Consider the following 115,343-nt stretch of genomic DNA (forward strand, 5'->3'; position numbering starts at 1 on the left):
CCAGGTGCGACTCGTGCAGCCCGGCCGCCAGCGTGCGCAGGGCGCCCACCAGCAGCAGGTACTGCTGGACGGCCGGTTCGCCCTCGTTCTCGGCGAACCGCTCGGCCGTCTCCAGCATCGCCGTCCCGGCGGTGTAGCGGCCGTAGTCGGTGACGATCGAACCGCCGTACGGCGCGATCGTCTCCACCTGGGTGCACAGCGGCAACCCACGGCCGATCAGCTCACTCCCCCGGCTGAAGAACTGCACGTCCACGTGCGAGAACGGCTCCAGCCGGGCGCCGAACTTGGACTTGGTCTTGCGCACCCCACGCGCCACCGCCCGCACCTTGCCGTGGTGCCGGGTCAGCAGGGTGATGATCCGATCGGCCTCGCCGAGCTTCTGCGCCCGCAGCACGACGCCGTCGTCCCGGAAAAGACTCATGGGAACCATTCTCCCCCACGGCGCGCCCCGGCCGCCGACAGCCGTGTTGCCCGCACCGGGTCCGTGGGGGAGGACCGAGCGGTGCGGGTCACGGCGGGCCCGGAGGGGGATTTCGGGCCCGTTTTGTGGGGGATCGGAGATGGCTCGGGGGTTGCGCGGCAGGCCCGGCACTGCGGAGCGGGCCCGGTTCTGCGAAGGATGTCCGGTTACTGCGGAGCAGCGGAGAAGGTCTAGTACGGAGCCCGGGTCGCCGCCTCCAGCAGCGCCCCGACCCGCGACTGCGGTAGATCCAGACAGCGCCCGACCGCGGCCAGCGCCTCGCGCTCCTGCGGCAGGTAGCGCCCGTCGGACAGGGCGATCGCCGCGCCCTGCAGCAGCAGCCGCTCCCGGCCCTGGTGGGCCAGGTGCGGGGCGAGCGGTTCGAGCACCGCGTGCAGTTCCACGGCCAGGCCGCCGGCCATCCCGTGGGCGTCGTAGAGTTCGCCGCCGAGCCCGGACAGCGCGGCGAGCGCGGCCAGCACCTGGGCCTCGCCGCAGTCCTCGAACCCGGCCTCGCGCACCGCCGTGCAGGCCGACTCGCGGGCCGCGCGGTGCGCGGTGCCGCCGGCCGCGAGCAGGGCGAGCGCGATGGTGTACTGCGCGTCCCGCAGCATCGCGCCGAGCCGTACGGAGGTGGGCTGTTCCAGGCTCTCGACGCCGTAGCGGCCGTGGCAGCTGGTGCACTGCACGCTGCCGATCACCGGGCCGAGCGGGGCCACCGGGGTCCCCAGCAACCGCAGCCACCGCCGGCCGTGCTGCCGGCGGTAGTTGCGGTCCCCGCCACAGCCCGGGCAGAAGAAGTCACCGAGAACGTCAGTCCGCCACCGCGGGCGAACACCCCACAACCTGGTCACGGCGCCACTCCCCAGACATGGCAGACGGCCTGCACAACAATGGGCAGGTCACGCGACCGGACACCGAGGCCGTCCCACCGACCCGGCTTTCCGGTGGATCGATGTTGCCATGGTTACCGGCACGTGTCAGTACCTCGAACGGCTTCCGACCCGAAAAAATGTGGCGCAGGACACAACTGGCCCCAGGTGCGGCGAAGGGCCGCCCCGGAGGACGGCCCCGCCACATCTCACTCGTACGAACTACCCGCGCTGTGCCCGGTTGACGGCGCTGATGATCGCCTTCAGCGAGGCCAGCACGGTGTTGGCGTCGATGCCGACGCCCCACAGCACCTTGCCGTCCACCGCGCACTCGACGTACGCGGCGGCCTGGGCGTCGCCGCCCTCGCTCAGCGCGTGCTCGGCGTAGTCCAGGACGCGGACGTCCAGGCCGATCCGGGCCAGCGCGTCCGTGAAGGCGGAGACCGGGCCGTTGCCGACACCGGTCAGGGTCACCGGTACCGAGTCCACCAGCGCGCCGGCGATCAGCGCGTCCCGGCCGTCCTCGGTGGTCAGGGTGCGCGAACCGCTCAGCGAGATCCGGCCCCACGGGTTGTCCGGGGTCGGCAGGTACTCGTCCTCGAAGACCCGCCAGATCTCGGCCGGGGTGACCTCGCCGCCCTCGGCGTCGGTCTTGGCCTGGATGATCCGGGAGAACTCGATCTGCATCCGGCGCGGCAGGTCCAGCTTGTGGTCGTTCTTCAGGACGTACGCCACACCGCCCTTGCCGGACTGGCTGTTGACCCGGATGACCGCCTCGTAGGTGCGGCCGACGTCCTTCGGGTCGATCGGCAGGTACGGCACGCCCCAGGTGTGCTCCCCCACCGGGACGCCCGCCGCCGCCGCGTCCGCCTCCAGGGCGTCGAAGCCCTTCTTGATGGCGTCCTGGTGCGAGCCGGAGAAGGAGGTGTACACCAGGTCGCCGGCGTACGGGTGGCGCGGGTGCACCTCCATCTGGTTGCAGTACTCGGCGGTGCGGCGCACCTCGTCGATGTCGGAGAAGTCGATCTGCGGGTCGATGCCCTGCGAGAACAGGTTCATGCCCAGGGTCACCAGGTCGACGTTGCCCGTCCGCTCGCCCTGGCCGAACAGGCAGCCCTCGATGCGGTCCGCGCCCGCCATGTAGGCCAGTTCGGCGGAGGCGACGGCGGTGCCGCGGTCGTTGTGCGGGTGCACCGACAGGCAGACGAACTCACGGCGCGACAGGTTGCGCGACATCCACTCGAACTGGTCGGCCTGCACGTTCGGGGTGGCCCGCTCGATGGTGGCCGGCAGGTTCAGGATGATCTCGCGGCCCTCGCCCGGCTGCCAGACGTCCATGACCGCCTCGCAGACCTCCAGCGCGAAGTCCAGCTCGGTGTCCACGAAGATCTCCGGCGAGTACTGGTAGCCGAAGACGGTCTCCTCGCCCAGCAGCTTCTCGGCGTACTCCATCACCAGCCGGGTGCCGTCGGTGGCGATCGCCTTGGTGGCGGCCCGGTCGTTGCGGAACACCACCCGGCGGAACAGCGGCGCCGTCGCGTTGTACAGGTGGACCGTCGCGCGCGGGGCGCCGACCAGCGACTCGACGGTCTTCTCGATCAGCTCCTCGCGGGCCTGCGTCAGCACCGAGATGGTGACGTCCTCGGGGATCGCCCCCTCCTCGATCAGCGACCGCACGAAGGCGTGGTCGGTGGCGCCGGAGGACGGGAAGCCGACCTCGATCTCCTTGTAGCCCATCGCGACCAGCAGGTCGAACATCTTGCGCTTGCGGGCCGGGGACATCGGGTCGATCAGCGCCTGGTTGCCGTCCCGCAGGTCGGTGGAGAGCCAGCGCGGCGCCTTGGTGATCACCGTGCTCGGCCAGGTGCGGTCCGGCAGGTCGACGGTGTCGAACGGCAGGTAGCGCCCGTACCGCATGCCGGAGGGCAGCTGGCGCACGGACGCGGCGGTGATCGGGGTGGGACGGTCGACGAAGGCGCGACCGGCGGGGATGGGCGCGGCGGAGCTCTGCTCGGTCATGGAATGACTCTCGGCTTCCTGTGATGCGTGGTGCGGGGGCGGGTCGGGGTGGTCAACACCGACTGGCCGGCAGCTGCCGCTCGCGACCCTCCGTTGGATCGCCGGATGACGCGCACAGCTCGATCCCCGCGGCGAGGGAGCCGGCCCTGTGGACTACAGGCCCTCGACGCGGCAGCTAAGAAGAAGCAGCCCGTTGCGCATGATGGCCCCAGCGTAACCCAGGGCCGCGCGCCCCCGAAGTGATCCGGGCCACCGTTCCACCCCTTGAGACACCGACCGGTCACGCCAAGAGTGGTGACAACCGGTCATCGAGGCCTCACCCTGGGCCACATGACTGCAGCAGTTCCGATCTGCGCGATCGTCCCGCCGTACGTCCTGGACCGCCTCGCCGAGGCCGGTCACGAGCCCGCCGTCCGCTCCCTCCTGCTCGACACCGCGCACCGCGCGGCCCGCCTCGCCCCTCCCCCGCCCGTCAGCACCGGCCCGACCCCCAGCCGGTTGATCGCCGACACCGCCCACAGCCAGCGGCTGCCCGGCCGGACCGTCCGCACCGAGGGCCAGGCCCCGGTCGCCGACAAGTCCGTCAACCACGCCTACGACGGCCTCGGCGACACCTTCGCCCTGTACGCCACCGTCTTCGGCCGCCGCTCGATCGACAACCGGGGGCTGCGCCTGGACGCCACCGTGCACTACGGCCAGGACTACGACAACGCCTTCTGGAACGGCCACCAGATGGTCTTCGGCGACGGCGACGGCGAGATCTTCGGCGACTTCACCGCCTGCGTCGACGTCATCGGCCACGAACTCACCCACGGCGTCACCCAGTTCACCGCCGGCCTGCAGTACCAGGACCAGCCCGGCGCACTCAACGAGTCGGTCTCCGACGTCTTCGGCTCGCTGGTCAAGCAGTACGCGCTGCGCCAGGACGCCGCCCACGCCGACTGGCTGATCGGCGCCGGACTGCTCGCCCCCGGCATCCAGGGCGTGGCGCTGCGCTCGATGAAGGCCCCCGGCACCGCCTACGACGACCCCCGGCTCGGCAAGGACCCGCAGCCCGCGCACATGCGGGACTACGTGGACACCACCGACGACAACGGCGGCGTGCACATCAACTCCGGCATCCCCAACCACGCGTTCTACCTGCTGGCCACCGCCCTCGGCGGCCAGGCCTGGGACCGCGCCGGACGGATCTGGTACGACGCCCTGACCGGCCACCAGCTGGCCGCCGACGCCGACTTCACCGCCTTCGCCCGGGCCACCGTGGCCGCCGCCAAGGCCCGCTACCCCGACCAGTCCTCGGTCGCGGACACCGTGACGGCCTCCTGGGCGCAGGTGGGCGTCAGCCCCGGCTGAACCCTCCGGCGGCCCCTCCGGCAGCCACGATGAAGACCTCGGCGACGGCCCCGGCCGAGGACCGATTGAGACCAGGTTGAGCCGGGCTTAAGGTCACGGTCCGGGAAAAGACCGGCAAACTCCCTCCCCTGGTAGCACCATGGACACCATGCGTATCCAGGTGACCCGGACCGGCGGCTTCGCGGGGATCGTCCGCCATGCGGAACTCGACACCGTCGACCGCACGGACGCCCCGCACGTCCACGCGCTCGCCCGCGAGGCCGTCGCGGGCGGGCTGCGGGCGCCCTCGTACGGGGTGCCGGACGGCTTCCACTACGAGATCACCGTCGACGGCCGGACGGTCTACTGCGCCGACCCGAAGCTCACCGACTCGCAGCGCGAACTGGTGTCGCTGGTCCTGCGCGAGGGCGCGTAGCCCCACCGGCCCCCGGACATGCCGAAGGCCCGCCCGATCGATCAGATCCGGGCGGGCCTTCGCTGGGAGCCGGGGCTCAGAAGCCGAGCTTGCGCAGCTGCTTCGGGTCGCGCTGCCAGTCCTTGGCCACCTTGACGTGCAGGTCCAGGAAGACCGGCGTGCCGAGCAGCGCCTCGATGTGTTTGCGGGCGGTGGTGCCGACGTGCTTGAGCCGCGCGCCCTTGGCGCCGATGACGATCGCCTTCTGGCTCTGCCGCTCGATGTAGACGTTGGCGTGGATGTCCAGCAGCGGGCGGTCCGCCGGGCGGCCCTCGCGCGGGAGCATCTCCTCGACCACGACGGCCAGCGAGTGCGGCAGCTCGTCCCGGACGCCCTCCAGGGCGGCCTCGCGGATCAGCTCCGCGACCATGATCTGCTCGGGCTCGTCGGTGAGGTCGCCGTCCGGGTAGAGCGGCATGCCCTCCGGCAGCAGCTTGGTGATCAGGTCGCCGACCAGTTCCACCTGCTTGTCGCCGACGGCCGAGACCGGGATGATCTCGGCCCACTCGATGCCCAGTTCCTCACCGAGCTGGTGGATGGCGATCAGCTGCTCGGCGAGCCGCTTGGAGTCGACCAGGTCGGTCTTGGTGACGATGGCGACCTTGGGGGTCTTCTTGACCTCGGCGAGTTCCTTGGCAATGAACTTGTCGCCGGGGCCGAGCTTCTGGTCGGCGGGCAGGCAGAAGCCGATCACGTCGACCTCGGCCCAGGTGCTGCGGACCAGGTCGTTGAGGCGCTCGCCGAGCAGGGTGCGCGGCTTGTGCAGGCCGGGGGTGTCGACCAGGACGAGCTGGGAGTCCGGGCGGTGCACGATGCCGCGCACGGTGTGCCGGGTGGTCTGCGGGCGGTCGGAGGTGATCGCGACCTTCGTCCCCACCAGAGCGTTGGTCAGGGTCGACTTGCCCGCGTTGGGTCGGCCGACGAAGCACGCGAAGCCGGAGCGGTACGAGGAGGAAGGGGCACTCATGTGCTCCATTCTCCCTGATCACCGGAGTCGCGCTGCCCGGGCCCGCCCGCACCGCCCGATCAGCCCTTGCGACCGCCCCGCGAAACCACCGACATCACCACCAACAGGACCAGGAAGGCGACCGAACCCCAGAGCCAGTACGGCGAGCCGGTCTCCTGCCACTTGCCCATCCCCATCACGAACAGCAGCAGCCCGGCGAAGAACGCCACCGCCCCCATGTGCCCAGCCCCCTCACCGAGTTCACTCCCCCGGTGAGACTATCCGCTCGGTTCGGGCAGGTGTTCGCCAGGCCGCCGCCATCGCCCGCCATCGCCCGCCGCGGCAGGCCGCAGCGGGCCCTGAGCAGGCCCCGGCGGGCCTCAAGCAGCCCTCAGCGGGCCTCGGCCGCCACCCGCAGCGTCCCGTCCACACCGGCCAGCAACACGGGCGTCCCGGCCCCGCCGAGGTCCCGGACGGCCGCCAGGTCGGCCTCGGCCGGCTGCTCCGCCTCGCTCACCACGGCCGCCGCCTCCAGCGACTTCGCACCGCTGGCCACCGCCATCGCCACCGCCGTCTGCAGCGCGCTCAGCCGCAGCGACTCCAGCGCGACCGTCCCGGCCACGTACGTCCGGCCGGTCTCGTCACGCACCGCGGCCCCCTCGGCGACGCCGTTGCGGGCGCGGGCCGAGCGGGCCAGGGTGATGATCTTCTTGTCTTCGGGGTCGAGCTCGACGATGTCACTCATGCCGCCGAGCATAGGCGGCCCCCGCGGCCGCTCAGTGGCCGACCGGGTGGGTCGGACCGGGGTTCGGGTTGAGGACCTTGACGAAGGTCTTCGGCCCGGACGGCCGCGCCGTCTCGTGCTCCGTGCGCTCGCGCCAGAACGGGTTGTCGTGCGGCAGGTGACTGCTCACCCGGCCATACATCCCGAAGGTCGTCAGGATCACCCCGAAGATGAAGGCGAACAGCACGTTCGACATCCGGAAGTTCAGGATGTTGGCGTCCGGCCGCCCGAGCACCGCCAGGCCGTAGAAGCCGGACAGGACGAACAGCACGCCGACCACCATGTTCAGGTTGGACGCGAAGTTGCCGCCGACCACCGCCCCCGCCACCAGGATCGCGCCCGCCACGATGGACAGGATGCTCAGCGCCCCGTTGGTCGACAGCCCGGTGATCCGGTCACCGTGGGTGGCGAGGAAGCCCGGGTGATCGGCCAGCCCCAGGCACCCGAACACGATCAGGAAGATCCCCCCGAGCCCCGCCCCGATCCGCCACACCGTGGCGAGCCGGCTGTTCACGGGCAGTTCGTCTTGCAGCTTCATGGCGACCTCCACCACGGCCTAGCTGTAGGGATGGCTCCCCTGCATGTGCGGCACCTCGTGCATGTAGAGCGAACCGCACTGCTGGCAGCAGCGCAGCCCGGTGCCCCACTCCTGCTCGGGCCTCGTCTCGGCGTCGTCGGCCAGGCTGCGGCCGCAGAGCGCCGTCGCGGGGTCGCCGTCGCGCACCACGTGCCAGACCTTGACCCCGCCGGTCGCACCCTGCGGGCCGTACTCCGCGCGAAGTTGATGCGTCATGCTGTCCATGGTCGCTCCGCCGGGGCGCGACCGCTACTCGCCGGGCTCCGCCCCGGCCTCCGCGGCCTTGCGGACCGGGGTCGCGACCATCGAGCCGATCCGGTTGCGGCGCCCGGCCGAGGACTCGGCGGTCAGCAGGATGCCGGTCAGCCCGGTGCCGGCGGGCTCGGGCAGCGGGATCTCGCAGGCCGAGCCGGGGATCGGCACCCGGCCGAGGTGCTTGGCCAGCAGGCCGCCGACGGTCTCGACGTCCTCGTCCTCCAGCTCGATGCCGAAGAGCTCGCCCAGGTCCTCCACCAGCAGCCGGGCGGTGATCCGGTACGAGCCGTCGCCGAGGTCCTCCACCGGCGCGATCTCCCGGTCGTACTCGTCGGTGATCTCGCCGACGATCTCCTCCAGGACGTCCTCGATGGTGACCAGGCCGGCCGTGCCGCCGTACTCGTCGATCACGATCGCCACGTGCGAGCGGCGCTGCTGCATCTCGCGCAGCAGGTCGCCGGCCGGCTTGGAGTCCGGCACGAAGACGGCCGGGCGCATCACCGCGCCGACCTCCTCGGACTCCGCCTCCCGGTTGATGTGGGTACGCCGGACCAGGTCCTTCAGGTAGACGATGCCGACCACGTCGTCCTCGCTGTCCCCGACCACGGGGATCCGCGAGAAGCCCGAGCGCAGCGCCAGGGTGAGCGCCTGCCGGACGGTCTTGTGCCGCTCGATCATCACCAGGTCGGTGCGCGGCACCATCACCTCGCGGACGATGGTGTCGCCCAGCTCGAAGACCGAGTGCACCATCCGGCGCTCCTCGTCCTCGATCAGGTCGTCCTTCTCGGCGAGGTCGACCAGTGCCCGCAGTTCGGCCTCGGAGGCGAACGGCCCCTCCCGGTAGCCCTTGCCCGGGGTCAGCGCGTTGCCGAGCAGGATCAGCAGCCGCGGGATCGGGCCGAGCACCGCGGCCAGCGGCAGCAGCACGAAGGAGGCGGCGGTCGCGGTGGTGAGCGGGTGCTGGCGCCCGATCGTGCGCGGCGAGACCCCCACCGCGACGAAGGACACCAGCACCATCACGCCGAACGCCAGCAGCACGGCCTGCCAGATCGGCTCCACGTTGCGCACGCACACCACGGTGACCAGGACGGCCGCCGCCATCTCGCTGGCCACCCGGATCAGGGTCGCCAGGTTGAGGTAGCGGATCGGGTCGGAGGCGACGGTCAGCAGCCGGGCCGAGCCGCGCCGCCCGGCCCGCACGGCCTCCTCCGCCCGGAACCGGGAGACCCGGGAGATGCCCGCCTCGGCGCACGCGGCCAGCCAGCCGAGGACGACCAGGAGCACGGCACCGAGGATGAAGCTCGTACTTTCACCACTCACAGGGGTTCGGGCTCCGCGCTCAGTGGGTGGTGGGGGCCGGGGAGAGACCACCGAGGCCCCGGCCCGCCCGCCAGTCGTCCAGGATGCGCTTCTGGAGGGCGAACATCTCCTCCTCCTCCTCGGGCTCCTCGTGGTCGTACCCGAGGACGTGCAGCACCCCGTGGACGGTGAGCAGTTGGAGCTCCTCGTCCATCGAGTGCTTGGAGGGGGCCGCCTTGCCCTGCTGCTCGGCGACCTCCGGGCAGAGCACGATGTCGCCGAGCAGGCCCTGCGGCAGCTCCTCGCCCTCCTTGCCGGGGCGCAGCTCGTCCATGGGGAAGGACATCACGTCGGTGGGGCCGGGGAGGTCCATCCACTGGATGTGCAGCTCCTCCATCGCCGCTCCGTCCACCAGGATCACGGACAGTTCGGACTGCGGGTGGATCCGCATCTTGTCCAGGGCGAAGCGGGCGACGTCGAGGATGGCTTCCTCATCGGCGTCCCAACCGGACTCGTTGGCGATGTCGATCGACATGACGGGCTGCGTACTCAGCTTTCGGTGCGATGGGACTGACGGGGTGCGCGGGAGCCGCGCCGCTGGGCCGGCTTGCGGGCGGGCGAGGGGTTCTCCTCGGCCTCCTGCTTGGCGTCCCAGCGTTCGTAGGCGTCCACGATCCGGCCGACCAGCTTGTGGCGGACCACGTCGGTGCTGGTGAGGACGGAGAAGTGGATGTCGGGCACGTCGGCCAGGATGTCCTGGACGACCTTGAGGCCGCTGCGGGTGCCGCCCGGGAGGTCGATCTGGCTGGTGTCGCCGGTGACGACCACCCGGGAGTTGAAACCGAGGCGGGTGAGGAACATCTTCATCTGCTCGGGCGAGGTGTTCTGGGCCTCGTCCAGGATGATGAAGGCGTCGTTGAGGGTGCGGCCGCGCATGTAGGCCAGCGGCGCGACCTCGATGGTGCCGGCCGCCATCAGGCGCGGGATGGAGTCCGGGTCCATCATGTCGTGCAGCGCGTCGTACAGCGGGCGCAGGTACGGGTCGATCTTCTCGTAGAGGGTGCCGGGCAGGAAGCCCAGCCGCTCCCCCGCCTCGACGGCCGGGCGGGTCAGGATGATCCGGTTGACCTCCTTGGCCTGGAGGGCCTGGACGGCCTTGGCCATCGCGAGGTAGGTCTTGCCGGTGCCGGCCGGGCCGAGGCCGAAGACGATCGTGTGCTTGTCGATCGCCTCGACGTAGCGCTGCTGGTTGAGGGTCTTGGGGCGGATCGTGCGGCCCCGGTTGGACAGGATGTTCGCGGTGAACACCTTGGACGGCGCCGGGCTGTCCGGGTCCTCCGCGGCACCGCGGAGCATGGCGATGGAGCGCTCCACGGAATCCTCCGTCAAGGGCTGGCCGGTGCGCAGCACCAGCATCATCTCGGTGAAGAGCCGCTGCACGAGGGCGACCTCGGCGCGCGCTCCGGTGGCGGTCACCTCGTTGCCGCGGACGTGGATGTCGGCGGCGGGGAAGCCCTGCTCGATCACGCGCAGCAGCGAGTCCGCCGTGCCGAGCAGGGTGACCATCGGGTGCTTCTCGGGGATGACGATCCGGGCGCTGACGCGACCGTCGTCGGCCGGTTCGGGGCGCGACTGTCCGTTCGTACGGGTCTGCGATGTGTCACTCATAGGTCGGCGCTGGGCCTGCCTCATCCCATCCGTGGTGTCGTGTGCCGATCGGTCTCTCCGGGGCACCAGGGTACGCCGCGCACGTGGTCGCCGCGGCGGGCGGCGGGGCCGCACCCGACGATGCTGCGGCAGATCGGGGAGCGGCGCGAGCGCTTTTCACGGGGTGCGGGCCGGGTTCACGGCTGGCGCCGGACGGGGACGGGCACCCGGGCGAGGTCGGCGGCGAGCACCAGCTCGCCGTCGAAGTGCTTGCGGGCGTCGGCCAGATGCTGGCCCAGGTCCGGGTAGCGCTGGGAGAAGTGGGTCAGCACCAGGGTGCGCACGCCGGCCTCGGCGGCGGCCTTGGCGGCCTGCCCGGCGGTGAGGTGGCCGTGCTCCTCGGCGAGCCGGGAGTCGGCGTCGGTGAAGGTCGACTCGGCGACCAACAGGTCGGCGCCCTCGGCGAGTTCGTACACGCCGTCGCAGAGCCGGGTGTCCATCACGAAGGCGAAGCGCTGGCCCGGCCGGGGCTCGCTGACCTCCTCCAGGGTGACCCGCCGGCCGTCCGCCTCGATCGCCCCCTCGTGCTGGAGGCGGCCGACCGCGGGGCCGAAGACGCCCAGCGCGGCGAGGCGTTCGGGCACCAGGCGGCGGCCGTCCGGCTCGGACAGCCGGTAGCCGAAGGACTCCACGGGGTGGGACAGCCGCACGGCGTCCAGCGCGAAGCGGGCGCCGGGCGCGGGCAGCGGGCCCGGCTCGTCGATCGGCCGGGGCCGCAGGACGGCCGTCTCGTGGTAGGCGGTGGCGTGCCGCAGCCGCTCGAAGTAGACCTCGCCGGAGGCCGGGAAGTAGACGTCCACCGGGTGGGGGACGCGGTCCAGGTTGATCCGCTGGATCACCCCGGCGAGGCCCAGGCAGTGGTCGCCGTGGAAGTGCGTGACGGCGATCCGGGTGATCTGGGTGGCCGAGACGCCGGCCAGCAGCATCTGCCGCTGGGTGCCCTCGCCGGGGTCGAACAGCAGGCCCTCGCCGTCCCAGCGGAGCAGGTAGCCGTTGTGGTTGCGGTGCCGGGTGGGCACCTGGCTGGCGGTGCCGAGGACGACGAGTTCGCGCTGTGACACGTAGGTCAGACCATGCTCTCGGTCATCGGCTTGCCGCCGAGCACGTGGACGTGGGCGTGGAAGACCGTCTGGCCGGCGCCGGCGCCGGTGTTGAAGATCAGCCGGTAGTCCTCGACGCCCTCGTCCCTGGCCACCGCGCCCGCCTCGGCGAGGAGTTCACCGGCGATCTCCGGCTCGGCGGCGGCCAGCGCGGCGGCGTTCGGGTAGTGGACGTGCGGGATGACCAGGACGTGCAGCGGCGCCTTGGGGGCGATGTCGCGGAAGGCGAGGACGCGCTCGGTCTTGCGCACCACGGTCGCCGGGATCTCGCCCGCAACGATCTTGCAGAACAGGCAGTCGGGCTGCGGCTCGCCGGCCATCGGCTTCTCCTCGGTTCGTGTCTGGTCTGGGGCCGTACGGGCGCAGCCTAGCGGGAAGTCGGCCGGGCCGACCTCCCGTTCGGCTGCTCTCCCGCCCGCCGGGGGCGACGGGGGCGCGCCCTACGCCCAGGGCATCGGCGGGGCCGTGCGGGGCGGGGCCGCGGCGAGCGCGGCGAGGGCGATCCGCACGCCCTCGGCCAGCTGCGGGTCCTCGCCGGCGGCCCACTGGTGCGGGGCCATCGGCACCTCGACGTCCGGGTCGACGCCGTGGTTCTCCACGCCCCAGCCGTAGTTCTCCAGCCAGTACGCGTACTTGGGCTGGGTGACGAGGGTGCCGTCGACCAGGTGGTAGCGGCTGTCGATGCCGATCACCCCGCCCCAGGTGCGGGTGCCGACCACCGGGCCGATGCCGAGCGTCTGGATGACGGCGTTGACGACGTCGCCGTCCGAGCCGGAGAACTCGTTGGCGAGCGCGACGACCGGCCCGCGCGGGGCGTCGAGGGGGTAGGGCACCGGGTGGTCGGTGTCCCGGATGGCGTTCCAGCCGACGATCCGGCGGGCGAGCTTCTCGATCACCAGCTGCGAGGTGTGGCCGCCGCGGTTCTCCCGGACGTCGACGATCACGCCGTCCCTGGCCAACTCCACGGCCAGGTCGCGGTGGATCTGGGCCCAGCCGGCCGACTGCATGTCGGGGATGTGCAGGTAGCCGAGCCGGCCGCCGGACAGCTCGCGCACCACGGCCCGCCGACCGGCCACCCAGTCGTGGTAGCGCAGCGGCTCCTCGTCGGCGATCGGGACGACCACCGGGTGGCGCCGGTCGGTGCCGTCCTTGCCGGCCACGGTCAGTTCGACCGGCTGCCCGGCGGTGCCGGCCAGCAGCGGGGCCGGGCCGGTGACCGGGTCCACCGGGCGGCCGTTGACGGCGAGGACCGCGTCGCCCGGGCGGATCGCGGCGCCGGGCGCGGCCAGCGGCGAGCGGGCCCGGGGGTCGGAGGACTCGCCGGGCAGGATGCGGGCGATCCGCCACCGGTCGCCGTCCCTGGCGAGGTCCGCGCCGAGCAGGCCCTGGCGCCGGGCGGGCTCGGTGTACCGGCCGTACGGGACGACGTAGGCGTGCGAGGTGCCGAGTTCGCCGTGCACCTCCCAGAGCAGGTCGACCAGGTCGTCGTGCGAGCCGAGGCGTTCCACGAGCGGCCGGTAGCGGTCCAGCACGCCGGCCCAGTCGACGCCGCCGAGGTCGGGGCGCCAGAAGTTGTCGCGCATCAGGCGGCCGTTCTCGGCGTACATCTGCCGCCACTCGGCGGCCGGGTCGACGGTGACCCGCAGCCGGGTCAGGTCGACGCCCACCTCGTCGTCCTCTCCGCCCGCCTTGTGCTCGGCCGGGACGATCCGCAGCTCGCTCCCGTCCAGCACGGCCACCCGGGTGCCGTCCCCGCTGACCGCGAAGCCGTCCACGCCGTGCACCAGTTGCTCGACGCGGCGCTTCTTCAGGTCGAAGCGCTCCAGCACCGGCCGGGGCCGCTCGTCCTCGGGCGAGGCCGCCTCGTCGCCGAGTTCGCCGAGCAGCGGGGCGCGGGTCCACAGCACGCCGTCCTTGGCGGCCCTGAGCGCGTCGAACCGGCCGCCCTCGACCGGGAACGGGACGATCCGGTCCGCGATGCCGTCCAGGTCGACCCTGGTCACCGGCGCGGCGTCGCCGGCGGCCTCCTCGCCGTCCGCCTTCCTGCCGCGCGGCTCGTCCTCCTCCCCGCCGAGCGGGCGCCCGGCCCGCTGCGGCCCGAACGGGGACGGCGTGTCGGCGGCCAGCGTGATCAGGTACGGGCGGCAGCCGTTGGGGAACGACAGGTCGAAGACGTGCGAGTCGTAGACCGGGTCGAAGTTGCGCACCGACAGGAACGCCAGGTAGCGGCCGTCCGCGGTGAAGGCCGGCGAGGTGTCGATGAAGCGCTCCTGGGTGACCTCGCCGACCGTCCGGGTCGCCAGGTCGGCCAGCACGATCTGGCGCAGCGAGTACGGGCCCAGCCGGTGCACCGGCCGCGACCAGGCCAGCCAGGCCGAGTCCGGGCTGAAGGCCAGCCCGCCGACCTCGCCGTCGGCGCTGCGGTCCAGCTCGTGCACGGTGCCGTCGGCGAGCGCGACCAGCAGGACCCGGCCGTCGTGCACGCCGAGCGCGGCCTGCCTGCCGTCCGGGGACACCGCCAGGGAGTTGACCCGGCCGATCCGCCCGGCGGCCAGCCGGCGGCGCTCGGCGCCCTGGGCGTCGGGGGCGAACTCCAGCGCGTCCTCGCCCTCGGCGTCGGACACCCACAGCACGCCCTGGGTGCCGTCCTCGCCCGGCACCACCCGGGCCAGCCGCCCGCGCACCCCCGGGGTCTCGTCCAGCACCCGGGCCGGGCCCTCGCGGTGGGTCAGCCAGTGCACGTCGCCGCGCACCACCACGGCGCCGGCCCGGCCGGTGCGGTCGGGGGCGGCGGACTCCAGCCAGTGCGCGGCGTGCACCGGGCGGGGGCGGCGGCCGCTGCGCGGGCCGGCCAGCCGGATGTCGAGGCGGCGGGGCGCGGCTCCCGCCAGGTCGTCCAGCAGCCAGACGTCGCCGGCCCGGTGGAACACCGCCCGGGTGCCGTCGGTGCCGGCGTTGCGGGCGTAGAAGCCGTCCGGGTCGGTGGTGTGGCGGCGCAGGTCGGAGCCGTCCGGAAGGCTGGAGTAGAGCTCGCCGACGCCCTCGTGGTCGGAGAGGAAGGCGATCCGCTCCCCCACCCACAGCGGCGAGTCGAGCTGGCCGTCCAACTCCTCGTGGACGCGGACGAATTCGTCCCGCCCGATCCACAACTTGCCCGCCCGGCCGCCCCGGTAGCGCTTCCACCAGGCCGGCTCGCGGTTGTTGACGGTGCCCAGCAGCACGCGGTCGCCGCCCGGCTCGAAGGCGAGCCCGCCGACCGGCCCGTACGGCAGCCGCACCGACTCGCCGCCGTCCAGCGGCACGGCGTGCGCCCAGCTGCGGCGCAGGGTCGCCTCACCGGCGGTGGTGAGGGCGATCGGGCGCCCGTCGGCCGTCCAGCCCCGCACCTCGGTCTGCTCGCTGCCCCAGTGGGTGAGCCGCCGGGACGGCCCGCCGTCCACCGGCACCACGTGCACCTCGGGCGCGCCGTCCCGGGTGGAGGTGAAGGCGATGTGCCGCCCGTCGGGGGCGAACCGGGGGTGCCGGACGGGCAGGTGATCGGCCGTCAGCCGCCAGGCCCGGCCACCGTCCAGCGGGGCCAGCCAGACGTCGTCCTCGGCGACGAAGGTGACCAGGTCACCGTGCAGATGGGGGTGGCGCAGGTAGGCGCCCGCAGAGGTGCTCAGGGGTTCCGTCACGCGGTCAGCGTAGGCACGCGCGCGCACGGCGCGGGCCGGTTCGGGCAGACTCCGACCGCACGGGCGGGCCGGCTACGACCAGCGGCCGGTGCGCCCCAGCAGCAGGGCGCCGGCGGCCACCCCGGCGGTGGAGGTGCGCAGCACCGAGGGGCCCAGCCGGTACGGCCCGGCGCCCGCCTCGGCGAACGCGGCCAGCTCCTCCGGGGAGACCCCGCCCTCCGGGCCGACCACCAGCACCACGTCCCCGGCCGCGGGCAGCGCGGCCAGCGCCAGCGGCTCGGCGCCCTCCTCGTGCAGCACGGCGGCGAACGCGGCCTGGGCCAGCAGCGGCGCCAGCTGCCGGGTGGTCGCCGGCTCGCGCACCTCGGGGAAGCGCAGCCGACGGGACTGCTTGCCGGCCTCCCGGGCGGTGGCCCGCCACTTGGCCAGCGCCTTGGCGCCCCGCTCGCCCTTCCACTGCGTGATGCAGCGCGAGGCGGCCCACGGGACGATCACGTCCACGCCGACCTCGGTCATGGTCTCCACCGCGAGCTCGCCGCGGTCGCCCTTGGGCAGCGCCTGGACGACGACGATCCGCGGCGCCGGCTCGGGCTCCCGGCGGACGGCGGCCACCGTGACGTCGATCGCGTCCTTGCCGAGCACCGCGGCGACCGTCCCGTCCACCCCGAGGCCCAGCCCGTCGGCGAGGGTCACCGCCTCGCCCGCCGCCAGCCGCTTCACCGCGGCCGCGTGCCGCCCCTCCGGCCCGTCGAGGCGCACCACGGAGCCGGGCGCGGCGGCGGCGATCCGCTCGGTCTCGACGACGAAGACGGGGGCGGTCATGCGGGGAACCTCCGGGGGGTGGGGCGGATCGGGAACGCGAAAGGGGCGCCGGGCAGAACCCGGCACCCCCGCGCGGACGGCCAGGGCCCGGCAAGCGGCCCCGGCCTAGGGCCTAGCGGCCGTTGAACGCGTCCTTGAGGCGCGAGAACAGGCCCTGCTGGCCCGGCGCGAACTGGCCGGACGGCCGCTCCTCGCCGCGCAGCACCGCGAGCCGGCGCAGCAGCTCCTCCTGCTCGGGGTCGAGCTTGGTGGGCGTCTGCACCTCGACATGCACTATCAGGTCGCCTCGGCCGCCGCCGCGCAGGTGCGTGATGCCGCGGCCGTGCAGCGGGATCGACTGGCCGGACTGGGTGCCGGGCCTGATGTCGAGCTCCTCCAGCCCGTCCAGGGTCTGCAGCGGCACCTGGGTGCCGAGGGACGCGGCCGTCATCGGGATGGTGACGGTGCAGTGCAGATCGTCCCCGCGCCGCTGGAAGACGGTGTGGGTGGTCTCGGCGATCTCGACGTACAGGTCGCCGGCCGGGCCGCCGCCGGGGCCGACCTCGCCCTCGCCGGCCAGCTGGATCCGGGTGCCGTTGTCGACACCGGCCGGGATCTTGACCGTCAGGGTGCGCCGGGCGCGGACCCTGCCGTCGCCGGCGCACTCCGGGCACGGGGTCGGCACGACCGTGCCGAAGCCCTGGCACTGCGGGCAGGGCCGGGAGGTCATGACCTGGCCCAGGAACGACCGGGTGACCTGGGACACCTCGCCCCTGCCGCGACACATGTCGCAGGTCTGCGCGGAGGTGCCGGGGGCCGCGCCCTCACCGCTGCACGTGGTGCAGGTGACGGCCGTGTCGACCTGGAGTTCCTTGGTGGTGCCGAAGGCGGCCTCCTCCAGGGTGATCTCCAGCCGGATCATGGCGTCCTGGCCGCGGCGGGTGCGCGAGCGCGGGCCGCGCTGGCCGGCCGCGGCGCCGAAGAAGGCGTCCATGATGTCGGAGAAGCCGAAGCCGGCCGCCCCCGCGCCGAAGCCGCCCGCGCCCCCGCCACCCGGCGAGAGCGGGTCACCGCCGAGGTCGTAGACCTGGCGCTTCTGCGGGTCGGAGAGCACCTCGTAAGCGGCGTTGATCTCCTTGAACCGCTCCTGCGTCTTCGGGTCCGGGTTGACGTCCGGGTGCAGTTCGCGTGCCAGGCGTCGGAAGGCCTTCTTGATCTCGTCCTGCCCCGCATCCCGTCGGACGCCGAGTACCGCGTAGTAGTCCGTGGCCACCAAATGCTCCGCTTGTTCCGCCTGTAGTAGTGCTGCGACTGGACACCGCCGTCAGAGGTTCCGACGGCGGCCTGTGCTACGACTCGGCCAGGATCTGGCCCACGTACCGCGCCACCGCACGCACCGCCCCCATTGTGCCCGGATAGTCCATCCGGGTCGGACCGATCACACCCAGTTTGGCCACGCTCTCGTCGCCCGAACCGTAACCGACCGACACCACCGAGGTGGAATTCAGCCCCTCGTAGGCGATCTCCCGCCCGATCCGGACCGTCATCGCGGCGTCCGCCGTCTCACCCAGGAGACGGAGCAGGACGACCTGCTCCTCCAGGGCTTCCAGCACCGGCTGGATGGTCAGGGGGAAGTCGTGCCCGAAGCGGGTCAGGTTGGCCGTGCCGGCCAGCATGATCCGCTCCTCGTTCTGCTCGGCGAGCGCTTCGAACAGCGTCGCCAGGACCGTGCTGACGGTCGGGCGGTCCGGCGGCTCGAAACCTGCCGGGAGCTCCTCCAGGAACCCCGGCACGTCCGGCAGCCGCTGGCCGACGGCCCGCGCGTTGATCCGGGCCCGCAGGTCCGCCAGGACCGTCTCGCCGACCGGGCCCGGGCAGTCGACCATCCGCTGCTCGACCCGGCCGGTGTTGGTGATCAGGACCAGCATCACCTTGGTCGGTGCCAGCGCCACCAGCTCGATGTGCCGGACGGTGGACCGCGACAGCGAGGGGTACTGCACCACCGCGACCTGCCGGGTGAGCTGGGCGAGCAGCCGCACCGTCCGCATGACCACGTCGTCCAGGTCGACGGCGCCGTCCAGGAAGTGCCGGATCGCCCGGCGCTCGGGGGCGCTCATCGGCTTGACCTCGGCGAGCTTGTCGACGAACAGGCGGTACCCCTTGTCGGTGGGGATGCGCCCGGCGCTGGTGTGCGGCTGGTGGATGTAACCCTCCTCCTCCAGCGCCGCCATGTCGTTGCGCACGGTCGCCGGGGAGACTCCGAGGTTGTGCCGCTCCACCAGGGCCTTGGAGCCGACCGGCTCCTCGGTGCCCACATAGTCCTGGACGATCGCGCGGAGCACGGCGAGCTTGCGGTCGTCCAGCTGGCGAACCTCACCGGCCATGGGGCACACACCTCCGTCTTCGCACGTTGTCCGTTCGTGTCACGCATGCTGCTGCCCGCTCCGGGAGGATCCCGGCTCCGGCACCCGCTTTGGCACTCTGAACCTGCGAGTGCCAAAACCGTACCTGCCAGTGTAAGGCCCGGGCCCAACGGCAGGAACGGCCCGGCCGGAGTGATCCTGCCCGCAGTTCCCGGCGCGGGGGTGGTGCCGCAGGGCCGTCCGGGTGGCAGCATCGAAGACGACGGCGAATGGAGGAGCAAGCAATGTCGAGCTCGGGCCAGCACACCCGTTTCGCGCCCGACCGCGGCCTGACCGGCCGCATGGTCGTGACGATGTTCGTGATCGGGCTGCTGTACGTCGGTTTCACCGGTCTGCTGATCGTGCTGCTGCGCGGCGCCTGGCCACTGATCGTCCTGATCTCCGGCGGGCTGTTCGTGGCCCAGTTCTGGTTCAGCGACAAGATCACCGAACGGGCGATGGGCGCCCACCAGGTGACCCCTGAGCAGTACCCGCAACTGCACGGCACCATCGACCGGCTCTGCGCGCTGGCCGACATGCCCAAACCCCGGGTGGCGGTCGCCGACAACGACATGCCGAACGCCTTCGCCACCGGCCGCAACCCGCAGAACGCCGTGGTGTGCGTCACCACCGGCCTGCTGCGCCGGCTGGAGCCCGAGGAACTGGAGGGCGTCCTCGCCCACGAGCTGTCCCACGTCGCCCACCGGGACGTCGCGGTGATGACCATCGCCGGCTTCCTCGGCGTCCTCGCCGGGGCCATGACCCGGATCGCCATGTACGGCGGGTTCATGGGCGGCAACCGCAACAACAACGACCAGAACGCGGCCATCGTCGCCCTGATCATCCCGCTGGTGTCGATGGTCGTCTACGCCATCAGCTTCCTGCTCACCCGGCTCCTGTCCCGCTACCGGGAACTCGCCGCCGACCGCGCCGCCGCCCAGCTCACCGGCCGGCCCAGCGCCCTCGCCTCCGCGCTCACCAAGGTCACCGGCCAGATCGCCGCCATCCCCAGCAAGGACCTGCGCCAGGCGCAGCCCTACAACGCCTTCTACTTCGCCCCCGCGCTGAGCGCCCGGGAGACCGCCTCGCAGCTGTTCTCCACCCACCCGACGCTGGAGAAGCGGCTCGCGGAGCTGGCGAAGATCTCCGAGCAGCTCGGCCGCTGAGGCCCCGGCCCCCTGCGGCCCTCCCGCCCCCCTCCTGGCTCCTCCCGACTCCCTCCCCCGAAAGGACCGCCGTGGGAATCCTGGACACCCTGTTCGGGCGCACCAAGCCCGTCAAGCCCGACCTCGACCAGCTGTTCGGCGTCCCGTCCGCCGCCCTCACCCTGGAGGCCGCGGCCGGGTTCACCCCCACCGGGCTCGGCTCGGTCTGCTTCGCCGCCGTCGAGGGCGCGGCCTTCGGCCAGGTCGAACAGCAGGTGCGGGCGCTGCTCGACGCCGACACCGAGCGCGGCGGCGTCCCGGTCGAGGCCTCCAAGGACGGCTACGGCTACTCCTGGCTGCTCGCCCGGCACACCCCCGAGGAACTGCCGGACCTGGTCAACGACCTGCACGCGGTCAACAGCGAGCTGGAGGCGAACGGCTTCGGGCCGCAGCTGCTCTGCTCGCTGGTCGGCTTCCGCAACCCGGGCGGGCAGTCGCTGGCCCTGGTCTACCTCTACAAGCGCGGCACCTTCTACCCCTTCGCCCCGATGCCCGGCGGCGGGGAGCGGCGCAACAGCCCGCTGGAGCTCCAGGTCAACGCGACGCTCGGGAACGACCTGCGGCTGGAGAAGGACCTCAGCCGCTGGTTCCCGGTCTGGGGCGCGCCGGGCCTCTGACGGTCCGTCCGTATAGTCGCTTTCATGCACAGCCGCCAGTACGGACCCGACCTGACCCCGCCGTGGAAGAAGCAGCAGCCCGCCCCGGAGGTGACCGCCGAACGGGACCTGGTGGTGGAGGAGGCCGCCACCGGCTTCTGCGGCGCGGTGGTGCGCTGCGAGAAGACCGCCGAGGGCTTCACCGTCACCCTGGAGGACCGCTTCGGCAAGCTCCGGGTGTTCCCGCTGGTGCCGCGCGGCTTCCTGCTGGAGGGCCGGACGGTCACCCTGGTGCGCCCGGCCGGCCCCGCCCCCTCCCGCACGCCGGGCCGCACCGCCTCCGGCTCGGTCGCCGTCCCCGGCGCCCGGGCCCGGGTCGCCCGCGAGTCGCGGATCTACGTCGAGGGCCGGCACGACGCCGAACTGGTCGAGCGGGTCTGGGGCGACGACCTGCGGATCGAGGGCGTGGTCGTCGAGTACCTGGAGGGCGTGGACGACCTGCCCGCGATCGTCGCCGACTTCGCCCCCGGCCCGGGCCGGCGCCTCGGCGTCCTGGTCGACCATCTGCTCCCCGGCACCAAGGAGCACCGCATCGCCGCCCAGGTCACCGGCGACGCCGTCCTGGTCGTCGGCCACCCGTACATCGACATCTGGCAGGCCGTGAAGCCCGCCTCCGTCGGCATCCCCGGCTGGCCCGCCGTCCCCCGCGGCGAGGAGTGGAAGGAGGGCGTCTGCCGCCGCCTCGGCTGGCCGGTGAACACCCCCGCCGCCTGGAAGCGGATCCTCTCCACGGTGGACAGCTACAAGGACCTGGAGCCGGAACTGCTGGGAAAGGTCGAGGAGTTGATCGACTTCGTGACGATTCCGGAGTGACTGTCAGAGCGTTCCGAACTCACCTGTGTCCAGCGTCACGCCCAGGACGTCGACCCGGACGGGGTCGCCGAACTTGAAGGGCTGCCCGACCGCGTAGTCCGGGGCGCCCGACGCGGTAGCGGTGTCGGGTTCGGTGAGCAGCAGACACTCGCCCTTGAAGGGGTCGACGATCAGATAGGCCTTGATCGTCCCGCCCGCGTACATCTCCCGCTTGACGTGGTAGTCGCGATAGGCGCTGGTCTTCGACACCACCTCGACGACCATGGTCACCGCAGGCGCCGGGACCAACCGTCCGGGGACTTCCACCGCGCCCCGCTCGATCACCACCAGATCGGGCTGCAGCTCGCTGGCCTCGTGCGCGAAGGCCAGGTCCTGGGTCTGCAACCGATGCCAGAGAGCCCTCGGGACCTGATCCACGATGCACTCGACGATGAGGTTGTGGACCAGGTCCGGCCCCGCCGTCATCACGATTTCCCCCCTGATGAGCTCGGCCTTGACGCCTTCCGGCACCTCCAGGTTCTCGAAGATCCCGGTCATCCGATCATCGATGGCGGTCATCGCACGCTCCCTCCGACGGCTGACGTCCACGTCAACGAATGTCAGTCCACCAGGTCACGTACGACCGCGTCGGCGAGCAGGCGGCCCTGGAGGGTGAGGACGGCGCGGCCCCCGGCGTACGGCTCGGCGGCGAGGAGGCCGTCGGCGAGGTGGCGGGCGGCGGCGTGGCGGCCGGTGTCGGTGAGGAGGGTGAGCGGGATGCCCTCGGCGAGGCGCAGTTCCAGCAGGATGCGCTCGACCCGGCGGTCCTCCTCGGCGAGCACCTCGCGGCCCAGGGCGGGGGTGCGGCCCTCGGCGAGGGCCTGGGCGTAGGCGGCGGGGTGCTTGGCGTTCCACCAGCGGACGCCGCCGACGTGGCTGTGCGCGCCCGGGCCGGCGCCCCACCAGTCGGCGCCGGTCCAGTACAGCTCGTTGTGGCGGCAGCGGCCCTCGGGGGTGGTGGCCCAGTTGGAGACCTCGTACCAGGTGTAGCCGGCGGCGCTGAGCGCCTGTTCGGCGATGAGGTAGCGGTCGGCGTGCACGTCGTCGTCGATCATCGGCAGTTCGCCGCGCTTGACCCGGGCGGCGAGCTTGGTGCCGTCCTCGACGATCAGGGAGTACGCGGAGACGTGGTCGGGCCCGGCGCCGATGGCGGCGTCCAGGGAGGCGCGCCAGTCGTCGTCGGACTCGCCGGGGGTGCCGTAGATGAGGTCCAGGTTGACGTGGTCGAAGCCGGCGGCGCGGGCCTCGGCGACGCAGGCCTCGGGGCGGCCGGGGGTGTGGTGGCGGTCGAGCAGCTTCAGGACGTGCGGGCGGGCGCTCTGCATGCCGAAGGAGACCCGGTTGTAGCCGCCCTCGCGCAGTTCGGCCAGGTAGGCCGGGTCGACGGACTCCGGGTTGGCCTCGGTGGTGACCTCGGCGCCGTCGGCGAGCCCGAACTCCTCGCGCAGCGCGGCGAGCATCTTCACCAGGTCGCGGGCGGGCAGCAGGGTGGGGGTGCCGCCGCCGAGGAAGACGGTCTGCACCGGCAGGTCGACCGGGCCGAGGACCTTTCGGGCCAGCCGGATCTCGGCGACCACGTTGTCCGCGTAGGTCTCCTGGGAGGCGACCGCCCCGGAGGAGCGCAGTTCGGTGGCGGTGTAGGTGTTGAAGTCGCAGTAGCCGCAGCGGCTGGCGCAATAGGGCACGTGCAGGTAGAAGCCGAACGGCCGCTGCCCGAGACCGGTGCGGGCGGATGCGGGCAGGGAACCGTCGGACGGCACCGGTTCGCCGTCGGGGAGTGCGGAGGGCATGACCCCATTGTCCCGTACGGCTCACCCGAACCGGTGAGCCGTACGGGGGCGGGGCCGATCAGGCCTCGTTGGCGCCCGCGTACATCGCGGTGACGGCGTCCGCGTAGGTCCGCTCGACCACCGGGCGCTTGATCTTCAGGCTCGGGGTGAGCTCGCCGTGCTCGATGTCGAGATCGCGCGGCAGCAAGTGGAACTTCTTGATCGTCTGCCAGCGCTGGAGGTCGGCGTTGAGCCGCTTGACGAAGCCCTCGATCAGCTGGTGCACCTGCGGGTCGGCGGTCACCTCGGCGTAGGACTTGCCCTTCAGCCCGTGCTCGGCGGCCCACGGCATGATGACCGCCTCGTCCAGGCCGATCAACGCGGTGCAGAAGTTGCGGCCGTTGCCGATCACGAGGATGTTGCTGACGAACGGGCAGACCGCCTTGAACCTGCCCTCGACCTCGCTGGGCGCGACGTACTTGCCGCCGGAGGTCTTGAACAGGTCCTTCTTGCGGTCGGTTATCCGCAGGAAGCCGTCGGGGCCGAGCTCGCCGATGTCCTCGGTGTGGAACCAGCCGTCGGCCTCCAGCACCTCGGCGGTCTTCTCGGGCAGGTCGTGGTAGCCGCGCATGACGCCGGGGCCGCGCAGCAGGATCTCGCCGTCCTCGGCGATCCGGACCTCGGTGCCGGGCAGCGGGCGGCCCACGGTGCCGATCCGGATGTCCTCCTCACGGTTGACGCAGGAGCCGGCGCTGGTCTCGCTGAGGCCGTAGCCCTCCAGGATCGGCACGCCGGCGCCGAGGAAGAAGTAGCCGATCTCGGGCGCGAGCGCGGCGCTGCCGGAGACGGCGCCGCGCAGCCGGCCGCCGAAGGCCGCGCGGATCTTGGCGTAGACCAGCTTGTCGGCCAGGCCGTGCTGGAGCCTGAGGCCCAGCGGGGCGGTGCCGGCACCGGTGGCGATCCGGCTCTCCTGGACGGCGCGGGCGTGCTCGCGGGCGACCTTGGCGGCCCACCGGAAGATCTTGTACTTGGCGCCGCCCTCGGCCCGGGCCCGGCCGGCGATGCCGTTGTAGACCTTCTCGAAGATGCGCGGCGCCGAGGCCATCACGGTCGGCCGGATGACCGGCAGGTTGTGGATGATCCGGTCGACCCGGCCGTCCACGGCCATCACGTGGCCGGTGGCGATCTGGCCGGAGATCAGCGTCTTGCCGAACACGTGCGACAGCGGCAGCCACATGAACTGGACGTCGTCGGAGCGCAGCAGCCCGCTGGCCTCCTGGGCCCGGGCCTCGTACGCCCAGCAGTCGTGCACCAGGCGCACGCCCTTGGGGCGGCCGGTGGTGCCGGAGGTGTAGATGAGGGTGGCCAGCTGCTCCTTGTCGAGCGCGGCGACGGTCTTCTCGACCGCGTCCGGGTGCTGCTCCAGGTACTCGGCGCCGCGCTGCTCCAGCTCGGCGAGGGTGAGCACGGTGAGGGCGTTCAGGCCCTCGGCCTCGGGGGTACTGGCCCCTGGGGCGCCCGCCTCGGCGGCATCAGTCCCAGCGGCGTCACTCCCGGCGGCGTCGGCCTCGGGGGCGTCGGCCTCGGGGGCGTCGAAGAGGATGACGGTCCGCAGCTCGGGCAGCTGTCCGAGCTGGTCGACGGCCTTGGCGAGTTGGGCGGAGTTCTCCGCGAACAGCGCCCTGGAACCGGAGTTGGAGAGGATGAACGCGGTCTCGTCGGCGTTGGTGCTGGGATAGACGGTCGTGGTGGCGGCACCCGCGCACATGTTCCCGAGGTCGGCGATGATCCATTCGAGCCGGGTGGAGGAGGCGAGCGCCACCCGGTCCTCCGGCTGGATGCCGAGCGCCATCAGCCCGGCGGCCACCGCCTTGACCCGGGCCGCGGTCTGCGCCCAGGTCAGCGAGCGCCACTGCTCGGCGCCGGGGGCGCTGTCCGCGGCGTGCTCGTCGACCGGGGCCGGGTAGCGGTAGGCCTCGGCGTTCGGGGTGGCGGCGACCCGCTCCAGGAAGAGGTGGGCGACGGAGGCGGGACGCCCGGCGACCAAGTCGGCACTGCCGGAGTCGATCAGGGACTGCGCGGAACTCAACGAGGACCTCCGGGGGCGGGTGGCCGTCTGAGGGATGGTTTCGGCGCCCGTGGGGGGCGGTCGCCGGGCCCCCGGTCAACCCTGGCGATACCGGCGAGTAACAAGGGGGCAATCAGCAGCCTAGGGGGAAACCGGTCATTCCGTAAGAGGGCGGGGCCCGGCCGGCACACCACCGCACCACCGGTGCCCGACGACGACTCCGCCCCGCGCCCCGGTGAACCCCTGCAACCGGGCCCGCCGTACGGTTCGGCAAAGGACTGGGCAAACCTGCGGTCCACAACTCGTGAATCTCCTGTACGAGTCCACCAAAGAACGAGAATCGGGATGCGAATCCACCCGTCGACGACAAGAGTGTGCCAGTGCTGATCAGACTTCTCAGGGCGTACCTGCGCCCGTACTCCCGACCGATCGCGCTGCTCGTGGGGCTCCAACTGGTGTCCACCCTGGCGGCGCTCTACCTGCCGACGCTCAACGCCGACATCATCGACGACGGCGTGGTCAAGGGCGACACCGGCTACATCCTGCAAGTGGGCGGGGTGATGATCGGCATCACCCTGGTCCAGGCGCTCTGCTCGATCGGCGCCGTCTACTACGGATCCCGCACCGCCATGGCCTTCGGCCGGGACGTCCGCGCCGCCGTCTTCGACCGGGTGCAGAGCTTCTCCGCCCGCGAGGTCGGCCAGTTCGGCGCCCCCTCGCTGATCACCCGCACCACCAACGACGTCCAACAGGTCCAGATGCTGGCCCTGATGAGCTTCACGCTCATGGTGGCCGCCCCGATCATGTGCGTCGGCGGCATCATCATGGCCCTCAACCAGGACGTGCCGCTGTCCGGCCTGCTGCTCGCGGTCATCCCGCTGCTCGGCGCCGTCGTCCTCCTCCTGGTCCGCTCGCTGCGCCCCAAGTTCCGCAGCATGCAGACCCGGATCGACACCGTGAACCGGGTCCTGCGCGAGCAGATCACCGGCATCCGGGTCATCCGCGCCTTCGTCAAGGACGACCACGAGCAGGCCCGCTTCGCCAAGGCCAACGGGGACCTCACCGACACCGCCCTCCAGGTCGGCCGGCTGATGTCGTTCATGTTCCCGGCCGTGATGCTGGTCGTGAACGTCTCCAGCGTCGCCGTGCTCTGGTTCGGCGCCCACCGGATCGACAACGGCGGCATGCAGATCGGCGCGCTCACCGCCTTCCTCTCCTACCTGATGCAGATCCTGATGAGCGTCATGATGGCCACCTTCATGTTCATGATGGTGCCGCGCGCCGAGGTCTGCGCCGAGCGCATCGAGGAGGTCCTCGGCACCTCCTCCAGCGTCGTCCCGCCCGCCGCGCCGATCACCGAGGTGCTGCGCCGCGGCAACCTGGAACTGCGCGACGTCGACTTCCGCTACCCCGGCGCCGAGGCCTCGGTGCTGCGCGGCATCGCCATCACCGCCCGCCCCGGCGAGACCACCGCCGTCATCGGATCCACCGGCAGCGGCAAGTCCACCCTGCTCGGACTCGTACCCCGACTGTTCGACGCCACCTCCGGCCAGGTCCTGCTCGACGGCGTCGACGTGCGCGAACTCGCCCCCGAGACGATCGCCGAGAGCGTCGGCCTCGTCCCGCAGAAGCCCTACCTGTTCTCCGGCACCGTCGCCAGCAACCTCCGCTACGGCCGGCCCGACGCCACCGACGAGGAGCTCTGGCACGCCCTGGAGATCGCCCAGGCCAAGGACTTCGTCGAGGAACTGGCCGAAGGCCTGGACGCCCCGATCGCCCAGGGCGGCGGCAACGTCTCCGGCGGCCAGCGCCAACGCCTGGCCATCGCCCGGGCCCTGGTCCGCCAGCCCGACGTCTACCTGTTCGACGACTCCTTCTCGGCGCTCGACTACGCCACCGACGCCAGGCTGCGCAAGGCCCTCGCCCGCGAGACCTCCGACGCCACCGTGCTGATCGTCGCCCAGCGCGTCTCCACCATCCGCGACGCCGACCGGATCATCGTCCTCGACGAAGGCGCGGTCGTCGGCACCGGCACCCACCACGAACTGATGGCCGACAACCCGACGTACCGGGAGATCGTGCTCTCCCAGCTCACCGAGCAGGAGGCGGCGTGACCACCCCCGGCAAGCCCGACGCGGACACCAGGACCGCGGACACCGCGACAGCGGACACCAGGACCGCGGACACCGCGACAGCGGACCCCGAGGCCGCGGACACCAGAACCGCGGACCCCGAGACCACGGACACCACACAGCCCGACCCGGACACCAAGGCCGCGGACCCCGCCGACGAACTGCCCAGCGACTCGCAGGCCGCCGCCGCCCGCCGCGGCCCCGCCGGACCGGGCCGCTTCATGGGCGGCCAGGGCACCGAGAAGTCCATGGACTTCAAGGGCTCCGGCAAGCGGCTGCTCGCCCTGCTGCGCCCCGAACGCAACCTGATCTCCGGCGTGCTGGCCCTCGGCGTGCTCAGCATCGGCTGCGCCGTCACCGGCCCCAAGGTCCTCGGCAACGCCACCGACCTGATCTTCGCCGGCGTCGTCGGCGCCCGCTTCGAACCCGGCACCTCCAAGGCGCAGATCGTCGAGGGGCTGCGCGCCCACGGCGAGGGCGGCGTCGCCGGCCTGCTCTCCTCGGTGGACTTCACCCCCGGCCAGGGCATGGACTTCGGCGCCATCGGCACCGTCCTGCTCTGGGTGCTGGTCATCTACCTCGCCTCCGCCCTGTTCGGCATCGTCCAGGGCCGGCTGGCCACCACGGCGATCCAGCGGGCCGGCTACCGGCTGCGCCAAGACGTCGAGGCCAAAATCGCCCGACTGCCGCTCAGCTACTTCGACAAGCAGCCGCGCGGCGAGGTGCTCAGCCGGGTCACCAACGACATCGACAACATCAGCCAGTCCATGCAGCAGACCATGGGACAGGTCGTCAACTCGCTGCTCACCGTGGTCGGCGTGCTGGCCATGATGTTCTGGATCTCCCCGCTGCTGGCGACGATCGCCCTGGTCTCGGTGCCGCTGTCGGTGGCCGTCGCCGCCAAGGTCGGCAAGCGGGCGCAGCCCCAGTTCGTCCAGCAGTGGAAGTCCACCGGCCAACTCAACGCGCACATCGAGGAGATGTACACCGGCCACACCCTGGTCAAGGTGTTCGGCCGCCAGCGCGAGTCCGCCGAGACCTTCCGCGAGCACAACGAGGCGCTGTACACCTCCAGCTTCCGGGCGCAGTTCATCTCCGGGATCATCCAGCCCGCGATGATGCTGATCGGCAACCTGCAGTACGTGCTGGTCGCGGTCGTCGGCGGCCTGCGGGTGGCCAGCGGCGCGCTGTCCATCGGCGACGTGCAGGCGTTCATCCAGTACTCGCGGCAGTTCAGCCAGCCACTCACCCAGGTCGCCAGCATGGCCAACCTGGTGCAGTCCGGGGTCGCCTCCGCCGAGCGCGTCTTCGAGCTGCTGGACGCCCCCGAGCAGACCCCCGAACCGGCCGTGTCCGAGCGGCCCGACACCATCCACGGCCGGGTCGCCTTCCAGGACGTGTCCTTCCGCTACGACCCCGAGAAGCCGCTCATCGAGGACCTCTCGCTCAAGGTCGAACCCGGCCAGACCGTCGCCATCGTCGGCCCCACCGGCGCCGGCAAGACCACCCTGGTCAACCTCCTGATGCGGTTCTACGAGGTCAGCTCCGGACGCATCACCCTCGACGGGGTCGACGTCTCCGCGATGTCCCGCGAGGACCTGCGCTCCGGCATCGGCATGGTGCTCCAGGACACCTGGCTGTTCGGCGGCACCATCGCCGACAACATCGCCTACGGCGCCCAGGGAGCCACCCGCGAGCAGGTCGTCGAGGCCGCCAAGGCCGCCCACGTCGACCGCTTCGTGCGCACCCTGCCGGACGGCTACGACACCGTCATCGACGACGACGGCGCCGGGGTCAGCGCGGGCGAGAAGCAGCTGATCACCATCGCCCGGGCGTTCCTCGCCCAGCCGTCGATCCTCGTCCTGGACGAGGCGACCAGCTCCGTCGACACCCGCACCGAGGTGCTGATCCAGCGGGCCATGGCCCGGCTGCGCACCGGCCGCACCAGCTTCGTGATCGCGCACCGGCTCTCCACCATCCGGGACGCCGACGTGATCCTGGTGATGGAGAACGGCTCGATCGTCGAACAGGGCTCGCACGACGAGCTGATCGCCGCGCACGGCGCCTACGCGCGGCTGTACCAGGCGCAGTTCGCGGAGGCCGTGGCCGAGGTGGACTGACCGTCGCACACCGCCGGTGCCGAGCCGGGGCGGGCCCGAACCGCCCCGGCTCCTCGTCCGCGGCGCGCTGCGGCGGCGGAAGCTGCGGTGGTCCGCTCCGGCGGGGAAGCTGCGGCGGCCCGCTCCGGTGGAGAGAACGAGGAGGGGCCCGGGCGGTTGTCCGCCCGGGCCCCTCTCACGCGCCTGTGGTTACTTCTTTTCCTTCGGCGCCTCGGCGTCGGTGGACAGCGCGGCGATGAAGGCCTCCTGCGGGACCTCCACGCGGCCGACCATCTTCATCCGCTTCTTGCCTTCCTTCTGCTTCTCCAGCAGCTTGCGCTTGCGCGAGATGTCACCGCCGTAGCACTTGGCGAGGACGTCCTTGCGGATCGCGCGGACCGTCTCACGGGCGATCACCCGGGAGCCGATGGCCGCCTGGATCGGCACCTCGAACTGCTGGCGCGGGATCAGCTTCTGCAGCTTGCCCGCCATCATCACGCCGTAGCCGTAGGCCTTGTCCTTGTGCACGATCGCGGAGAAGGCGTCCACCGCGTCGCCGTGCAGCAGGATGTCGACCTTCACCAGCTGGGCGGACTGCTCGCCGATGGGCTCGTAGTCGAGCGAGGCGTAGCCGCGGGTCTTGGACTTCAGCTGGTCGAAGAAGTCGAAGACGATCTCGGCGAGCGGCAGGGTGTAGCGCAGCTCGACCCGGTCCTCGGACAGGTAGTCCATGCCCTGGAGGTTGCCGCGGCGGGACTGGCAGAGCTCCATGATCGCGCCGACGAACTCGTTGGGCGCCAGGATGGTGCCGCGCACGACCGGCTCGTACACCTCGGCAAGCTTGCCGGTCGGGAACTCGCTCGGGTTGGTGACGATGTGCTCGGTGCCGTCCTCCATGACCACCCGGTAGACCACGTTCGGGGCGGTGGAGATCAGGTCGAGGTTGAACTCGCGCTCCAGGCGCTCCCGGATGATCTCCAGGTGCAGCAGGCCGAGGAAGCCGCAGCGGTAGCCGAAGCCGAGCGCGACCGAGGTCTCCGGCTCGTACACCAGCGCGGCATCGTTCAGCCGCAGCTTGTCCAGGGCGTCGCGCAGCAGCGGGTAGTCCGAGCCGTCCAGCGGGTACAGGCCGGAGAACACCATCGGGCGCGGCTCCTTGTAGCCGCCCAGCGCCTCGGTCGCACCCTTGTGCATCGAGGTGATGGTGTCACCCACCTTGGACTGCCGGACGTCCTTCACGCCGGTGATGATGTAGCCCACCTCGCCGACGCCCAGGCCGTCGGCGACCTTCGGCTCGGGCGAGATGACGCCGATCTCCAGCAGCTCGTGGGTGGCGCCGGTGGACATCATCGCGATCCGCTCGCGCTTGGTGAGCTGCCCGTCCACGACACGCACGTAGGTGACCACGCCGCGGTAGGAGTCGTACACCGAGTCGAAGATCATCGCGCGGGCCGGGGCGTCCTTGACGCCGACCGGGGCCGGGATGGTGTTGACGATGTGGTCCAGCAGGTCCTCGACGCCGAGGCCGGTCTTGGCGCTGACCTGCAGCACGTCCGAGGGGTCGCAGCCGATGATGTGCGCGATCTCCGCCGCGTACTTCTCCGGCTGGGCGGCCGGCAGGTCGATCTTGTTCAGCACCGGGACGATCGTGAGGTCGTTCTCCAGCGCCAGGTACAGGTTGGCGAGGGTCTGCGCCTCGATGCCCTGGGCCGCGTCGACCACCAGGATGGTGCCCTCGCAGGCCGCGAGGGAGCGGGACACCTCGTACGTGAAGTCCACGTGGCCGGGGGTGTCGATCATGTTGAGGATGTGCGTCGTCCCGGCATTCGGACCGGTCTTCGGCGCCCACGGGAGGCGGACCGCCTGCGACTTGATGGTGATGCCGCGCTCGCGCTCGATGTCCATGCGGTCGAGGTACTGGGCGCGCATCTGCCGCGGGTCGACGACGCCGGTGATCTGCAGCATCCGGTCTGCGAGCGTCGACTTGCCGTGGTCGATGTGGGCGATGATGCAGAAGTTGCGGATCAGCGCCGGGTCGGTACGGCTGGGCTCTGGCACATTGCTGGGGGTCGCGGGCACCTTGGTCCGATTCTCCGTTGGTCCGGGGCCGGGGGTGTCCTGGTCATCGCTGACCGGTTTTCCCGGGGACCGGACAGTCTCGTCCGATCGAAATAGTTCCTCCCATCTTCCCACGACCACGGCGCGGACCGCCGTTCGGTCCGCCCGGACCTTCTCCGGGCCCGCGCCAGGCGGCAGGATGACACCCCGTGATCCTCGAAAGCGCCCTGCTCGACGTCCTGCCCGGACAGGAGGACGAGTTCCTCGCCGCCTTCGCCGAGGCCCGGCCCCTGATCGCCGTCCAACAGGGCTTCCGCTCCCTGCACCTGCGGCGCTGCCTCGACGAAGGACGCGGCTCGCGATTCCTCCTCCAGGTGGAATGGGAGACGCTCGCGGACCACACCGAGGGCTTCCGCCGCTCAGCCGAGTACCGGCAGTGGCGGGAACTGCTGCACCGCTTCTACCGGCCGTTCCCGGAGGTCGAGCACTACGGGGAGCCGGTGCTCAGTACGTAGCCGACCCACTACTGCGCAGGCGACCCGCCGTGGGGCCGGGCTCCCGGTTTGGGGCGGGTGGCGGGCCCCTGGTAGCGTGGACTGCTGCACCTGGCCCCGGCATGCCCTCTCAGCTGCCCGGCGGCCGCGCGGTGCAGCCCGTTCAATCCTTTTAGACAAGACTGAGGCTCCTTCGTGGCGAACATCAAGTCCCAGATCAAGCGCAACAAGACCAACGAGAAGGCGCGCCTGCGCAACAAGGCCGTCAAGTCCTCGCTGAAGACCGCCCTGCGCAAGGCCCGCGAGGCCGCTGCCGCCGGCGAGACCGAGAAGGCCACCGTGCTGGCCCGCGCCGCCTCCAAGGCGCTGGACAAGGCCGTGAGCAAGGGCGTCATCCACGCCAACCAGGCCGCCAACAAGAAGTCGGCCATCACCAAGCGCGTCAACACGGCCGCCCAGGCCTGACGCCCCGGGGGCCTCGGCCCCCACCGCCTCGGGACGGACCCGGCCCTCTACCCGGACCCCTGAGGCGCGTGAGACTCGCACCGCACGCGGCCTGCGTTCGCCACGCGGGTGCGGTGTACGAAGCAGTACGACAGGCGCCGCAGTCGGCCTCTCTCCAGAGGCCCACTGCGGCGCCTGTCGCGTTCCGCGGCCCGACCGCTGTCGTCGGTCACGCGCGGGCGGGGCTCCGGAGCCCCGGCGGCGCTGCGGGCCGGCGCCTGGGGGACCGTCCGCTCGATGGGCACGTAGGCGGTGGCACGTAGGCGGTGGCACGTAGGCGGTGGCAGGTGGGTCGGCAAGTAGCCGGGTAGCCGGGTAGCCGGGTCCGGCTCGTCCCGGGTCCGGTTCGGTGGCCGCGCCGCCGTCAGTACGCCGGGCGGGACCCGGCCCGGGCCGCCCGGGCGACGGCCACCACCGCGCGCTCCAGCGCAAAGGCCGGATCGTCCGAGCCGCCCTTGACGGCGGCGTCGGCCTGGGCGATCGCGGTCAGCGCGGTGGCCACCCCGTCGCCCGTCCAACCGCGCATCTGCTGGCGCACCCGATCGACCTTCCACGGCGGCATGCCCAACTCGCGGGCCAGGTCCGCCGGACGCATGTTCCGCCCGGTGGTCGCCAGCCGCCCGATGCTGCGCACGCCGGAGGCCAGTGCGTAGGTGATGCCGGTCGGCGGCTGGCCCACCGCCAGCGCCCAGCGCAGCCGCTCCAGCGCCTCCGCGGCCCGGCCGGTGACCGCCAGATCGGCCACCTCGAAGCCCGTCGCCTCGGCCCGGCCGCTGTAGTAGCGGGCCACCACCGTCTCGTCGATCGCGCCCTCGACGTCCGAGGTCAGCTGGCTGCACGCGGCCGCCAGCTCGCGCAGGTCGCTGCCGAGCGAGTCCAGCAGGGCCTGGCAGGCCTCCGGTGTGGCCGAGCGGCCCAGCGTACGGAACTCGCCCCGGACGAAGGCCAGCCGCTCGTTCGCCTTGGTCAGCTTCGCGCACGCCACCTCGCGACCGCCCGCCTTGCGCCCGGCGTCCAGCAGGCCCTTGCCCTTGGCCCCGCCCGCGTGCGCCAGCACCATGATCACTTCTTCGGCCGGCGCCTCGATGTACGCCTTGACCTCCTTCACCGAGTCGGCGGAGAGGTCCTGCGCGGCCCGCACCACGATCACCTTGCGCTCGGCGAACAGCGACGGCGTGGTCAGCTCGGCCAGGCTGCCCGGCTGCAGGCTGCCGGGCGGCAGATCCCGCACGTCGGTGTCCGGGTCCGCCGCCTTCGCCGCCGCCACCACCTGGGCGACCGCGCGGTCCAGCAGCAGCTCCTCCTGGCCGACCGCGAGGGTCAGCGGGGCGAGCAGGTCGTCGGGTGCACTCTTCCTGGCCATCGCCTACCAGCATCCCACGGGGCGCGGACACTCCCGCCCGGGGCGACCCCCGCCCCCGGCCCCGCCCGGCCCTGCCCGGTCCCGCCCGGTCCCGCCTCTCCAGCCCGACCTGCCCGACCCGGCCCGCCCGACCCGACCTGCCCGACCGCGCCGATCACCCGACCTGGAGAATGGTCCGGTGACCGAGAACCACACCACCGACCTGCCGGACGTCAACGACCCGCACGCCCGGCAACTGCTCGTCCTGCCCGACCGCGACGCCGCCGAGGACGCCTCCGAGGAGCTCAGCGCCGCCCACCCCGACCTCGGCGAGCTCGACCTCGTCCGGGACGCCCTGGCCGGCGAGGACGACGCCGAGGACGCCCAGTGGCTGGTCGTCGTCGAGCCCCCGGAGGAGGGCTGGACCCCGGCCCTGCTGCGCGCCCTCGACGCTCTCGCCGTCGAGCACGAGGGCTGGCGCGAGGAAGGCTGACCCGGCCGGCCCTTCCACCAGCTCGCGTTCGACGGTCGAGCGCGACGCACCACCGCAGGTGCCCGTACTTCGGCGCGCTCCGGGCGGGGCCCGGAGCGCGCCGCAATCGTTCTCCGGGCCCCGCCCCGCCCCCCCGCCCCCTCCCTCCTCCCCACCCCAACCCCTTTCCCTTCCCCACCTGATGGCTGGGAGGAGAGGAGGGCGGGGTCAGCCGGGCGGGGCTCGCGGGGTGTGCGAGCCCCGCCCGGTACGGGAGGCGGGCGCTCCGTCCGCAGCGTGCGAGCGGGGCTTGCGCGCCTCGTGCGCCGCCTGCGGGTGCACGGACACCCCGAGGACGGCCGGCGAGCCGCCCGTCACCGCGATGTCGCCCACCCGATCGGTGCGCAGCACGCTCGCACCCAGCGCGCGCAGCCGGTCCACCGTCCGCACGGACGGATGCCCGTACGCGTTTCCCTCGCCGCACGAGATCAATGCCAGCCGGGGACGCAACGCACCGGTCAAAGCCCAGTCCTGATGCGCCGATCCGTGGTGCGCCACCTTCAGGACGTCCACCCGCCCCAACCGGCCCAGCAGCGCCGACTGGGCAGGCGGTTCGAGGTCCCCGAGCAACGCCATCCGCAGTCCGCCCGCCACCGACACCACCAGCGCGACGCTCGCGTTGTTCGCCCCCGGGGCCTCGACAGCCGCCCCGGCGTCGGGCCAGACCACCTCCCAGGACAACCCCGGGCCCGCCGAGCGCCGTTCACCGCGCCCCGCGCGCAGCAGCGGGACTCCGGCACCGACCGCCCAGCCCGCCACCCGGGCCGCCTCACCCGGTGGATCGTCCAGGGTCGTGCCCTCGATCGCTCCGACCCGGCGGCCCCGGACCACCCCCGGCACACCCTCGACGTGATCGGCGTGGAAGTGCGTCACCACCAACAGCGGCACTTCCGTGATACCCAGATCCCGCAGGCACCTGTCGGCGGCGTTCGGATCCGGCCCCGCATCGACCACCACCGCGCTGTCCGGTGCACCGGCCGCGAGCACCAGCATGTCCCCTTGTCCCACGTCGCACATCACCATCCGCCACCCCGGCGGCGGCCAGCCGGTCGCGATCCGGGTGAGCTGCGGTGGCCGCAGCAGCACGGCCAGCAGGACCACGAGCAGCACCCCCGTCACCAGCCCCCGTACCCACCGCCGCCGGGCGCGGACGGGCTTGCCGGACGGCGCTCGCCGTGGCAGCAGGAGCGGCATCACCCAGCAGGCCGCCAGGGTGGCCAGCGCGACCGTCGCCGTCCCGAACCACCCGCCCGGCCAGGAGAGTTGGCCGCCCGGAAGTTCGGCGCCGCGCCGCGCCACCAGGGCGAGCCAGCCGACCGGCACTCCGGCCGGCTCCGCGAGCAGGCGGGCCAGGTCCGGGAGGAGCGGCTGCAGCACGAGCACCCCGAAGCCGAGCAGGGTCGCCGGAGCCACCGCCAGTTCGGCCAGCAGGTTGCACGGGATCGCGTCCAGGCTGACGTGCCCGGACAGCACCACCGTCACCGGCGCGCACAGGGCCTGGGCGGCGGCCGTCGCCGCCAGGGCACCCGCCAGGTGGTGCGGCCAGCGCCGGGACCGCAGCGCCTCGGCCCAGTGCGGCCCGAGGACGAGCAGCCCGGCCGTGGCGAGCACCGAGAGCAGGAATCCGAAGGAACGCGCCAGGAACGGGTCGAGCAGGACGAGCACCAGGACCGCCCCGGCGAGCGCGGGCACCGCCTGCCGGGGCCGGCCGGTGGCCAGCGCGAGCATGCCGATCAGCCCCGTCCCGGCCGCGCGCAGCACGCTGGGCTCCGGCCGGCAGACGGCGACGAAGGCCAGCGTCAGCGCAGTCCCGAGCAACGCGCTGGTGTGCAACGAGAGCCCCAGCAGCGCGGCCAGCCCGCGCCGTTCCGGGGTGCCGGCCTGCCCCGGGGCGCCCAGCAGCGCGCCGAGGACGATCGCCAGGTTGGCCCCGCTCACCGCCACCAGGTGCACCAGGTCGGTGGCCCGGAAGGCATCCTCAAGGTCGTCGGGCAGTCGCGAGGTGTCCCCCACGACCAGGCCCGGGAGCAGTCCGCGCGCGTCCGGCGGGAGCCCGTCGCTGGCCGTGCGCAGACCGGCACGCAGCCGCCCGGCGATCCGCTGCGGCAGGTTCGGCGGCGCGAGGCGGCGGGGCGGGCCGTGGACGACCAGCAGCGCCGCGCACTCGGTGTCGTAGCCGTCTCCCGCGGGCCGCACCTCGGCCTCCACCACCAGCCGCTCCGACGGGAGCAGCCCCTGCCAGGGCCCGGATTCCGCGCCCCGGACCATGACGGTCACCGGGGTTCGCGTCCGGGTACTGCGCCCGTCCGGCAGGAGCGTGACCCGGTCGGCCACCGCGTCGACGGTGAGGAGGGTCTGCCCGCCGGTGGTACCGCCCCGGGCCGCGTGGGACTTCGGGTCCCCCGCGACGGTCAGCTCCGCCTCCACCACCCGAGCGGGCTCGCCCGGGGATCGCGGCGGGGCGTGCTCGGCCGCTCGGACGAGCTCCGGCAGCGGCCCCCGGTGCAGATCGGCGGTGTGCAGCGGGGTGGCCACCGCGGCGGCGGCTCCGGTGAGCAGGACGGCGGCCAAGGTCACCGCCGCTGCGCGTCGGCGTGGGAGCGCGGGCCTGACGAGCAGCAGGACGGCCGCCAGTGCGGCGGCACCCGCCAGGCCGAAGGCGAGGACGTCGTACCCCGGCTCCAGGCCGAGGAGCGCGGCCGTCACCACCCAGGCCGAGACGGCGGGAAGCAGCAGCCGGAAGTCGGCACCGGTGGAGCGGTTCGGCAGGTTCGGTTCGATGGTGGCGGGCACGGCGGTACCTCCCTTCGGCGGGTGGCGGCGACGGACGAACGACGACGACGACGAGCAACGACGGCCGACGACGGACGGACGGGAGAACAGGCGGGCAAGGGGACGGACGGGGAGGTCAGAGGGTCAGCAGCGGACGGAGTTCCGCGAACGTGCGCGCCCCGATGCCGCTGACCTGCCGGAGCTGGTCGAGCGTGCGGAACGAGCCGTGCGACGTGCGGTAGGCGAGGATGCGCTGGGCGAGGGTCGGGCCGACGCCGGGGAGGGTGTCCAGCTGTTCGAGGCCGGCGCGGTTGAGGCTGACGGGCGGTCTGGGCGTGCCGACCGCCGGCGGTCCGTTGCCGGCCCCGGCGCCCGGGGCGGAGGCCTGAGCCGGCTCGCCGACCAGGATCTGTTCACCGTCCGTCAGGACCCGGGCCAGGTTGAGGCTTCGGGTGTCCGTCTCCGGCAGCGGACCGCCCGCCGCCCGTAGAGCGTCGGCCACCCGCGAGCCGCCGGGCAGGGTGTGCAGGCCGGCGAGGTGAACCCGCCCGCCGATGTCGACCACGACGACCGCCCCGCCCCCGGGGCCGACGGGATCGGCCGCCGAGACCGCGGCCGGGCCCGGGCCCAAGGCCGGAGTCGACACGGACGCGGATGCCGCCCCCTCTGCCCCCTCCGCCCCCGGTGAGACCGGTGAGACCGGGGCGGACGCCAACGCCGGCACGGCCACCGCCTGCGGTCTGGCCAGCCAGAAGTGCTGCACGGCGTAGCCGACCGCGAACAGCAGCAGGACGGCCAACCCGGCCACCGCCCGCCGGTCGAGTGCCATCGCCGAGCCGAATCGAAGGCCCGACCCGGCCCCCGGCCCCGGCGGATCCGCGTCACCGCCCGCCCTGACCGGCTCCAACGGCACAGGTGGCACAGGCGGCGCAGGCCCCGCCGACGGAGGCCGCTCCCCCGCCCCGGCCGGAACCGCGCCCGAAGGCGGACCGGTCGACGCGAGCGCGCCCATCGCGGCACCGGAGCCCACCGGCCCGCCCGCCCCGGCACCGACCCCGGCACCGGCCTCTGCTCCCGCCCCATCGCCCACGACGGCGCCGCCGCCGGTCGGCAGCAGCGCCGCCATCCGCAGCCGGACGGTCTCGTTGATCTCGTGGCGCTTCGCCGCGCCCAGGCCCATGGTCGTCATGCCGAGGACGGTAGGAGTCCTCGGCAGAGTGCGCAGAAATTACCGAACCCCTGTGGATAACTCAGGGGTTGTGGACAAAACAGATCACTCACACGAGTGATCAGCGCCGCGAGGAGTTGACCAGAGCCCGCGACGCGGCACGCCCGGCCCGCTCAGCGCGGCGCGACGACCACCGCGAGCAGCCCCGGCCCGACGTGCGCGCCGATCACCGCCCCCACCTCGCCCACGTACAGCTCCCGCAGCCCCGGCACCCGGGCCCGCAGCCGCTCCGCGAGCGGCTCGGCCCGTTCCTCGGCCGCCAGGTGGTGCACGGTGATGTCGACCTCCCCGCCCCCCGAGCGCTCGACCGCGATCTCCTCCAAGCGCGCGATCGCCCGCGACGCGGTGCGCACCTTCTCCAGCGGTTCGATCCGCCCCCCGTCCAGGTGCAGCAGCGGCTTGACCGCCAGCGCCGACCCGAGCAGCGCCCGCGCCGCCCCGATCCGGCCACCCCTGCGCAGGTGTTCCAGGGTGTCGACGTAGAAGAACCCGCTGGTCACGGCCGCCCGCCGGGTGGCGGCCTCGGCCGCCTCCGCCAGGTCCCGCCCGGCCGCGATCGCCTCGGCCGCCGCCAGCACCGCGTATCCGAGGGCCATGCCGACCAGTCGGCTGTCCACCACCCGCACGGGTACCGGCGCCTCGGCGGCCGCCAGCCGGGCGGCCTCCACCGTGCCGGACAGCTCGCCGGAGATGTGCACCGAGACGATGCCCTTCGCCCCGGCCTCGGCGGCGGCCCGATAGGCGGCGGCGAAGGCCTCGGGGTTCGGTCGGGAGGTCGTCACCCGCTGCTTGTCGCGCAGCGCCTCGGCGACGTCCTTGGGGGAGATCTCGACGCCTTCACACAGGACCGCGTCACCGACCGCGACGCTCAGCGGGACCACCGTGATCCCGTACCGGTCGAGGGTCTCCTGCGGCAGGTAGGCCGTGGAGTCGGTGACAAGTGCGAGGTCAGAGGGCATGAGGCGGAGATTACTCCCCGTTCGTCCGGGAGGACAGCGCCCGGGTGCGAGCCCCGAAAGGCCCCGAGGGCGCCGCCGGAGCAAGCACGCAGCACCCGCCGAAGCACGGCCGCAGCACCCGGCGCGGGGTGCTCAGCTCAGGCTCGGCTCGGCTCGGCTCGGCTCAGCCTGCCGTGGGCCCCGCCGACGGCTTCCGCAGCCGCTGGGCCAGCTTGGCCAGCGGATCGACGAGTCCGAGGAGCTCCTCGGCGCTCGGACGGCTCTTCCCGTCCGTCAGCCCGGCCCGCACAGCACCCCCGGAGGCCGCCCCCGAGCCAGAACCCGAGCCCGCCCCCGAACCCGAGGACGCGGAGGACGCGGAGGAACCGGACGACGCGGAGGAAGCAGCGGAGCCGGAGGCGGACGCGGACGACGACTCCCCCGAGGTGTCCCAGTGCCGCAGCGCCCCCGCCTCGCTCTCGCACTCCTGGCTGAGCCGGCTCAGCTCGTCGTCCGCGAACCGGTGCATCCGGTCCTGCGCGGCCCAGCGCATGGTCTCCGCGGAGTGGGTGATCCGTTCGGCGCGCTCGCGCAGCTCCGGCAGCTTGGCCGCGATCCGCGCGGTGTCCGGCTCCCGCTCCAGCATCCGCAGTTCGCCGTCGAGTTCGGCGGCGTGTGCGTCGAGCCTGCCGAGCAGGGCGAGGGACTCGCCGAGCTGGCCGTCCTGGGGGAGGCCGCTCTCCAGCACCTGCCGGGTGCCGTCGAGCGAGGTGCGCAGGCCGAGCCGGACGGCGGCGATCTGGCCGGGCGGTCCGACCTTGGTGAAGGTCTTCGCCTTGAGGGTGGCGTTCTCCACGGCGCGCCGGGCGTTGGCCTCGTGCCGCCCGATCTTCGTGGCGACGGCCTTCGCCGCCTTGACCGTGCCGACCACGGCCAGGACGAACGCCGCGATCCCGAAGAGCAGGACCAGGCCGATCATCACGCCGAACGCGTCCATCGCGAGCCACCTTCCGCCACCGTTTCGGCCCCCACCGGACCCAACGCGGGCCGTACTGCCGAGGGTTCCACGGTAGCCGCCGGATCGGGCCCGGGGCGGACGGAACGGGCCCGGGCGGCGGAGATCAGGGACAGATCGGGGATCTCCCCGAGGGTTCGAGGGTCCTCCCAGGGCCCCGGGCACGAGCGAGGGCGGGCGTCCCGAAGGACACCCGCCCCAGCAGCCTCAGCCGGCCGACTACCAGCCGACCGACATCAGCCGCGCGACCTCAACCGCAGCCGGCCGACCTGAGCCTCAGCCTCAACTGACCGACCTCGACCTCAGCCTCTCAGCCTCAGCCCGTGACGATGTTCACCAGCTTCGGCGCCCGCGCGATCACCTTGCGCACCGGCGCCTCGCCGATCGCCGCGACGACGGCCGGGTCGGCCAGCGCCAGCGCCTCCAGCTCGGCGTCCGAGATCGTCGGCGCGACCTCCAGCCGGGCCTTCACCTTGCCCTTGAGCTGCACCACGCAGGTCACCGTCTCGTCCACCACGTACGCCGGGTCGGCGACCGGGTAGTCGGTGTGCGCCAGCGACTCGTCGTGGCCCAGCCGGCGCCACAGCTCCTCGGCAATGTGCGGGGCCAGCGGCGCGACGATCAGGACCAGCTGCTCGGCCACGGCGCGCGGCGTGGAGCCGCGCTTGACCAGGTAGTTGTTCAGCTCGATCGCCTTGGCGACGGCCGTGTTGAACCGCAGCCCGGCCATGTCGCCGCGGATGCCGTCGATCGCCTTGTGCAGGGCACGCAGCGTCGCCTCGTCCGGCTCCTCCTCGGTGACGACCAGGTCGCCGGTGGCCTCCGAGACGACGTTGCGCCACAGCCGCTGCAGGAAGCGGTACGAGCCGACGACGGCGCGGGTGTCCCAGGGGCGGGAGACGTCCAGCGGGCCCATGGACATCTCGTACAGGCGCAGCGTGTCGGCGCCGTACTCGTCGGCGATCTCGTCGGGGGCGACGGCGTTCTTCAGGGACTTGCCCATCTTGCCGGCCTCGCGCTTGACGGCCTCGCCCTGCCAGAAGTACTGGCCGTCGCGCTCCTCGACCTCGGCGGCGGGCACCGGGAAGCCGCGCTCGTCGCGGTAGACGTCGGCGGTGATCATGCCCTGGTTGAACAGCTTGTGGAACGGCTCGACGGACGAGACGTGGCCCAGGTCGTGCAGCACCTTGTGCCAGAAGCGCGCGTACAGCAGGTGCAGCACGGCGTGCTCGGCACCGCCGACGTACAGGTCGGCGCCGCCGGCCGGCTTGGTGGCCGTGGGGCCGAGCCAGTACTTCTCGTTGGCCGGGTCGACGACCGCCGAGGAGTTCGACGGGTCGACGTAGCGCAGCTCGTACCAGCACGAACCCGCCCAGTTGGGCATGGTGTTGGTCTCGCGCCGGTAGGTGCGGACGCCGTCGCCCAGGTCCAGTTCGACGTTGACCCAGGCCTCGTTGCGCGACAGCGGGGTCTTGGGCGAGGAGGTGGCGTCGTACGGGTCGTAGGTGTGCGGCGAGTAGTCCTCGACCTCGGGGACCTCGACCGGCAGCATCGACTCGGGCAGCGCGTGCATGACGCCGTCCTCGTCGTAGACGATCGGGAAGGGCTCGCCCCAGTACCGCTGGCGGCTGAACAGCCAGTCCCGCAGGCGGTAGTTGACGGTGCCCTCGCCGATGCCGCGCTCGGCCAGCCAGGCGGTGACGGCGGCCTTGGCGTCGACGACGCCCAGCCCGTCCAGCGTCAGCCCGTCCCGGGAGGAGTTGACGATGACGGAGTCGTAGGTGTCGAAGGCGTCGTCCCAGGCGGCCGGGTCCTCGCCGCGCCCGTCGGTGGGCTGGACGACGCAGCGCATCGGCAGCGCGAAGGCGCGGGCGAAGGCGAAGTCGCGGTGGTCGTGGGCGGGGACGGCCATGATGGCGCCGGTGCCGTAGCCCATCAGCACGTAGTCGGCGATGAACACCGGGACGGACGCGCCGCTGACCGGGTTCACGGCGTAGGCGCCGGTGAAGACGCCGGTCTTGACCTTGGCCTCGACCTGCCGCTCGACGTCCGACTTGGCGGCGGCGGTGGCGCGGTAGGCGGCGACGGCCTCGGCGGGGGTGGCGGCGCCGCCGGTCCACTCGGCGGGCACGTCCGCGGGCCAGGCGGCCGGGACGATCGAGTCGACCAGGCCGTGCTCGGGGGCCAGCACCATGTAGGTGGCGCCGAACAGGGTGTCGGGCCGGGTGGTGAAGACGGTGATCTTCTCACCGGAGTCGACGGCGAAGTCGACCCGGGCGCCCTCGGAGCGCCCGATCCAGTTGCGCTGCTGGAGCTTGATGGCCTCGGGCCAGTCCAGCAGGTCCAGGTCGGAGATCAGGCGGTCGGAGTACGCGGTGATGCGCATCATCCACTGGCGCAGGTTGGACTTGAACACCGGGAAGTTGCCGCGCTCGGAGCGGCCGTCCGCGGTGACCTCCTCGTTGGCCAGGACGGTGCCCAGGCCGGGGCACCAGTTGACCGGCACCTCCTTGGAGTACGCCAGCCGGTACTCGCCCAGCAGTTCGTCGCGCTCGGCGGCGGACAGGTCGGCCCACGGGCGCCCGTCCGGGGTCGGCTTCGCGCCGGACTCGAACCGAGCGATCAGCTCGGCGATCGGCCGGGCCCGGCCGGCCTGCTCGTCGTACCAGGAGTTGAAGATCTGCAGGAAGATCCACTGGGTCCAGCGGTAGTACTCCGGGTCGATCGTGGAGATCGAGCGGCGCGGGTCGTGGCCCAAGCCCAGCCGGCGCAGCTGCTGGCGCATGTTGGCGATGTTGGCCTCGGTGGAGACCCGCGGGTGGGTGCCGGTCTGCACCGCGTACTGCTCGGCGGGCAGGCCGAACGCGTCGTAGCCCAGCGTGTGCAGCACGTTGTGGCCGGTCATCCGCTGGTAGCGGGCGTAGACGTCGGTGGCGATGTAGCCCAGCGGGTGGCCGACGTGCAGGCCCGCGCCCGAGGGGTACGGGAACATGTCCATGATGAAGCTGTGCGGCTTCGCGGCGACGTCTCCGGCCGCCGGGTCGGCCAGCGCACCGACGGGGTTGGGGGCGTTGAAGGTGCCCTCCTTCTCCCAGAGGTCCTGCCAGCGGGACTCGATCTCCGCCGCCAGCGCGGCGCTGTACCGGAACGGCTCGGTCGCGGTCTCGGCCGTGCCGGACGCAGGGGTCGTCTCGCTCATGGTCCTTCAAGCTCCATCGATGTCAGTTGGCGAACCGCGGACACGGCCGGCCCGTGAACGGGGGCGGAAAACAAAAAATCCCCTCGCAGGAGGGGACGCCACGCCGACTCCGGCACCGCCCGAGGGCGTAACCGGTCCTGGTCAGCGCGGCCGGCTAAGGAGCAGGCGCACGGTTCGCATGGGCTCAGGGTACCGCAAGCAGATCAGCGCGCTCCCGGGTATCCACCGGGGCCCGACGGCCCCGGGCCCGCCCCCGCACGGACCTCACCGCCGACCCGGGAAGCCCCCCACCACACGCAGCCCCCGCCCCACCGACGCCGCCCCCGCCCCGCCACACACAGACCTCACCGCCCCGCCGACGCCGACCGCGTCGCCGCGTCGAAGTCGCGCAGCGCCCGCGCCAGCCGCTCGGACTGCATGCCCGCCGCGAGCGCCCGGGCGAGCGACGCGGTGCGGGCGGCCTCCCGCTGGTCGCCGAGGCGCCGGTGGGTCTCGGCGAGGCGGACCATCAGCAGCGCCTTGGACCGCCCGCGGCCGGCCCCCAGCCCGGCGACGGCCTCGGCGAGCAGCGCCTTGGCCATCCGGTGCTGGCCGAGTGCCAGCCGCCCCTCCCCCACCATCCCGGCGAGTTCGGCGCGGGCCGCCTCCGTGCCGGGCACGCCGTCGAGTTCGGCGAAGGCCCGGGCGGCGGCGGCCTCGGCCTGCTCGGCCTCGCCCCGGCGGCCGTGCGCGCGGGCGATCCGGCCGAGTTGCCGGGCCCGGCCGACGGGGCTCAGTACGGAGCCGTGCCGGACCAGGGCGGTGTTGAGCGCGGCGACGGCGTCCAGGCCGCGCCCTCCGGTGCCCTGGGTGGCGAGCACCACAAGGCCGCCAAGCACGGCGACGCCGAGCCGGACGTCGCCGCTGACGTGAGCGGCCCGCAGGGCGGCGACGAAGGCGCGCTGGGCGGCCGCGTCGTGGCCGAGGTCGTACGCGGCCCAGCCGGCCAGCCGGGCGAGCCGGCTGGCCGTGCCGTACAGCTCGCGGCCGACCCGTTCGTCGTAGGCGCCGAGTTCCAGCAGCTTGGCCAGCATGGCGAGTTCGGCCCGGGTGGGGCCGAGGACGAGTCCGCCGCCGCAGGAGCGTTCGAGCCGCTGCTTGCTGCGGTAGGACAGGCCGAGGTCGCCGACGAGGCCGGGGTCGATGCGCAGCGCCCCTTCGCCGCCCCCGACGGGCGGGGGCGGGGAGGCGAGCCGTTCGGCGGCCTGGTCGAGGTCGGCGCCGCGGAAGAGGTCGGTGAGTCGGACGGGCCCGGCGTCGGTGGCGGCCTCGCGCAGCGCGGTCTGGGCGGTGTCGGCGGTCCACGGGTCGGTGAGCAGCCGGGGCGAGAGGATCTTGGCGCCGCGGTGGCCGCCCATCCGGCCCCAGAGCTGTTCGTAGGTGACGGCGATGCCGAGGGTGCGGCTGAGCACTTCGCAGACGGTCTGGTCGTGCGGGCTGCGCGGCACCATGCCGCGGTCGCGCCACTTGTAGGGGGCGGTGGAACTGATGGCCAGGCCTGGCGGCAGGGCGAGGCTCACCTCGCGGGCGAGCCGTTCCGGACTCCAGCCGAGCTGGTGCAGTATCCGGGCCAGTTCCTCGTTCCGCCTTCGCTCCAGATCGGCCATGGAACGACGGTAGCGGTCTTTCCGGCCCTTCCGCCGGTGGCATGCGCAGAACGCCGAAGGGCCGCCTCCCATTTCGGGAGGCGGCCCTCGACTACTGTGGAGCTACGGGGAATTGAACCCCGGACCTCTTGCATGCCATGCAAGCGCTCTACCAACTGAGCTACAGCCCCTTGACCTGCGATGTCACCGGAGGCTTTCGACCGTTTCCGTCCGGTTTCCCTCGGCGACATCGACTACTTTACACGGTCCCGGGGGTGCTCCACGAATCCGTTCCCGGGGGCCCGCGTTCCCGCTCCCTCAGGCCCCGGCTCCACCTCCCCGGAGCCCGCGCCCCCACCCCGAGACCCGCGCTCCCGCCCCCGGGGCCCGCGCCCCACCCCGGAGGCGCCCCGGCGACGGGAACTGGCAGACCCACAAAGGCGGCCCGGCAACGCGAGAGGCCGCCACCCGATGGGTGACGGCCTCTCAACTACTGTGGAGCTACGGGGAATTGAACCCCGGACCTCTTGCATGCCATGCAAGCGCTCTACCAACTGAGCTACAGCCCCGCGACACGGGCGCTCCTGATCGAACAGGATCGCTGGTGCGGAGTGGAGCTATGGGGAATTGAACCCCAGACCTCTTGCATGCCATGCAAGCGCTCTACCAACTGAGCTATAGCCCCGCAGTCGTCGGATCTCCCGCTTCCCTTCCGGGCCGCGTTCCTTCCCTGCGAACGAGGAAAACTCTAGCTGGTCAGGCCCGGAACTGCGAAATCCGCCCCTGCGAAGCCCCTGCACGCCCCTGGCGAGCCCCGGCAAGCCCCTGCATGCCCGCAACCCCGCCCGCACCCCACCCCACCCCGCGACGCGCCCGTCGCTCAGGCGTCATCGCTCAGGCGTCATCGCTCAGGCGTCATCGCTCAGGTGTCGTCGCCGATGACCGGCTGCGGGAGCGTGCCCGCGTTGTGCTCCAGCAGGCGCCAGCCGCGCGCCCCCTGTCCGAGCACCGACCAGCAGCAGTTGGACAGCCCGCCGAAGCACTCCCACTGGACCGGGTCCAGGTCCAGCAGCCGCCCGAGCATGGTGCGGATGGTGCCGCCGTGGCTGACCACCACCAGCGTCCCGTCCTCCGGCAGCTTGTCGACGGCCTCCAGCACGACCGGCACCGAGCGGTCGGCGACCTCGGTGGCCAGTTCGCCGCCGCCGCGCCGCACCGGCTCGCCGGCCGCCCAGGCCGCGTACTCCTCCGGGAAGCGGTCGCGGATTTCGGCGTTGGTCAGGCCCTGCCAGGAGCCCGCGTAGGTCTCCCGCAGGCCCTCGTGGTGCTGCACGTCGAGGCCGGTGACCTCGGCCAGTTCCTCGGCCGTGCGCTTGGCCCGGGTGAGGTCGGAGGAGATCAGCAGGTCGGGGCGCAGGCCGGAGAGCAGCCGGGCCGCCCGCTGGGCCTGGAGGACGCCCTGGTCGGTCAGTTCGATGTCCGTGGTGCCCTGGAAGCGGGACTCCAGGTTCCACGAGGTCTGGCCGTGGCGCCAGAAGACGACGCGCGGCCCCCGCCCGTCCCGGCTCAGTGCAGGTCCTCGGGCTTGCCGAAGTCGTCGGCCGGGGCGACGACGTTGCCGGCCTCGTCGGTGTGGGCGTCGGGCCGGTTGCGCGTGGCCAGGGCGTCCTCGGGCAGCGGCAGCTCGGGGCAGTCCTTCCAGAGGCGGTCCAGCGAGTAGAAGGAGCGCTCCTCGGAGTGCTGGACGTGCACGACGATGTCCAGGTAGTCGAGCAGGATCCAGCGGCCGTCGCGCTCGCCCTCGCGGCGCACCGGCTTGATGTCCAGCTGCTCGCGCAGCTGGTCCTCGATCTCCTCGGCGATCGACCGGACCTGGCGGTCGTTGTTGGCGGAGGCGATCAGGAAGGCGTCGGTGATCGACAGCACCTCGCTGACGTCGAAGGCGATGATGTTGTGCGCGAGCTTGTCGGCCGCCGCCTGCGCGGCGACGGTGATGAGCTGCTGGCTGTGGTCGGTGACGGTCACGGTGTTCTTCCGGCTCGGCGGCTTGGGGGGCGACCCCTGGCTCCTGGCCGGGGGTCGCCTTCCAGGATCTCACGCCGCCCGGGCGGCCCCGGAACGCTTTTCCGGGGCCGCCCGGGCCGGAGGCCGCGGCCTACTGGCTCTTCGGCGGCTGGTAGTCCTTGCCGAGCACGACCACCAGGTCCGCGTTCTGGGCGTCGCCGACCTTCTTCACCGCCGTGTCCGGCAGTCCGAGGCTGATCGCCAGCGACTTCGCCGCGGCCTGCCGGGCGTCGTCGGTGTAGCGGATCTCACTGGCGGCCTGCGCGGCGGTCTTGGAGCCGGGCAGGAAGGTCAGGCCGGAGTTCACGATCTGGACCTGTGCGGCGGCCGCCGCCTGGTCGTTGCCGGTGGCGTCCTGGAGCGAGACCCGGGCGGGGGCGTCGGCGGAGGCCGCGGACTTCACGGTGCCGCCGAGCACGTCCTTGACCTGCTTGCCGGCGGTGGCCTCGTCCAGGCCGCCGTCCGGTTTGACGGTCAGCGCGGTGGTGCCGAGGTGGCCGTCCTTCGCCTGCTGGGCGAGCTGGGCGAGCACCCCGGCGAGGGCGTCCTCGGGCAGCGAGGGGTCGAGCACCGCGTTCATCCGGTGCACGTCGTCCTTGGCGTCCTTGAACTCGGTGGGCATGGTGCGCACCACCGCGTCCATCACCTGTCCGAACCGGGCCAGTTGGGCGTCCCGGTTCTCGCCGGACGCCTGGAGGGTGGCGTACGCGACCGCGGCCTTCCCGTTCAGCAGGGTGTTCTTGCCGGCCGCGGACAGCAGCTTGCCGTCCGGCTTGCCGCCCTCGTGGGTCTCGGCGTTGGTGTCCACCCGGACGCCGCCGAGCTGGGAGACCAGCATCTCCAGGTAGGGGGTGTCCAGCCGCCAGGTGCCCGCGACCGGGGCGCCGAGCACGGTGGACAGGCCGTCGCGGGTAGCGGAGGCGCCGATGCTGTCCATGGCCTGGCCGACGGTGGTGACCGGCGGGTCGCCGGGGCCGGGCAGCCGCAGGGTGTCGGGCAGCAGCAGCACGGTGCCCTTCTTCCCGGTGGAGTCGTTGACCAGCAGCGCGCTGGAGACCTTGCCCTGGAGGTCGCGCAGGTGGACCACGCTGACCTGGCGCGGACCGGCCGCGCTCGCCGCGGTCTGCTTGTCGCCGGTGAACCAGAGGTAGCCGCCGGTGCCGGCCGCCGCGAGCGCCACCACCACGCCGAGGCCGATCAGCCGGTTGCGCAGCCGGCGGCGGCGCTCGGCGCGCACCTCGCTGCGGGACTCGGCGAACTTCAGCCAGTCGATGACGTCCTCGGACTCCTCCCCCTCCTCGTCGACGAAGGTGAACTCGTCCGTGGGGTAGTCGTCCTTGGCGGCCTTGCCTCCAGGCTTGCCGCCGGCCTTGCCGGCCCGGGCCCCGCCGACCAGTTCGGACGGCGGCTCGGGCTTGGCGCCCGCGGCCTCGGCGGCGGGCCGGGGCACGCGCGGGCGCGACGGCGCGGGGGCGACGGGGGCAGGCGCGACGACGGCCTCGGGCTCGACCGCCGCCGGGTAGGCCTGCTGCTGGTAGCCGCCCCCGGCCTCCGGCCCGGGCGACCCCCATGCGCCGTACGCCGGGTCCTGGTAGCCGTAGCCCCCCTGCTGCTGGTACGCCTGCGCGGGCTGCCCAGGCTGCACGGGCTGCCCGTACTGGTCGTACTGCTGCTGGCCGTACTGCTGCTGCGGGGGCTGCTGGTACGCCTGGTACGGCTGCTGCTCCTGGTAGCCGCCGTACGGGTCCCCCGTGTACACCGGCTGCCCGTACTGGTCGTACTGCTGCTGGTCGTACTGCTGCTGCTCCGGGACCTGTTCGGGCTGCTGCTGGTAGCCCCCCTGGTACTGCTGGTACTGCCCGGTCGACCAGTCCTCCGGCTGCTGCTGGTGCTGGTGCTGCCGGCCTCCGCCGCTTCGCTCGGTCACGCCCGCTCCTGGTCAGGTCCGGTGCGGCGCGTAGAGCGCCCGCTTGTCGATGTAGCGGACCACGCCGTCCGGGACGAGGTACCAGACCGGTTCGCCCTTGGCGACCCGGTTGCGGCAGTCCGTGGAGGAGATGGCCAGCGCGGGGACCTCGACCAGGGAGACCCCGCCCACCGGGAGTCCGGCGTCCGACAGGGTGTGTCCCGGGCGGGTGCACCCGATGAAGTGCGCGAGCGAGAAGAGCTCGTCGGAGTCGCGCCAGGACAGGATCTGGGCGAGCGCGTCGGCGCCGGTGATGAAGAAGAGGTCGGCGTCCGGGTGCTGGGAGTGCAGGTCGCGCAGGGTGTCGACGGTGTACGTCGGGCCCTCGCGGTCGATGTCGATCCGGCTGACCGAGAACTGCGGGTTCTCGGCGGTGGCGATGACCGTCATCAGGTAGCGGTCCTCGGCCGGGGTGACGTGGCGGTCGCTCTTCTGCCACGGCTGCCCGGTCGGCACGAAGATCACCTCGTCCAGGTGGAACGCGCTCGCCACCTCGCTGGCGGCGACCAGGTGGCCGTGGTGGATCGGGTCGAAGGTGCCGCCCATCACCCCGAGGCGCTTCTTCACCGGTTCCGGTCCGCCGGGATTCCCGGCCTGCTCTCCCATGCCGCCACACCTTACGCGACGCCCGTTACGGTGCGGGAACGCCCGGGTGGGGGTTGTCCGAAGACGCGTGAGGGAGCGGCCGGCCGGTACGCCGGACGCTCCCCGAGCGGCCCCGGGAGGCGGCTCAGCGGTCCCGGTTGAAGCGGGTGGTCACGAAGAGCAGGAGCGCCAGGATGAACAGTGCGGCGCCACCCGTCAGGTACGGGTTCAGGCTCTCGTGGTTGCCCCCCTCGCTCTCGGCGAGCAGGTTCAGGACGGGGAGTGCGGCGGCAGTGTTCATGGTCGGCGGGACCTTCTCGGCTCGGGTGAACGGACCAGGGGTTCTTCCGGGCCGGTGAAGGCCCACCTGTCATCGTACGGGGGCTTACCCGGCAACCGCTCGGCGGCCCACCGCCGCTGACCGGGCGTGAGCCCGAACCGGGGCGGCGGTGCTCAGTTGCCGCGGAAGGCCCGCGCCATGATCCAGACCAGCAGGCCGACGCCGACGAACGACGCCACCACGATGATCCGCAGGAACAGGCCCGGGCCGGCCTCGTTGGAGATGGGTGCGGCCAGGCTGACAAGCGCGTCGGTGGACATCTGCGGGGCTCCTCGAACTGCTCGGTACCGCGGCCGGATCCGGTCTCGGTTCTCCAGGACATTCAGGGTAGACCGGCCTCACACCCGCGCCGCCCACCGGCCCCTGCGGCGTGGCCCGGCCCGCGCACAGGCCGGCCGCGGGGACGAGTACGCAACCGCGGACGTTGCAAGGACAGTCGTTGCAGGCGTAGACCAGCGGGGGCCGGCCGCCGAGCCGGGGCCGCCGTCGACCAGGAGGTACTCAGACCATGACCGACCCGACCGCGAAGACCCCGAGCCGGCGCCGCCAGCGCTTCCCCGACATCTCCACCCGCGCCTGGGAGCACCCCGCGGACCGTTCCGCCCTAGTCGCCCTGCGCAAGCTCACCGGCTTCGACGACGTCCTGCGGAAGCTCGCCGGGCTGGTGTCCGAGCGCTCGATCCGGCTGATGTTCCTGGCCACCGCCGTGAAGACCTCCGAGCGCCAGTTCCCCGAGCTGTACGACATGGTGCGCGACGCCGCCTACGTGCTCGACCTGGAGCAGGTCCCGGACCTGTACGTCACCCAGGACCCGACGGTCAACGCGTACTGCATCGGCATCGACACCCCGATCATCGTGATCACCAGCGGCCTGATCGAGCTGCTCGACGAGGAGGAGCTGCGCTCGGTCATCGGCCACGAGGTCGGCCACGCGATGTCCGGCCACGCGGTCTACCGGACGATGCTGATGATCCTCACCAACATCGCCACCCGGGTCGCCTGGGTGCCGCTCGGCAACCTGGCGATCATGGCGATCGTCACCGCGCTCAAGGAGTGGTTCCGCAAGGCGGAGCTGTCCAGCGACCGGGCCGGCCTGCTCGCCGGGCAGGACGTCCAGGCGTCCATGCGCGCCCTGATGAAACTGGCCGGCGGGCACAACCTGGCCGAACTGAACGTCGACGCCTTCCTGGAGCAGGCCGAGGAGTACGACAAGGCCGGCGACCTGCGCGACGGCGTGCTCAAGCTGCTGCAGTTGCTGCCGCAGAGCCACCCGTTCGCGGTGGTGCGGGTCGCCCAGCTGAAGAAGTGGGCGGAGAGCGACGAGTACCGCTCGATCCTGGCCGGCGCCTACCCGCGCCGCACGGACGACCCGGACACCTCGGTCGGCGAGCAGTGGAAGGCCGCCGCCGACCACTACACGACCTCGGTGAAGGAGAGCAAGGACCCGCTGATGGGCCTGATCCGCGACGTGGCCGGCGGCGCCGCGACCGTCGGCGGCAAGCTCCGCGACACCTTCGCCGACACGTTCACCGGCGGCTCCCGCGGCGGTTCCGCCACCCGCGAGGACGGCCGCACCGACCGGGGCGAGCGCACCGACGGCTGACCCGCCGCACCCGCGCCGACGGCCGGTGCACCCCGCCCGGGGTCACCGGCCGTCGGCCTGCCGGGGCCTACCCCGGCTGCCAGTGGTACACCGCCACCCCGGCCCCGTCCGCCACCCGCCGGTACCCGCCGCCGTCGACCAGCCCGGCCAGGAACCGCCGCTGCTCCGCCACCGGCACCGGGAAGCCGTCCGGCTCCTCCAGCACCGCCACCCACTCCGCCACCGGGCGCCCCCAGCCACCCGGCCCGCCCGCACCGCCCGGCCCGCCCGGCGGCGTCAGGTACGGGAACAGCGACACCGTGCAGCGCCCGGTCAGCTGCGGCGCCAGACGGTTGGCGGCGGCCACCCGGGCGCCGTCCGGGACGACCGCCAGCACCCGGCGCACCTGCGCCGCCCGCCCGTCGCCCCGCCAGGCGTCCCCCGCCAGCACGCCCGCCACCGGGCCGGTCGCGGTCAGCGCCACCGTGACGGCGAGCATCCCCGCCGCCACCGGCAGCCCCCGGCCCAGCCGGGACAGCCGGGACAGCCGGGGCAACAGCAGGCCCGCCCCGTGCAGCCCCGCCGTGCACAGCAGCGGCACCAGCACCGCGTCGTAGTGCTGCCCGGTGCGCCAGAACGCCGGATTGTCCACCCAGAACCGGGCCGCCAGCAGCACGCCCGCCAGCAACACCAGCGGCGAGCGCAGCGCCAGCAGCAGCGTCGGCGCCAGCAGCAGCAGGACGGTCAGCGCCTTGACCGCCGGGAACAGCAGCCGGACCAGCGGGTTCCCGCCGCCGTACTCCCCCATGTGCCCGTACGTGTACTCGCCGCCCGGGTTGAGCGCCGGGATCACCACCAGGGTGACCAGCAGCCCGGCCGCCACCGCCGCCAGCACGGTGACCGCCCCCAGCCGGCGCCGCCCGCGCCACCACACGTAGCCGCCGACCGCCGCGACCAGCAGCGCCTGGTCCTCCTTGACCAGCAGCAGCGGCAGCGCCCACGCCACCGCCGGGCCGTACCGCTCCCGGGCCAGCGCCACCACCGCGGCCGCCGCGAGCGGCACCGCGAAGGCCACCTCGTGGAAGTCGAACGCCACCGCGCTCTGCAACCCCGCCGACAGCCCGTACGCGACCCCGGCGACCGCCCCGCCCGCCGGCCCCAGCACCCGCACCGCGTACCCCGTCACCGGCACCGCGGACAGCGCCACCAGCACCGCCTGCGCCACCAGCAGCGTGCCCGCCCCCGGCCAGAGCCGGTAGAACGGCGCCAACACCGCCAGCACCGGGCTGAAGTGGTCGCCCAGGAGGTTGAAGCCCGTGCCCTTCAGCGCGACCACCGGTGCTTCGAGCCGGGCGTAGGCGCGCACCGCCTCCTCGAAGATGCCCAGGTCGAAACCCGCACTCTCCAACCGGCCGTGTCTGGTGAGCGAGACGGCCGCGTACAGCGGGGCGAGCAGGGCGGCCACCGACCACGGCAGCACACGTCGGAAATCCATGACCCGGACGCTAGGAATTCCCCGCTGAAGGGAAACTGAGGAAAGCTGAGGAAAACTTCAGCTCGGATATCCCGGGCAAGCCGGTCAAGGCCGTTGCGGGAAAACGGAATTCCCCCAAGGATGTCCGTCATGCGGCTACTGATCATCGAGGACGAGGAGCGGCTCGCGCAGTCCCTGAGGCAGGGGCTGGCGGCCGAGGGATACGCGGTCGACCTGGCCCACGACGGCGTCCGGGGGCTCGAACTCGCCCTCACCGAGCCCTATTCGGCGATCGTGCTCGATCTGATGCTGCCCGGCCTCAACGGCTTCAAGGTCTGCCGCGAACTGCGCGCCGCCGGGAATTCCGTACCGATTCTGATGCTCACCGCGAAGAACGGCGAGTACGACGAGGCCGAGTCGCTGGACTGCGGCGCCGACGACTTCCTCAGCAAGCCGTTCTCCTACGTCGTGCTCACCGCCCGGCTGCGCGCCCTGCTGCGCCGCGGCGCCGCCGCCCGCCCGCCGGTGCTCGCGGTCGGCGCGCTGCGGATCGACCCGGCGGCCCGCCACTGCACCGCCGCCGACCGACAGGTCCGGCTCACCACCAAGGAGTTCGCCGTGCTGGAATGCCTGGCCCACCGCCCCGGCGAGGTGGTCCCCAAGGGCGGCATCCTGGACACCGTCTGGGACGCCGCCTTCCGGGGCGACGTGAACATCGTCGAGGTCTACATCGCCGCCCTGCGGCGGAAACTGGACGTGCCCGGCGTCGGCTGCCGGATCGAGACGGTGCGCGGCGCCGGGTACCGGCTGGTGCCCGATGCGCACTGACCGCCTCCGCCCGCTGCTGCGCCCCTGGCACCGCTCCTCGCTCCGCGTCCGCGCCGCCCTCGGCGCGGCCCTCGCCTCGGTGCTGGCCTTCTCGGTGGCCGCCCTCTGGGTCGGCGGCGCGGTCCACGACCAGTGGACGGCGGTCGCCGAGAAACAGGCCCAGGACAGTGCCGAGCTCGTCGCCCACGACATACCCACCGGCGCCCAGACCTGGACCTCGACCCTGAAGGAGTCGTTCCTGCTGGTCCTGGCCGACGGCCAGGTGGCCTTCCCGCTATCCCCCAACGGCCGGGCCAGCATCACCATCTACCCCAACAAGAAGGGGCTCGGGCCCAGCACCCTGCTGGGCGAGTACGCGGGCCTGCCACCCGAACCCTTCGCTCCCCTCCCGCCCTACCCCCAGGACGTCTCCCCCGCACACACCGAGCAGGTCCGGATCACCCTGCCCGACCACACCCGGCTGTGGCACTGGCCCGAGAACGGCCCCTCCCTCACCAGCCGGGACGTCACCATGATCAAGCGGGTCACCGACCCGGTCTCCTCCCAGGCCCTGCGGCAGTACACCGGCATCCTGGGCCTGCCGGAGCAGCGCGTCACCGTCTACCTGCTGGTCAACCCCACCGTCGCCGACCAGGCCGAGGACCGGATCACCGGCATCCTGCTGCGCTACGTGCTGCCCGGCGCCACCCTGTTCACCGCCCTGATCGCCTGGCTGGTCACCGGCCTGGCGCTGCGGCCGGTGGAGTCGATCCGCCGGGGCATGGCCCGGATCGGCGCCGGAGCCTTCCACGAGCGCGTCCCGGTGCCACCCTCGCGGGACGCCATCGCGCGGCTGGCCGAGACCACCAACACCACGCTCGGCCGCCTGGAACACGCGATCGACGAGCAGCGCCGACTCGTCTCGGACGCCTCGCACGAGCTGCGCAGCCCGCTGGCCGCGCTGCGCAGCTCGCTGGAGGTGCCGCTGGCCCACCCGGCGGGCGTGGAGTGGCCGCAGGTGGTGCGCGACGCGCTCACCGACACCGAGCGGCTGCAACTGCTCACCGACGACCTGCTGCTGCTCGCCGCCGTCGAGGAGCCCACCGGGCCGCCCGGCGGCGAGCCGGTGGACCTCGCCGACCTGGTCGGCGAGCAGGTCGCCGAACGCGCCCACCCGTCCGCCGACGGGCCGGCCTTCCTGGCCGTCTCCCTGGAGCCCGCGCCCGTCCCGGGCAGCGAGCTGCGGCTCGGCCGGCTGGTGCGCAACCTGCTCGACAACGCCGCCCGGCACGCCCGCACCGCCGTCGCGGTCTCGGTGACCGTCGAGGACGGGCACGCCGTGCTGACCGTCACGGACGACGGCCCGGGCATCCCTCCGGAGGACCGGGAGCGGGTCTTCGACCGGTTCGTCCGGCTGGACGACGCCCGCTCCCGCGACTCCGGCGGCGCCGGCCTGGGCCTCGCCCTGGTCCGCTCGATCGCCCGCGGCGTCGGCGGCACCGCCGCCTTCACCGACCCGCCCCCGCCCGGCCCGGGCGCCCGCGCGGTGGTCCGCCTCCCGCTCGCCGCCGACGCCCCGGACAGGGACTAAGGCGCGAGCACCCCGCACACCTGCCAGGCCGGCTGCGCGTGGTTGCCCGGATCGATCGGCGCCGGCGGCGGGACCTGGGTGCCCTGCGGGGTGGCCAGCACCGGCTGGAGGAAGCCGGCCATCGAGGTGGTGCAGGGCTCCGGCCCGGCCTGGATCACCGAGTCCACCAGCCGCAGCTGGGCCGAGGCCAGGTCGACCCGGTCGAACTGGAAGGTCAGCTGCCGCCGGACGGTCTCCAGGGTGACGGGCGCACCGGCCGCGGCTCCGGCCGGCTTCAGCGCGTAGACGAAGGTGTGGTCGGTGGTGATCTGCAGCGTGCCGCCGTCGGCCTCGTCGATCCGCATCGCGCCGGTCACCTTCACGGTGTCGGCGGCCAGCGCGACCTGCGCCGGGTCGAAGCGCACCAGCCAGCCGGTCAGCGCGTGGTGCCGGTCGTCGACCGACTGGGTCACGCTGGTGTCGAACTGGGCCTGCTCCCCGGGGGTGACGAAGGCCCGCACATCGGCGGTCGCGCCCTGGACGAGGGTGGCCGGGGCCAGCGAGGAGGCCACCAGGTAGCGCTGGACGGTGTCGAGCGCCTTGGTCACCTCGACCCGGCTGAAGTGCTCGGTGGCGGCCCCGGTCGGGGTGCCCAGTCCGATCGCCCCGTCGCTGTACCCGACCGGCAGCGCGGCGAACGGATTGGCCGGGTCGGCGACCGGCCGGACCACCGAGGCCGGGCTCAACGCGACCAGGCTGACGGTCAGTTGGCTGCCCTCGGGCCGGGCCGAGATCCGGTTCGGCGAGCTGACCCCGAAGTACACCGCGGCCCCGAAGGCCAGCAGCACGAGCAGTAGCAGGGCGAGCGCCTGCCGCGGCACGCTGCCCAGCGGGCCGAACCGCACCCGTGGGCGGGTCGCCCGGCCGAAGGACCCGGCCAGCCGCTCCCGGGCGGACAGCTCCTGGATCCGGGCAGCCCGGACGAAGGACTCGTCGAAGACGACGGACCGGAACTCGTCCTCATTGCCGGAACCACCGTCGGGCGCACCCTCAGGAGGCTCTCGCGGGTCACCCATGACACCAGGGTAAGGCGCGCCCTCGCCCCTCCACGAGGGTGCGACCGCAGATTCCCGGGAACGCCCCGCAACCGCCCGCCCCGGCGCGCACCACCCCTGCGCCACGCCCTACGACGTCACCCCGCAGGTGCCGTGACCACGAGCGACGGCTCGGCCGGCGCGGGCCTCGGGTCGGTCCCGGGGCTGCTGCTGCCGGACTCCGGGCGCCGGGGCGCGCCGGAGGAGCCGCCCACGCCCTGGTAGATCGCCGCGACCGCGACGGCCACCAGGCTCACGCCCATGATCACGGCGAGCACCCAGGCCACCGGCCGGTGCCAGCGCTGCTGGGCCACGTACCGCCCGCGCCCGCGCCCCGGGTCGTAGCCGCGTCGGCGCCGGCCCGGGCGGCCGGTCGCCCGGCCGGGGCCCGACCAGGGATCGGGGTACAGGTGGTCGTCGTCCAGTCCGCTCGGGTGCGGGCGCAGCTCCAGCGGCAGCCCGTCCCCTGCGGTGACGTCATAGCCCCAGACCGGGCCCGCGGTGTCCGGCTCGAACCGGGCCTCGGCGGCGGCGAGCTGCCGCTCCTTGGCCGTCGGCTCGTGCACGGCGGCGGACCGGACGAAGGCCTCATCGAAGACCACGGTGGCGAACTCGTCGTCCGCACCACCGTGGTCGGCGCCGTCGGGGTACGGCGAGCCCCCCACATCGTCAGCCACGGATTCAGCGTATTACCGGGCGGCCGATTTGTCTGTGGCTCATCGCAGTTGGTCCGTCACACGTGTGACGCGGGCCGCTGCCGACCGCCCCGGGGCCCGGCCGGCCCGCCGCGCGGGCCGCGCTCAGCGCGCGTCCGCGTCCCCGCCCACGGTCTGCGTCGCCTCGCCGCGCACGTGCCCGTCACCAGTGACGATGTACTTGGTGCTGGTCAGCTCGGGCAGGCCCATCGGGCCGCGGGCGTGCAGCTTCTGGGTGGAGATGCCGATCTCCGCGCCGAAGCCGAACTCGGCGCCGTCGGTGAAGCGGGTGGAGGCGTTGACGGCCACCGTGGTCGAGTCGACCAACCGGGTGAAGCGCCGGGCGGCGGCCTGCGAGGTGGTGACGATCGCCTCGGTGTGGCCGGAGGACCAGCGGCGGATGTGCTCGACGGCGGCGTCCAGCGAGGGCACCACGGCTGCGGCCAGGTCGTAGGACAGGTACTCGGCGCCCCAGTCCTCGTCGGTGGCGGGCACCACGGTGGCGGCGCCGCCCTCCGCGGCCTTGAGCACCGCGTCGTCGCCGTGCACGGTCACCCCGGCCTCGGCGAGGGCGGCCAGCGCGAGCGGCAGGAAGGCGTCCGCGACGTCCTGGTGGACGAGCAGCGTCTCGGCCGCGTTGCAGACGCTGACCCGCTGCGCTTTGGAGTTCAGCAGGATGCCGACGGCCATCGCCAGGTCGGTCTGCGCGTCCACGTAGACGTGGCAGTTACCGGTGCCGGTCTCGATCACCGGCACGGTCGAGCCCTCGACCACCGTACGGATCAGCGAGGCCCCGCCGCGCGGGATCAGCACGTCGACCAGGCCGCGGGCGCGCATCAGCTCCTGGACGGAGTCCCGGCTCTCGCCCGGGACGAGCTGGACGGCGTCGGCGGGCAGCCCGGCGGCGGCGACCGCGTCCCGCAGGACGGCGACCAGCGCGGTGTTGGAGCGGTAGGCGGAGGCCGAGCCGCGCAGCAGCACGGCGTTGCCGGACTTGAGGCAGAGCGCGGCGGCGTCCACCGTGACGTTCGGCCGGGCCTCGTAGATGATGCCGACCACGCCGAGCGGCACCCGCACCTGGCGCACGTCCAGGCCGTTGGGCAGGGTGTAGCCGCGCAGCACCTCGCCGACCGGGTCGGGCAGGCCGACGACGTCGCGCACGTCGGAGGCGATCGCGGCGATCCGCTCGTGGTCGAGGCTCAGCCGGTCGATCACCGACTCGGCGGTGCCGGCCGCGCGGGCCCGGGCCACGTCCTCGGCGTTGGCGGCGGTGATCTCGGCGCTGCGGGCCACCAGGGCGTCCGCGATCGCCAGCAGCGCGGCGTCCTTCGCCTTGCGCGGCAGCGGGGCGAGCGCGGCGGCGGCCTCCCGGGCTCGGCGCGCTACGGCGAGGACGGGGCTGTCGGCGGTGGCGAGGTCGCTGGTCATGCGCCAAGGGTAGCGACTGCGCAGGGCCCGCCGAGCGGCCATTTCGCCTGGCGGGACGGCCCGGCGAGACGACCCGGCGGGACGACCCGGCGAGACGGTTCTCCCCTGCGGCTCACCCGCCTCCGGGCCGCACCCCGGGGACCGCACCCCGGGTGCGTCCCCCCTCAGTACGGGTGCACCCCGCCCAGGTGCGGCGGCGGATCGCCGAAGCCCTCCGCCACCCGCTTGTGGTACGTCGCCCGGTCGACCACCTCCAGGCCGACGATCTCCCACGGCGGCAGGTTCGCGGTGACCTTGTGCTCGCCCCACAGCCGCAGCGCGATCGCCGCCGCGTCGTGCAGGTCCCGGGCCTGCTCCCAGTACCGGATCTCGGCGTGGTCGGCGGCGTAGCGGGCGGTGAGGAAGAACGAGTGGTCGTACGCCAGCCGCTCCAACGAGACGCGCAGCGAGGACAGCGGGGTGACCTGCCCGGACACGCTCAGCACCACGTGCCAGAGCCTGGCCTGCTCGGGCACGGTGGGCGACTCCTCCGGGTCCGCGTGCTGCGACCGCGGCCTGCGCGTCCCGCCGGGCCCCTGCGGCGGCGGACCGGCCGGCTCGGCGGGTCCGTCCCCGCGTCCGCCGTCGATGCTGGTCAGCCGTCGGCCCGCCGTCCCTGCGGTCAGCGTTGCCTCGCTTCTGCGTTCCACCGGCGGCCTCCTGTTCGGCGATGTCGTGTCGTCCCCCGCACCGGACCCGCCGGCCCGCGGCCGACCGGTACGGCTGCACCGCTCCTCGCCCGCGGCCGGGCCACTCCCCGTACGGAGCGGCCCGCCGACCGCGCTCAACCGATCGGCCGGTACCGGCACACCGGCCGGTCAGCCGCGCAGAACGACCAGGTCGTCGCGGTGGACGACCTCACGCTCGTACGCGGCGCCGAACTCCTGGGCCAGGTCGCGGGTGGACCGGCCGAGCAGGCGGGGCAACTCCCTCGCATCAAAGTTGACCAGTCCGCGAGCCACGATGTGGCCGTTTTCGGCAAGAAGGTCCACCGGATCACCCGCCGTGAACTCCCCGTCCACCTTGGTGACCCCGGCGGGCAGCAGCGAGGCGCCGCCGGAGACGACGGCCGTGACGGCGCCCGCGTCGAGGTGCAGGGCGCCGCGCGGGCTGCTCGCGTGGGCCAGCCAGAGCATCCGGTCGGAGGTGCGGCTGCCGGTGCGCAGGAACAGGGTGCCGGTGCGCCGTCCGGCCAGCGCGTCGGCGGCCTGGCTGGCGGCGGTGAGCACCACCGGGATGCCCGCGCCGGTGGCGATCCGGGCCGCCTCGACCTTGGTGACCATGCCGCCGGTGCCGACGCCGGCCTTGCCCGCGCTGCCGATCTCGACGCCGTCGAGGTCGTGCGGGCCGCTCACCTGGTCGATCCGGCTGGTGCCGGGCCGGGCCGGGTCGCCGTCGTAGAGGCCGTCCACGTCGGAGAGCAGCACGAGCAGGTCGGCCCGGACCAGGTGGGCGACCAGCGCGGCCAGCCGGTCGTTGTCCCCGAACTTGATTTCGGCGGTGGCGACGGTGTCGTTCTCGTTGACGATCGGCATCGCGCCCATCGCCAGCAGCTGGTCGAGGGTGCGGTAGGCATTGCGGTAGTGGGCGCGCCGGCTGGCGTCCTCGGCGGTGAGCAGCACCTGGCCGACCCGGATGCCGTACCGGGCGAAGGAGGCGGTGTAGCGGGCGACCAGCAGGCCCTGGCCGACGCTGGCGGCGGCCTGCTGGCGGGCCAGGTCCTTGGGCCGCTGGTCCAGGCCGAGCGGGGCCAGGCCGGCGGCGATGGCGCCGGAGGAGACGAGGACGACCTCTGGCGCGTCCGGGCGGCTGCGCACCTTGGCCAGCGCGTCCACCAGGGCGTCGACCCGGTCGGCGTCCAGGCCGCCGGCCGCCGTGGTGAGGGAGGAGGAGCCGACCTTGACGACGATCCGCCGGGCGGTCAGCACCTCCTCGCGCAGTGAGTCCTCGCTCATCTCGCTGTACGCCCTTCCGGTGTGGTGCGGGTGCGGCGGGCCGGGCCCGGCCGTCACCCCCGAAATCTACGCGATCCGCGCAGGTCGCCCGCAGGGTGTTTCACCGGCTGGACCGGCGCCGCCACGGCCGGGCCGCCGGTCCGGACGGCCGGCACGGCCCGGCCGACCCGCTGAAGCCCCGGGCCTCCCGGGCGAAGTGACGCTCCGTCAGTTCCGGACGGGGGCCGGACACACGGACGGCCCCCACCGCCCCGGAGGGTGGTGGGGGCCGTTCGCCCGGGCCGGCTCAGGACGCGTCCCGGCCGGCCGGGTCACTCCTCGTCGTCGCCCTCGTCGATGGCGGCCGGGCGGGTGCTGGAGAGCGCCTCGAAGGCGAGGAACTCGGCCTCGGCCGCGTCCCGGCCCTTCTGCTTCTCGCGGCGGCGGTCGACCGCCGGGCGCGGGCTCTCCAGGCGGTGGTCCTCACCGCGGCGGCCGAGCATCTCGGCGCCGGCGGCCATGGTCGGCTCCCAGTCGAAGACGACGGCGTTCTCGTCCGGGCCGATGATGACGGTGTCGCCCTCGTGCGCCCCGACCTTCCACAGCTTGTCCTCGACGCCGAGGCGGGCCAGCCGGTCGGCGAGGTAGCCGACGGCCTCGTCGTTGGAGAAGTCGGTCTGGCGGACCCAGCGCTCCGGCTTGGTGCCGCGGATGCGGTAGGCGCCGTCCTCCTCGGTGATGGTGAAGCCCTCGTCGTCCACGGCCTTGGGCCGCAGCACGATCCGGGTCGACTCCTCGACCGGCTTGGCGGCGCGTGCCTCGGCGACGATCTGCGCCAGCGCGAAGTTCAGCTCGCGCAGGCCCTTGCGGGAGGCGGCGGAGACCTCGAACACCTGGTAGCCGCGCTCCTCCAGGGACTCCCGGGTGAGGTCGGCGATGTCCTGGCCGTCCGGCACGTCCACCTTGTTGAGCGCGACCAGGCGCGGGCGCTCCTCCAGACCGCCGTACTCGGCCAGTTCGGCCTCGATGGTCTCCAGGTCGGTCAGCGGGTCGCGGCCGGGCTCCAGGGTGGCGCAGTCCAGCACGTGCACCAGCACCGAGCAGCGCTCGACGTGCCGCAGGAACTCCAGGCCCAGGCCGCGGCCCTGGCTGGCGCCGGGGATCAGGCCGGGCACGTCGGCGATGGTGTACACGGTGTCGCCGGCGGTGACCACGCCGAGGTTGGGGATCAGGGTGGTGAACGGGTAGTCCGCGATCTTCGGCTTGGCCGCCGAGAGCACCGAGATCAGCGAGGACTTGCCGGCGCTCGGGTAGCCCACCAGGGCCACGTCGGCGACGGACTTGAGCTCCATCACGATGTCGCGGGCCTCGCCGGGCTCGCCGAGCAGCGCGAAGCCGGGCGCCTTGCGGCGGGCCGAGGACAGCGCGGAGTTGCCGAGGCCGCCGCGGCCGCCCTGGGCGGCGACGAAGCTGGTGCCGTGCCCGACCAGGTCGGCCAGCACCTCGCCGTTGCGGTCCAGCACCACGGTGCCGTCCGGCACCAGCAGGACGAGGTCGCCGCCGTCCGCGCCGGTGCGGTGGCCGCCCGCGCCGGGCTTGCCGTTGGTGGCCTTGCGCTTGGGCGAGTGGTGGTACTCCAGCAGGGTGGTGACCTGCGCGTCGACGGTGAGGATGACGCTGCCGCCCTCGCCGCCGTTGCCGCCGTCGGGGCCGCCGAGCGGCTTGAACTTCTCCCGGTGCACGGAGGCGCAGCCGTGGCCCCCGTTACCCGCGGCGACGTGAAGTTCGACGCGGTCCACGAAGGTGGTCATGGTGTGCCTCCAGTGTGCGAAAGTCTGCTGCTACCTGCGTAAAGCATGAAGGGTGGACCGGAACATTCCGGCCCACCCTTCACTGTGAGTCTGGTGTGACTCAGGCCTCGACGGCCACGATGTTGACGACCTTGCGGCCGCGGCGGGTGCCGAACTGCACGGCACCGGCGGTCAGCGCGAACAGGGTGTCGTCGCCACCGCGACCGACGCCCGCACCCGGGTGGAAGTGGGTGCCGCGCTGGCGCACGAGGATCTCGCCGGCGGAGACGACCTGGCCGCCGAAGCGCTTCACGCCGAGGCGCTGGGCGTTCGAGTCACGGCCGTTACGGGTAGAGCTTGCGCCCTTCTTGTGTGCCATATCTCGCTATCCCCTTACTTGCTGACCGAGTCGATGCTGGTGATGCGCACCGCGGTGTGCTTCTGACGGTGACCCTGGCGACGGCGGTAGCCGGTCTTGTTCTTGTAGCGCAGGATGATGATCTTGTCACCCTTGGTCTGGTCGACGACCTCGGCGTGGGTCTTCACACCGGCCAGGACCCACGGGTCGGACGTGACGGCTTCGCCGTCGACGATCAGGATGGTCGAGAGCTCGACCGAGTCACCCGGCTTGGCCTCGATACGGTCGATCTCCAGCACGTCGCCGACGGCGACCTTGTGCTGGCGGCCGCCTGCGCGAACGATCGCGTACATGCGGTACCTGCTTTCCTTACTCGGTCGGAACTCCCGACGCCAGCCGCCTGGGTACGGACACAGGGGCCTCTCCCCGCCCGCTGCCGCGCGAACGCGGCGCTTCGGGAAGGTGATGTGCTCGGGAGCGTGTGGCGTAGACACGCCGAGGGTCAAGAATACGGACCGGCCGCCCGGGGGGCAAACCGGCCCGTACGGCCCGGGGCGGGAAGGGTCCCGCCCCGGGCGCGTGGGCACTACTCGGCCGCCGTATCACCTTCGGCGGCCGCCGCCTTCTTGGCCGCCGCGCTCGTCCGCTTGGTCGCGGTCTTGCGGGCGGTGGTCTTCTTGGCCGCCGTGGTCGTCTTCTTGGCGGCGGTCTTCTTCGCGGCGGTCTTGCGGGCGGCCCGCTTCTTGGGCGCCGGAGCCTCCTCCGCGGACGGCTCCTCGGCCTCGGCCTCGGCGGCCGGGGCCTCCTCCGCGGGCGCCTCGACGACGGCCTCCACGGCCTCGACGGCCTCGGGGGTCACCACGGCCGGGGCGGCCGGGGTGGCAGCCTCCAGGGCCGCCTCCAGCGCCGCGTCGGCCCGCGCCTGGAGCACCACGATCTCGGCCTCGCCCGGCGCCCCGGCCGGAGCCGTCGCCTTGCGGACCGCGCGGCGGCGGGTGCGGCCGGCCGGAGCCGCCGCGGCGGCGGCGGGGATCTCGACCAGGTCCGGCTGGACGGCCGGGGCCTCCTCGACGGCCTCCGCCTCGACGCCCGGGACCTCCAGGGCCAGCTGGCCCTCGATCTCCTCGCGCACCGGCTCGCCCTCGACGACCACCTCGGCCACCGCGGCCTCGACGGCCTGCGGCTCCTCGGCGGCCGCCCCGCCCTTGCCCCGACGACGGCGCTTGCTGCTGCCCGCGGCCGCCTCGGCCGACACGGCCGGGGTGTGGACGTGGGCGCTCGGCTGCTCCATGTGAACGATCACGCCGCGGCCGTTGCAGTGCACGCACGGCTCGGAGAAGGACTCCAGCAGGCCCTGGCCGACCCGCTTGCGGGTCATCTGGACCAGGCCCAGCGAGGTGACCTCGGCCACCTGGTGCTTGGTCCGGTCCCGGCCCAGGCACTCCAGCAGGCGGCGCAGCACCAGGTCCCGGTTGGACTCCAGCACCATGTCGATGAAGTCGATCACGATGATGCCGCCGAGGTCGCGCAGCCGCAGCTGGCGCACGATCTCCTCGGCCGCCTCGATGTTGTTGCGGGTGACCGTCTCCTCCAGGTTGCCGCCCTGGCCGACGAACTTCCCGGTGTTGACGTCGATGACGACCATCGCCTCGGTGCGGTCGATCACCAGCGAACCGCCGCTGGGCAGCCAGACCTTGCGGTCCAGCGCCTTCATCAGCTGCTCGTCGATCCGGTAGGTGGCGAACACGTCCACCTCGGAGGTCCACCGCTGGAGCCGCCCGGCGAGGTCCGGGGCCACGTTGGAGACGTAGTCGTGGATGGTGCTCCACGCCTCGTCGCCGGAGACGATGACCTTGGTGAAGTCCTCGTTGAAGATGTCGCGGACGACCCGGACGGTCATGTCCGGCTCGCCGTACAGCAGCGCGGGGGCGTTGCCGGTCGCGGCCTTCTTCTGGATGTCCTCCCACTGCTGCTGCAGCCGCTGGACGTCGCGGGTCAGCTCCTCCTCGGAGGCGCCCTCGGCGGCGGTGCGCACGATGACGCCCGCGTCGTCCGGGACGATCTTCTTGAGGATCTGCTTCAGGCGGGCGCGCTCGTTCTCGGGGAGCTTGCGCGAGATGCCGGTCATCGAGCCCTCGGGCACGTAGACCAGGTAGCGGCCGGGCAGCGAGATCTGGCTGGTCAGGCGGGCGCCCTTGTGGCCGATCGGGTCCTTGGAGACCTGCACCAGCACGGACTGGCCGGACTTCAGCACCGACTCGATCCGGCGCGGGCCACCGTGGCCCAGCGCACCGAAGTTGACCTCGCCGGCGTACAGCACGGCGTTGCGGCCCTTGCCGATGTCGACGAAGGCGGCCTCCATCGACGGCAGCACGTTCTGGACCTTGCCCAGGTAGACGTTGCCGACGTACGAGGTGGCCTGCTCCTTGTTGACGTAGTGCTCGACCAGCACGCCGTCCTCGAGGACGCCGATCTGGGTCCGCTGGCCGTTCTGGCGCACCACCATGACGCGCTCGACCGACTCGCGGCGGGCCAGGAACTCGGCCTCGGTGATGATCGGCACCCGGCGGCGGCCCAGCTCGCGGCCCTCGCGGCGGCGCTGCTTCTTCGCCTCCAGACGGGTCGAGCCCTTGATGGACTGCACCTCGTCCGGGTCGAAGGACGGCTCGGTGGAACGGCGGCGCGGCTCGCGCACCTTCACCACCGTGCGGACCCCGTCCTCGGTGGTCTCGGCGGTCTCGACGGCACCGGCCTCACCGCTGCGGCGGCGACGACGGCGACGACGGCGGGACGAGGACAGGCCGGCGGCCAGGTCGTCATCGTCCTCGACGTCCTCCTCGACGTCCGCGGCCGGCTCCTCGACGACGGACTGCCCGGTCTCGACGGCCTCGGCCTCGAACTCCTCGGCCTCGCCACGGCGACGACGGCGGCCGCCCCGACGGCGACGGCGCGACGGACGGTCGTCCTCCCACTCGCCCTCGGTCTCCGGACCGGCGACGGGGGCCTCGACGACGGGCGTCTCGACCGGCACCTCGACGACCCGCTCGACCGGCTTCGCCTTCTCGGCGGCCTTCGCCCTCTCGACGGCCTTGGCCTTCTCGGCCTTCTCCGCCCGCTCGGCCCTCTCGGCCCGCTCGGCGGCCTTCCGCTCGGCGGCCTTCGAACGGCTCGGCGGCTGCACCCGCACCGAGGTGCGCACCCGGCGGCGGCGACCGACGCCGCTGTACTCGAACTCGTCCTCCTCGCGCTGCGCGGCGGCCGGGGCCTCGACCGGCGCCGGGGCGGCAGCGGCGGGCTGCTGCTGCGCCTGCGGCTGCACGGCGGGAGCCGGGGTGGCGGCCGGGGCGGCGGCGGGCTCCTGGAACACCGGAGCCTGGAAGATCGCGGTGGACGGGCGGACCGCACGGCGGCGCACCCGGTGGGTCGGCTCGGCGGCCGGCGCGGGCTGGACGGCCACGGCCTCCTCGACCGGCTCCTCCTCGACGGGCTCCTCCGCGGCGGCGGGCTCCTCGACCGGGGTCTCGACGACCGGCGCGGCCTCGACCACGCGGCGGCGACGGGCCCGGCGGGCCGGAGCGGCGGGGGCCTCCTCGGCAGCCGGCTCGGCGGCGGGGGCCTCGGCCACCGGGGCGGCGGCAGCGGGCTCCTCGGCCGGGGTCTCGGCGGCGGCGGGCGCCCCGGCGGGCGCCTCGGCGCGCTTGCGGGTGCGGCGGGCCCGGACCGGCTTCTCGGCCACCGGCTCGGCGGCCGGCTCAGCGGCCTTCTCGACCGGCTTCGCGGCCGCCTTCGCGCTCGTCTTCGTCGTCTTCTCGACGGCGGGCGCCTCGGCGGCGGCCGGCTCGGTGACCACGACCGGGGTCGTCTCCGGCGTCCCGGCCGGAGCCTCGGCGCGCTTGCGGGTCCGGCGGGCCCGGACCGGCTTCTCGGCCACCGGCTCGGCGGCCGGTGCGGCCTGCGCCTCGGCGGCGGGCGCCTCGGCCTGGACGACCGTCTCGGCCGTCTCGGCGGCCGCACCCTGCGGGGTGCCCGCCGGGCGGGACACCGCACGGCGACGGCGGCGCGGCGGCGCCGCGGAGGTGCCTTCGCCGCCGGTCGGGGCGGTCTCGTTCTGTTCCGTCGCCGCGTTCTGCTGCGGATCGGTGTTATCGAGCATGCGGGTGGATCTCCCGTCAGGCCCCCGGGCTCCACATCCGGGCACGGCACGGCACCCGTGGCCGGCCGGCATCGCGAGGATGCTCGGGCCGGACCCTTTCACGGTGCCGCCGCGCGGACGCGAGGCCGCACAGGGGCTCGTAGTCTCGCTCGGCGCCCCGCCGCACGGCGGGGTGTCGAAAGTCTTCTGGTCTGACCAGTCTTCTGAGGTTTTCCCAAGCTGCGCCGTTCCCCAACCCCGGGTGGCTCCCGGACGGGGTTCCCGGGCCCACCGACCGTCCTGGTCGGCGGGCCTCAGGTGGCCGGCCTGTGCTGCGACGACGCTCGCTCCCCTGGGGAGCCGCGGGAACCTGGAGGACCGTCGGGCCCAGTGAGGCACTGGACCCGGCCTCCGCCCGTCAGGCGGACGCGGCCCCGCGCACCCCGGCGGCTGTCAGCCGGCCGGGGCCGCGGCGCGGTCGAGCGCCAGCGGGTCGGTCACCGTGCCGGACTCCTCGTCGAGCGGCCCCTGCGCCAGCCTGGTCACCTCTGCGGGGACCGGCGGCGCCAGGTCGGCCGTCACACGGAGACCGGACAATACGTCGTCGGGTCGTACGGCTGGTGTGGCGTGTCGTACTACCAGGCGCAGTATCGCACAGGGACGGCCGGTCCGAACATCGCGGTCCGCTTCGGCCGCCGTGTCCGCACCGTCGACGACCTGCGGCGCGGCGATCTCGAGCGCCGCCACCGGACCGCGCGCGTCGAAGACCCGCACGCCGTTCTTGGTCACGCGTTCGACCTCGACCCGCTCGGCGGCGAGGAACACCGCGACCGCGCGGGCGGCCTCCTGCGGCTCGACGCCGTCCAGCCGGACCAGCCACTCGGAGGCCTCCAGGCGCTCCACGAAGTTCGGCGTCCGGACCTCGACCGCGTCGATCACGTCCAGTCCGGTCGGCAGCGACTCGTCCAGCTGTGCCCGCAGTTCCTCCGGGTCACGGAGGGCGGCCAGGCCGATCTCCAGGTACTCCGCCTCGCTCGCCACCCCGGTCGGGGCCGCGTTGGCGTAGGACACCTTCGGGTGCGGGGTGAAGCCGGCCGAATAGGCCATCGGCACGGAGGACCGGCGCAGGGCGCGCTCGAAAGCGCGCTGGAAGTCGCGGTGGCTGGTGAAGCGGAGCCGGCCGCGCTTGGTGTAGCGGAGACGGATCCGCTGCACCGTCGGCGCGGGCGGAGGACCGTCGGGCGTACGGCGTGCCAGGGTCGCTCAGTCCTTAGTCAGTTGTCCCCGTCCGGCGCGACGGCTGCCGCCGCTGTCCGGACTCTGTCACCTCAAAGGGTACGCGCCCCGCCACCCCCCTCGTCCCGCCCCTGGTCAGCCGCCCCCCGACGCCCCCGGCCGCCGTCCGCTCGGCGAACGCATGGAGCCCTCCCCGATTCCCGGGGAGGGCTCCATCCGTCACTTCGAGCACGTCACGCGGCCCGGACCCGCCCGATCCGCGCCATCCGTACCACCCGCACCATCAACTAGCCCTGCGGGGCAGCCCCGTTGACCACGGCCAGCGGCAGCAGCTTCTTCCCGGTGGGACCGATCTGGATCTTGAGGTCCATCTGCGGGCACACGCCGCAGTCGAAGCACGGGGTCCAACGGCAGTCGTCGACCTCGACCTCCTCCAGGGCGTCCTGCCAGTCCTCCCAGAGCCAGTCCTTGTCGAGACCGCTGTCCAGGTGGTCCCAGGGCAGCACCTCCTCGTAGGTGCGCTCGCGGGTGGTGTACCAGTCGACGTCGACGCCGGTGCCGGCCAGGCCCTTCTCGGCGGAGGCCATCCAGCGGTCGTAGGAGAAGTGCTCGCGCCAGCCGTCGAAGCGGCCGCCGTCCTCGTAGACGGCGCGGATGACGGCGCCGATGCGGCGGTCGCCGCGGGACAGCAGGCCCTCGACGATGCCGGGCTTGCCGTCGTGGTAGCGGTAGCCGATGTTCTTGCCGTACTTGCGGTCGCCGCGGATCGAGTCGCGCAGCTTGGCCAGCCGGGCGTCGGTGGCCTCGGCGGACAGCTGCGGGGCCCACTGGAACGGGGTGTGCGGCTTGGGCACGAACCCGCCGATGGAGACGGTGCAGCGGATGTCGTTCTGGCCGGTGACCTCGCGGCCCTTCTGGATGACGTTCTTCGCCATCGCGCCGATCTGGAGCACGTCCTCGTCGGTCTCGGTGGGCAGGCCGCACATGAAGTACAGCTTCACCTGGCGCCAGCCGTTGCCGTAGGCGGTGGCGACGGTGCGGATCAGGTCCTCCTCCGACACCATCTTGTTGATCACCTTGCGCATGCGCTCGCTGCCGCCCTCGGGGGCGAAGGTGAGGCCCGAGCGACGGCCGTTGCGGGACAGCTCGTTGGCGAGGTCGATGTTGAAGGCGTCGACGCGGGTGGACGGCAGCGACAGGCCGATCTTGTCGTCGCTGTAGCGGTCGGCCAGGCCCTTGGCGATGTCCCCGATCTCGGTGTGGTCGGCGCTGGACAGCGACAGCAGGCCCACCTCCTCGAACCCGGTCGCCTTCAGCCCGCGCTCCACCATCTCGCCGATGCCGGTGATGCTTCGCTCCCGCACGGGGCGCGTGATCATGCCGGCCTGGCAGAAGCGGCAGCCACGGGTGCAGCCGCGGAAGATCTCCACGGACATCCGCTCGTGCACGGTCTCCGCGAGCGGGACGAGCGGCTGCTTCGGGTAGGGCCACTCGTCGAGGTCCATCACGGTGTGCTTGGACACCCGCCACGGCACGCCCGGGGCGTTCGGCACGACGCGGCCGATCCGGCCGTCGGCCAGGTACTCCACGTCGTAGAACTTCGGCACGTACACCCCGCCGGTACGGGCGAGGCGCAGCAGCAGCTCGTCGCGTCCGCCCGGGCGGCCCTCGGCCTTCCAGCCGCGGACGAGCTCGGTGATGTCGAGCACGGCCTGCTCGCCGTCGCCGACCACCGCGCAGTCGATGAAGTCCGCGATCGGCTCGGGGTTGAACGCGGCGTGGCCGCCGGCCAGGACGATCGGGTCCTCGTCGGTGCGGTCCTTGGCCTCCAGCGGGATGCCGGCCAGGTCGAGCGCGGTCAGCATGTTGGTGTAGCCGAGCTCGGTGGAGAACGACAGGCCGAACACGTCGAAGGCCTTCACCGGGCGGTGCGCGTCCACGGTGAACTGCGGGACGTCGTGCTCGCGCATCAGCGCTTCGAGGTCCGGCCAGACGCTGTAGGTGCGCTCGGCGAGCACGCCCTCGCGCTCGTTGAGCACCTCGTAGAGGATCATGACGCCCTGGTTGGGCAGACCGACCTCGTAGGCGTCGGGGTACATCAGCGCCCAGTGGACGTCGCAGGCGTCCCAGTCCTTGACGGTCGAGTTGAGCTCGCCGCCGACGTACTGGATCGGCTTCTGGACGTGCGGGAGGAGGGCCTCCAGGCGTGGGAAGACCGATTCGACAGTCATGTACTAGGAACCCTTACGACGTGATTCGGTGCCGCGCGCATCGGCAGGCGACGGCGGGGAGGGGTGACCCTCAAGGGTAGCCCAATCCGGGGAAAGGCCCGCTGGCTCACCCCCGGGCTCACCCCCCGCCCGGGCCGGGCACCCGCCCGCGCTCCGGCGCGGCCGCCCCGGTCCGGCCCGCCCCGGCACGCGCAGTGCGCGCCCGCCGCCCGGCGCCGTCCGCCGTTGACATGCCCGGACCACCCATGCGGTACTGACAGGGCCCCGCCAGAGACCTCTGCACCCCTTCCGGACAAGGGAGTTGGGCCGTACGCTCAACCCCCTCGCCGACTCCCCCGGCGACCCGTCCCCGGCGCGCAGGGCCTCGCCCCCGGCCCCGCAGGCCGCGTCCGTCGGCGCCCCCGCGCGCCCCTGCGGCCCGACGGCCCGACGAGCCGGGCGGCCACGCGAACACACCCCAGGGGACACGCCCTAGGAGAGCCATGACCGACACCGACCGGCGGGTCCGCCCGCCCCGGCCCCTCGGCAGCCGGGCGGCCCGCTACCCCGCGCCGGCCCAGGCCGAGGCCGCGGCCCGGCGGCTCGCGCTGCGCCACCCGGAGCGGTGCCGGCTGCGCGAGGTGGGCCGCTCGCGGGCCGGGCGCCCGCTGCTGCTGCTGTCCGTCGACCGGGGCCCGCGCGCGGTGCTGGTCGTCGGCGGCCCGCACCCCAACGAGCCGATCGGCACGGCCGGCGCCCTGCGGCTGGCCGAGGTGCTGCTGGCGCGCCCCACCCGGCCCGGCCTGTCCTGGCACCTGCTGCTCTGCCTGGACCCGGACGGCGCCGCGCTCAACGCGGGCTGGCTGAACGGGCCGCTCACCATGCGCCGGCACTACGAGCACTTCTTCCGTCCCTCGTTCGAGGAGCAGCCCGAACTGCTGCCGGCCGCCGACGCGGGCCGGCCCCCGATGCCGGAGAGCCTGGCGCTGACCGGCCTGATCGACGAGCTGCGCCCGTTCCTGCAGTGCTCGATGCACGGGGTGGACTTCGGCGGCGCCTTCATCCAGCTGACCGCTCCGGTGCCCGGACTGCCCAAACTCTTCGCCTCCTCGGTGCGCCGGGCCGGCATCCCGCTGGACGTCGACCCCTTCGACGCGGTCGGCTGGGCCAGCCCCTTCCCCGGCACCTATCTGATGCCCTCGGCGGACGGCGCCGGCCGGTCACGGGCGCTGCCGGACGAGCCGGAGCTGTCCACCTGGTCGTACGCCGGCCGCCACGGCGGGGTGACGGCCGTACTGGAGGTGCCGATGTGGGCCGTGGACGCGGTCGGCGACGGCCGTCCGCACCCGGCGGCGGACCGGGCGGTCGGCGCCGCGGCCCGGACGCTGCGCGAGCGCGCCGAGGAGCTCTCCGGGCTGCTGGCCCACGTGCCCGCGCACACCCGGGCAACGCACGGCGCACAGGTGCGCGCGGCCGGGTTCACCCTGGAGTTCTGCCCGTCAGTGGCCCAGGAGTGGCTGGCCCGCTGGTGCGCCGAGCCGCTCACGGTGTCCCGGGTGACCACCGCCGGGATCGTCGCGGCCCGGATCCCGCTGCGGGTGGCGTCGACGGTGCTGCGGCTGCTGGCGGACAGCGGCGGTCCGACCGTGGAAGCGGCCCGGGGCCGGGCCCGCGACATCGTCACCGAGAGCCTGGGTCAGCTGCACCACCGCTTCGGCGCCCGCTGGGTGCCGGTCCAGGAGCAGCTGGCCCACCAGGTCCGCGCGGCGCTCACCGCCGCCGACTGCCTGCTCTGACCGGGGCCACGGCCCGCCGCAACCGGGCAACAACTACCCACCCACAGCGCCCAGTTGAAAAACACCAAGGGCCGACCCGAGAAATTCCCGGGCCGGCCCTCGACCGACGAACGCGTGGACGGACAGTCCGCTCAGGCCGCTATCGGCCGCTGGCTGCGGACCGCCTGGAGCAGCCCGATCGCGATCCAGACCGCAAACATCGACGACCCCCCGTAGGAGACGAACGGCAGCGGGATGCCCGCCACCGGCATGATGCCCAGGCACATCCCGATGTTCTCGAAGGCCTGGAAGGAGAACCAGGCGATGATCCCCGCGGCCACGATCGTCCCGTACAGGTCGGTCGCCTGCCGGGCGATCCGGCAGGCCCGCCACAGCACCACGCCGACCAGCAGGATGATCGCCAGCGCCCCGACGAAGCCCAGTTCCTCACCGGCCACCGTGAACACGAAGTCGGTCTGCTGCTCCGGCACGAACTGCCCGGTGGTCTGCGTCCCGTGGAACAGCCCCTTGCCGGTCAGCCCGCCCGAGCCGATCGCGATCCGGGCCTGTGCGGTGTTGTAGCCGACGCCGGAGGGGTCCAGTTGCGGGTTGGCGAAGGCCGCGAAGCGGTCGATCTGGTACTTACTCAACACCCCGAGCTTCCAGATCGCCACGCACCCGCCGGTGCCCGCCACCAGCAGCCCGAGCACCCAGCGGTTGGCCGCCCCCGAGCCGAGCAGGATGCCCAGCACGATCGCGGCCATCACCATCACCGAGCCGGCGTCCGGCATCAGCAGCACGACGCACATCGGCAGGAAGGCCCAGACCAGGCCGCGGAACACCGCCCGGTGCGAGGGGTACTCCCGCTCCCCCGCGTCCACCTGGTCGGACAGCACGACCGCCATCGCCAGCACGATCCCGAGCTTCGCGAACTCGGCGGGCTGGATGGAGAAGCCGCCGCCCAGCTGGATCCAGGAGTGCGCGCCGTTGATGGTCGAGCCCAGCGGGCTGAGCGTGGCGAGCAGCATCAGGATCACGCCGATGTACAGGAACGGCACGAGGGTGCGGAAGCGCCGGCTCCCTATCCCTATCACCACCGAGCACAGCACCAGCCCGACGACCAGGTTGGTCAGGTGCCGGTACAGGAAGTACTGCGGGTCGCCGTGGGTGAGCGAGTCCCGGCCGCGGGTGGCCGACCAGACCAGCAGGGAGCTGCCGAGCGACAGGGCCAGCGCGGCGAGCAGCAGTATCCAGTCCAGCCGCCACAGCGGGGAGTCCTTGGCCAGGGCCTTGGAGACCCCGCTGCGCTGCGGGCTCAGCCGCAGTTGCCGGTAGGAGCCGTAGGAGGTCATGCCCGCCCCCTTCCCGGGCCGCGGTTCGGTTCGAGTGCGGCGTCGGCCGCGGTGCCCGGGGCGGGCCGGTCGTTCGGCTGCGCCGGGTCCAGGAAGGCCGAGGCCGGGGCGGGTTCGCCCGGCACCTGTTCCAGGAAGGCCGGCGCCGGGCCGGGCAGACCCTGCGCCTGGTCCGGCGACGCCAGGAGGCCCGGGCCCGCGACGGCCTGCACCGGGCCGACGGTGTCGATGGTGTTGGCGGTATTGGCGGTGTCGACGGTGTAGGCCGCCGGCTTGATGATCGCGGTGCCGTCCGGGTTGAACTTCGGCAGTTCGGCCTGCGGCGCGGGCAGCAGCGCCTTGCCGTTGTCGATGTTGCCCTTGTCGTCGACGCCGTACAGCGCCTGGTAGATCCGGCGAACCGCGTCGCCGGAGCCGCCGGAGCCGGTGCCGCCCTGGCTTATCGTCATGACGACCGCGTAGTCCTTGCTGTACGTGGTCAGCCAGGAGGTGGTCTGCTTGCCCTCGACCTCGGCGGTGCCGGTCTTGGCGTGCAGCTCGATCTTGTTCTGCGGCCAGCCGGCGCCGGAGAACTTCCAGGCGGCGGTACCGCCGGTGATGACGCCCGCGGTGGCCTGGTCGATGTAGCTCAGCAGCTTCTGGGAGCCGGGGAACTTGCCGTCCTCGTGCGGGGCGATCTCGCGGACGAGGTCCCCGCTCGGGCTTATCACCGCCTTGGCGATGGTCGGCCGGTAGAAGGTGCCGCCGTTGGCCAGCGCCGAGTAGATCCGGGCCATCTGGACCGGGGTGACGAGCGTGTCGCCCTGGCCGATCGCGAAGTTGACGGCGTCACCGGCGCGCATCTGGTAGCCGTCGACGCAGTTCTCCTTGGCGATCTGGTCGGAGAAGCTGGTGCCGCCCTTCTGCGCCTGCGCGCACCAGGCGTCCTTGTTGTTGTCGTAGAAGGACTGCTTCCACTGCCGGTCCGGCACCCGGCCGGTGACCTCGCTGGGCAGGTCGATGCCGGTCTTGGCGCCGAGGCCGAACTGGTGGGCGGTCTTGAAGAACCAGTCGCCCGGCTCCTTCTTCGGCTTGATGCCGCCGTCCTTCATCCACTGGTCGTACGCCAGGCCGTAGAAGACGGTGTCGCAGGAGACCTCCAGCGCCTTCTCCAGGGAGATGGAGCCGAAGTTCTCGCTCTCGAAGTTCTTGAACTCGCGGCCGCCGATGGTCATGCTCTTCGGGCACGCGTACGTCCCGTCCAGCGAGTAGCCGGCCTCGACGGCGGCGGTGGTGGAGACGACCTTGAAGGTCGAGCCGGGGGCGGACTGACCCTGTATGGCCCGGTTCAGCAGCGGGAAGTTGGAGTCCTTGCTGGTCAGCGACTGGTAGTCCTTGCCGGTGATGCCGCCCACCCAGAGGTTGGGGTCGTAGGTCGGCGCACTGGACATCGCGACGATCCGGCCGGTGTGGACGTCCATCACCACGGCGGCGCCGGAGTCGGCCTCGTAGTTGCGGTTGGTGACCTTGTCGAAGGTCTTCCGGGCGTCGGCCATGGCCTGCGCCAGGTTGTCCTCGACCACCTTCTGCACCCGGGCGTCGATGCTGGTGACCAGGTTGTTGCCGGTCTGCGGGGCGGCGGTGCCGGCGGTGCCGATCACCCGGCCGAGGTTGTCCACCTCCAGCTGGGTGATGCCGGCGGTGCCGCGCAGGTCGCGGTCGTACACCGACTCCAGGCCGGCCCGGCCGATCTGGTCGGCCGGCAGGTAGCGGTCCAGGCCGGCCTTGGAGGCGGTCTTGCTGACCTCCTCGTCGGTGACCGGCGAGAGGTAGCCGAGCACCTGGGCCATGTTGGCGCCCTCGGCGCCGGTGTAGCGGCGCACGGCGGTGGGCTGCGCGGTGACCCCGGGGAAGTCCTCGCGGCGCTCCATTATCTGCATCGCCTGCTGGGTGGTCGCCTCCTTGGTGACCGGGATCGGCTGGTAGGGCGAGCCGTTCCAGCAGGGCTGCGGGGTCTTGGCGTCGCAGAGCCGGGTCTTCTCCTGCACGTCCTTGGCGGGCATCCCCAGCACCTCGGCCAGTCGGCCGAGCACCGCCTTGCCGCCGTCCTTCTGCTGCAGCAGCGAGGTGCGGCTGACCGAGACCACCAGCCGGGCCTCGTTGCCGGCCAGGATCCGCCCGGAGGCGTCCAGGATCTCGCCGCGGACGGCCGGTTCGACCACCTCGCGGATGTGGTTGCCGGTCGCCTTGGCGGTGTAGACGCTGGCGTTGCGGATCTGCAGGTACCACAGCCGTCCGCCGAGGGTGGCGAGCAGCGACAGGACCAGGATCTGCAGCACCACCAGACGGATCGTCACCCGCCGGGTACGGCCGGTCTCGGGGATGTTGCTCACGTCTCGTGCGCTCCAGGATGCGGGAAGTCGGGAGGTCGGGGGCCGGGCCGGTTACGGGCGCCGGACGAAGCCGGGCATGCGCCGCTTCTTGTAGGACGGGCCGGACGAGGCCTCGCGCGTGGTGCGGTAGCGGGCCAGCGTGCCCAGGCCGGAGCCGCCCTGGTCGTCATCGGTGGCCGCGGTCACCGGGTCGCGCCCGAAGCGGCGGCCGACCAGCATCACCAGCGGCACCACGAACGGCGCCAGCAGCACGTCGTACAGCAGGGCGCTGACCACCAGGCCGCCGAGGCCGACGTGCCGGGCCGCGGTGTCGCCGACCAGGGCGCCGACCATCGCGTACAGCAGGGTGGAGGCGACCGCCGCGGCGGCCACCACCATCAGCGCGCTGGACACCGACCGCTGGCGGCCGTGGTCCGGGCGCAGCAGCCCTGCGGCGTAGCCCATCAGGCAGAGCACCAGCGCGTAGCGGCCGATCGCGTGGTCGGAGGGCGGCGCGAGGTCGGCCAGCAGGCCGGCCGAGAAGCCGACCACGCAGCCGCCGGACGGCCCGTAGACCATGGCCAGGCCGACCACGACGAGCAGCAGTATGTCCGGGGTGGCCCCCGGGAGCTGGAGCCGTCCGAAGACGCTGACCTGGAGGATCAGGCCGAGCAGGATCAGGCCGGCGGAGACGGGGATGCGGGCGAGGCGCATGGCTCAGTTCCCCCCAGTGGGCTTGGCGGGCGGGGCGGCGGGCGCGGCCGGGGTCTGGGCCGGGGCCGGCGGCAGGACGGCGTCGCGCGGGTCGGCGCGCGGCGGCACGACCACCACGCCGACCAGGTCCAGCCGGGTGAACTGGACGAAGGGCTCGACCAGGATGGTCTTGGTCAGCTGGCCCGGGGTGGCCTCGACCTCGACGACCTTGCCGACCGGCACGCCGGGCACGAACGGGCGGCCGCTCTGCGAGCCGAAGGTGACCAGCCGGTCGCCGGCCTTGACCTGGGCCTTGCCGTTGAGCAGCGAGACCTTCATCGGGCTGGTGCCGCCGCCGGAGGCGAAGCCGATCTCGCCGGAGGCCTCCAGCCGGGTGCCGGCAGAGAAGCCGGGGTCGGAGGCGAGCAGCACGGTGGCGGTGGTCGGGGCGACGGTGGTGATCCGGCCGACCAGGCCCTGACCGTTGATCACCGTCATGTCGCGGGTGAGGCCGTCGTCGCTGCCGGCGTCGACGGTGATGGTCCAGGAGAAGCCCTGGGCCGGGCCGATCGCGATGACCTGGGCGGCCTTGACGGTGTAGCCGCCGGCGCCGGCGGTGCGCAGCAGGTCGTCGAGCTGCTTGGTGCGCCCGGTGGCCATGTCGGAGGAGGCGAGCTTCTGCCGCAGTTCGGTGTTCTCGCGGGCGAGCTCGTCGGTGCGGCCGTTGTTGGAGGCGGCGTCGCGGAAGGCCCGGACGGTGTCGGCGACCGGGTCGACGACGGTGGCGGCGCCGCGCTCGACCGGGCCGAGGACGCTGGCGGCGGCGTGTCGGGCACCGCCGAGGGGGGAGCTCTCACCGCCCTTGATGTCCACGGTGACGAGTGCGAAGGCGACGGCCACCAGCAGGATGAGCAGCAGCCGGCTTTCTCGTGTGTCCCTCACGGTGCTGGTACTGCCCCTTCGTACCTGGTCGGCCGCCCGGGCTGTGGGGCCCGGGCGGCCGCCCGTTCAGTTGAGTGTCGGATGTCTCGGTGGTGCTAACGGCGCGGGGAGGCGTCCAGTACCTGCTGGAGCGCCTCGAACTCCTCGACGCACTTGCCGGAGCCGAGCGCGACCGAGTCGAGCGGGTTCTCGGCGATGTGGATCGGCATGCCGGTCTCGCGGCGCAGCCGCTCGTCGAGGCCGCGCAGCAGGGCGCCGCCGCCGGTGAGCACGATGCCGCGGTCCATCACGTCGCCGGCCAGCTCGGGCGGGCACTGGTCGAGGGTGGTCTTCACGGCGTCGATGATCGAGTTGACCGGCTCGTCGATGGCCTCGCGGACCTCGGCGGCGGAGATGACCACGGTCTTGGGCAGGCCGCTGACCAGGTCGCGGCCGCGGATCTCGGCGTGCTCGTCCTTCTCGCCCTCCAGGCCGAAGGCGCTGCCGATGCTCATCTTGATCTGCTCGGCGCTGCGCTCGCCGAGGAGCAGCGAGTACTCCTTCTTGATGTGCTGGACGATCGCGTTGTCCAGCTCGTCGCCGGCGACCCGGATGGACTGGGCGGTGACGATGCCGCCGAGGGAGATGACCGCGACCTCGGTGGTGCCGCCGCCGATGTCGACGACCATGTTGCCGGTGGCCTCGTGGACGGGCAGCCCGGCGCCGATGGCGGCGGCCATCGGCTCCTCGATGATGTGCACCTGGCGGGCGCCGGCCTGCGAGGACGCCTCGATCACGGCGCGGCGCTCGACTCCGGTGATGCCGGAGGGCACGCAGACCACGACCCGGGGGCGGGCGAGGTAGCGGCGGCGGTGGATCTTGAGGATGAAGTAGCGGAGCATCCGCTCGGTGATCTCGAAGTCGGCGATCACGCCGTCCTTGAGCGGGCGGATGGCGACGATGTTGCCCGGCGTCCGGCCGATCATCTTCTTCGCCTCGGCACCGACCGCCAGGATGCCGCCGGTGTTGGTGTTCACCGCGACGACGGACGGCTCGTTGAGGACGATCCCCTTGCCCCTGACGTACACCAGCGTGTTGGCAGTTCCAAGGTCGATCGCCAAGTCGCGGCCGATGAACGACAGGTTGCTCGCCATGGGGTGTGGTTGCCTTCCCGGGCTCGGAGTTCATAGGGGGGTTGGACGAGAGCGCGCCCACGCTCGGGCGGAGCCAGCTGAGCTGCCTTACCGGGCCCTTGAGTCGCGTCCATCGTAGTCACGCGGCGCGGCACGGACGTCGATGCGGGGCATACCGTCCATTGTCCGGAGCGTGTTCGCTTCTCCGGGCATTGGGACGCCGTGTCGGCACCTCTGGTTGCTTATTTCACGATAAAAGTGCCCCGGCCGGGCCAATGGTCCCGACCGGGGCAGTGCCAAGGTCCCTCGGGCGTGTCGCCCGGCTGGACTCAGGCGTGCGCCGGGAAGAAGATCTTGATCTCGCGCTCGGCCGACTCCGGGGAGTCCGAGGCGTGGATCAGGTTCTCGCGGGTGATCGTCGCGTAGTCGCCGCGGATGGTGCCGGCCCCGGCCTCCAGCGGGTTGGTCGCACCGGCCAGCATCCGGATGCCGCGGACGACCTCCTCGCCCTCGACGATCAGGGCGATCGACGGACCGGAGGTCATGAACTCCAGCAGCGGCTCGTAGAACGGGCGGCCGACGTGCTCCGCGTAGTGCTGCTCCAGCGTCGCCCGGTCGAAGGTGCGCAGCTCGACGGCGGTGAGCCGCCAGCCGGCCTTGCGCTCGATGCGGCTGATGATCTCGCCGGCCAGGCCACGCTGGACGGCGTCGGGCTTGAGCAGGACGAGAGTGCGCTGGGACACGGTGCGTCTCCTGGGGATTCGGTACGGCAAGGCAGTCGGGCCGACGGGCGGGAGCCGACACGGCAGAGATTACCTTGCGTGTGCGGCGTGTCGGCCCGCCGGTCCGGGCCCTAGACCGGTACGGCAGCCGCCTCGGCGGCGGCCCGGGCGGCCTTGAACTCGTCCACCTTGCGGCCGTAGTGCACCGAGCACCACCACAGGCCGGCGAAGACCACACCGAGGCCGAACATGGTCGGCAGGATGAAGCCGCTGGCGATCAGGCCGATCTGCAGCGCCCAGCCGACGGCCACCGCCCCAGGGCGGTTGATCATGCCGCAGAGCGCGATGCACAGCGCCATGACGATCCCGGTGACGATCCAGATCGTGGCCGTGGAGACGCTCGACAGCTGCATCGCGACCAGCGCGGCGAACATGGCCAGGAGAGCCTCGCCGATCAGGGTCGAGGAGCAGAGGGTCCTCATGTCACTTCCTCCCGAGCAGCAGGCGGGCCTCGCCCACCGTGATGACCGAACCGGTGACCAGCACCCCGGCGCCGCCGAGGTCGCCCTCCTCCTCGGCGAGGGTGACGGCGGCCGCGATGGCGTCGTCGAGCCGGGGCTCGACCTGGACGCGGTCCTCGCCGAAGATGTCGACGGCCAGCGCCGCCAACTCGTCGACGTCCATCGCGCGGTGGGTGGAGTTCTGGGTGATGACGACCTCGGCGAGGACCGGCTCGAAGGCCTCCAGCACGCCGGCCACGTCCTTGTCCCCGGAGGTGCCGATCACGCCGACGAGCCGGGTGAAGCCGAAGGACTCGCCGAGGGCGGCGACGGTGGCGCGGGCGCCGTGCGGGTTGTGCGCGGCGTCCAGGATGATCGTGGGGCTGCGGCGGACGACCTCCAGGCGGCCGGGCGAGGAGACGCCGGAGAAGGCCTGGCGGACCTTGTCCACGTCGAGCTGCCCGCCGCGGGCGCCGCCGACGCCGAAGAAGGCCTCGACCGCGGCCAGCGCCAGCACCGCGTTGTGCGCCTGGTGCTCGCCGTGCAGCGGGATGAAGACGTCCTCGTACTCCTCGCCGCCGAGCCCGCGCAGCGTCACCAGCTGGCCGCCGACGCCGAGCTCACGGCGGATCACGCCGAACTCCATGCCCTCGCGGGCCACCGTGGCGTCGACCTCGACGGCGCGCCGCAGGATGTTCTGGGCGGCGTCCAGCTGCTGCTGGGCGACGACGGCGACGGCACCGGACTTGATGATCCCGGACTTCTCAACCGCGATCTCGCCGGTGGTCTCGCCGAGCTTGTCGGTGTGGTCCAGCCCGATCGGGGTGATCACGGCGACGGCGGCGTCGATGACGTTGGTGGCGTCCCAGGAGCCGCCCATGCCGACCTCGACCACGGCGACGTCCACGGGGGCGTCGGCGAAGGCGGCGTAGGCCATGCCGGTCAGCACCTCGAAGAAGGACATCGGCACCGGCTGCGCCGCGTCGACCATCTGCACGTACGGCTCGATGTCGCGGTAGACCTCGACGAAGCGCTCGGGGGTGATCGGGGCGCCGTCCAGGGTGATCCGCTCGGTGACGCTCTCCACGTGCGGGCTGGTGTAGCGGCCCGTGCGCAGTTCGAAGGTGTTGAGCAGCTGCTCGATCATCCGGGCGGTGGAGGTCTTGCCGTTGGTCCCGGTGATGTGGATGGAGGGGAAGGACCGCTGGGGCTGGCCCAGGATGTCCATCAGCGCCTCGATCCGGTCGAGCGAGGGCTCCAGCTTGTTCTCCGGCCAGCGCTTGGAGAGCTCCACCTCGACATCGCGCAGGGTGTCGTCGGTGTCGCCGTCGGTGGGGCGGAGGGTGTACGGGTTCGGGTCGGCCTTGTCGCTCACGACCACAGTCTACGGAGGGTTGGCGGGCCGTCCTCACGGGGTGAGAACGACCACTTTGGTCGGAGTTTCCAATTTGCCCCCTTTACTATCTCTTTGGCGAATTTGAACCGCAACGAAGCATCGATTCGCACCCCCTGGAGCCGCGCCGCCTTTGATCACGAGGAGTACTACGCCATGCCCGACGCTCTGCACGACTGGATCGTGCTCCGCCAGGACGCCGTCGTCTGGTTCGCCGGACTGGTCTCACTGGCGCTCGTCGGCTACATGGCCTTCGTCTTCGGACGCTTCCTCCTGTACTGGGCCGGCTCCCGGCACGCCTTCCGGCACAACCGGCCCGCCGAACCCGGCGACCCGGCCGCCTTCCAGTGGCACCTGGTGATCCCCTGCCGCGACGAGGAGGCCGTGGTCACCCAGACCCTGGCCGGCCTGCGCGCCGGTGCGCCCGAGGCCCACCTGTGGGTGATCGACGACGACAGCGAGGACGCCACCCGCGACCTCGTCCTCGCCGCCGCGGCCCACGACGACCGCGTCCACCTCGTCCAGCGCCGCCGCCCGCACGCCCGGATCGGCAAGGGCGCCGCCCTCAACGCCGCCTACCGCGAGATCACCGCCTGGCTGCCCGAGGACACCGACCGCTCCCGCGTGGTGATCGGCGTCGTCGACGCCGACGGACGGCTCGACCCCGGCGCCCTCCCCCAGGTCTGCAACGACAAGGCGCTCGGCCGCCCCGACACCGGCGCCGTCCAGATCGGCGTGCGGATGCGCAACGCCGACGACGAACTCCCGCTGCCCGGCCGCGGCCGGACCGCCAACGCGTTCGCCCGCGCCCTGGTCCGGATGCAGGACGTCGAGTTCCAGGCCAACAACGCCGGCATGCAGCTGCTGCGCCGCCGCACCGGCAGCGTCGGCCTCGGCGGGAACGGCCAGTTCGTCCGCCTCACCGCCCTCGACTCGCTCACCGCCGAGGAGGGCCGGGCCGGCCGGCCCTGGCCCGAGCGCGCCCTGCTGGAGGACTACGAGTCCGGCCTCGACCTGCGCCTGGCCGGCTGGCGGCTCACCCACGTCACCGAGACCCAGGTCTCCCAGGAGGGCCTGATCTCGCTGCGCCGCTTCCTCACCCAGCGCACCCGCTGGGCCCAGGGCAACATGCAGTGCCTGCGCTACACCGGCCGGGTGCTGCGCTCCCCCTTCTACACCTGGTCCGGCAAGGCCGAGGTGCTGTACACCTTCCTGCAGCCCGTCGTCTGTGTGCTGCTGGTCCTGCTGTTCCCGCTCTCGCTCGGGATCACGGCGGCCGGGCTGGTGCTCTTCCCCGCCGAGACCGCCGACTTCCACGTCAGGTTCGGCCCGTGGATGCTGCTCGCCTTCGCGGTCGCCACCCTGCCGATGGTGTTCTGGGGCTTCGCCTACCGCCGACTCGTCCACCCCGACCGCGGCCGGCTCACCGGACTGCTCTGGGGCGTCCTGATCTGGCTCTACGCCTACCACCTCTTCGTGGTCGCCACCCGGGCCGCCGTCCGGATGCTGCTCGGCCGCAACGGCTGGGCCAAGACCCGGCGCAACGCCGAGAAGGTCGCCCTCGGCTCCCCCACCGCCCTTGAGTCCTGAGCCTCAGTCCTGAGCCCCGCGCTTGAGCCCCGCGCCCGAGCCCTGAGCTGCCCCACCCCCTCGGAGCCTCCCCATGAGCATGTGCCTTCCCCCCGCCAGCGTCGCCGTCGTCCTGGGCACCCGCCCCGAACTGGTCAAGCTCGCCCCGCTGATCCACGAACTCGGCGACGCCACCCGCCTGGTGCACACCGGCCAGCACTGGGACGAAGCGATGTCCGGCCGCTTCCTGCGCGACCTCGACCTGCCCCGCCCCGAGCTGCTCACCGGCGTCGGCGGGCGCCCCCGGGCCGGCCAGATCGCCCAGTCCCTCGGCCAGCTGGACGCCGCCTTCGCCGAGGACCGCCCCGCCGCCGTCGTCGTCCAGGGCGACACCAACGCCACCCTCGCCGGGGCGCTGGCCGCCAACGCCCGGGAGATCCCGCTGGTGCACGTCGAGGCCGGGCTGCGCAGCTTCGACCGGGCGATGCCCGAGGAGCACAACCGGGTGATGGTCGACCACGTCTCCGACCTGCTCTGCGCCGCCACCGGGGACAACGTCGCCAACCTGCGCGCCGAGGCCCTCGCCGAGGAGCGGATCGCGCTCACCGGCAACACCGTCGTCGAGGTGGTCCGCCGTCAGCTGCCGGCCGCGGCCGACCGCGCCGCGCTGCTCGCCGCGCACGGGCTGCGCCCGGACGGCTACGTGCTGGCCACCGTGCACCGCCCGGAGAACACCGACACCGCCGAGGCGCTGGGCGCCGTGCTGGCCGAACTGGACCGGATCGCCCGGGCGGGCACCCCGGTGCTGTTCCCGATGCACCCGCGCACCCTGGCCGCCGTCGAGCGCTTCGCACTGGACGCCCTGCTGGAGCGCCTGGCCGTCACCGGGCCGGTCGGGTACGCCGACTTCCTGGGACTGGCGAGCCACGCCGCACTGCTGGTCTCCGACTCCGGCGGCGTGCAGGAGGAGTGCACCGTGCTCGGCCGCCCGCTGCTGGTGGTGCGCCGCTCCACCGAGCGTCCGGAGGCGGTGGCGGCGGGCTTCGCCGCGCTGGTGGGCCCCGACGAGGACCTGGGCGAGCTGGCCCGGGCCTGGCTGGCCGACACCCCCGAGCGGCTCGCCCGGCTCGCGGCCACCCCGAGCCCGTACGGCGACGGCCTGGCCTCGGCGCGGATCGCCGCGCTCACCGCCGCGGTCGCCGAACCGGCCGAGCCCGGAGCAGCGGAGACCGGAGCAGCCGACGCCGGAGCAGTCGGCACCGCAGCAACCGACTCCACGGCACGGCCGTCGGCCGCCTAGCGCCCTCTTGACAGCCGGATTGGTCTACTCCACCTTGTGAGTCAAGTCTCCTTCCCCGACAGGGACTTGAGTTGTCGGTAGCTCCCGCACGCGCACCATCGACACCCCGGACGGCGCTCCACCCCCACCACCCAGGCGCGCCGCCGGGCCTCCCCCACAGGAGATGGAGTCATGCCACCTGCCCGACACCGGCGCCCACGCGCCGCCCACACCCTGCTCGCCGGGGCCTGCGCCGTCGCCCTCGGCCTGAGCGGGCTCGCCCTCGCCACCGGCACCGGCGCCCAGGCCGCCGACCCCGACCTGATCACCAACGGCGGCTTCGAGACCGGTACCCTGTCCGGCTGGTCCTGCGGCAACGGCGCCGTCCAGAGCACGACCGCGCACTCCGGCCGCTACGCCCTGCAGTCCACCCCCGGCTCGGGCGACACCGGCGAGTGCACCCAGACCGTCGCCGTGCAGCCCTCCTCGACGTACACGCTGAGCTCCTGGGTCCAGGGCTCGTACGTCTACCTGGGCGCCCGCGGCACCGGCGGCACCGACCCCGGCACCTGGACGAACTCCACCGGCTGGGCCCAGCTGAGCACCGGCTTCACCACCGGCCCGGGCACCACCAGCGTCACCGTCTACCTGCACGGCTGGTACGGGCAGCCCGCCTTCCTCGCCGACGACGTCTCACTGATCGGCCCGGGCGGCCCGCAGCCCTCCCAGAGCCCGACCGCCACCACGTCCCCGAGCCCCACCGGCACCGGCAGCCCCTCCCCCACGGACACCGGCACCGGCAGCCCGACCGCCACCTCGACCGGCAAGCCGCCCGGCCTGCCCAAGCACATCCTGACCGGCTACTGGCAGAACTTCGACAACGGCGCCACCGTCCAGCGGATCAGCGACGTCCCGGCCGCCTACGACATCATCGCGGTCTCCTTCGCCGACGCCACCAGCACGCCGGGCGGGCTGGGCTTCACCCTGGACCCCGCCCTCTCCTCCCGCCTCGGCGGCTACACCGACGCCCAGTTCAAGGCCGACATCGCGGCCAAGCGGGCGGCCGGCAAGAAGGTGGTGCTCTCGGTCGGCGGGCAGAACGGCACGGTGTCGGCGAGCGACCCGACCTCGGCGGCCAACTTCGCCAGCACCGCCCGGGCGCTGATGCAGGGCTACGGCTTCGACGGGATCGACATCGACCTGGAGAACGGTGTCAACGCCGTCTACCTGGGCCAGGCGCTGCACTCGCTGGCCGCGAAGAGCGGCAGCGGGTTCGTCCTCACCATGGCGCCGCAGACCATCGACATGCAGTCGACCGGCATGGAGTACTTCAAGCTGGCGCTGAACGTGAAGGACATCCTCACCATCGTCAACATGCAGTACTACAACTCCGGTGCGATGAACGGCTGCGACGGCAACGTCTACTCGCAGGGCACCGAGGACTTCCTCACCGGGCTGGCCTGCATCCAGCTCAAGGGCGGGCTGCGGCCCGACCAGGTGGGGCTCGGGGTGCCGGCCTCCACCAGCGCGGCGGGCGGCGGGTACGTCAGCCCGAGCGTGGTCGACAACGCGCTGGACTGCCTGGCCGCCGGCACCAACTGCGGCAGCTACAAGCCAGACACCACCTGGCCGGGCATCGGCGGGGCGATGACCTGGTCGACCAACTGGGACGCCAAGGCGGGCAACCCGGTCGCGGGCACCATCGGCGCGCACCTGCACGCCATGCCGTGACGCCCCTCCCCGGACCGGGGTTCAGACCCCGGCCCGGGCCTCCGGGACGTGGGCCGCGGGCCCGCCGTGCCGGCGGCGCAACTCGGCCGTGATCTCGGCCAGTTCGCCCTCGGGCAGCAGCGGCAGCATCATCGCGACGCCCTGGAGCAGACCGCCGAGCAGGAAGGTGGTGTCGGCGGTCGAGGCGACCAGGCCGCGCACCTCGGCCACCTCGCCGGCGGCCACCGCCTCGATCAGCCGGGCGGCGTCCGCACTCTCCTCATCCACCGCGACCGCGCCGTTGTCGGCCGGGGCACGCCGGGCCATCGCCCGCAGCACCCGGTCGCCGACCTCGGGCGCGTACGCCTTGCGGACGGCCTCGGCGGCGATCCAGGCGAGCAGGGTGGTCACCTCGCGCTCGGCCCGCTCGGCGAGGAGCAGGTCCAGCTCGTGGTCGAAGGCGAGCTGGTTGCCATGACGGAACGCCAGCAGCAGGGTCGCCGCCCTGGCCTTGGCCTCCTCCACCGCCTCGGCAGGCAGTTCGCCGGCCAATTCCTCGGTCACCACCACGCCATGCCCTCCCGTCCGTCGGCTCAGCAGGAACGCTCAGCAGAAACACCCGTCAGAAACTCCGTGCACACCGTACACATCCGACCTGCAAACTTCCGCGAACCCGCGCGGGCAAGACCGGAATGAATTCGGAAGGAATAGGACCTCACCCGGTCCAGGATGAATATTCGCCGGAAGGGAGCAATGTTGATGGGCTATTAGGCGTAGCAAAAAGAACACCGCCGCCGCGCCCGGCCGAGCCGCCCGGAAACGCCGGAGGGGCCGCACCCCGCGCGTCGCGGAGTGCGGCCCCTCACGGACCGGTGCGGGCTCAGCCCTGCGGCAGCGCCGCGAGCTGGGCGGTGATCCGGGCGATGTCGGCCTCGGCGGCCTCCTGACGGCCCCGGATCTTGGCGACCACCTCGTCCGGCGCCTTGGCGAGGAACGCCTCGTTGCCGAGCTTGGCCGTGGTCTGCGCCTTCTCCTTCTCGGCGGCCGCGAGGTCCTTGGCGAGGCGCTTGCGCTCCGCCGCGACGTCGATGGTGCCGGAGAGGTCGAGCGCGACGGTGGCGCCGGCGACCGGGAGCGAGGCGGTGGCCGCGAAGCCCTCCTCGGGGACGGTCAGCCGCAGCAGCGAGCGGATCGCGTCCTCGTGGACGGCCAGCACGGTGCCGTCCAGCTCCAGCTTCGCCGGGACACGCTGGCCCGGCTTGAGGCCCTGGTCCGAGCGGAACCGGCGGACCTCGGTGACCACCTGCTGCAGCGTGGCGATCTCGGCCTCGGCCTCGGCGTCGCGGTAGCCGCTGTCCGTCGGCCAGTCGGCGATGACCAGCGACTCGGCACCGGTGAGCGTGGTCCACAGGGTGTCGGTGACGAAGGGCACGATCGGGTGCAGCAGCCGCAGCGTGACGTCCAGGACCTCGCCGAGCACCCGGCGCGCGGCGTCGGCCTGCGGGCCGCCCTTGGCCAGGGTGGTCTTGGAGAGCTCGACGTACCAGTCGAAGACCTCGTCCCAGGCGAAGTGGTACAGCGCCTCGGACAGCTTGGAGAACTGGTAGTCCTCGTACAGCGCGTCCACCTCGGCGACGGTGCTGTTCAGGCGCGACAGGATCCAGCGGTCGGTCGCGGTCAGCTCCTCCGGCGCGGGCAGCGGGCCCTCGACGGTGGCGCCGTTCATCAGCGCGAAGCGGGTGGCGTTCCAGATCTTGTTGGCGAAGTTGCGGGCCGCCTGGACCCAGTCCTCGCCGATCGGCACGTCGACGCCCGGGTTGGCACCGCGCGCCAGCGTGAAGCGCAGCGCGTCCGAACCGTACTTGTCCATCCAGTCCAGCGGGTTGACCACGTTGCCGAAGGACTTCGACATCTTCTTGCCGTTCTGGTCACGGACCATGCCGTGCAGCGCGATGGTGTGGAACGGCGGGGTGCCGTCCATCGCGTAGAGACCGAACATCATCATCCGGGCGACCCAGAAGAACAGGATGTCGTAGCCGGTGACCAGGACGGAGTTCGGGTAGAACTTCGCCAGGCTCTCGGTCTGCTCCGGCCAGCCGAGCGTGGAGAACGGCCACAGCCCGGAGGAGAACCAGGTGTCCAGGACGTCGTTGTCCTGGTGCCAGCCCTCGCCGGTAGGCGGCTGCTCGTCCGGACCGACGCAGACGACCTCGCCGTTCGGGCCGTACCAGACCGGGATGCGGTGGCCCCACCACAGCTGGCGCGAGATGCACCAGTCGTGCAGGTTGTCGACCCAGTCGAAGTAGCGCTTCTCCATCTCCTGCGGGTGGATCTTGACCTTGCCGTCGCGGACCGCGTCGCCGGCGGCCTTCGCGAGCGGGCCGACCTTGACCCACCACTGCATGGACAGCCGTGGCTCGATGGTGGTCTTGCAGCGCGAGCAGTGGCCGACCGAGTGGACGTACGGGCGCTTCTCGGCGACGATCCGGCCGTCGGCGCGCAGCGCGGCGACGATCGCCGAGCGGGCCTCCAGCCGGTCCAGGCCGAGGAACGGGCCGTGCACGGTGATGACCGCGTGCTCGTCCATGACGGCGACCGAGGGCAGGCCGTGCCGCTGGCCGATCTCGAAGTCGTTCGGGTCGTGCGCGGGCGTCACCTTGACGGCGCCGGTGCCGAACTCCGGGTCGACGTGGGCGTCGGCGACCACCGGGATCCGACGGCCGGTCAACGGCAGCTCGATCTCGGTGCCGACCAGGTGGCGGTAGCGCTCGTCGTCCGGGTGGACGGCGACCGCGGTGTCGCCCAGCATCGTCTCGGCGCGGGTGGTGGCGACGACGATCGAGGCGTCGCCCTCGCCGTAGCGGATCGAGACCAGCTCGCCGTCGTCGTCCTGGTACTCCACCTCGATGTCCGAGATGGCGGTCAGGCAGCGCGGGCACCAGTTGATGATGCGCTCGGCCCGGTAGATCAGCTCGTCGTCGAAGAGCTTCTTGAAGATGGTCTGGACGGCCTGGGACAGGCCCTCGTCCATGGTGAACCGCTCGCGGGACCAGTCCACACCGTCGCCCAGGCGACGCATCTGGCCGGAGATCTGGCCGCCGGACTCCGCCTTCCACTTCCAGACGCGCTCGACGAAGGCCTCCCGGCCCAGGTCGTGGCGGGACTTGCCCTCCTTGGCGAGCTCGCGCTCGACCACGTTCTGGGTGGCGATGCCGGCGTGGTCCATTCCGGGCTGCCACAGCGCCTCGTAGCCCTGCATCCGCTTGCGGCGGACCAGCGCGTCGATCAGCGTGTGCTCGAAGGCGTGGCCCAGGTGCAGGCTGCCGGTCACGTTCGGCGGGGGGATGACGATGGTGAACGGGGGCTTGTCGCTCTTGGCGTCCGCGGTGAAGTAGCCACGCTCTACCCAGCGCTCGTACAGCTCGCCCTCTACGTCCGCGGGGGTGTAGGTCGTCGGGAGAGTGGCTGCTTCGTCCCCGGCAAAGGTGCTCACGGGGTGCTGGTTCGTCGTGTCGGTCACGACGCACAGTTTACGTAACCGCAGGCCCGTGTTACGAACCGCTTTCTCCGCGCGGACGCGACCCGCCCGAACGGCTCGGCGGAGGACACCGTACGGTACCGTTCCCGGGCACTCGTCCGGTGTCCGCACGGACCCCGGGACGACACGACGACAGGCCGCGGGTGCGGCGGGGGAGCACGGACGCAGATGTACGGCCAGGGCCAGCAGTATCCGCAGGGACAACCGCAGGGACAGCCTCAGCCGTACGGGGGTCAGCCCCCGTACGGCCCGCCGCAACCGCCGCCGCCCTACGGCGCCCCGCAGCAGCCGCCCCAGTACGGCTACCCGCCGCAGGACGGCCAGCCCTACGGCGCTCCCCAGCCGCCCTACGGCGCCCCGCAGCCCCCGTACGGCTACCCGCCGCAGGCCCCGTACGGCCAGCCGGGCTACCCGCCGCCGCCGAAGAAGGGCCGGACCGGCCTGGTGGTCGGCCTGGTCGTGGGCGCACTGGTGCTGGGCGGCGGCGGCTTCGCCGCGTGGAAGTTCCTCGGCGACGACCAGGGCGGCCAGTACAAGATCTCCGCGCCGCAGTCGCTGCCGGACGGCTACACCCAGAAGTCGGCCAAGGAGGAGGCCGTCGACCCGGCCAAGCCCGAGGCGGCGAAGTTCGGCAAGAACCTCAACGTGCTGGTGGCCAGCTACAGCAAGGGCTCCGACGCGCTCGACACGCTCTCCGTGGTCGGCGTCTACGGGGAGCTCAACGACCCCGGCCAGATCATCGACGACTCGAAGAAGGACAGCGGCGGGCTGACCTGGTCCACGCCGCTCACGGACTTCCCGGCGCAGGACGGCCACAGCTCCTCGGCGAAGCTCGCCTGCGGCGTGGCCAGCGTCATCGCGGGCAAGGCCGGGCCCACGGTCTGCGTGTGGGCGGACAAGTCCACCACCGGCCGGATCACCTTCAGCAAGATCAGCCTGACCGGCGGCGGCCAGGGCCTCACCCCGGCCCAGGCCGCAGACAGGACCCGGGCGATCCGCGACGCCATGGTCGTCACCAAATAACCGGGGCACCGCCCCGCCACGTCACCACCACGTCCCCGCCGCCGCCGGCCGCGCCGGGCGGCACCCGGGCATCGCCATCAGAGAGGCCTCGCGTGACCGAGCAGAACCCCTACGGCCCCCCGCCGCAGCCGGGACACGACACACCACCGCCCCCGCCGGCCCCGCCGGGCTACGGCGGCATCCCGCCGCAGAGCCCCCCGCCCGGCTACCCGCCGGTCGGCGAGCCGGGCGCCTACCCCGGGTACGGCGCCTACCCGCCGGTGCCGCCGCCGCGCAAGTCCCGCAAGACGCTCTGGACCGTGCTCGGCGTCGTCGGCGCCTTCGTGCTGCTGGGCGGCGGCGCGCTCGCCTACTTCGTCTACGACGTCGCCAGCAGCGCGGGCACCCAGAAGATCGTCCTGCCGGCCACGTTCAAGGACCTGCGCCAGAGCGACGACCCCCAGGTCGCCGACACCCTGGAGAAGGGGCTCACCTCCAGCTTCGGCAAGGGCGACGGCAACTGGAGCCCCACCGGGGTGGGCGCCCTCTACCAGAACGCGCAGTCGGACCCGCAGCTGGTCGTGTTCGGGGGCTACGGCAAGGTCCTGGCGCCGAAGCAGGAACTGAACCAGGCGTTCCAGGGCATGGCGTCCACCGGTCGCAAGCTCGACAACCGGCACGTGGTGGACGCCGGCCCCAAGGGCGGCGCGATGGAGTGCGCCACCGTCGTCGGCGGCGAGGGCGAGGCCGGGACCACGATGGGCATCTGCGCCTGGGCCGACAGCAGCGGCCTGGTGATGGTCATGACGGTGGCCGACCCGAGCGCCCAGCCGGACCTGGACAAGCTCGCCGCCGACACCCGCGACCTGCGCGCGGTCGCCGAGGTCCCCAAGTAGTCCACCGGGAACCGCCGGTGACCCTCCGGGCACCGGGAGATGCCGAAGGGCCCCGCACCGGTCGGTGCGGGGCCCTTGCGGATGCGGCGGACGCGGGTCAGGCGCTCTTCTCGCGCCGCTCGCGCTTGATCATGTCGCGCGGGACGAGGGTGGGGATGGCGTGCTTGGAGACCACGTCCCCGGTGACCACCACGCGGGCGACGTCCTGACGCGAGGGCACCTCGTACATCACGGACATCAGCACCTCCTCCATGATGGCCCGCAGACCGCGCGCGCCGGTGCCGCGCAGGATCGCCTGGTCGGCGATCGCCTCCAGCGCGTCCCGGGAGAACTCCAGCTCCACGCCGTCCAGTTCGAAGAGCTTGCGGTACTGCTTGACCAGCGCGTTCTTCGGCTCGGTGAGGATCTGCAGGAGCGCCTCGCGGTCCAGGTTGTGGACGCTGGTGATCACCGGCAGCCGGCCGATGAACTCGGGGATCATGCCGAACTTCACCAGGTCCTCGGGCATCACCTGGCGGAAGTGGTCGCTGGCGTCCGACTCCCGCTTGGAGCGGATGTTGGCGCCGAAGCCGATGCCCTTGGCGCCGGCCCGGCCCTCGATGATCCGCTCCAGGCCGGCGAACGCGCCGCCGACGATGAACAGCACGTTGGTGGTGTCGATCTGGATGAACTCCTGGTGCGGGTGCTTGCGCCCGCCCTGCGGCGGCACCGAGGCGGTGGTGCCCTCCAGGATCTTCAGCAGCGCCTGCTGCACGCCCTCGCCGGAGACGTCCCGGGTGATCGACGGGTTCTCGCTCTTGCGCGCGACCTTGTCGATCTCGTCGATGTAGATGATCCCGGTCTCGGCCTTCTTGACGTCGTAGTCGGCCGCCTGGATCAGCTTGAGCAGGATGTTCTCGACGTCCTCGCCGACGTACCCGGCCTCGGTCAGCGCGGTGGCGTCCGCGATCGCGAACGGCACGTTGAGCATCCGGGCCAGGGTCTGCGCCAGCAGCGTCTTGCCGGAGCCGGTGGGGCCCAGCAGCAGGATGTTGGACTTGGCCAGCTCGATGGCGTCCTCACGGCCGTTGCCGCCGCTGCGGCCCGCCTCGCCGGCCTGGACGCGCTTGTAGTGGTTGTAGACCGCCACCGACAGCGCCTTCTTGGCGAGGTCCTGGCCGACCACGTACTGGTCCAGGAACTCGTAGATCTCCCGCGGCTTCGGCAGCTCCTCGAAGCGCACCTCGGAGGTCTCGGCGAGTTCCTCCTCGATGATCTCGTTGCACAGGTCGATGCACTCGTCGCAGATGTACACGCCTGGGCCGGCGATCAGCTTCTTCACCTGCTTCTGCGACTTGCCGCAGAACGAGCACTTGAGCAGGTCGCCACCGTCTCCGATGCGTGCCACGAGGTGCTTCCCCTTCGCCAGGGGCCCCGCAGAAGTTCCGGGGCCTGGTGCTGTGGACCGTCAACGCCGACGGCGATCGGTCTCGCTATCCGACGGTACTCTGCCGGGCCCCTGATTCCGTCCTCTTCGCCGGGTCTGCCCTACGCCCTGGGCGAATTGATACCGAACAGATGCCGTTGCGGAGGCCGCCGACGACCCGGAGCGGAGCGCGCACGCAGGATGCGCGCCCCGCCTCGGAGGGTGCCGGCCTCAGGAGGTCAGCGAGGTCTTGCGGGTGGAGATGATCTGGTCGACGAGGCCGTACTCCAGGGCCTCCTCGGCGGTGAGGATCTTGTCGCGCTCGATGTCCTCGCGCACCTGCTCCACCGGCTTGTTGGAGTGCTTGGAGAGCATCTGCTCCAGCTGCTCGCGCATCCGGAAGATCTCCTTGGCCTGGATCTCCAGGTCGGACACCTGGCCGCGGCCGGTCTCGGTGTACGGCTGGTGGATCAGGATGCGGGCGTTCGGCAGCGCCATCCGCTTGCCGGGGGTGCCGGCGGCGAGCAGCACGGCCGCGGCGGAGGCCGCCTGGCCCATGCAGACCGTGGTGATGTCCGGCTTCACGTACTGCATGGTGTCGTAGATGGCCGTCAGGGCCGTGAACGAGCCGCCGGGCGAGTTGATGTACATCTGGATCTCGCGGTCCGGGTCCATCGACTCCAGGCACAGCAGCTGCGCCATGATGTCGTTCGCCGAGACGTCGTCGACCTGCGAGCCGAGGAAGATGATGCGCTCCTCGAACAGCTTGGCGTACGGGTCGTACTCGCGGATGCCCTGCGTGGTGCGCTCGACGAAGCGCGGGACGATGTAGCGACCCTCGGCGCGCATGTCCTCGACGCGGGCCTGGGCGGCCGACAGGCTGGGGATGATCATGGGGGTTCTTGTCCTCCGGGGCGTTGTGGCTGTGGTCTCGTGGGCCGGGCCGAGGCTCAGGCGCCCGTGCCGCCGCCGCCGGGAACGTCCGCGGCGCTGTGCATGATCGCGTCGATCAGGCCGTACTCCAGGGCCTCCTCCGGCGCAAACCAGCGGTCGCGGTCGGAGTCCCTGGTGATCTGCTCGAAGGACTGGCCGCTGTGGAAGGCGATCAGCTCGGACATCCGCTTCTTGGTGCGCAGCAGCTGCTCGGCCTGGATGCGGATGTCGGTGGCGGAGCCGCCGAGGCCGGCGGACGGCTGGTGCATGAGGATGTTGGCGTTCGGCAGCGAGAAGCGCTTGCCCTTGGCGCCGGCGGTCAGCAGGAACTGGCCCATCGAGGCCGCCATGCCCATCGCGATGGTGACGACGTCGTTCTTGATGTACTGCATGGTGTCGTAGATCGCCATGCCCGCCGAGATCGAACCGCCCGGGGAGTTGATGTAAAGGAAGATGTCCTTTTCCGGGTCCGCGGCCAGCAGCAGCAGCTGGGCGGTGATCTTGTTGGCGATGTCGTCGTCGACCTGCTGGCCGAGGAAGATGATCCGCTCGTTGAGCAGCCGGTTGTACACCTGGTCGCCCAGGCCGCCGAGCACGTCACCAGAGGCGGCGTGCGGCGCCATCGGGCCAGGCATCTGCATCTGCGGGAACGTCACTTAGCCACCTGCTCAGTCGATTTGGACGGTCGCTCCACGGCCGTCACGATGTCGCACAGCTTCCGGGTATCACGGTGTGATTGGTGCTGTCCAAGGACCCTAACGCGCAGGCCGGGCCGCAGAATCCCTCACGCAGAACTGTTCGCTGTGAGCGCAGGGTCGGGCCCGCCCCGGGGGACGACGACGGGCCCGGACACCGTACGGCGTCCGGGCCCGTCGCAGACCTCAGGGGTTACCGGGGCACTCAGGCCTCGGTCTTCTCCTCGGCGGCGGTCTCCTCGGCGGCGGGGGCCTCGACGGTCTCGGCCGTCTCGTCCTCGTCGTCGAAGTTGACCTCGTTGCCCTCGGTGTCGACGACCTTGGCGGCCTCGACCACGGTGGCCAGCGCCTTGCCGCGGGCGACCTCGCCGACCAGCAGCGGCACCTGGCCACCCTGGACGACCTGCTGCGCGAACTGGTCCGGGGTGAGACCCGAGCCGGCGGCGCGGCGGATGAGGTGCTCGGTCAGCTCCTCCTGGTTAACACCCAGCTCTTCGTCGGCGACGATCTGGTCCAGGACGAACTGGGTCTTGATGCCCTTCTTCGCCTGCTCCTCGATCTCGGCGTCCCACTCCTCGCGGGACTTGCCCTGGGTCTCCAGGTAGCTGTCGATGTCGAGGCCCATCGGCTGGAGCTGGTGGTGCTCCAGGTTGTGCTTGCGGGTCTCGACCTCGTCCTTGAGGAGCTTCTCCGGGAACTCGATCTCGACCAGGCCGAGCAGGGCGTCCAGCACCTTCTCCTGGGCCTGGGTGGCCTGGTCGTACTCCTTCATGCGCTCCAGGCGCTTGCGGGAGTCGTCGCGCAGGGCCTCCAGGGTGTCGAACTCGCTGGCCAGCTGGGCGAACTCGTCGTCCAGCTCGGGCAGCTCCTTCTCCTGGACGGCGGTGACGGTGACGGTGACCTCGGAGGTCTGGCCCGCCTGGGTGCCACCCTTGAGCTCGGTGGAGAAGGTGGCGGTGCCACCGGCCTCCAGGCCGGTCACGGCGTCGTCGATGCCGTCGATCAGGCGGCCCGAGCCGATCTCGTAGCTGACGCCGTTGGCGGTGCCGTCCTCCGGCACCTCGCCGTCGACCTTGGCGATCAGGTCCACGACCACGATGTCACCGGCGGCCGCGGCGCGCTCGACGTCCTTGACCGAGGAGAAGCGCTCGCGCAGCTGCTCCAGGGACTTCTCGATGTCCTCGTCGGAGACGACGATCGGGTCGACGGTCACCTCGATGGAGGCGAAGTCCGGAAGGGTGATCTCCGGACGGATGTCCACCTCGGCGGTGAACTTCAGGTCGCCGCCATCGGCGAGCTTCTCGACACCCTCGATGTTGGTGATGTCGGGCTGTCCGAGGACCTCGATCTTGCCCTCGTCGACGGCCTGCGTGTAGAAGCGCGGGAGGGCGTCGTTGACGGCCTCCTCCAGCACAGCGCCACGGCCGAAGCGCTGGTCGATGACCCGGTTCGGGATCTTGCCCTTGCGGAAGCCCGGGACCGAGACCTGCTGGTTGATCTTCTTGTACGCCGCGTCGAGGCTGGGCTTGAGCTCCTCGAAGGGCACCTCGACGGTGAGTCGAACCCGGGTCGGGTTCAGAGTCTCGACGGCGCTCTTCACGGTTAGGTCTCCTATGGGCTTGCGGTCAGGTTGCCTCCGCCGTTCCCGGCCGCCGGCCGAGGCCGTACGAATGGGTCGGGCGAGACGGGCGATGAAGGGTTGGAGCTGCATCTCCCGTGGGGGGGGTGGACGGTGAGAGTGACTCCTCGCCCTCGTGCGGTTGACCTGGGTTGACACCGCAGGGACTACCGCCAGCGCCCCATCCTACCGGTACCACGAAAGGCGGACGCCAGGCGCCACCATCGGGCCCGAACAGAACAGGGCCCCGCCACGGTGGACGAGACCCTGCCGCACTGTCGGGGTGACCGGATTCGAACCGACGGCCTTCCGCTCCCAAAGCGGACGCGCTACCAAACTGCGCCACACCCCGTGGTGCCGAGAGGAAGCGTACACGTCGGGCCCTGGCGGCTCGCCGACATATTCGGGGGCGGTCCGAGGGAGCGCGCGCAGAATCCGGTGTGCACGGAAGCGACCGGACCAGGTACGCTGTCCCCCGAACTTCCGGCCGGCAACGACCGGGGGATCGCGCGGGCGTAGCTCAATGGTAGAGCCCTAGTCTTCCAAACTAGTCACGCGAGTTCGATTCTCGTCGCCCGCTCATCGGCCCGGCCCCGGTGCGTCTCCACGCACCGGGGCCGTTGGCGTTTCCGGGCGGTCCACCCGGCCCCGCGAGGCCGGACGGGCCGGTTCAGAGTCCGAGCCGGGCGGCCCGGGCGGCCGCCCGGTCGAGCAGCCGGTGGACGTCGGCCTCCCTGGTGGCGGGGCGGTCGTTGTACTCGTCCGGGGAGTGCGCCGGGCGGCCGGTCGCGTGCAGCACCTCCATCAGCTGGACCCGGGCGGTGCGCACGGTGGCCGGGGTGCCGTAGCCGTGCGCGAGGACGGCGGCCTGGCCGCCGAGCAGACAGACCCGGCCGCGTGCGTCCCACATCGCGCCCTGCAGCCAGCCGTGGGCACCGATGTAGCGGGAGGCGAGCCGCAGGTGGTCGGCGGCGCTGACCGGCACCGGGCGGGCCGGGCGGCGCAGCGCCCGGTCGAGCAGGGTGACCCGGGGCACCGGATGGCCGGCGCACCACGGCCGCACGGCGGTGCCGTGGGGGCAGACGTACGGCACCGGGCGGCGCGCGGGGGCGGGCAGCGAGGCGAGGTAGGCCTCGATCTCGGCGGCCAGGCCGGAGCCGTCCGGGCCCGCCAGGAGGGGCGGAAGGGGTGCCGGAGGGGCCGCCAGGAGCGACGGAGGGGGTGTCGGGGTGGTGCGGGTCATGCGGGCTCTCCAGGCGGGCGGCAGGGCCCCGGCCGGCGGCCACGGGGCGGTTCCGCTTCCCAAAGTGGTGCATTCCAGACATTTCCGCGACTGGAGAACCGGGGAGGCCGGACGGTTTCCCGCCTGGCTGCCGGGCCGATAGCCTCGGCGGCGTTCGAGCGCAGTTCGAGCGGGAGCTCACCCGCCGCGCTCCGAGGTGGAGGAGTCCCGGTGCGTCCCCAGGAGCGGCTGGCCGTCATACAGCGCTGTGTCGTCCGGGAGATGGCACGCCTCGGACAGGAGTTCAGCGCCGACGGCGAGGTGGTGCGCGGCCCGGGGACGACGGCGGTGGCGGTGCGCGAGCACCCCGGGAACGACGGCGCCGGCCACGTCGACCTCGGCTACGTGCTGCACCTGGGCCGGGCGGACGCGCCGGTGGTGTGGGACTGCGCGGCCGGCCTCGGCAAGACCGAGGAGGAGAAGCTCGCCAACGCGGTGAAGATGTGGGCGACCACCACCGCCTCGGTGCTGGTCGAGCTGACGGACGGGCGCGGCGTGCACGCCGACCACGCGGACCACGCCGAACTCCCGGGCTGGCACGCCGTCCAGGGGCCGGCGGCGGTGTTCGGCTTCGGCAACGAGCACCTGGCGGGCTGGCTCGCCGAGCACCGGGTGCTGCCGGCGCTCGCGCCCGCGCTGCGGCCGCAGTTGGCCGGGCCGGGGCCGGTCGGGGTGAAGCTCTTCCTGGGCGGGAAGGCGGGCGACGACGTCGCCGAGGTCCGGGTCGACGGCGAGGTGTCGGAGGCCGCGTCGGCGGCGCTGCGCGCGATGGACTGGCCGCGGGGCGAACGGCTGTGCTGGGCGCGGCTGTTCGTGCTGTTGACGGCCGAGCGGGCGGCGCCGGGGCAGGCCGCGGCGGCGGGTGCCGCGGCACCCGCGCCGATGCGCGCCCCCGCCCCGGCGGCGGCCCGCCCCCGGGGACTGTTCGCTCGCTGGCGGGAGGCCAGACGGGCCGGCCGGTGATCCCCTCGCGGGGGTCGCGGACGGCCCGGCCGGGTCAGCCGCCGGTGATGCCCGAGATGCTGTGGGCGAGGTTCGCCAGCAGGGAGTTGATCGAGCCCGCGACCGTGGTCTCGTGCAGCATGAAGCCGAACAGGGCGGCGATGATGCCGTGCGCGATCTTCAACTGCTTGTTGCGGATGAAGATGATGCACAGGATTGCGAACAGGACCAGCGCGGAGACGGAGAGTGCCACCCGGACTCACTTCCTCGTTTCATAGCGTGGTGCCGCCGCCCGGCGGCACCTGCGAAGCCGGACCCCGGCCTGTCCGACGGTCCCGAGGCGGAATCGCGGATCGACCGGCACACCACCGGCGAGGGAGCCCGGCGCGGTCGAACGTTGTCTGCCGTGCCGCACGTGACGCCCCCCATCCCCCGAATCCTGAACAGTCCCGCCCGGACTCAGTGTGGTCGACCGTGCCGATTGCGTAAAGGTCTGACAGTCAGCCCAACGCCGATATCCTGCGATGCGAGACGAGTTTCCGCCGACCGGGACGATAGCGGAGCCGTTCTGACGAATCGTCGCCGGGGCGGCGCTGAGCGGCCGGAAGGCGGCCGGAGGCGGGTAACGGAAGCCGCAGGTCCGGTCAGCCGACGGGGCGGCCGATTTGGCCGAAGATCGGCTGCCCGGCTTGACAGCAGGTGCCCGCGGCATGTGCCGGTCCGTCCGGTGACGGACGGCCGGGGCGAGGGGGCGTCAGTCGCGCCAGAGCAGCAGGACCGCGCGGTCGTCGTTGATGTCCCGGGCCACCGTCTCGATCAGCGCGGCCGCCGCACCGGCCCCCGCGCCCGGACCGCTGCCGGGCACCAGCCGGTCCGCCTCCCCCATCAGCCGGTCCATCCCCTCGGAGAGGTCCCGGCCCGGCTCCTCGACCATGCCGTCGGTGCACAGCATCAGCACGTCGCCGCGGTTCAGCCGGCCGCGCACCCCGTCGAACTTCGCGCCGTCGTAGATCCCGAGCAGCGGGCCCTCGGCCTCCTTGACCTCCCAGCGCCCGGCGCCCGCCAGCCGCTGCATCCCCGGCAGGTGCCCGGCCGACAGCAGCTCGTACTCGCCGGTGTCCAGGTCCAGCACCAGGTGGACGGCGGTCGCGAAGCCCTCCTCCCAGGACTGGCGCAGCAGGTAGCCGTTGGCGGCGGGCAGGAAGTCGTGCGCGGGCAGCGAGCCCACCAGGCCGCCGAAGGCGCCGGAGAGCAGCAGCGCGCGGGAGCCGGCGTCCATGCCCTTGCCGGAGACGTCCGCGAGGACCACCTCCAGCAGCCGCTGGCCCGGGCCGGTGCGGGCGGCGACCACGAAGTCCCCGGAGAAGGACTGCCCGCCGGCCGGGCGCAGCGCCATGTCGGCGTGCCAGCCGTCCGGGAGCTCCGGCACCCGGCTCTGCACCCGCAGCCGCTCGCGCAGGTCGAACAGCATGGTCGAGCCGCCCCACCAGGGCACGCCGACCCGGGCCCGGAACTGGGCCAGCAGCAGGCCGCCCACCCCGGCGGCACCGACCACCAGGGCCGCGCCCGGGGTGACGCCGTAGACATAGGCCTCGGGGTTCTCGCTGGCCACCCGCTGGCCGGTGTGGATCACCGACTCGGCGGACAGGCCGAGCGCCGCCAGCGCGTACAGCACCACCAGGCTGCCGGGGCGCAGCAGCAGCGCGCCGGCCAGGATCGGCAGGACCAGCGCGGTGGGCGGGGCCCAGGCGGGGATCCAGATGTTGAGCAGGATCAGCAGCGGGACGAGCAGGGCGAGGGCGCAGAGCACCGGCCAGTCGGCGGCGCCGCCGCGGAAGTAGTCGACACCGGCCGTGCGCAGCCTTCGGCGGACCCGGCGGAGCCTCCTGCGCAACCGGGCCGTCACGGGTCCGGACGCCGTGGCGGCGCCGGGCCTCGTCGCAGTCGTCTGGGGCGGTGCGCCCGGCGGTCTGCCAGCCATGGGGCCCGACCTTATCCACGGGCACCGCCCGGCGTCGACGGGCCGGACACGAGCGGGTGCGCCGTGGCGCGGGCCCGTCAGTCGGTTTCGGCCGATTGCCGCGACGGCGGGCGCGGCGTCAGGAGGCGTGCGCCGGTTGGGCGTACGAACCACGCGGGCGGCGCACGCGCCCCGCGCGCACCGGCGTCGGCGCGCCCGGCCCTGTGGCCGATGACACAGCCGTACGGGCCCGGGAACGGCGGCGGCCGGCCGCGTGGAGCGTGCGGCCGGCCGACGGGGGGTGGACGGGGGGAGGGATCAGCCCTGCGGGTGGTGGGCCGGGATCGGCGGGAGCTCGCCGGTGGTCTCGTACTCGCTCAGCATCTCGATCCGGCGGGTGTGCCGCGGCTCGCCGCTGTAGGGGGTGTTGAGGAAGACCTCGACGAACTTGGTGGCCTCCTCCAGCGTGTGCATGCGGCCGCCGACGGAGACCACGTTGGCGTTGTTGTGCTCGCGGCCGAGCCCGGCGGTCTGCTCGCTCCAGGCCAGCGCCGCCCGCACGCCCTTGACCTTGTTGGCGGCGATCGCCTCACCGTTGCCCGAGCCGCCGATGACGACGCCCAGCGCCTCCGGGTCGGCGGCGGTGCGCTCGGCGGCGCGCAGGCAGAACGGCGGATAGTCGTCCTCGGCGTCGTAGATGTGCGGCCCGCAGTCGACCGGCTCGTGGCCGGCCTCCTTGAGCCACTCCACGAGGTGGTTCTTCAGTTCGTATCCGGCATGGTCTGAGCCCAGGTACACGCGCATGCCATGAGTGTGGCATGCGCGTGCGCCCGGGCCCGGCAGGGGGCTCACCGCTTCGCGGCGAGCTTCCAGACCAGCGGCAGGGCCCCGGCGGCGAGGACGGCCTTCAGGGCGTCGCCGACCAGGTACGGGTAGAGGCCGAGCTCGGCCGCCCGGGCGAGCGGGACGTGCAGCGACAGGGCCAGGTACGGGACGCCGACCGCGTAGATGGCGAGGCTGCCGAGGACCATGGTGACGGCGGTGTTCACCGGGCTCCGGTCGGCACCGCGGCGGGCCAGCTCGCCGGTCAGGCCGGCCGCCAGGACGAAGCCGAGCACGTAGCCGAGCGAGGGCATCGTCCAGCCAGAGGTGCCCTCGGCGAACCAGGGCATCCCCGCCAGGCCGGCCAGCAGGTAGAGGGCGAGCGAGGCGATGCCGCGGCGGGCGCCGAGCGCGGTGCCGACCAGCAGGGCGGCGAAGGTCTGGCCGGTGACCGGCACCGGCGAGCCGGGGACGTTCACCGACAGCTGGGCGGCCACGCCGGTCAGGGCGGCGCCGCCGGCCACCAGGGCCAGGTCGCGGGCCTGGGCGCCGAGGCGGGTGGTGGCGGCGGGCAGCAGGTCGGCGAGGACGGCGCGGCGCGGTATCGGGGTGGTGGCAGTGGCCATCGGGGGTCTCCTGTGGGGTGCTCAGGTGAGTGAACACCTGTGAACCTACGTGGTGATCCACTACGCCATCGCCACGGTTTCGGACAAAGCCCCGCCCTCGGCCGTTGTCGGAACCGGCTCATTTCGGCCCATACCGACGCTGTGTCACCGGTCGACCCCGCCTCGTCACCGCGTGGTCCGCATGGTGGGCCTGAGGTCCCCGCTCTTGGCATGAACAGAGGTGTCGCCGGATATTGGACAGCTCATGCCGCATTCCGCACAGTCTGGATCCAGCCCTATGGCCCCCACCTCCGCGCCCAAGGCGTCCGGGACCACCGACGCCGACGGTGCCCCGGCCACCGGCCAGCAGCTCGCGCACGGCCTCAAGCAGCGCCACCTGTCGATGATCGCGCTGGGCGGGGTGATCGGCGCGGGCCTGTTCGTCGGCTCCGGCGCCGGCATCGCGGCCGCCGGTCCGGCGATCATCCTGGCGTTCACCCTCTCCGGCCTGCTGGTCATGCTGATCATGCGGATGCTCGGCGAGATGTCGGCCGCCCGCCCCGCCTCCGGATCGTTCTCGGTGCACGCCGAGAAGGAGATCGGCCCCTGGGCCGGGATCACGGCCGGCTGGATGTACTGGGTGATGCTCTGCTGCGGCGTCGCCGCCGAGGCCACCGCCGCCGGGAAGATCGTCAACGGCTGGGTGCCGGGCGTCTCCTCCTGGGTCTGGGTCGGCCTGTTCATGGTCTTCTTCTGCGCCAGCAACCTGACCGCGGTGAAGAACTTCGGCGAGTTCGAGTTCTGGTTCGCCGCCATCAAGGTCGCCGCGATCATCGCCTTCCTGGTCCTCGGCGGCCTCGGCATCGCCGGGGTGATCGGCCCCGGCGCCCCCGGCACGACCAACCTGACCGGCCAGGGCGGCTTCCTGCCCACCGGGGTCAGCGGGCTGATCGTCGGCCTGCTCGCCTCCGTCTTCGCCTACGGCGGGCTGGAGACCGTCACCATCGCCGCCGCCGAGTCCGACGACCCCCGCAAGAACGTCGCCAACGCGGTGCGCACGGCGGTGTGGCGGATCGCGATCTTCTACATCGGCTCGATGGCCCTGGTCGTCACCCTGGTCTCCTGGAAGGACCCGGCGGTGGTCACCGACGGCCCGTACGTCACCGTGCTGCGGCACCTCGGGGTGACCGGCGCCGGGACGATCATGGAGGTGGTGGTGCTGATCGCGCTGCTCTCCGCGATGAACGCCAACATCTACGGCGCCTCCCGGATGGCGTACTCGCTGGTCGGCCGCGGCCAGGGCCCCCGGGCGCTGGCCAAGGTCTCCGGCGGGGTGCCGCGCCGGGCCGTGCTGGCCTCCTGCCTGTTCGGCTTCGGCGCCGTGCTGGCCGCCAAGTTCTGGCCGGAGACCGTCTTCACCTGGCTGATGAACACCACCGGCGTGGCCATCCTGGTCGTCTGGCTGTTCATCTGCCTCGTCCAGCTGCGGATGCGCCGCCGGCTGGAGCGCGAGGCGCCCGAACTGCTCACCGTGAAGATGTGGGGCTACCCCTACCTGACCTGGATCGCGATGGCCGCCGTGGCCGGCATCCTCGCCCTGATGACCACCACCGAGGGCAACCGGCAGCAGCTGTACGCGGCCGGGGTGCTGGTCGCGCTGCTGAGCGCCGCCGGCCTGGTCAAGCAGCGGCGGGACGCGGCCGCCGCCCGCTGACCCCGGCACGCACGAGGGCCCGGTACCGCCAGCCGCGGTACCGGGCCCTTCGCGCGCCCCGCGCTACTCGAAGGACGGGCCCGCCGTACGGGTCCGCTTGATCTCGTAGAAGCCCGGGGTGGAGGCCACCAGCAGGGTGCCGTCCCAGAGCCGGGCCGCGGCCTCGCCCTTCGGGGCCGGGGTGACCACCGGGCCGAAGAAGGCGACCCGCTCGCCGTCCACTCCCTCCACCGCGATCACCGGGGTGCCGACGTCCTCGCCGACCAGGGTGATGCCCTCCTTGTGCGAGGCGCGCAGGGCCTCGTCGTACGCGTCCGTGTCGGCCGCGTCCGCCAGCTCCGCGGGCAGCCCGGCGGCCACCAGCGCCGCCTCGACCGTCTCCCGGTTCTGCGGCAGGCCCTGGTTGTGGAAGCGCAGGCCCAGCTCGGTGTAGAGCCGGCCCAGCACCTCGTCGCCATGCGCCTGTGCGGCCGCTATGCACACCCGCACCGCGCCCCAGGCGTTGTCCAGCAGCTCGCGGTAGTTCTCCGGGAGGTCGCGGTCCTCGTTCAGCACCGACAGGCTCATCACGTGCCAGTTCACGTCCACCGGACGCAGCTGCTGCACCTCGATCAGCCAGCGGGACGTCATCCACGCCCACGGGCAGGCCGGGTCGAACCAGAAGTCGGCGGTCTTGCGCTCAGCGGCAGTCGTCACGGCTGTCGTCCTTCGTGAGGTGATGACGAGGCAGGCAGGCGTGCCACCCCGACCCGTCAACACCCGCCCGCCGCCGCTGATTCCGGCCCCGCCGGGACGGCCTGTGCAATGGTACCGGCGAGGGAGGGCGTGAAAGGATGCCCCTGCGGAGCGCGGCACACCGCGCGCCGAGACCGCACCACCCACAGACGCACCACCGTGCGAGCCGGACAAAGGAGTACCGCCGTGCCGGGCAAGAACCTGAGCCGCGACGAAGCGCAGCAGCGGGCCAGCATCCTGGCCGTGGAGGGCTACCAGGTCCGGCTGGACGTGACCTCCGCCCCCGATCCGGCGGCCGCCACCTTCCGTTCCACCACCACCGTCACGTTCCGCTGCTCCCGGCCCGGCGCCGCCACCTTCCTCGACCTGCTCGCCCCCGCCGTCCACGCCGTCACCCTCAACGGCCGCGCGATCGACCCGGCCACCGCCTACGACGGCGCCCGGGTGCACGTCGACGGCCTCGCCGCCGAGAACGTCCTCACCGTCGAGGCGGACTGCGCCTACAGCCGCACCGGCGAGGGCCTGCACCGCTTCACCGACCCGGTGGACGGCGAGACGTACCTCTACACCCACTACGAGCCGGCCGACGCCCGCCGGGTCTTCGCGACCTTCGAACAGCCCGACCTGAAGGCCCCGTTCGGCTTCACCGTGACCGCCCCCGCCGCCTGGGACGTCTGGTCCAACGCCGTCCACGACAAGGTCACCGAGGAAGGCGACGCCCGCACCTGGGAGTTCGCGCCGACCCAGCCGATCTCCAGCTACCTCACCGCCGTCGTGGCCGGCCCCTACCACGTCGCCCGCGACCACTACAGCCGCGAACTCGCCGACGGCACCACCCTGGAGATCCCGCTCTCCGCGATGTGCCGCAAGTCCCTCGCCCAGTACTTCGACGCGGACGAGATCCTCGGCGTCACCAAGCTCGGACTCGACTTCTTCCACGAGGAGTTCGACTACCCGTACCCCTTCGGCAAGTACGACCAGGCGTTCGTCCCCGAGTACAACATCGGCGCCATGGAGAACCCCGGCTGCGTCACCTTCCGCGAGGAGTTCGTCTTCCGCTCGAAGGTCACCGACGCCGCCTACGAGGGCCGCGCCAACGTCATCCTGCACGAGATGGCGCACATGTGGTTCGGCGACCTGGTCACCATGCGCTGGTGGGACGACCTGTGGCTGAAGGAGTCCTTCGCCGACTTCATGGGCTCCTACGGCCTGATCGGCGCCCGCACCCGGTACTCCTCCGCCTGGGTCACCTTCGCCAACCAGCGCAAGGCCTGGGCCTACCGGCAGGACCAGCTCCCCACCACCCACCCGATCACCGCCGACATCCGCGACCTCGAGGACGCCAAGCTCAACTTCGACGGCATCACCTACGCCAAGGGCGCCGCCGTCCTCAAGCAGCTGGTCGCCTACGTCGGCTCCGAGGCCTTCTTCGAGGGCGCCCGCCGCTACTTCAAGCGCCACGCCTTCGGCAACACCGAACTCGGCGACCTGCTGGACGTCCTGGAGGAGACCAGCGGCCGCGACCTCAAGGCCTGGGCCGCCGCCTGGCTGCAGACCGCCGGGGTCGACTCGCTCACCCCGCAGGTGACCACCGACGCCGAGGGCCGGATCACCGAACTCGCCGTCCTCCAGGACGGGACGGTGCTGCGCCCGCACCGGATCGCGATCGGCCTCTACGACCGGGACGCCGACGGCTCCCTGGTGCGCACCGAGCGGATCGAGCTCGACGTCACCGGCAACCGCACCGTCGTCGCCGAGGCCGCCGGCCGCCCCCGCCCCGCGCTGGTGCTGCTCAACGACGACGACCTCACCTACTGCAAGATCCGCTTCGACTCCGAGTCCCTGGAGACCCTGCGCACCGGCCTCGGCGACATCCACGACGAGCTGGCCCGGGCACTCGCCTGGTCCGCCGTCTGGAACCTCACCCGGGACGGCCTGATGCCGGCCCGCGACTACGTCGCCCTGGTGCTGCGCTTCGCCGGCCAGGAAGGCAACATCGGCGTGCTGCAGTCGCTGCACGCCCAGGCCAAGACCGCCGTCGACCTGTACGCCGACCCGGCCTGGCGCGGCGAGGGCGGCCGGCAGCTGGCCGACGGCGCCCTGCGCGAACTGCGCGAGGCCGTCCCCGGCAGCGACCACCAGCTGGCCTGGGCCCGCTTCCTCGCCCAGACCGCGGGCGGCGCCGAGCACCTCGGCCTGGTCCGCGGCCTGCTGGCCGGCAGCGCCCGGATCGACGGCCTGGACGTCGACCAGGAGCTGCGCTGGTCGCTGTGGCTGGCGCTGGCCGCCGCCGGCCAGGCCGGCGACGAGGAACTGGCCGGGGAGCTGGCCGCCGACAACACCGCCAGCGGCAAGCGCCAGTACACCCAGTGCCTGGCCGCCCGGCCCACCGCGGAGGCCAAGGCCGCCGCCTGGTCGGCCGTGGTCGACTCCGACGAACTGCCGAACGCCCTGGTCGAGGCCCAGATCGCGGGCTTCGCGCTGCCCGCCCACCGCGACCTGACCGCGCTCTACGCGGCGCCCTACTTCAAGCTGCTGGAGCGGGTCTGGGCCGAGCGGACCATCGAGATCGCGATGCGGATCGTCAGCGGGTTCTTCCCGCGCGCGCAGACCAGCGAGCAGACCCTGGCCGAGGCCGACGCCTGGCTGGACGGCCACCCGCAGGCCGCGCCGGCGCTGCGCCGCCTGGTCCTGGAGTGCCGCGACGACCTGGCCCGCGCGCTGCGGGCGCAGGCCTGCGACCGGGCCTGACACAGGTGTGAAGGGGCCCGCCGTGCGGACACGGCGGGCCCCTTCACGTCGGGGCGCCCCTTCGCGTCGGGGCGTCAGTCGCGGCGCAGGCCGCGGTCCAGGGCGGCGATCGCGCTGCCCTGGGCGTCGTCGCCGTCCAGCGACCAGACCATCACGCCGCCCAGGTCGTTCCAGCGCACGTACCGCGCCTTCTGGGTGAGCACCTCGGCGGTGTCGTAGCTGTAGAAGGTGGTGCCGTCGTACTTCCAGGACGCGCCGTGGTCGCGGTCCACGTACACCTTGCCGGGCAGCGCGTTGACCTCCCGGTAGGAGAGGTCGGGGGCGGCGGCGGTGGCGCTCTGATAGAGGCCCCCGCGCTTGCCGGGCGCGACGCCCGTCCAGCCGTGGCCGTACAGCGGGGCGCCGAGCACGATCTGCTCGGCGGGCAGGCCGCGCTCCTGGTAGTGGTCGACGGCCGTGTCGGCGCTGCGCCGGCGGGCGTCGGGGTCGGCCGGGTCGGAGTAGAGGTTGGCCTGGTGGTTGGCCGGGCCCTTGCCCTCCCAGGGGCCGTGCAGGTCGTAGGTCATCAGGTTGAGCCAGTCCACCGACTCGCTCAGCTCGGGCAGTTCGAGCCGGTCGGCGACGGTCTCGTTGGCGGCGACGGCGGCGGTCAGCAGGTAGTGCCGGCCCTTGTCGCCCTTCTTGCCGCCCTTCTTGCCGAAGTCGTCGAGCTGGCGGCGGAACTCCTGCATCAGCAGGGTGAAGTTGCGCCCGTCCTCGGGGCGGACCACGTTGCCCGCGTCCCCGCCGCCGCCCGGGTACTCCCAGTCGATGTCGATGCCGTCGAAGACGCCCGCGGCCGCGCCGGCGCCGCCCTCGGGGGCGCCGGGCAGGACCGGCACGTCGCCCTTGAGGTAGAGGTCGATGCAGGAGGAGACGAACTTCTTGCGCGCGGCGTCGGTGGCGGCCGCGTCGGAGAAGTACTTGGACCAGCTCCAGCCGCCGAGCGAGATGACCGTGCGCAGCTGCGGGTTCTTCGCCTTGAGCTTGCGCAGCTGGTTGAAGTGGCCCTTCAGCTTCTGGCCCGGGGCGTCGGCCACGCCGTCGACCGAGTCGGCGGCGGAGAAGGCGCGCTGGTAGTCGTTGCGGGCGTCGCCCTGGCCTGCGTCGTTGGTCTCGAAGCAGGTGCCGTCGGCGGAGACGTTGCCGAAGGCGTAGTTGACGACGGTGAGCTTCCCGGCCTGGCCGGAGTCCTGGACGCGCTTGGCGGAGCTGTCGGCGCCCCACTGGGTGAAGTAGCCGACCCGCTGGCCCTTCAGCTTCGGGCCGTGCCCGCCGTCGGCGGCGTTGGCGGTGGCGGGGGCGGCGAGCAGCGCGGCGACGGTGGCGGCGGCGAGCAGGGCTGAGGCGCGAGTGGGCATACCGGACCTGTTCTCTGAATGATCGTCAAATGGTCTGGACCAGATGGGATAGAGGTTTAGTCCATCGCGGCACACCGCACAAGGGGCAGGGCTCAGGAGAGGCAGCATGCAAAAGAGGCCGGACCGCGCGATGCGGTCCGGCCTCTCAGCCACCGGGGCGCTCAGCCCCCGGAACTAGAACTCGGTTCAGCCGATGAGCGAGCGCAGCACGTACTGCAGGATGCCGCCGTTGCGGTAGTAGTCCGCCTCACCGGGGGTGTCGATGCGGACGACCGCGTCGAACTCCTTGTCACCGGCCTTGACCTTGACGGTCTTCGGGGTGCGGCCCTCGTTGAGCTCGGTCACGCCGGTGAAGGAGAAGGTCTCCTCGCCGGTCAGGCCGAGGGACTCGGCGGTCTGACCCTCCGGGAACTGCAGCGGCAGGACGCCCATGCCGATCAGGTTCGAGCGGTGGATGCGCTCGTACGACTCGGCGATGACGGCCTTGACGCCCAGCAGCGCGGTGCCCTTGGCGGCCCAGTCGCGGGACGAGCCGGAGCCGTACTCCTTGCCGGCCAGGACGACCAGCGGGGTGCCGGCGGCCTGGTAGTTCTGCGAGGCGTCGTAGATGAACGACACCGGGCCGTCGGCCTGGGTGAAGTCGCGGGTGTAGCCGCCCTCGGTGCCCGGCGCGATCTGGTTGCGCAGACGGATGTTGGCGAAGGTGCCGCGGATCATCACCTCGTGGTTGCCGCGGCGCGAGCCGTAGGAGTTGAAGTCGCGCTTCTCGACACCGTTGGCGGTCAGGTACTGCGCCGCCGGGGTGCCCGGCTTGATGTTGCCGGCCGGGGAGATGTGGTCGGTGGTGACCGAGTCGCCCAGCTTGGCCAGGACGCGGGCGCCGGCGATGTCGGTCACCGGGCTCGGGGTCTTGGCCATGCCCTCGAAGTACGGGGGCTTGCGGACGTAGGTGGACTCGGCGTCCCACTCGAAGGTGTTGCCGGTCGGGACCGGGAGCGACTGCCAGCGGTGGTCACCGGCGAAGACGTCCTGGTAGCCCTTGTCGAACATCGCCTCGTCGATGGAGCCGGCGACGGTGTCCGCCACCTCCCGCTCCGACGGCCAGATGTCGGCGAGGAAGACGTCGTTGCCGTCGGCGTCCTGGCCCAGGGCGTCGCGGGTGATGTCGATGTTCATGTTGCCGGCCAGGGCGTAGGCGACCACCAGCGGCGGCGAGGCCAGGTAGTTCATCTTCACGTCCGGGTTGATCCGGCCCTCGAAGTTGCGGTTGCCGGAGAGCACCGAGACGACCGCCAGGTCGGCCTCGTTGACGGCGGCCGAGACCTCCTCGGGCAGCGGGCCCGAGTTGCCGATGCAGGTGACGCAGCCGTAGCCGACCAGGTTGAAGCCCAGCTTCTCCATGTACGGGAGCAGGCCGGCCTTCTCGTAGTAGTCCATGACGACCTTGGACCCGGGGGCCAGGGTGGTCTTGACCCACGGCTTGACCGTGAGGCCCTTCTCCACGGCCTTCTTCGCCAGCAGGGCGGCGCCCAGCATGACGGAGGGGTTGGAGGTGTTGGTGCAGGAGGTGATCGAGGCGATCACGACCGCGCCGTTGTCGATCTCGTACGTCGACCCGTCGGGGGCGGTGACGGCGGTCGGCTTCGAGGCCTCGGCGGAGTAGGTCGGCAGCGCCTCGGCGAACCGGGTGGCGGCCTCGGCCAGGACGACGCGGTCCTGCGGGCGCTTCGGGCCGGAGATCGACGGGACGACGGTGGAGACGTCCAGCTCCAGGTACTCGGAGAAGACCGGCTCGACCGACGGGTCGTGCCAGAGGCCCTGCTCCTTGGCGTACGCCTCGACCAGGGCGAGCTGCTGCTCGTCGCGGCCGGTGAGCTTGAGGTAGTTGATGGTCTCGGCGTCGATCGGGAAGATCGCGCAGGTCGAGCCGAACTCCGGCGACATGTTGCCGATGGTGGCGCGGTTGGCCAGCGGGATCGCGGAGACGCCCTCGCCGTAGAACTCGACGAACTTGCCGACCACACCGTGCTTGCGCAGCATCTCGGTGATGGTGAGCACCAGGTCGGTGGCGGTGGTGCCGGCCGGCAGCTGGCCGTTGAGCTTGAAGCCGACCACGCGCGGGATCAGCATGGAGACCGGCTGGCCCAGCATGGCGGCCTCGGCCTCGATGCCGCCGACGCCCCAGCCCAGCACGCCCAGGCCGTTGACCATGGTGGTGTGCGAGTCGGTGCCGACGCAGGTGTCCGGGTAGGCCTGGCCGCCGCGGACCATGATGGTGCGGGCCAGGTGCTCGATGTTCACCTGGTGGACGATGCCGGTGCCGGGCGGGACGACCTTGAACTCGTCGAAGGCGGTCTGGCCCCAGCGCAGGAACTGGTAGCGCTCCTTGTTGCGGCCGTACTCGATCTCGACGTTCTGGACGAAGGCGTCCGGGGTGCCGAACTTGTCGGCGATGACGGAGTGGTCGATGACCAGCTCGGCCGGGGCCAGCGGGTTGATCTTGGCCGGGTCGCCGCCCAGCTCCTTGACGGCCTCACGCATGGTGGCGAGGTCGACCACGCACGGCACACCGGTGAAGTCCTGCATGATCACGCGGGCCGGGGTGAACTGGATCTCCTGGCTCGGCTGGGCGCTGGCGTCCCAGTTGCCGAGCGCGCGGATGTGGTCGGCGGTGATGTTCGCGCCGTCCTCCGTGCGGAGCAGGTTCTCCAGCAGCACCTTGAGGCTGTACGGCAGCCGCTCGGAACCCTCGACGGCGGAGAGCTTGAAGATCTCGTACGACTCGTCGCCCACCTGCAGCGAGCTGCGGGCGTCGAAGCTGTTCGCGGACACGACTGACTCCTTCTGGGTGCTTCGTGCGGTATCCGGCCGCCACGGTGGTAAGGTCAGCCTTACTTAGGCTTACCTTGCCCGCATCGCCGGCGAGCTCCGCTCGGCAAGTATCTTGATGTCGAGATATATCCTATGGGGCAGTTATCTCGATGTCGAGATAAACCATAGTGCATGCCGTCACCTTCACCACCGCAGGCATGCCTGGGTCGGCAAAAGCGCAGGTCAGTGGCCTTTCTGGCGGCGGCGGGCGGCAACGGCAGCACTGCCGGCTCGGCACCGGCCCAGTGTCGACTCGGCATCGGCCCACCACCGGCTCACACCAGCTCACCACCGGAACCGCCGGTCGGCGACGGGACGAGCAGAGGCGCGCCCGCGCAGCCCGCGCGCCTCCGGGCCCGTTCGAGGGTGTCCGCCGGCGCCCGGCGCCGTTGAGCAGGGCGTCCGTCGCCCTGCCCCTGGAAGGCCCCTCGATGTCCGCTCCGCTCGCCGCCACTCCGCTCGCCGCCGCACTGCTGCCGCTGGCCCTGCTCGTCCCCGCCGCCGCCTCGTCGGGTGCCGTCGCCCCGTCGGGCTCCGCCGCCTCGCCGGTCTCCGTCGTCGAGGCCGCCTTCGACCCCGCGACGGCCTTCGTCCCGCCGACCGCCGTCAGCTACGCGGACGACCTCGTGCCGTACGGCGCACACACCCGGATCGTCACCGACCGCTCCACCCCGGGGCGGACGGTGCTCACCATGACCGTCACCGGGCTCGCCCCCGACCACGAGTTCCCGGTCCACCTGCACACCGGCTCCTGCGGGGCCGACCCGGCCTCGTCCGGACCGCACTACCAGGACGCCGTGGACCCGGTGCAGCCGTCCACCGACCCGGCGTACGCCAACGGGCGCAACGAACTGCGGCTGGCGCTGCGCACCGACGAGCACGGCGAGGGCACCGCGACGGCCTCGGTGCCCTGGCAGCCGCGGCCGGGCGAGGCCCGCTCACTGGTGATGCACGCGGGCACCCCGACCGGCCCGCACGCGGCGGGCGACCGGGCGGCCTGCGTCAAGCTGGAGAAGTGAGCTTCCGCCTCAGGAGCCGAGGGTGGCGACCAGGACCGCCTTGATGGTGTGCAGGCGGTTCTCGGCCTGGTCGAACACGACGGAGTGCGCCGACTCGAACAGCTCGTCGGTGCACTCCAGCTCGGTCATGCCGGTCGCCTCGTACATCTGCCGCCCGAGCACCGTGCCGAGGTCGTGGAACGCGGGCAGGCAGTGCAGGAACTTCACGGCCGGGTTGCCGGTGGCCCGGACGGTGTCCATCGACACCTGGTAGGGCTTGAGCAACTCGATCCGCTCGGCCCAGACCTCCTTGGGCTCGCCCATCGAGACCCAGACATCGGTGTAGAGGAAGTCCACGTCGGCCACGCCCTCGGCCACGTCCTCGGTGAGGGTGATCCGGGCGCCGGTCGCCTCGGCCAGCATCTCGGCCGCCTCCCGGACCTCCTCGACCGGCCAGAGGGAGCGCGGGGCGACGATCCGGACGTCCATGCCGAGCAGGGCGCCGGTGACCAGCAGCGAGTTGCCCATGTTGGAGCGGGCGTCGCCGAGGTACGCGAGGGCGGTCCCGGTCAGCGGCTTGGTGCTGTGCTCGGTGATGGTGAGGACGTCGGCCAGCATCTGGGTGGGGTGCCACTCGTCGGTGAGACCGTTCCAGACCGGGACGCCGGCGTTCGCCGCCAGCTCCTCGACGATCTCCTGGCCGTGGCCGCGGTACTCGATGCCGTCGAACATCCGGCCGAGCACCCGTGCGGTGTCCCGGATGGACTCCTTGTGGCCGATCTGCGAACCGGACGGGTCCAGGTAGGTGGTGGTGGCGCCCTGGTCGTGGGCGGCGACCTCGAAGGCGCAGCGGGTGCGGGTGGAGGTCTTCTCGAAGATCAGCGCGATGTTCTTCCCGCGCAGCCGGGGCTGCTCGGTGCCCGCATACTTGGCCGCCTTGAGTCCGGCGGCGAGGTCCACCAGGAAGCGGAACTCCTGGGGCGTGAAGTCGAGCTCCTTGAGGAAGTGCCTGTTCCGGAGGTTGAAGGCCATACCGGGCTCCTGGGATGACGGGGCGTACGGGAAAGTAGCAAGTCTATACGATACTCGGAATTTCTATACACAGCGGGGTGGGAGAGGGGGAGCCCCGCCGCGGACTCCCCCTCGACACCCGACCGGCCTACAGCCGTGGCCCCCTCGACGCCCGGTCGGTCTAAAGGCGCGGGCACCCTCTGCGCCCGGCCGGCCTACAGGCGCGGATCGACCGGCTCGGACTCCAGCGCGAGCACCGCGAACACCGGCTCGTGCACCCGCCACAGCGGCTCGCCGGCCGCCAGCCGGTCCAGCGCCTCCAGGCCCAGCGCGTACTCGCGCAGCGCCAGCGAGCGCTTGTGGCCCAGCGACCGCTCGCGCAGCCGGTCCAGGTACTCGGTGTAGTCCGGGCCGTAGATGATCCGCAGGTACTCCCGGCCGCGCACCTTCACCCCCGGCTGCACCAACCCGCCCGGACGGCCCCCGCCCCGCTTCGTGCGCACCACCGAGGCCAGCGGTTTGACCACCATGCCCTCGCCGCCCGCCGCCGTCAGCTCCTCCCACCAGGCCGTGGCGGCCGCCACCGAGGCCTCGTCCTCGGTGTCCACCAGGAGGCGGCCGGTGCGGTGCAGGACCGGTGCCCGGTCACCGTCCGTCTCAGATACTGTCTCGGGCACGGCTTCGGCCGCCGCTTCGTCGGCCGCGACCAGGCGGTCGATCCAGGCCAGGTGCTCATCGTGCGGGCGCACCGCGAGGTTCGCCCCCTCGGCGGCCAGCACCTGGAACGGCGCCAACCGCACGCCCGACAGCCCCTCGGTCGGCCAGCAGTACCGCCGGTACGCCTCGGTGAACGCCTGCGCGTCGGCCGCGCGCCGCCGCTGCTTGGCGGTCAGCTCCGCCAGGTCCAGCCCACGACCGGCCGCCCGCTCCAGGGCCGCCAGCGCCTCCGGCAGGGCAGCGCCCGCCGCAGCGCCGACCGCCGCGTACTGGCGGCGCAGCAGTTCCACGGCCTTCAGCGACCAGGGCATCAGCTCGGCGTCCAACAGCAGCCAGCCGGTGCCCAGCTCGTCGAACAGCCCCGAGCGCTCGGCGGCCGCCCGTACCCGGCCCAGCAGGGCCGCGGTCAGGCCGTCGTCGGCGAGGAACGCCCGGCCCGTCCTGGTCCAGATCGCGCCCGGACCGGCCACGCCGAAGCGCCGCTCCAGCGCCGCGTCGTCCCGGGCGACCAGCACCACCGCGCGGGAGCCCATGTGCTTCTCCTCGCACACCAGGTGCCGCACGCCGTCCGCGCGGTAGGCGGCGAACGCCTCCTGCGGGTGCTCCAGGAAGCCGTCCCGGCGGGAGGCCGCGCTCGGCGCCATGGTCGGCGGCAGGTACGCCAGCAGCCGCGGGTCCAGCGCGAAGCGGCTCATCACCTCCAGCGCCGCCGCCGCGTTCTCCTCCCGGACGGCGACCCGCCCGTGCAGCCCGGTCTCGACGATCCGGCGGCCCGCCACGTCCGCGAGATCCAGCGGACGGCCCTCGCGGGCGCCCGGCGCGTCCGTGGCCAGCGGGCGCACCGGCGCGTACCACTCCCGCTCGGCCGGCACGCTCACCAGCTCCCGCTCCGGGTAGCGCAGCGCCGTCAGGGTGCCGCCGAACACGCAACCGGTGTCCAGGCAGACGGTGTTGTTGACGAAGCTCGCCGACGGCACCGGTGTGTGGCCGTACACCACCAGCGCCTTGCCCCGGTACTCCTCCGCCCACGGGTAGCGCACCGGCAGGCCGTACTCGTCGGTCTCGCCGGTGGTCTCCCCGTACAGCGCGTGCGAACGCACCCGGCCCGAGTTGCGGCCGTGGTAGCGCTCCGGCAGACCGGCGTGGCAGACCACCAGCGCGCCGCCGTCCAGCAGGTAGTGGCTCACCAGGCCGCGCATGAACTCCCGCGCCTCGGCCCGGAACTCCTCGGACTCGCCGGCCAGCTGATCCAGCGACTCCTGCAGGCCGTAGGCGACGTTGACCTTCTTGCCGTCCAACGCCCGGCCCAGCTTGTTCTCGTGGTTGCCCGGCACGCACAGCGCGTGCCCGGCCGCGACCATGCCCATCACCAGGCGCAGCACGCCCGGCGTGTCCGGGCCGCGGTCGACCAGGTCCCCGACGAACACGGCGGTACGGCCCGCCGGCGGCACCGCGTCCACCGGCCGGCCCCCGGCGTCCCGGGTCAGCGTGTAGCCGAGGCCGGTCAGCAGGGTCTCCAGCTCGGAGCGGCAGCCGTGGATGTCGCCGACGA

The 115,343-nt window shown here is 72.6% G+C and carries 93 protein-coding genes and 5 tRNA genes (2 of these 98 running past the window's edge); 24 read left to right on the top strand and 74 right to left on the bottom strand.

What is annotated here, in order from left to right; genetic code table 11:
* The 3 genes from recO to leuA form a co-directional block, all read right to left on the bottom strand.
* Nucleotides 1-421 carry the 5' portion of a DNA repair protein RecO gene (gene recO / locus A6F73_RS10220; RefSeq protein ID WP_063347510.1) on the bottom strand. It extends 326 nt beyond the left edge of the window, so the window shows 421 of its 747 coding nt (coding positions 1-421); its start codon is at nucleotides 419-421; its stop codon lies off the left edge, out of view.
* A gap of 230 nt (nucleotides 422-651) precedes the next feature.
* Nucleotides 652-1,194, bottom strand: coding sequence for a TerB family tellurite resistance protein (locus tag A6F73_RS10225; protein ID WP_244293348.1), 543 nt, complete (start codon nucleotides 1,192-1,194; stop codon nucleotides 652-654).
* A 360-nt stretch (nucleotides 1,195-1,554) separates the two neighbouring features.
* The gene (leuA, locus tag A6F73_RS10230) at nucleotides 1,555-3,351 is read right to left on the bottom strand and encodes a 2-isopropylmalate synthase (RefSeq protein ID WP_063347512.1); all 1,797 of its coding nucleotides are present in this window, start codon (nucleotides 3,349-3,351) and stop codon (nucleotides 1,555-1,557) included.
* 330 nt (nucleotides 3,352-3,681) lie between these two features.
* Here leuA and A6F73_RS10235 point away from each other — a divergent pair, with 330 nt between their 5' ends.
* Both A6F73_RS10235 and A6F73_RS10240 read left to right on the top strand, forming a co-directional pair.
* The gene (locus tag A6F73_RS10235) at nucleotides 3,682-4,704 is read left to right on the top strand and encodes a M4 family metallopeptidase (RefSeq protein ID WP_063347513.1); all 1,023 of its coding nucleotides are present in this window, start codon (nucleotides 3,682-3,684) and stop codon (nucleotides 4,702-4,704) included.
* A gap of 148 nt (nucleotides 4,705-4,852) precedes the next feature.
* Nucleotides 4,853-5,119 (top strand): protealysin inhibitor emfourin, encoded by a 267-nt coding sequence (locus A6F73_RS10240; protein ID WP_063351090.1) that lies wholly within the window; start codon nucleotides 4,853-4,855, stop codon nucleotides 5,117-5,119.
* 76 nt (nucleotides 5,120-5,195) lie between these two features.
* Here the strand turns inward: A6F73_RS10240 and era are convergent, their stop codons facing one another.
* From era to hrcA, 14 genes are all read right to left on the bottom strand, one after another.
* On the bottom strand, nucleotides 5,196-6,125 hold the full coding sequence (gene era, locus A6F73_RS10245; protein ID WP_063347514.1) for a GTPase Era: 930 nt from the start codon (nucleotides 6,123-6,125) through the stop codon (nucleotides 5,196-5,198).
* A gap of 59 nt (nucleotides 6,126-6,184) precedes the next feature.
* Entirely contained in the window at nucleotides 6,185-6,343 is a 159-nt protein-coding gene (locus A6F73_RS41380; RefSeq protein ID WP_159398424.1) for a hypothetical protein, read from the bottom strand.
* Between the two features lie 152 nt (nucleotides 6,344-6,495).
* Nucleotides 6,496-6,849: a hypothetical protein gene (locus A6F73_RS10250; RefSeq protein ID WP_063351091.1), complete on the bottom strand. Its 354-nt coding sequence runs from the start codon at nucleotides 6,847-6,849 to the stop codon at nucleotides 6,496-6,498.
* 31 nt (nucleotides 6,850-6,880) lie between these two features.
* Entirely contained in the window at nucleotides 6,881-7,426 is a 546-nt protein-coding gene (locus tag A6F73_RS10255) for a DUF4383 domain-containing protein (RefSeq protein ID WP_063347515.1), read from the bottom strand.
* An 18-nt stretch (nucleotides 7,427-7,444) separates the two neighbouring features.
* Entirely contained in the window at nucleotides 7,445-7,681 is a 237-nt protein-coding gene (locus A6F73_RS10260) for a hypothetical protein (RefSeq protein WP_063351092.1), read from the bottom strand.
* Nucleotides 7,682-7,714: 33 nt separating this feature from the next.
* Entirely contained in the window at nucleotides 7,715-9,040 is a 1,326-nt protein-coding gene (locus A6F73_RS10265; RefSeq protein WP_063347516.1) for a hemolysin family protein, read from the bottom strand.
* Nucleotides 9,041-9,059: 19 nt separating this feature from the next.
* Nucleotides 9,060-9,554, bottom strand: a complete 495-nt coding sequence (gene ybeY, locus A6F73_RS10270; protein ID WP_063347517.1) for an rRNA maturation RNase YbeY — start codon at nucleotides 9,552-9,554, stop codon at nucleotides 9,060-9,062.
* A 14-nt stretch (nucleotides 9,555-9,568) separates the two neighbouring features.
* Nucleotides 9,569-10,585: a PhoH family protein gene (locus A6F73_RS10275; protein ID WP_244293611.1), complete on the bottom strand. Its 1,017-nt coding sequence runs from the start codon at nucleotides 10,583-10,585 to the stop codon at nucleotides 9,569-9,571.
* Between the two features lie 278 nt (nucleotides 10,586-10,863).
* The gene (locus A6F73_RS10280; protein ID WP_063347519.1) at nucleotides 10,864-11,787 is read right to left on the bottom strand and encodes a ribonuclease Z; all 924 of its coding nucleotides are present in this window, start codon (nucleotides 11,785-11,787) and stop codon (nucleotides 10,864-10,866) included.
* Between the two features lie 5 nt (nucleotides 11,788-11,792).
* A complete protein-coding gene (locus A6F73_RS10285) occupies nucleotides 11,793-12,146 on the bottom strand; it encodes a histidine triad nucleotide-binding protein (protein WP_063347520.1) in 354 nt (117 codons plus the stop codon).
* A gap of 120 nt (nucleotides 12,147-12,266) precedes the next feature.
* Nucleotides 12,267-15,503, bottom strand: a complete 3,237-nt coding sequence (locus A6F73_RS10290) for a S41 family peptidase (RefSeq protein WP_063351093.1) — start codon at nucleotides 15,501-15,503, stop codon at nucleotides 12,267-12,269.
* Nucleotides 15,504-15,575: 72 nt separating this feature from the next.
* Complete coding sequence (locus tag A6F73_RS10295) at nucleotides 15,576-16,325, bottom strand: 16S rRNA (uracil(1498)-N(3))-methyltransferase (protein ID WP_063347521.1); 750 nt, start codon at nucleotides 16,323-16,325, stop codon at nucleotides 15,576-15,578.
* Nucleotides 16,326-16,437: 112 nt separating this feature from the next.
* Nucleotides 16,438-17,577: a molecular chaperone DnaJ gene (gene dnaJ / locus A6F73_RS10300; protein ID WP_063347522.1), complete on the bottom strand. Its 1,140-nt coding sequence runs from the start codon at nucleotides 17,575-17,577 to the stop codon at nucleotides 16,438-16,440.
* A 76-nt stretch (nucleotides 17,578-17,653) separates the two neighbouring features.
* Nucleotides 17,654-18,688 carry a heat-inducible transcriptional repressor HrcA gene (gene hrcA, locus A6F73_RS10305; RefSeq protein ID WP_063347523.1) on the bottom strand — a complete coding sequence of 345 codons (1,035 nt, stop codon included), beginning with the start codon at nucleotides 18,686-18,688 and terminating at the stop codon, nucleotides 17,654-17,656.
* 263 nt (nucleotides 18,689-18,951) lie between these two features.
* Here hrcA and htpX point away from each other — a divergent pair, with 263 nt between their 5' ends.
* The 3 genes from htpX to A6F73_RS10320 all read left to right on the top strand — a co-directional run bounded on the left by htpX (nucleotide 18,952) and on the right by A6F73_RS10320 (nucleotide 21,380).
* Nucleotides 18,952-19,872 (top strand): zinc metalloprotease HtpX, encoded by a 921-nt coding sequence (gene htpX / locus A6F73_RS10310; RefSeq protein ID WP_063347524.1) that lies wholly within the window; start codon nucleotides 18,952-18,954, stop codon nucleotides 19,870-19,872.
* A 71-nt stretch (nucleotides 19,873-19,943) separates the two neighbouring features.
* On the top strand, nucleotides 19,944-20,528 hold the full coding sequence (locus A6F73_RS10315) for a hypothetical protein (protein WP_063347525.1): 585 nt from the start codon (nucleotides 19,944-19,946) through the stop codon (nucleotides 20,526-20,528).
* Between the two features lie 24 nt (nucleotides 20,529-20,552).
* Nucleotides 20,553-21,380, top strand: a complete 828-nt coding sequence (locus A6F73_RS10320) for a DUF3097 domain-containing protein (protein ID WP_063347526.1) — start codon at nucleotides 20,553-20,555, stop codon at nucleotides 21,378-21,380.
* A gap of 3 nt (nucleotides 21,381-21,383) precedes the next feature.
* On the opposite strand, the gene A6F73_RS10325 is transcribed toward A6F73_RS10320, so the two are convergent.
* Genes A6F73_RS10325 through A6F73_RS10335 form a run of 3 tightly spaced genes read right to left on the bottom strand, consistent with a single transcriptional unit; the run spans nucleotide 21,384 to nucleotide 25,277 of the window.
* Nucleotides 21,384-21,938, bottom strand: a complete 555-nt coding sequence (locus tag A6F73_RS10325; RefSeq protein ID WP_063347527.1) for a Uma2 family endonuclease — start codon at nucleotides 21,936-21,938, stop codon at nucleotides 21,384-21,386.
* 41 nt (nucleotides 21,939-21,979) lie between these two features.
* Complete coding sequence (gene hemW, locus A6F73_RS10330) at nucleotides 21,980-23,209, bottom strand: radical SAM family heme chaperone HemW (RefSeq protein WP_063347528.1); 1,230 nt, start codon at nucleotides 23,207-23,209, stop codon at nucleotides 21,980-21,982.
* Between the two features lie 58 nt (nucleotides 23,210-23,267).
* Nucleotides 23,268-25,277 (bottom strand): long-chain fatty acid--CoA ligase, encoded by a 2,010-nt coding sequence (locus tag A6F73_RS10335; RefSeq protein WP_063347529.1) that lies wholly within the window; start codon nucleotides 25,275-25,277, stop codon nucleotides 23,268-23,270.
* 359 nt (nucleotides 25,278-25,636) lie between these two features.
* Between A6F73_RS10335 and A6F73_RS10340 the strand changes: the two genes are divergently transcribed.
* Complete coding sequence (locus A6F73_RS10340) at nucleotides 25,637-27,370, top strand: ABC transporter ATP-binding protein (protein ID WP_063347530.1); 1,734 nt, start codon at nucleotides 25,637-25,639, stop codon at nucleotides 27,368-27,370.
* A 239-nt stretch (nucleotides 27,371-27,609) separates the two neighbouring features.
* Entirely contained in the window at nucleotides 27,610-29,508 is a 1,899-nt protein-coding gene (locus tag A6F73_RS10345; protein ID WP_063351094.1) for an ABC transporter ATP-binding protein, read from the top strand.
* Nucleotides 29,509-29,697: 189 nt separating this feature from the next.
* Here the strand turns inward: A6F73_RS10345 and lepA are convergent, their stop codons facing one another.
* Nucleotides 29,698-31,566: a translation elongation factor 4 gene (gene lepA / locus A6F73_RS10350; protein ID WP_079135577.1), complete on the bottom strand. Its 1,869-nt coding sequence runs from the start codon at nucleotides 31,564-31,566 to the stop codon at nucleotides 29,698-29,700.
* A 188-nt stretch (nucleotides 31,567-31,754) separates the two neighbouring features.
* Between lepA and A6F73_RS10355 the strand changes: the two genes are divergently transcribed.
* Nucleotides 31,755-32,060, top strand: coding sequence for an antibiotic biosynthesis monooxygenase (locus A6F73_RS10355; protein WP_063347532.1), 306 nt, complete (start codon nucleotides 31,755-31,757; stop codon nucleotides 32,058-32,060).
* Nucleotides 32,061-32,234: 174 nt separating this feature from the next.
* Nucleotides 32,235-32,504, top strand: coding sequence for a 30S ribosomal protein S20 (gene rpsT / locus A6F73_RS10360; RefSeq protein WP_063347533.1), 270 nt, complete (start codon nucleotides 32,235-32,237; stop codon nucleotides 32,502-32,504).
* 403 nt (nucleotides 32,505-32,907) lie between these two features.
* Here the strand turns inward: rpsT and holA are convergent, their stop codons facing one another.
* On the bottom strand, nucleotides 32,908-33,906 hold the full coding sequence (holA, locus tag A6F73_RS10365; protein WP_063347534.1) for a DNA polymerase III subunit delta: 999 nt from the start codon (nucleotides 33,904-33,906) through the stop codon (nucleotides 32,908-32,910).
* 178 nt (nucleotides 33,907-34,084) lie between these two features.
* Between holA and A6F73_RS10370 the strand changes: the two genes are divergently transcribed.
* Nucleotides 34,085-34,378 carry a hypothetical protein gene (locus A6F73_RS10370; RefSeq protein WP_244293349.1) on the top strand — a complete coding sequence of 98 codons (294 nt, stop codon included), beginning with the start codon at nucleotides 34,085-34,087 and terminating at the stop codon, nucleotides 34,376-34,378.
* A gap of 207 nt (nucleotides 34,379-34,585) precedes the next feature.
* On the opposite strand, the gene A6F73_RS10375 is transcribed toward A6F73_RS10370, so the two are convergent.
* From A6F73_RS10375 to A6F73_RS41385, 15 genes are all read right to left on the bottom strand, one after another.
* Nucleotides 34,586-37,210 (bottom strand): ComEC/Rec2 family competence protein, encoded by a 2,625-nt coding sequence (locus A6F73_RS10375; protein ID WP_063347535.1) that lies wholly within the window; start codon nucleotides 37,208-37,210, stop codon nucleotides 34,586-34,588.
* 115 nt (nucleotides 37,211-37,325) lie between these two features.
* Nucleotides 37,326-38,378: a helix-hairpin-helix domain-containing protein gene (locus A6F73_RS43955; RefSeq protein WP_279634893.1), complete on the bottom strand. Its 1,053-nt coding sequence runs from the start codon at nucleotides 38,376-38,378 to the stop codon at nucleotides 37,326-37,328.
* A gap of 152 nt (nucleotides 38,379-38,530) precedes the next feature.
* Nucleotides 38,531-39,376: a DegV family protein gene (locus A6F73_RS10385; protein WP_063347537.1), complete on the bottom strand. Its 846-nt coding sequence runs from the start codon at nucleotides 39,374-39,376 to the stop codon at nucleotides 38,531-38,533.
* 163 nt (nucleotides 39,377-39,539) lie between these two features.
* Nucleotides 39,540-40,352: a hypothetical protein gene (locus A6F73_RS10390; protein WP_063347538.1), complete on the bottom strand. Its 813-nt coding sequence runs from the start codon at nucleotides 40,350-40,352 to the stop codon at nucleotides 39,540-39,542.
* Nucleotides 40,353-40,686: 334 nt separating this feature from the next.
* Nucleotides 40,687-43,569 (bottom strand): leucine--tRNA ligase, encoded by a 2,883-nt coding sequence (leuS, locus tag A6F73_RS10395; protein WP_063347539.1) that lies wholly within the window; start codon nucleotides 43,567-43,569, stop codon nucleotides 40,687-40,689.
* A gap of 344 nt (nucleotides 43,570-43,913) precedes the next feature.
* Nucleotides 43,914-45,215, bottom strand: a complete 1,302-nt coding sequence (locus tag A6F73_RS10400; RefSeq protein WP_063347540.1) for a hypothetical protein — start codon at nucleotides 45,213-45,215, stop codon at nucleotides 43,914-43,916.
* A 97-nt stretch (nucleotides 45,216-45,312) separates the two neighbouring features.
* Nucleotides 45,313-45,385: transfer RNA gene (locus A6F73_RS10405), tRNA-Ala, on the bottom strand.
* A 305-nt stretch (nucleotides 45,386-45,690) separates the two neighbouring features.
* Nucleotides 45,691-45,763, bottom strand: a tRNA-Ala gene (locus tag A6F73_RS10410).
* A 43-nt stretch (nucleotides 45,764-45,806) separates the two neighbouring features.
* A tRNA-Ala gene (locus tag A6F73_RS10415) sits at nucleotides 45,807-45,879 on the bottom strand.
* Nucleotides 45,880-46,116: 237 nt separating this feature from the next.
* Nucleotides 46,117-46,764: a histidine phosphatase family protein gene (locus tag A6F73_RS10420; protein ID WP_063351096.1), complete on the bottom strand. Its 648-nt coding sequence runs from the start codon at nucleotides 46,762-46,764 to the stop codon at nucleotides 46,117-46,119.
* Nucleotides 46,761-47,219, bottom strand: a complete 459-nt coding sequence (rsfS, locus tag A6F73_RS10425; protein WP_063347541.1) for a ribosome silencing factor — start codon at nucleotides 47,217-47,219, stop codon at nucleotides 46,761-46,763. Before rsfS ends, A6F73_RS10420 begins: the two co-directional genes overlap by 4 nt.
* Before the next feature lie 130 nt (nucleotides 47,220-47,349).
* Complete coding sequence (locus A6F73_RS43960; protein ID WP_063347542.1) at nucleotides 47,350-49,185, bottom strand: LCP family protein; 1,836 nt, start codon at nucleotides 49,183-49,185, stop codon at nucleotides 47,350-47,352.
* A 12-nt stretch (nucleotides 49,186-49,197) separates the two neighbouring features.
* Nucleotides 49,198-49,830, bottom strand: a complete 633-nt coding sequence (gene nadD, locus A6F73_RS10435; protein WP_063347543.1) for a nicotinate-nucleotide adenylyltransferase — start codon at nucleotides 49,828-49,830, stop codon at nucleotides 49,198-49,200.
* 124 nt (nucleotides 49,831-49,954) lie between these two features.
* The gene (locus A6F73_RS42175; protein WP_167745857.1) at nucleotides 49,955-50,110 is read right to left on the bottom strand and encodes a hypothetical protein; all 156 of its coding nucleotides are present in this window, start codon (nucleotides 50,108-50,110) and stop codon (nucleotides 49,955-49,957) included.
* A gap of 152 nt (nucleotides 50,111-50,262) precedes the next feature.
* Nucleotides 50,263-50,409 carry a hypothetical protein gene (locus tag A6F73_RS41385; RefSeq protein WP_159398425.1) on the bottom strand — a complete coding sequence of 49 codons (147 nt, stop codon included), beginning with the start codon at nucleotides 50,407-50,409 and terminating at the stop codon, nucleotides 50,263-50,265.
* A 248-nt stretch (nucleotides 50,410-50,657) separates the two neighbouring features.
* On the opposite strand from A6F73_RS41385, the gene A6F73_RS10440 reads away from it, so the two are divergent.
* Entirely contained in the window at nucleotides 50,658-51,752 is a 1,095-nt protein-coding gene (locus A6F73_RS10440; RefSeq protein ID WP_063347544.1) for a M48 family metallopeptidase, read from the top strand.
* Between the two features lie 67 nt (nucleotides 51,753-51,819).
* Here A6F73_RS10440 and A6F73_RS10445 read toward each other — a convergent pair whose 3' ends face one another.
* Nucleotides 51,820-53,226: a DUF2079 domain-containing protein gene (locus tag A6F73_RS10445; protein WP_079135578.1), complete on the bottom strand. Its 1,407-nt coding sequence runs from the start codon at nucleotides 53,224-53,226 to the stop codon at nucleotides 51,820-51,822.
* 129 nt (nucleotides 53,227-53,355) lie between these two features.
* Between A6F73_RS10445 and A6F73_RS10450 the strand changes: the two genes are divergently transcribed.
* On the top strand, nucleotides 53,356-54,033 hold the full coding sequence (locus A6F73_RS10450; protein WP_063347546.1) for a response regulator transcription factor: 678 nt from the start codon (nucleotides 53,356-53,358) through the stop codon (nucleotides 54,031-54,033).
* Nucleotides 54,023-55,603 carry a HAMP domain-containing sensor histidine kinase gene (locus tag A6F73_RS42495; RefSeq protein ID WP_063347547.1) on the top strand — a complete coding sequence of 527 codons (1,581 nt, stop codon included), beginning with the start codon at nucleotides 54,023-54,025 and terminating at the stop codon, nucleotides 55,601-55,603. Before A6F73_RS10450 ends, A6F73_RS42495 begins: the two co-directional genes overlap by 11 nt.
* Here A6F73_RS42495 and A6F73_RS10460 read toward each other — a convergent pair.
* From A6F73_RS10460 to A6F73_RS10510, 11 genes are all read right to left on the bottom strand, one after another.
* A complete protein-coding gene (locus A6F73_RS10460) occupies nucleotides 55,600-56,658 on the bottom strand; it encodes a hypothetical protein (protein WP_063347548.1) in 1,059 nt (352 codons plus the stop codon). The genes A6F73_RS42495 and A6F73_RS10460 overlap by 4 nt on opposite strands.
* 116 nt (nucleotides 56,659-56,774) lie before the next feature.
* Nucleotides 56,775-57,353: a hypothetical protein gene (locus tag A6F73_RS10465; protein WP_063347549.1), complete on the bottom strand. Its 579-nt coding sequence runs from the start codon at nucleotides 57,351-57,353 to the stop codon at nucleotides 56,775-56,777.
* Between the two features lie 123 nt (nucleotides 57,354-57,476).
* Nucleotides 57,477-58,799, bottom strand: coding sequence for a glutamate-5-semialdehyde dehydrogenase (locus A6F73_RS10470; protein ID WP_063347550.1), 1,323 nt, complete (start codon nucleotides 58,797-58,799; stop codon nucleotides 57,477-57,479).
* Nucleotides 58,800-58,963: 164 nt separating this feature from the next.
* Nucleotides 58,964-59,488, bottom strand: a complete 525-nt coding sequence (locus A6F73_RS10475) for a hypothetical protein (RefSeq protein WP_063347551.1) — start codon at nucleotides 59,486-59,488, stop codon at nucleotides 58,964-58,966.
* Between the two features lie 168 nt (nucleotides 59,489-59,656).
* Nucleotides 59,657-60,793 carry a glutamate 5-kinase gene (proB, locus tag A6F73_RS10480; protein ID WP_063347552.1) on the bottom strand — a complete coding sequence of 379 codons (1,137 nt, stop codon included), beginning with the start codon at nucleotides 60,791-60,793 and terminating at the stop codon, nucleotides 59,657-59,659.
* 311 nt (nucleotides 60,794-61,104) lie between these two features.
* Nucleotides 61,105-62,583: a GTPase ObgE gene (gene obgE, locus A6F73_RS10485; protein ID WP_063347553.1), complete on the bottom strand. Its 1,479-nt coding sequence runs from the start codon at nucleotides 62,581-62,583 to the stop codon at nucleotides 61,105-61,107.
* Between the two features lie 100 nt (nucleotides 62,584-62,683).
* Nucleotides 62,684-62,941 carry a 50S ribosomal protein L27 gene (gene rpmA, locus A6F73_RS10490; protein ID WP_030309712.1) on the bottom strand — a complete coding sequence of 86 codons (258 nt, stop codon included), beginning with the start codon at nucleotides 62,939-62,941 and terminating at the stop codon, nucleotides 62,684-62,686.
* Between the two features lie 14 nt (nucleotides 62,942-62,955).
* Complete coding sequence (gene rplU / locus A6F73_RS10495) at nucleotides 62,956-63,273, bottom strand: 50S ribosomal protein L21 (RefSeq protein WP_063347554.1); 318 nt, start codon at nucleotides 63,271-63,273, stop codon at nucleotides 62,956-62,958.
* Between the two features lie 233 nt (nucleotides 63,274-63,506).
* Nucleotides 63,507-67,073, bottom strand: coding sequence for an Rne/Rng family ribonuclease (locus A6F73_RS10500; protein WP_063347555.1), 3,567 nt, complete (start codon nucleotides 67,071-67,073; stop codon nucleotides 63,507-63,509).
* 432 nt (nucleotides 67,074-67,505) lie between these two features.
* Nucleotides 67,506-68,267 (bottom strand): TIGR03936 family radical SAM-associated protein, encoded by a 762-nt coding sequence (locus A6F73_RS10505; protein WP_063347556.1) that lies wholly within the window; start codon nucleotides 68,265-68,267, stop codon nucleotides 67,506-67,508.
* Between the two features lie 308 nt (nucleotides 68,268-68,575).
* Nucleotides 68,576-70,519: a TIGR03960 family B12-binding radical SAM protein gene (locus tag A6F73_RS10510; protein WP_063347557.1), complete on the bottom strand. Its 1,944-nt coding sequence runs from the start codon at nucleotides 70,517-70,519 to the stop codon at nucleotides 68,576-68,578.
* Between the two features lie 482 nt (nucleotides 70,520-71,001).
* On the opposite strand from A6F73_RS10510, the gene A6F73_RS10515 reads away from it, so the two are divergent.
* Nucleotides 71,002-72,294, top strand: coding sequence for a M14 family zinc carboxypeptidase (locus A6F73_RS10515; RefSeq protein WP_063347558.1), 1,293 nt, complete (start codon nucleotides 71,002-71,004; stop codon nucleotides 72,292-72,294).
* A 131-nt stretch (nucleotides 72,295-72,425) separates the two neighbouring features.
* Here A6F73_RS10515 and rodA read toward each other — a convergent pair whose 3' ends face one another.
* The 8 genes from rodA to A6F73_RS10555 all read right to left on the bottom strand — a co-directional run bounded on the left by rodA (nucleotide 72,426) and on the right by A6F73_RS10555 (nucleotide 81,320).
* Entirely contained in the window at nucleotides 72,426-73,625 is a 1,200-nt protein-coding gene (gene rodA, locus A6F73_RS10520; RefSeq protein ID WP_063347559.1) for a rod shape-determining protein RodA, read from the bottom strand.
* Nucleotides 73,622-75,997, bottom strand: coding sequence for a penicillin-binding protein 2 (gene mrdA, locus A6F73_RS10525; RefSeq protein ID WP_244293351.1), 2,376 nt, complete (start codon nucleotides 75,995-75,997; stop codon nucleotides 73,622-73,624). Before mrdA ends, rodA begins: the two co-directional genes overlap by 4 nt.
* 51 nt (nucleotides 75,998-76,048) lie before the next feature.
* Complete coding sequence (gene mreD, locus A6F73_RS10530; protein ID WP_063347560.1) at nucleotides 76,049-76,690, bottom strand: rod shape-determining protein MreD; 642 nt, start codon at nucleotides 76,688-76,690, stop codon at nucleotides 76,049-76,051.
* A 3-nt stretch (nucleotides 76,691-76,693) separates the two neighbouring features.
* The gene (mreC, locus tag A6F73_RS10535; RefSeq protein ID WP_063347561.1) at nucleotides 76,694-77,611 is read right to left on the bottom strand and encodes a rod shape-determining protein MreC; all 918 of its coding nucleotides are present in this window, start codon (nucleotides 77,609-77,611) and stop codon (nucleotides 76,694-76,696) included.
* Between the two features lie 95 nt (nucleotides 77,612-77,706).
* Complete coding sequence (locus A6F73_RS10540; protein WP_031076009.1) at nucleotides 77,707-78,732, bottom strand: rod shape-determining protein; 1,026 nt, start codon at nucleotides 78,730-78,732, stop codon at nucleotides 77,707-77,709.
* Nucleotides 78,733-79,052: 320 nt separating this feature from the next.
* On the bottom strand, nucleotides 79,053-79,466 hold the full coding sequence (ndk, locus tag A6F73_RS10545; protein WP_063347562.1) for a nucleoside-diphosphate kinase: 414 nt from the start codon (nucleotides 79,464-79,466) through the stop codon (nucleotides 79,053-79,055).
* A gap of 110 nt (nucleotides 79,467-79,576) precedes the next feature.
* Complete coding sequence (locus A6F73_RS10550; protein ID WP_063347563.1) at nucleotides 79,577-79,927, bottom strand: DUF4233 domain-containing protein; 351 nt, start codon at nucleotides 79,925-79,927, stop codon at nucleotides 79,577-79,579.
* Nucleotide 79,928: 1 nt separating this feature from the next.
* A complete protein-coding gene (locus tag A6F73_RS10555) occupies nucleotides 79,929-81,320 on the bottom strand; it encodes a folylpolyglutamate synthase/dihydrofolate synthase family protein (protein WP_063351097.1) in 1,392 nt (463 codons plus the stop codon).
* A gap of 174 nt (nucleotides 81,321-81,494) precedes the next feature.
* On the opposite strand from A6F73_RS10555, the gene A6F73_RS10560 reads away from it, so the two are divergent.
* The 3 genes from A6F73_RS10560 (at nucleotide 81,495) to A6F73_RS10570 (ending at nucleotide 85,917) form a co-directional block, all read left to right on the top strand.
* Nucleotides 81,495-82,928, top strand: coding sequence for a glycosyltransferase family 2 protein (locus A6F73_RS10560; protein WP_244293352.1), 1,434 nt, complete (start codon nucleotides 81,495-81,497; stop codon nucleotides 82,926-82,928).
* A gap of 79 nt (nucleotides 82,929-83,007) precedes the next feature.
* Complete coding sequence (wecB, locus tag A6F73_RS10565) at nucleotides 83,008-84,207, top strand: UDP-N-acetylglucosamine 2-epimerase (non-hydrolyzing) (RefSeq protein WP_063351099.1); 1,200 nt, start codon at nucleotides 83,008-83,010, stop codon at nucleotides 84,205-84,207.
* A 171-nt stretch (nucleotides 84,208-84,378) separates the two neighbouring features.
* Nucleotides 84,379-85,917, top strand: coding sequence for a glycosyl hydrolase family 18 protein (locus A6F73_RS10570; RefSeq protein ID WP_063347564.1), 1,539 nt, complete (start codon nucleotides 84,379-84,381; stop codon nucleotides 85,915-85,917).
* 21 nt (nucleotides 85,918-85,938) lie between these two features.
* Here A6F73_RS10570 and A6F73_RS10575 read toward each other — a convergent pair whose 3' ends face one another.
* Nucleotides 85,939-86,460, bottom strand: a complete 522-nt coding sequence (locus A6F73_RS10575) for a hypothetical protein (RefSeq protein WP_159398426.1) — start codon at nucleotides 86,458-86,460, stop codon at nucleotides 85,939-85,941.
* Nucleotides 86,461-86,776: 316 nt separating this feature from the next.
* Nucleotides 86,777-89,389: a valine--tRNA ligase gene (locus A6F73_RS10580; RefSeq protein ID WP_107453022.1), complete on the bottom strand. Its 2,613-nt coding sequence runs from the start codon at nucleotides 89,387-89,389 to the stop codon at nucleotides 86,777-86,779.
* A gap of 213 nt (nucleotides 89,390-89,602) precedes the next feature.
* Between A6F73_RS10580 and A6F73_RS40385 the strand changes: the two genes are divergently transcribed.
* Both A6F73_RS40385 and A6F73_RS10590 read left to right on the top strand, forming a co-directional pair.
* On the top strand, nucleotides 89,603-90,457 hold the full coding sequence (locus A6F73_RS40385) for a hypothetical protein (RefSeq protein WP_063347567.1): 855 nt from the start codon (nucleotides 89,603-89,605) through the stop codon (nucleotides 90,455-90,457).
* 92 nt (nucleotides 90,458-90,549) lie between these two features.
* Nucleotides 90,550-91,332 (top strand): hypothetical protein, encoded by a 783-nt coding sequence (locus A6F73_RS10590; RefSeq protein WP_063347568.1) that lies wholly within the window; start codon nucleotides 90,550-90,552, stop codon nucleotides 91,330-91,332.
* 97 nt (nucleotides 91,333-91,429) lie between these two features.
* Here A6F73_RS10590 and clpX read toward each other — a convergent pair whose 3' ends face one another.
* The 5 genes from clpX to A6F73_RS10615 all read right to left on the bottom strand — a co-directional run bounded on the left by clpX (nucleotide 91,430) and on the right by A6F73_RS10615 (nucleotide 96,335).
* Nucleotides 91,430-92,719: an ATP-dependent Clp protease ATP-binding subunit ClpX gene (gene clpX / locus A6F73_RS10595; RefSeq protein ID WP_063347569.1), complete on the bottom strand. Its 1,290-nt coding sequence runs from the start codon at nucleotides 92,717-92,719 to the stop codon at nucleotides 91,430-91,432.
* A gap of 249 nt (nucleotides 92,720-92,968) precedes the next feature.
* Nucleotides 92,969-93,631 (bottom strand): ATP-dependent Clp protease proteolytic subunit, encoded by a 663-nt coding sequence (locus A6F73_RS10600; protein WP_063347570.1) that lies wholly within the window; start codon nucleotides 93,629-93,631, stop codon nucleotides 92,969-92,971.
* Between the two features lie 56 nt (nucleotides 93,632-93,687).
* Nucleotides 93,688-94,305, bottom strand: coding sequence for an ATP-dependent Clp protease proteolytic subunit (locus A6F73_RS10605; protein WP_063351100.1), 618 nt, complete (start codon nucleotides 94,303-94,305; stop codon nucleotides 93,688-93,690).
* Nucleotides 94,306-94,570: 265 nt separating this feature from the next.
* Nucleotides 94,571-95,965 carry a trigger factor gene (gene tig, locus A6F73_RS10610; RefSeq protein ID WP_063347571.1) on the bottom strand — a complete coding sequence of 465 codons (1,395 nt, stop codon included), beginning with the start codon at nucleotides 95,963-95,965 and terminating at the stop codon, nucleotides 94,571-94,573.
* A 296-nt stretch (nucleotides 95,966-96,261) separates the two neighbouring features.
* Nucleotides 96,262-96,335 (bottom strand) — tRNA-Pro (locus A6F73_RS10615).
* A 157-nt stretch (nucleotides 96,336-96,492) separates the two neighbouring features.
* On the opposite strand from A6F73_RS10615, the gene A6F73_RS10620 reads away from it, so the two are divergent.
* Nucleotides 96,493-96,563, top strand: a tRNA-Gly gene (locus tag A6F73_RS10620).
* 90 nt (nucleotides 96,564-96,653) lie between these two features.
* Here A6F73_RS10620 and A6F73_RS10625 read toward each other — a convergent pair.
* Complete coding sequence (locus A6F73_RS10625; RefSeq protein WP_063347572.1) at nucleotides 96,654-97,226, bottom strand: hypothetical protein; 573 nt, start codon at nucleotides 97,224-97,226, stop codon at nucleotides 96,654-96,656.
* Nucleotides 97,227-97,436: 210 nt separating this feature from the next.
* On the opposite strand from A6F73_RS10625, the gene A6F73_RS10630 reads away from it, so the two are divergent.
* The gene (locus tag A6F73_RS10630; protein ID WP_063347573.1) at nucleotides 97,437-98,228 is read left to right on the top strand and encodes a DUF6348 family protein; all 792 of its coding nucleotides are present in this window, start codon (nucleotides 97,437-97,439) and stop codon (nucleotides 98,226-98,228) included.
* A gap of 34 nt (nucleotides 98,229-98,262) precedes the next feature.
* On the opposite strand, the gene A6F73_RS10635 is transcribed toward A6F73_RS10630, so the two are convergent.
* The 4 genes from A6F73_RS10635 to A6F73_RS10650 form a co-directional block, all read right to left on the bottom strand.
* Nucleotides 98,263-98,460, bottom strand: coding sequence for a hypothetical protein (locus A6F73_RS10635; RefSeq protein WP_063347574.1), 198 nt, complete (start codon nucleotides 98,458-98,460; stop codon nucleotides 98,263-98,265).
* Between the two features lie 501 nt (nucleotides 98,461-98,961).
* The gene (locus A6F73_RS10640; protein ID WP_063351101.1) at nucleotides 98,962-100,101 is read right to left on the bottom strand and encodes a PP2C family protein-serine/threonine phosphatase; all 1,140 of its coding nucleotides are present in this window, start codon (nucleotides 100,099-100,101) and stop codon (nucleotides 98,962-98,964) included.
* Nucleotides 100,102-100,485: 384 nt separating this feature from the next.
* Nucleotides 100,486-100,971 (bottom strand): ribose-5-phosphate isomerase, encoded by a 486-nt coding sequence (locus A6F73_RS10645; RefSeq protein WP_063347575.1) that lies wholly within the window; start codon nucleotides 100,969-100,971, stop codon nucleotides 100,486-100,488.
* A gap of 44 nt (nucleotides 100,972-101,015) precedes the next feature.
* On the bottom strand, nucleotides 101,016-101,615 hold the full coding sequence (locus tag A6F73_RS10650) for a biotin transporter BioY (RefSeq protein WP_063347576.1): 600 nt from the start codon (nucleotides 101,613-101,615) through the stop codon (nucleotides 101,016-101,018).
* Between the two features lie 382 nt (nucleotides 101,616-101,997).
* Here A6F73_RS10650 and A6F73_RS10655 point away from each other — a divergent pair, with 382 nt between their 5' ends.
* The gene (locus tag A6F73_RS10655) at nucleotides 101,998-103,308 is read left to right on the top strand and encodes an amino acid permease (RefSeq protein WP_244293614.1); all 1,311 of its coding nucleotides are present in this window, start codon (nucleotides 101,998-102,000) and stop codon (nucleotides 103,306-103,308) included.
* Nucleotides 103,309-103,371: 63 nt separating this feature from the next.
* On the opposite strand, the gene A6F73_RS10660 is transcribed toward A6F73_RS10655, so the two are convergent.
* Complete coding sequence (locus A6F73_RS10660; RefSeq protein WP_244293615.1) at nucleotides 103,372-103,938, bottom strand: disulfide bond formation protein DsbA; 567 nt, start codon at nucleotides 103,936-103,938, stop codon at nucleotides 103,372-103,374.
* Nucleotides 103,939-104,229: 291 nt separating this feature from the next.
* On the opposite strand from A6F73_RS10660, the gene pepN reads away from it, so the two are divergent.
* Entirely contained in the window at nucleotides 104,230-106,794 is a 2,565-nt protein-coding gene (pepN, locus tag A6F73_RS10665; protein WP_063347579.1) for an aminopeptidase N, read from the top strand.
* 74 nt (nucleotides 106,795-106,868) lie between these two features.
* Here the strand turns inward: pepN and A6F73_RS10670 are convergent, their stop codons facing one another.
* Nucleotides 106,869-108,194: a glycoside hydrolase family 18 protein gene (locus A6F73_RS10670; protein ID WP_063347580.1), complete on the bottom strand. Its 1,326-nt coding sequence runs from the start codon at nucleotides 108,192-108,194 to the stop codon at nucleotides 106,869-106,871.
* Between the two features lie 186 nt (nucleotides 108,195-108,380).
* The gene (acnA, locus tag A6F73_RS10675; protein ID WP_063347581.1) at nucleotides 108,381-111,026 is read right to left on the bottom strand and encodes an aconitate hydratase AcnA; all 2,646 of its coding nucleotides are present in this window, start codon (nucleotides 111,024-111,026) and stop codon (nucleotides 108,381-108,383) included.
* Nucleotides 111,027-111,496: 470 nt separating this feature from the next.
* On the opposite strand from acnA, the gene A6F73_RS40390 reads away from it, so the two are divergent.
* Nucleotides 111,497-112,084, top strand: a complete 588-nt coding sequence (locus tag A6F73_RS40390; protein ID WP_063347582.1) for a hypothetical protein — start codon at nucleotides 111,497-111,499, stop codon at nucleotides 112,082-112,084.
* A 9-nt stretch (nucleotides 112,085-112,093) separates the two neighbouring features.
* Here A6F73_RS40390 and argF read toward each other — a convergent pair whose 3' ends face one another.
* Together argF and A6F73_RS10690 are read right to left on the bottom strand one after the other, a co-directional pair.
* The gene (gene argF / locus A6F73_RS10685; protein WP_063347583.1) at nucleotides 112,094-113,095 is read right to left on the bottom strand and encodes an ornithine carbamoyltransferase; all 1,002 of its coding nucleotides are present in this window, start codon (nucleotides 113,093-113,095) and stop codon (nucleotides 112,094-112,096) included.
* Nucleotides 113,096-113,289: 194 nt separating this feature from the next.
* Nucleotides 113,290-115,343 carry the 3' portion of a polynucleotide kinase-phosphatase gene (locus A6F73_RS10690; RefSeq protein WP_079135585.1) on the bottom strand. 646 nt of this gene lie beyond the right edge of the window, so the window shows 2,054 of its 2,700 coding nt (coding positions 647-2,700); the start codon falls outside the window, past its right edge; the stop codon is at nucleotides 113,290-113,292.

This window comes from Streptomyces sp. MJM8645, from assembly GCF_001625365.1.
In the GTDB taxonomy this organism is placed as follows: domain Bacteria; phylum Actinomycetota; class Actinomycetes; order Streptomycetales; family Streptomycetaceae; genus Kitasatospora.

Excerpts from the sequence above, each read along its gene's own strand:
- A6F73_RS10255 (WP_063347515.1), bottom strand. The coding sequence starts at position 7,426 with ATGAAGCTGCAAGACGAACTGCCCGTGAACAGCCGGCTCGCCACGGTG.
- A6F73_RS10550 (WP_063347563.1), bottom strand. The coding sequence starts at position 79,927 with ATGAGGACCCTCTGCTCCTCGACCCTGATCGGCGAGGCTCTCCTGGCC.
- A6F73_RS42495 (WP_063347547.1), top strand. The coding sequence starts at position 54,023 with ATGCGCACTGACCGCCTCCGCCCGCTGCTGCGCCCCTGGCACCGCTCC.
- A6F73_RS10445 (WP_079135578.1), bottom strand. The coding sequence starts at position 53,226 with ATGGATTTCCGACGTGTGCTGCCGTGGTCGGTGGCCGCCCTGCTCGCC.
- A6F73_RS10235 (WP_063347513.1), top strand. The coding sequence starts at position 3,682 with ATGACTGCAGCAGTTCCGATCTGCGCGATCGTCCCGCCGTACGTCCTG.
- leuS (WP_063347539.1), bottom strand. The coding sequence starts at position 43,569 with ATGAGCGAGACGACCCCTGCGTCCGGCACGGCCGAGACCGCGACCGAG.
- argF (WP_063347583.1), bottom strand. The coding sequence starts at position 113,095 with ATGGCCTTCAACCTCCGGAACAGGCACTTCCTCAAGGAGCTCGACTTC.
- A6F73_RS10285 (WP_063347520.1), bottom strand. The coding sequence starts at position 12,146 with ATGGCCGGCGAGCCGCAGCCCGACTGCCTGTTCTGCAAGATCGTTGCG.
- hemW (WP_063347528.1), bottom strand. The coding sequence starts at position 23,209 with ATGCCCTCCGCACTCCCCGACGGCGAACCGGTGCCGTCCGACGGTTCC.
- proB (WP_063347552.1), bottom strand. The coding sequence starts at position 60,793 with ATGAGCGAGGACTCACTGCGCGAGGAGGTGCTGACCGCCCGGCGGATC.
- rodA (WP_063347559.1), bottom strand. The coding sequence starts at position 73,625 with ATGACCTCCTACGGCTCCTACCGGCAACTGCGGCTGAGCCCGCAGCGC.
- rpmA (WP_030309712.1), bottom strand. The coding sequence starts at position 62,941 with ATGGCACACAAGAAGGGCGCAAGCTCTACCCGTAACGGCCGTGACTCG.
- A6F73_RS10250 (WP_063351091.1), bottom strand. The coding sequence starts at position 6,849 with ATGAGTGACATCGTCGAGCTCGACCCCGAAGACAAGAAGATCATCACC.
- A6F73_RS10240 (WP_063351090.1), top strand. The coding sequence starts at position 4,853 with ATGCGTATCCAGGTGACCCGGACCGGCGGCTTCGCGGGGATCGTCCGC.
- A6F73_RS40385 (WP_063347567.1), top strand. The coding sequence starts at position 89,603 with ATGTACGGCCAGGGCCAGCAGTATCCGCAGGGACAACCGCAGGGACAG.
- A6F73_RS10325 (WP_063347527.1), bottom strand. The coding sequence starts at position 21,938 with ATGACCGCCATCGATGATCGGATGACCGGGATCTTCGAGAACCTGGAG.
- era (WP_063347514.1), bottom strand. The coding sequence starts at position 6,125 with ATGAGTGCCCCTTCCTCCTCGTACCGCTCCGGCTTCGCGTGCTTCGTC.
- mreD (WP_063347560.1), bottom strand. The coding sequence starts at position 76,690 with ATGCGCCTCGCCCGCATCCCCGTCTCCGCCGGCCTGATCCTGCTCGGC.
- A6F73_RS10320 (WP_063347526.1), top strand. The coding sequence starts at position 20,553 with ATGCACAGCCGCCAGTACGGACCCGACCTGACCCCGCCGTGGAAGAAG.
- A6F73_RS10400 (WP_063347540.1), bottom strand. The coding sequence starts at position 45,215 with ATGGCCGATCTGGAGCGAAGGCGGAACGAGGAACTGGCCCGGATACTG.
- A6F73_RS10390 (WP_063347538.1), bottom strand. The coding sequence starts at position 40,352 with ATGGACGCGTTCGGCGTGATGATCGGCCTGGTCCTGCTCTTCGGGATC.
- hrcA (WP_063347523.1), bottom strand. The coding sequence starts at position 18,688 with ATGGCCGGTGAGGTTCGCCAGCTGGACGACCGCAAGCTCGCCGTGCTC.
- A6F73_RS43955 (WP_279634893.1), bottom strand. The coding sequence starts at position 38,378 with ATGACGACCATGGGCCTGGGCGCGGCGAAGCGCCACGAGATCAACGAG.
- ybeY (WP_063347517.1), bottom strand. The coding sequence starts at position 9,554 with ATGTCGATCGACATCGCCAACGAGTCCGGTTGGGACGCCGATGAGGAA.
- rplU (WP_063347554.1), bottom strand. The coding sequence starts at position 63,273 with ATGTACGCGATCGTTCGCGCAGGCGGCCGCCAGCACAAGGTCGCCGTC.
- htpX (WP_063347524.1), top strand. The coding sequence starts at position 18,952 with ATGTCGAGCTCGGGCCAGCACACCCGTTTCGCGCCCGACCGCGGCCTG.
- A6F73_RS10470 (WP_063347550.1), bottom strand. The coding sequence starts at position 58,799 with ATGACCAGCGACCTCGCCACCGCCGACAGCCCCGTCCTCGCCGTAGCG.
- A6F73_RS10605 (WP_063351100.1), bottom strand. The coding sequence starts at position 94,305 with ATGCCTGGCCCGATGGCGCCGCACGCCGCCTCTGGTGACGTGCTCGGC.
- A6F73_RS10570 (WP_063347564.1), top strand. The coding sequence starts at position 84,379 with ATGCCACCTGCCCGACACCGGCGCCCACGCGCCGCCCACACCCTGCTC.
- A6F73_RS10650 (WP_063347576.1), bottom strand. The coding sequence starts at position 101,615 with ATGGCCACTGCCACCACCCCGATACCGCGCCGCGCCGTCCTCGCCGAC.
- A6F73_RS10625 (WP_063347572.1), bottom strand. The coding sequence starts at position 97,226 with ATGACCCGCACCACCCCGACACCCCCTCCGTCGCTCCTGGCGGCCCCT.
- holA (WP_063347534.1), bottom strand. The coding sequence starts at position 33,906 with ATGGCCAGGAAGAGTGCACCCGACGACCTGCTCGCCCCGCTGACCCTC.
- A6F73_RS41380 (WP_159398424.1), bottom strand. The coding sequence starts at position 6,343 with ATGGGGGCGGTGGCGTTCTTCGCCGGGCTGCTGCTGTTCGTGATGGGG.
- A6F73_RS10645 (WP_063347575.1), bottom strand. The coding sequence starts at position 100,971 with ATGCGCGTGTACCTGGGCTCAGACCATGCCGGATACGAACTGAAGAAC.
- A6F73_RS42175 (WP_167745857.1), bottom strand. The coding sequence starts at position 50,110 with ATGAACACTGCCGCCGCACTCCCCGTCCTGAACCTGCTCGCCGAGAGC.
- A6F73_RS10460 (WP_063347548.1), bottom strand. The coding sequence starts at position 56,658 with ATGGGTGACCCGCGAGAGCCTCCTGAGGGTGCGCCCGACGGTGGTTCC.
- A6F73_RS10440 (WP_063347544.1), top strand. The coding sequence starts at position 50,658 with ATGACCGACCCGACCGCGAAGACCCCGAGCCGGCGCCGCCAGCGCTTC.
- wecB (WP_063351099.1), top strand. The coding sequence starts at position 83,008 with ATGTGCCTTCCCCCCGCCAGCGTCGCCGTCGTCCTGGGCACCCGCCCC.
- obgE (WP_063347553.1), bottom strand. The coding sequence starts at position 62,583 with ATGACCACCTTCGTGGACCGCGTCGAACTTCACGTCGCCGCGGGTAAC.
- A6F73_RS41385 (WP_159398425.1), bottom strand. The coding sequence starts at position 50,409 with ATGTCCACCGACGCGCTTGTCAGCCTGGCCGCACCCATCTCCAACGAG.
- A6F73_RS10450 (WP_063347546.1), top strand. The coding sequence starts at position 53,356 with ATGCGGCTACTGATCATCGAGGACGAGGAGCGGCTCGCGCAGTCCCTG.
- A6F73_RS10600 (WP_063347570.1), bottom strand. The coding sequence starts at position 93,631 with ATGATCATCCCCAGCCTGTCGGCCGCCCAGGCCCGCGTCGAGGACATG.
- A6F73_RS10500 (WP_063347555.1), bottom strand. The coding sequence starts at position 67,073 with ATGCTCGATAACACCGATCCGCAGCAGAACGCGGCGACGGAACAGAAC.
- A6F73_RS10660 (WP_244293615.1), bottom strand. The coding sequence starts at position 103,938 with ATGACGTCCCGCTGGCTGATCGAGGTGCAGCAGCTGCGTCCGGTGGAC.
- A6F73_RS10510 (WP_063347557.1), bottom strand. The coding sequence starts at position 70,519 with ATGACTGTCGAATCGGTCTTCCCACGCCTGGAGGCCCTCCTCCCGCAC.
- A6F73_RS10385 (WP_063347537.1), bottom strand. The coding sequence starts at position 39,376 with ATGCCCTCTGACCTCGCACTTGTCACCGACTCCACGGCCTACCTGCCG.
- leuA (WP_063347512.1), bottom strand. The coding sequence starts at position 3,351 with ATGACCGAGCAGAGCTCCGCCGCGCCCATCCCCGCCGGTCGCGCCTTC.
- nadD (WP_063347543.1), bottom strand. The coding sequence starts at position 49,830 with ATGGGAGAGCAGGCCGGGAATCCCGGCGGACCGGAACCGGTGAAGAAG.
- A6F73_RS10345 (WP_063351094.1), top strand. The coding sequence starts at position 27,610 with ATGGGCGGCCAGGGCACCGAGAAGTCCATGGACTTCAAGGGCTCCGGC.
- A6F73_RS10560 (WP_244293352.1), top strand. The coding sequence starts at position 81,495 with ATGCCCGACGCTCTGCACGACTGGATCGTGCTCCGCCAGGACGCCGTC.
- A6F73_RS10260 (WP_063351092.1), bottom strand. The coding sequence starts at position 7,681 with ATGACGCATCAACTTCGCGCGGAGTACGGCCCGCAGGGTGCGACCGGC.
- A6F73_RS10275 (WP_244293611.1), bottom strand. The coding sequence starts at position 10,585 with ATGGTCACCCTGCTCGGCACGGCGGACTCGCTGCTGCGCGTGATCGAG.
- A6F73_RS10515 (WP_063347558.1), top strand. The coding sequence starts at position 71,002 with ATGACCGACACCGACCGGCGGGTCCGCCCGCCCCGGCCCCTCGGCAGC.
- A6F73_RS10295 (WP_063347521.1), bottom strand. The coding sequence starts at position 16,325 with ATGACCGCCCCCGTCTTCGTCGTCGAGACCGAGCGGATCGCCGCCGCC.
- A6F73_RS40390 (WP_063347582.1), top strand. The coding sequence starts at position 111,497 with ATGTCCGCTCCGCTCGCCGCCACTCCGCTCGCCGCCGCACTGCTGCCG.
- A6F73_RS10655 (WP_244293614.1), top strand. The coding sequence starts at position 101,998 with ATGATCGCGCTGGGCGGGGTGATCGGCGCGGGCCTGTTCGTCGGCTCC.
- A6F73_RS10670 (WP_063347580.1), bottom strand. The coding sequence starts at position 108,194 with ATGCCCACTCGCGCCTCAGCCCTGCTCGCCGCCGCCACCGTCGCCGCG.